This is a genomic window from Rahnella sp. AA (assembly GCF_002834385.1).
In the GTDB taxonomy this organism is placed as follows: Bacteria; Pseudomonadota; Gammaproteobacteria; order Enterobacterales; family Enterobacteriaceae; genus Rahnella.
Genome location: NZ_PITQ01000002.1, coordinates 1 through 115,343, shown reverse-complemented (window position 1 = coordinate 115,343; position 115,343 = coordinate 1). Strand labels below are relative to the sequence as shown.

The window sequence follows — 115,343 nt, the reverse complement described above, 5'->3', positions numbered from 1 at the left end:
GAAGACCTGACGCTTATCAGCCTGAAGATTAATGGTCAGGACTGGCCGCAATATCAGTTAAAAGAAGGCGCGCTGGAAATCACTGGCCTGCCGGAATCGTTTGAACTGGCGATTGTTAACGAAATTCATCCGGCGAAAAATACCGCGCTGGAAGGGCTGTACCTGTCCGGCGAAGCGTTGTGTACGCAGTGCGAAGCGGAAGGTTTCCGCCATATTACCTATTATCTGGATCGCCCTGATGTGCTGGCGCGTTTTACCACCCGCATCGTGGCGGACAAAACCCGTTATCCGTACCTGCTGTCGAACGGCAACCGTATCGATTCCGGCGAGCTGGAAGGCGGCAAGCACTGGATCAAATGGCAGGATCCGTTCCCGAAACCTTGCTATCTGTTTGCGCTGGTTGCCGGTGATTTCGACGTTCTGCGTGATTCTTTCAAAACCCGCTCAGGCCGCGATGTGGCGCTGGAGCTGTTCGTTGACCGTGGTAATCTGGATCGCGCGGGTTGGGCAATGGAATCCCTGAAACAGTCGATGAAATGGGACGAAACCCGTTTCAACCTCGAATACGATCTCGACATCTTCATGATTGTTGCCGTTGATTTCTTCAATATGGGCGCGATGGAAAACAAAGGCCTGAACGTCTTTAACTCCAAATATGTGCTGGCAAAAGCCGAAACCGCGACCGACAAAGATTACCTCGGTATCGAAGCGGTGATTGGCCACGAATACTTCCACAACTGGACCGGTAACCGCGTGACCTGCCGCGACTGGTTCCAGCTGAGCCTGAAAGAAGGCCTGACCGTTTTCCGTGATCAGGAATTCAGCTCTGATCTCGGCTCCCGTTCCGTCAACCGTATCGATAACGTCCGCGTTATGCGTGGTGCACAGTTCTCTGAAGATGCCAGCCCGATGGCGCATCCGATTCGTCCTGAAAAAGTGATCGAGATGAATAACTTCTACACCCTGACGGTATATGAGAAGGGCTCCGAAGTTATTCGCATGCTGCACACCCTGCTGGGTGAAGAGAAATTCCAGGCCGGTATGCAGCTGTATTTCGAACGTCACGACGGCAGCGCTGCGACTTGCGACGATTTTGTGCAGGCGATGGAAGATGCCTCAAATGTTGACCTGTCGCTGTTCCGCCGCTGGTACAGCCAGTCCGGCACGCCGGTACTGACCGTGCGCGACGACTACGACGTGGAAAAACAGCAATACACTCTGACTGTCAGCCAGAAAACCCCGCCGACGCCCGATCAGGCTGAAAAGCTGCCGTTGCATATTCCGCTGGATATCGAACTCTACGATCCGCAGGGCAACGTGATTGCACTGAAACAAAATGGCCAGACCGTAAGCCATGTGCTGAATGTGACCGAAGCCGAGCAGACCTTCATCTTTGATGATGTGGAAACTCCGCCGGTGCCTTCTTTGCTACGTGAATTCTCCGCGCCGGTAAAACTCGATTACAAGTGGGGCGATCATCAGCTGACTTTCCTGATGAAATTCGCGCGTAACGATTTTGCCCGCTGGGACGCCGCGCAAAGCCTGCTGGCGATCTACATCAAACTGAACGTTGCGCGCCATCAGCAGAAACAACCTCTGTCACTGCCGTTGCACGTGGCTGATGCCTTCCGTGCGGTGCTGCTGGATGAGCACATCGATCCGGCACTGGCGGCACAAATCCTGACGTTGCCGTCAGAAAACGAGATCGCTGAACTGTTCGATATCATCGATCCGGAAGCGATCAGCGCCGTGCATGACGCGATTACCCGTTGTCTGGCGACCGAGATGTCGGATGAATTCCTGGCGGTTTATAACGCAAACCGTCTGCCGTCATACCGTGTGGTTCACGAAGATATTGGTAAACGTTCTCTGCGCAATACCTGTCTGCATTATCTGGCTTTCGCGGATGTTGCTGTGGCGGATCAGCTGGTTAAAACCCAGTTTGAGCAGGCCGATAACATGACCGATTCGCTGGCCGCAATGGCCGCCGCTGTGGCTGCACAGTTACCTTGCCGTGAAGCGCTGCTGGCCGCTTACGACGAGCGCTGGCATCACGACGGTCTGGTCATGGATAAATGGTTTATCCAGCAGGCGACCAGCCCGGCGGCCGATGTGTTGCAGAAAGTACGTTCATTGCTCAACCACCGTTCATTCAGCATGGGCAACCCGAACCGCGTCCGTTCACTCATCGGTGCGTTCGCGTCGGCTAACCCTTCTGCGTTCCACGCCGCAGACGGCAGCGGTTATCAGTTCCTGACCGAAATGCTGACCGATCTGAACACGCGTAACCCGCAGGTTGCCGCGCGTATGATTGAGCCGCTGATCCGTCTGAAACGTTATGATGCTGGCCGTCAGGCATTGATGCGTAAGGCACTGGAGCAGCTGAAAGGGTTGGAAAACCTGTCCGGTGATTTGTTCGAGAAAATCACCAAAGCGTTAGATGCGTAATTAACCGCAGAAACGCAGAAAGACAAAAGGGCGATGGAAACATCGCCCTTTTTGCATGTTGAGATGACGGGGCTTTCCGTTAACTTTGCGCGCGCTTCGCTTCCTGAGTTACTGTCTGCGCAGGTTGTGGCGTCAGCACGCGCTCCAGCACTTCGGCTTCCAGCTCAGCCAGACGCGCAGATCCTTTCCGGCGCGGGCGTGGCAAATCAATGGTTAAATCCATGCCAATTTGCCCCTGATCGATAAGGATCACGCGATCCGCAACCGTGACTGCTTCGCTGACATCATGTGTCACCAGCAAAACGGTGAAATCATGCTGCTGCCATAAACGTTCGATCAGGCTTTGCATTTCAATACGCGTTAGCGCATCGAGCGCGCCCAGTGGTTCATCCAGCAACAGCAGGCGGGGGCGGTGGATCAGTGCCCGTGCCAGCGCCACACGCTGTTTTTGTCCGCCGGATAACGCCGAAGGCCATTCGTCGGCGCGGTCAGCCAGCCCGACTTCTTCCAGCGCAGCGCGCGCGGCCTCACGCCACTGGCCTTTCAGGCCCAGCCCGACGTTATCAATCACCTTTTTCCACGGTAACAGGCGGTCATCCTGAAACATCAGCCGCGTATCTTCCCGAACCTGACTCAGCGGGGCACTGGCGCTGAGCAGCTCGCCTTGCGTGGTTTTTTCCAGCCCGGCGAGCAGGCGCAGCAAGGTGCTTTTCCCGCAACCGCTGCGGCCAACAATGGCCACAAACTGGCCGGGTGGAATACGTAGATTAATGTCGTTGAGGACGGCGCGGTTGCCGTATTTTTTCGTGATGCCGGATAAGGTGACCGGCGTGCCTTGCCCGATACGTGCAGGTGCGCTCATGCGGCGTCTCCTTGTTTTTTCTGATAGGCCGGGTGCCAGCGTAACCAGACACTTTCCAGCTGGCGGGCCAGCACATCGGCCAGTTTGCCGAGGATGGCATACAACACGATGGCCACAACCACGACGTCAGTTTGTAAAAACTCGCGGGCGTTCATCGCCAGATACCCGATCCCTGAGTTGGCAGAGATGGTTTCCGCGACGATCAGCGTCAGCCACATAAAGCCCAGCGCAAAACGGACGCCGACCATAATCGAAGGCAGCGCCCCCGGTAACACCACCTGAATAAACAGCGGGAAACCGGATAAACCGTAGCTGCGCGACATCTCCAGCAGGCCACGGTCAATGTTGCGAATACCGTGATAAGTGTTGAGATAAATCGGGAACAGCGTGCCCAGCGCCACCAGGAAAATTTTGGCGGATTCATCGATGCCGAACCACAAGATCACCAGCGGGATTAGCGCCAGATGCGGAATGTTACGCAACATCTGGAGCGAGCTGTCGAGCAGACGTTCGCCCCAGCGTGAAAGCCCGGTGATAAAGCCGAGCAGTAAACCCAGACTGCCGCCGATGGCAAAACCGGTCAGCGCGCGGAAAGTACTGATCTTCAGGTTCTGCCAGAGGTCGCCGCTTTTCGCCAGTGTCCAGAACGCTTCAATCACCGCGCTCGGTGCCGGAAGAATTCGGTTGGACAACCAGCCCGCTTCAACGGCCAGTTGCCAGCCGCCGATCAGAACAACCGGAACGACCCAGGGCGCGGCGCGGTTCAGCCAGCGTTGTGATCTCGTCATCTTTTTCTCCTTAATGCTGGCTGGCGACGCGTTTATTCGCAAAATCGTGCGCCACCAGTTCACCGCGCGGCAAAATGGCTTTTTTCACGGTTTGATCGTCTTCGGGTTTTGCCAGATCCAGATGCGGGAACAGCAGCTCGCTGACGCGGTACGCTTCTTCCAGATGCGGATAACCGGAGAAAATAAAGGTGTCGATGCCCAGATCGGCGTATTCCTGCATGCGGGCCGCCACGGTCGGGCCGTCTCCGACCAGCGCCGTGCCAGCGCCGGTGCGCACCAGACCAATGCCTGCCCACAGGTTCGGATAGATTTCGAGTTTATTGCGGTCGCCGCCGTGCAGGGCGGCCATACGGTGCTGACCGACGGAATCGGTTTTCGCAAAAGCGGCCTGCGCGCGCTGAATAGTTTCGTCATCCACGTTGGCGATCAGTTTGTCGGCGGCGCGCCAGGCTTCTTCGTTTGTTTCGCGGACAATCACGTGCAGGCGAATACCGAAACGAACAGTACGGCCTTTCGCCGCGGCTTTCGCGCGGACCTGCTCGATTTTTTCTTTCACCAGCGCCGGCGGCTCGCCCCAGGTGAGATACAACTCAACCTGCTCAGCGGCCAGATCCTGCGCTTCGTCAGAAGATCCGCCAAAATACAGGGGCGGGCGGGGGTACTGAACCGGCGGATGCATCAGGCTCGCGCCTTTCACCTGAATATGCTTGCCTTCGTAATCCACGGTTTCCCCTTCCAGCACGCGGCGCCAGATGCGGGTAAATTCTGCGGACGCTTCGTAGCGTTCCTTGTGATTGAGGTGCAAACCTTCGGCAGCCAGTTCGGTGGGATCTCCGCCCGTCACCAGATTAAACAGCGCGCGACCGCCGGAAAGCCGGTCCAGCGTGGCGGCCTGACGGGCAGCCAGCGTCGGAGAAATTATCCCCGGGCGCAGCGCCACCAGAAATTTCAGACGCTGAGTCACCGAAATCAGTGAGGCGGCCACCAGCCATGAGTCTTCACATGAACGGCCCGTTGGCAGCAATACACCGCCAAAACCCAGGCGGTCTGCGGCCTGTGCGATCTGCTGAAGATAGCCATGATCGACCACGCGCGCGCCTTCTTCAGTGCCTAAATAACGGCCATCGCCGTGGGTAGGTAAGAACCAGAATACGTTCAGACTCATGTTGTTGCTCCTCTCAATTCGTCACGGGTGCCGCTCAGCGGGCGGCTCAATGAGTGATCAGTTAGCCTGTACAGCGGGCTTCCAGATGCGATCTTTAATCTCAACAGGTTTTGGCAAAATATGGTTTTCATAGAACAAATCGGCGGTTTGCTGCTGGCGTTTTTCCGTTTCCGCGCTGACCGGTGTGATAGGCATGTCCGGCAGATGATCGAGGTACGACGCCACGACTTTGTCCGGCAGCCCCATCGACTGGGAAAGCAGCGTGATGCTTTGCGCACGGTCGGTTTTCGTCAGCGCATTCGCCTGCGTTAACACGTCCAGAACGGCGCTGATAAATTGCGGATTCGCTTCGGTATATTTTTTCGGTGCCAGATAGAAAGAACCGGTCTGGTGCAGCGTGGAACCGTCGGTCAGCACGCGGACATCGCCCTGAACCTGTGCAGCAGAATAGTAGGGATCCCAGATGGCCCAGGCATCGACGTCATGCTGCTGGAAAGCCGCGCGGGCATCGGCGGGTGTCAGATAAACCGGCTGGATATCAGTGAATTTCAGCCCGGCCTGTTGCAGCGCGCGAAGCAGTAAATTGTGTGAACTGGAGCCTTTCTGGAACGCGACTTTATGGCCTTTCAGGTCAGCGACAGTTTTAATCGGGCTGTTGCTGTCGACCAGAATCACTTCAGCTTTCGGCTTTGGCGGTTCGGAACCGATATACAGCAGATCCGCGCCTGCGGCCTGCGCGAACAACGGTGGTAAATCACCGGTTCCGCCCAGATCAATGCTGCCAACGTTCAGCGCTTCAAGGATCTGCGGCCCGGCAGGGAATTCCACCCAGCTGATTTTGGTGTCCGGGAAACGTTTCTCCAGCAACTGGTGCGATTTCGCCAGAACTAAGCCAACGGATCCTTTCTGGTAGGCAATGCGCAGCTGTGCGGGATCTTTTTCCTGCGCGTTAACGGCGCCACTTAACATCAGGCTGGTGATCAATCCGGCAACGACCGGCAGGTGACGCAACAGGGTCATCTTTAATTCCTTTTATGATTAAACGCGTAATGTTTGCGCAGACAGGGATGAAACGGACGGCAAGACCGGACGGCGGCGGCTCAGGGCCAGATAAAAATTTCCCAATGACTCGCTCAGGCGCTCTTCGAGTGCAGGATCCAGTTTCGCCGGAAATGTCTGATAATCCGTAATCAGGCTGTCGTCGGCGAAAACACCCTGTAAAACTTCCTGCGCTTTCAGTGAAGCGAGCACTGGCTTAAGGGCATAATCCACTGCCAGCATGTGGCCGATGGAACCGGCGGTCGCCAGCGGCAGCACGACTTTGTGGTCAAGTGCGCGCTCAGGCAGTAAATCCAGCAATGTTTTTAGCGCACCGGAAAAAGAGGCTTTATAGACTGGCGTTGCTACGATCAAACCGTCAGCGCTCGCCAGTTCAGCATTAAGCTGTTTTAACTGCGGGCTGGCGAAATTAGCGAACAGCAAATCGTCAGCGGAGAAATCCTGAAGGGTGTAGGTAAAAACCTCCACGCCACGGCTTGCCAGCCACTGATGGCTGAGAGCAAGAAGGGCTGACGATCGCGAAGGTTGTCGCGGGCTGCCTGCCAAAGTTATAACGCGCATTACCACTCCTTATAACAATCTGTTATAGAACTATCATTTTTATTAACGAAGTGAAGTAAACCTAGCAGGCTCCGGCTGCTGAGCGGAAATCTCAATTTTGGCTATAAATAGTCTGAAAACAGATAAGTCGGAGATTTAGCGGTCCGGGAAGGGAGGAAAAGTGAAATAAAGGTAAATAAAAAGTAATCGATTGCGTGTGGGAACAATTATTGGGCCAATACGCCGGTTATCGTTTCCAATTGCCTGGCGCTTAGTCGATAATACCGCCCCGTCTAGCCACCGGGAATCCAGGAGTCTCCATGTATTATCCTTTTGTCAGGAAAGCACTGTTTCAGCTCGATCCAGAACGTGCGCACGAGTTAACCTTTCGCCAGTTAAGCCGTATCTCCGGCACCCCTCTTGAGTTTTTAATTCGCCAGTCCGTTCCGGTCAAACCGGTGGCCTGCATGGGATTATCTTTTAAGAACCCGCTGGGGCTGGCCGCTGGCCTGGATAAAGACGGGGAATGCATTGATGCGCTCGGCGCAATGGGATTTGGTTTTATTGAAGTAGGCACCGTAACGCCGCGCGCACAGGCAGGTAATGATAAGCCACGTTTATTCCGCATCGTGGAAGCTGAAGGCCTGATTAACCGCATGGGGTTCAATAACCACGGTGTGGATAATCTGGTGAATAATGTCAAAAAATCCCATTTTGACGGCATCCTGGGGATTAATATCGGCAAGAATAAAGATACGCCGGTTGAGCAGGGCAAAGATGATTATCTGACCTGTATGGAAAAAGTATATCCGTACGCGGGTTATATTGCGGTGAATATTTCATCACCCAATACGCCTGGATTACGTTCACTGCAATACGGTGAAGCGCTGGACGATTTGCTGGCTGCGATTAAAAATAAACAGCTTGAGCTTCAGCAACGGCATCAGAAATATGTGCCGGTCGCCGTGAAGATCGCGCCGGATCTTTCTGAAGAAGAATTGATCCAAATAGCCGATAGTTTGGTCCGCCATAATATGGATGGCGTGATTGCGACAAACACGACGCTCGATCGTAAACTTGTCCAGGGTCTGAATCATTGTGAACAAGCCGGTGGCCTGAGTGGCCGTCCCGTACAGTTGCGCAGCACAGAAATTATCCGCATGTTGTCTAATGAATTACAAGGGCGCCTGCCGGTTATCGGCGTTGGCGGCATTGACTCATTAACAGCTGCGCGTGAAAAAATGGCAGCAGGTGCGTCATTAATTCAAATCTATTCCGGCTTTATCTTCAAAGGACCGGGATTAATCAAAGATATTGTTACCCACATCTAATATTTTTTATCCTGAAGGCGAGTCAGGGGTTTATTTATTAACCGGGCTCGTCTATATTTTGTCCACTGGCCTGAATACAGGCTCAGGATTTGTCTGATATCGTTTCATTATGAAAGATCCTATTCTGATAGAATAATGGATAATGACGTCGGACAAGGGCATGAGGGCAAACAGGATAACGAAATGAAAATCAAACCAGATGATAATTGGCGTTGGTATTTTGATGCAGAGCATGACCGGCTTATGCTGGATCTCGCCAATGGCATGATTTTTCGTTCCCGTTTTCCGGCAAAAATGCTAACCCCGGATGCATTCGGAAATATGTCATTTTGTGTCGATGATGCGGCTTTGTATTTCGACTATGAAGAACAATGTAAACATATTCGTCTGGCCGCTGAGCAGCGTGCTGAATTAGTTTTGAATGCGTTGGTGGCTTATCGTTTTTTAAAACCCCTGATGCCAAAGAGCTGGCATTTCAGTCAGCAGGCTTGCCCGTTTCAGCCTGAAAACGGTCAGCTCGCGCAAGTGCAGGTTATGGACAGTGGTGAGCAGGCGACATTACTGGTGGTTGAGTCCGGCGATAACGCCAGTCTGTGCCTGCTGGCGCAGGAACGTCTGACAGTGGCAGGGCGCGGGATGGTGTTAGGTGATGCAATTAAAGTGATGCATGACCGGCTGATGCCAGCGGTATTCCGGGTAGACAGCGATGTCTACGATCAGGCAGTTTAAGTTCTTTATTCCGGTTAAAACTGCCTGACCCTGAGTTAAATGCGTTTTTTAGCCGATGATAATATCTGAGGCTGGAATACAGCTGCACGACAATATCATTCCGTCTTTGCCCACGGCACTTTCCTTCAGCGGTGAAACTTTTCCCTCTTGTAATGTCATTTTGCAGGCACCACATATTCCCGCACGACACGAATAGGGGATGCGTAATCCCTGCAATTCCAGTTGTTCGAGCAAAATCTGCTGATTATTCCCGGTGAACTGCGTGCCCTGATAATTGATGGTCACGTTCTGCGCAGTGCTTTTCGGCGCGTCGACGTTTTCAACCACTTCACCTGCGCCATAAGGTCTCGGTGGTTTGGTGGCCAGCACTTCTACACTGTCGCCTGCGCGGATCACGCCGGTATTTCGTGCAATCATATTCTGGCCGAAATCCACGTCGCCATCGCTGGCAGTACGATAGCCCTGCAAGGTTTTCAGCGGTTCGCCACGCGGATGTTTACGCCCGCGTTCAATACTGACGGTGGTGAAAATACAGCGGCTGCACGGTTTGACCAGGTCGAAAATGACCTCGCCGATGCGGATAGTCTGCCAGGTATCTTCGGCATATGCTTCTGCGCCGCTGACCACAATATTGGGCCGGAACTGTTCTACCCTGACGCCCCCCGGACAACGGCGTTGCAAATCCTGCATCGACGCTTCATTAATCAGCAGGTACGGGAAGCCGTCGGCAAATGACAACGGGACTGCCGGATGTTTTTTCACCCGGCGTGTCGGTTCCTCGCCGACCCAGCGAAGCTGGACGTCACGCTTTAAATAAGCACTTAACCAGCGATTTACCGGTTCCGGCGCGATGAGTGAGGTAAACTGATTACCCCAGACTTCTGTCGGCGAGTTTTGACCAGCGAAATCGCTGAATTTGACAATGATACTTTCCCCTTCTGGCGCAGAAATCATCAGGCCATCGGGTAACAGTACCGGTGTAAACAAGACAAGATTGGGATACTGGCGGGCGGTAATAAACATGCCTTGTGGATCGGTAATCATGAACTGGCGATCGAAGGCCAGACCCGTGGCTGTGACCAGCGAGTGTGAAACCTGCAGGCCTCGCATGGATTTAACCGGGTGAACGAATAAACGTGAAAGAATGGGCACTGAACACTGCCTCTCAGATTATAAAGTCTTAAGAATAACCAGAGACTTTATGACAAGAGGCAGGGATTAGCTATAATGCGCAACAATTTTATTTTTGGTGATATGTCGATATGAACTCTTTGTTTGCCAGCACGGCGCGTGGACTGGAAGAACTGTTAAAAAGCGAACTGGAAACGCTGGGCGCGCAAGCCTGCAAAGTTGTGCAGGGAGGGGTGCATTTTGAAGGTGACGATCGCCTGATGTATCGGAGCTTACTGTGGAGCCGTCTGGCTTCCCGCATCCTGTTACCGCTGAATGAATTCAAAGTTCACAGCGATCTGGATCTTTATCTTGGGGTGATGGCGATTGATTGGCCGTCCGTGTTTGGCGTGGAAAAAACGTTTGCCGTGCATTTCAGCGGCCTGAACGACGAAATCCGTAACAGCCAGTACGGCGCGCTCAAGGTAAAAGATGCCATCGTTGACAGCTTTACCCGCAAAATGGACGAGCGTCCGAACGTCGCTAAGCAACAACCAGACATCCGCGTTAACGTGTTTCTGCAACGTGATACCGCCAGCGTCGCGCTGGATCTCAGTGGCGAAGGCCTGCATCAGCGCGGCTACCGTGACCTGACCGGCCAGGCTCCGCTGAAAGAAAACCTGGCTGCGGCAATCGTGATGCGTTCTGGCTGGCAGGCAGGAACGCCACTGGTTGACCCGATGTGTGGTTCCGGTACGTTGCTGATTGAAGCGGCCATGATCGCCGCCGATCGCGCACCGGGCCTGCATCGCCAGCACTGGGGCTTTACCGGCTGGAGCAAATTTGACGCTGAACTGTGGCGCGAACTGACTGCAGAAGCGCAGGTTCGTACCCGCCGTGGTGTTCAGGAAACCACGTCACGCTTCTTCGGTTCTGATATTGACCGTCGCGTTATCGAGATGGCACGTGCCAACGCCCGTCGCGCAGGTGTGGCTGAACTCATCAGTTTTGAAGCCGTCGAAGTCGGCAAACTGGTGAATCCGCTGCCGGAAGGCCCGACCGGGACCGTTATCAGCAACCCGCCATACGGCGAGCGTCTGGAAAGCGAACCGGCTCTGATTGCGCTGCACAACATGCTTGGCCGCATCATGAAAACACAGTTTGGCGGCTGGCAGTTATCGCTGTTCAGTGCGTCACCTGAGCTGTTGAGCTGCCTGCAACTGCGCGCAGAGCGCCAGTTCAAAGCGAAGAACGGCCCGCTGGAATGTGTGCAGAAAAACTACCAGCTGGCGGAAAACCCGACCGGTGCGGCAGGCGCGCAAATGGCAGAAGATTACGCCAACCGTCTGCGCAAAAATGTTAAAAAGCTGGAGAAGTGGGCCAAACAGCAGGGCATCGAATGCTATCGCCTGTATGACGCCGATTTACCAGATTACAACGTGGCGGTTGACCGCTACGGCAGTAAAGTTGTGGTTCAGGAATATGCGCCGCCGAAAACGGTTGATGCACAGAAAGCACGTCAGCGCTTGTTTGACGTGATTAACGCCACGATGTCCGTGCTGGATATCTCCTCCAGCCAGTTGATCCTGAAAACCCGCGAACGTCAGAAAGGCACCAGTCAGTATGAGAAACTGGCACAAAAAGGTGAGTTCCTGCTGGTTGAGGAATTCAACGCTAAGCTTTGGGTTAACCTGACGGATTATCTCGACACTGGTTTGTTCCTGGATCACCGTATTGCCCGCAAAATGCTGGGCGAAATGAGTAAAGGAAAAGACTTCCTGAACCTGTTTGCATACACCGGCACGGCCAGCGTTCATGCCGGTTTGGGCGGTGCGCGTAGCACGACCACGGTAGATATGTCCCGTACCTATCTGGAATGGGCTGAGAAAAACCTGCGTGCTAATGGCCTGACGGGCCGTCAGCACCGTTTGATTCAGGCAGATTGCCTGTCTTATCTGGGCATGTGTGATGAGCAATTCGATGTGATCTTTATCGATCCACCGACATTCTCTAACTCGAAACGCATGGCCGACAGTTTTGACGTTCAGCGCGATCATCTGGCTTTAATGAAAGATTTGAAACGCATTTTACGTCGCAACGGAACCATTATGTTCTCCAATAACAAGCGCGGCTTCCAGATGGATCTCGACGGACTGAGCAAGCTGGGGCTGACCGCCAAAGAAATCACCAGCCAAACCCTGTCACAGGATTTCGCCCGTAATCGTCAAATTCATAACTGCTGGCTGCTGTCCCATGCCGGCGAGGAAAAATAAAGTTTATGTCGTTAATTAGTATGTCAGGTGCCTGGCTGTCATTCAGTGACTCGCCGCTGTTGGATAACACCGAATTACACATCGAGCCGAATGAACGTGTCTGTCTGGTTGGCCGTAACGGCGCCGGTAAATCGACGCTGATGAAAATTCTGAACCGTGAAGTGCCGCTCGATGACGGACGCATCGTCTATGAGCAGGACTTGATTGTGGCGCGTCTGCAACAAGATCCTCCGCGCAACGTGGAAGGTACGGTGTTTGATTTCGTCTCTGAAGGCGTTTTCGAGCAGGCGGAACACCTGAAAGCGTATCACGCAATCTCGCATCTGGTCGAAACCGACCCGAGCGAAAAGAACCTGAACAAACTGGCGCAGGTGATGGAGATCCTTGATCATCAGGGCCTGTGGCAGCTCGACAGCCGTATCAATGAAGTATTGCTGAAACTGGGCCTGGACGCCGATACCGAACTTAAATCTCTGTCCGGCGGCTGGTTGCGTAAAGCGGCACTGGGCCGTGCGCTGGTCAGCGCGCCGCACATTTTGCTGCTCGACGAACCGACCAACCACCTGGACATCGAAAGTATTGCCTGGCTGGAAGACTTCCTGAAAGAGTTCCAGGGCAGCATTATCTTTATTTCTCATGACCGTTCTTTCATCCGCAACATGGCGACCCGCATTGTCGATCTCGATCGCGGCAAACTGGTTTCTTATCCGGGTAACTACGAAGAATATCTGCTGGCTAAAGAAGAAGCGCTGCGCGTTGAAGAATTGCAGAACGCTGAATTCGACAAAAAACTGGCGCAGGAAGAAGTGTGGATCCGTCAGGGTATCAAGGCTCGTCGTACCCGTAACGAAGGCCGCGTCCGCGCATTGAAAGCCTTACGTCAGGAGCGTTCTGAACGTCGCGAAGTAATGGGCACCGCCAAGATGCAGGTCGTTGAAGCCTCGACTTCCGGCAAGATTGTCTTTGAAATGGAAGATGTCAGCTACGCGATTGCCGGTAAGCAACTGGTGAGCCACTTCTCTGCACAGGTGATGCGCGGCGATAAAATTGCGCTGGTTGGCCCGAATGGCTGTGGTAAAACCACATTGCTTAAACTGATGTTAAGTCAGATTAAGGCCGACAGCGGCCGCGTTCACTGCGGCACCAAGCTGGAAGTCGCGTACTTCGACCAGCACCGAGCTGAGCTTGATCCGGAACGTACGGTGATGGACAACCTCGCGGAAGGTAAACAGGAAGTGATGGTCAACGGGCGTGCACGTCACGTGCTGGGCTATCTGCAAGACTTCCTGTTCCACCCGAAACGTGCGATGACGCCGGTGAAAGCGTTGTCGGGCGGCGAGCGTAACCGTCTGCTGCTGGCAAAACTGTTCCTGCGTCCAAGCAACCTGCTGATCCTCGATGAACCGACCAACGACCTGGATGTGGAAACGCTGGAGCTGCTGGAAGAGATGATCGACAGCTATCAGGGCACCGTAATGCTGGTGAGCCATGACCGTGAATTTGTTGATAACTCGGCCACCGAATGCTGGATTTATGAAGGCAATGGTGTGATCAACAGCTATGTGGGCGGTTACTTTGACGCGCAGCATCAGCGCCGTAATCAGAGACCAATCCGTCAGGCTGCACCGGCAGAAAATAAACCCGCTGCGCAACCGAAAGCAGAACCGGCCAAACGCACGGCGAATAAGCTCAGCTATAATCAACAGCGCGAGCTGGAGCAATTACCTGTTCAAATCAGTACTCTTGAAGAAAAAATTGAAGCGTTGCAACAGCAAATGAGTGATGCAAATTTCTTCACACTTCCTCATGAAAAAACGCAGCAAGTGATCACCGCCCTTGCCGCAGCAGAGCAGGAGTTAGAGCAGGCGTTTGAACGTTGGGAAGCGCTGGAAGCGCAGAAAAACGGCTAACACTGCCCCGTCATGTGTCGCGGGATGAAGGATTTTCCCCGGCACATGCTATTGCACGTTCCGCAATTGAGGAGTTGGCTTGTGTGTTCACATGTTCACGATCCGCACATTTTGTGCCCGCAGTGCGATTTGCTGGTAGCAATTCCTGATATTGCCATAGGGCAAAAAGCAAAATGTCCACGCTGCCACACGACATTAACGTCGCGCTGGAAAGAACCTCGCCGGCGTCCTGTCGGTTATGCAATCAGTGCGCTATTCATGCTGTTGCTTGCCAACCTTTTCCCTTTCGTCAATATGAACGTTGCCGGGCTGAGCAGTGAAGTGACACTGGTCCAGATCCCGCAGGTTCTGGTTTCTGAAGATTACGCCAGTATGGCGTCGCTGTTTATGATCGTGGTGCAACTGCTCCCGGCGGTTTGCATGCTGTCGATTATCCTTCTTTGCTACGGCAACAAAATTCCTGTTCACTGGAAAGTGAGCATCGCGCGTACGCTGTTCCGGCTGAAAAGCTGGTGCATGGTGGAGATTTTCCTCGCCGGTGTGCTGGTGAGTTTCGTCAAGCTGATGGCATATGGTGATGTCGGGATTGGTACCAGCTTTATCCCTTATGTTCTGTTTTGCCTGTTGCAACTGCGCGCTTTTCAGTGCACCGACCGCTTCTGGGTGTGGGAACACATCGAACCTGCACCTGAACTTGTTCAGCCGTTACGGGTAGGCGAGAGCGGTTTGCGCCAGGGGCTGCGTTCCTGTCATTGCTGCATGGCGATTTTGCCTGCGGAGCAGGAAGTGTGTGGCCGCTGTAAAAGCAAAGGCCACGCGCGACGTAAAAATAGTCTGCAATGGACGATGGCCTTGCTGGTGACGTCCATACTGTTATACCTACCGGCCAATATGCTGCCGATTATGATTACCCAGGTATTGGGCAATCCGATGCCCTCAACGATTATGGCCGGTGTCGTTCTGTTGTGGAGTGATGGCTCATATCCGGTAGCGATGGTGATTTTCATCGCCAGTATTATGGTGCCGACATTAAAAATGATCGCCATTGCCTGGTTGTGCTGGGATGCCAACAGTAACAAGCAAATCGATAGGGAAAGGTTGCATGTCATTTATGAAGTTGTTGAGTTTGTTGGCCGCTGGTCAATGATTGACGTGTTTGTCATTGCGGTGCTGTCTGCTCTGGTTCGGATGGGGCAGCTGATGAGTATTTATCCGGATATCGGCGCGCTGCTGTTTGCGGGTGTTGTTATCCTCACGATGTTCGCCGCCATGACGTTTGACCCAAGGCTCATTTGGGATCGCGCTGGAATGAAGTCTGCAAAGGAGCCACAAGATGGCAGGAAATAACATGGCAGGACAAGACGGGACTGCCAAAGTAGAAAAGATTAAACGCTGGTCACCCGTGTGGATTGTGCCGATCGTGACCGCGCTGATTGGCGCATGGATCCTGTTTTATCACTTCAGCCATCAGGGGCCGGAAGTTACATTGATTACTACCAGCGCAGAAGGTATTGAAGGGGGTAAAACCACCATCAAAAGCCGGAATGTTGACGTGGGTAAAGTGGAAACTGTCACGCTCAGTGATGACCTGCAGCAGGTCATCATCAAGGCACGGCTCAACACCGGCATGGAGAAAATGCTGCGTGATGACTCTGTATTCTGGGTTGTTAAACCCCAAATCGGTCGCGAAGGCGTCTCCGGGCTGGGGACGTTATTGTCCGGCGCTTATATTCAGCTACAGCCGGGAAATAAAGGTGGCGAGAAAGCGGAATATAAACTCGATGATTCCCCACCGCTGGCGTCACCGGATGCGAAAGGTGTACGTGTCATCCTTGAAAGCGAACGCTCAGGGCAACTGAATCCGGGCGATCCGGTGCTGTTCCGGGGTTATCAGGTGGGGACGGTGGAAACCAGCCACTTCGATCCTCAGGCGCGTAACATCAAATATCAGCTCTTCATCCGCGCCCCTTACGACACGCTCGTCACCGACAATGTGCGTTTCTGGAAAGACAGCGGAGTGAACTTTGATATGTCCGCCGCCGGTATGCGTGTGGAAATGGGTTCTCTGACCACGTTATTCAGCGGTGGTGTCAGCTTTGATATTCCGAACGGCTGGGCGCAAGGTTCTGAAGCGAAAAATGGCGATAACTACCAGTTGTTTGACGATCAGAAAAGTATTCAGGACTCGCTGTATACCCGTCATACGGATTACGTGATGTTCTTCTCGGATTCGGTTCGTGGTTTGCAACCGGGCGCACCGGTGGAGTTCCGGGGTATCCGCCTCGGGACGGTGGCTGAAGTGCCTTATCCGTTGAATGTTCTGAAACAGCAGATCACCGACGATTACCGCATCCCTGTGTTGATCCGCATTGAACCGGATCGCTTTGATCAGCTATTAGGCGTTAATTTCAATATTGAAGATCATATCCGGGATGGCATTGCTCATGGTCTGCGTGCTTCTATGAAGTCAGCGAACTTGTTAACGGGGGCAACGTATATCGATCTGGATTTCTATCCGAACGAGAAACCGTGGAAAGGGCCGCTGGAAATTGCCGGGCATAAACTGTTGCCAACCGTGAGCGGCGGGTTCGCGCAAATCCAGCAGAAATTGATGACGACACTGGATAAAATCAACAATCTGCCGATTGAGCCGATGATGCGTGAAGCCACCAGCACGCTGGCTGAAAGCCAGAGAACGATGAAATCTACGCAGAAAACCATCGAATCTCTGAACGCGATTGTCTCAAGCAAAGAGATGAAAAACCTGCCAGCGGATATGCAGCAAACGTTGATCCAGCTTAACCGTAGCCTGAAAGGCTTCCAGCCGGGCTCACCGGCTTACGGCAACCTTGTCGGCGATATGCAGAGCCTGGATAAAACGCTGCGTGAACTTCAGCCGGTATTGAAAACGCTGAACCAGAAAAGTAATGCACTGATTTTCGCCGCCCCAGGGCAAGATGATCCTCAGCCGAAGAAGGCCAAATAATGATGAAATGGATACCTGTCGTCTTAGCATTATTCCTGTCTGCATGCAGCAGCAGTAACGAGAAAACGTACTATCAGCTGCCGGTACTCAGTAACGCGCCAGTGGCAGGAAGCTCGGTGGCGCCAGGTTCAGCCGCGCAGCGCCATTTGTGGGTCGAGCGGGTGAGTGTGGCTGATTATCTGGCGGGCACAGGTTTGGTCTATCAGACCAATGACGTGCAGTATACGCTGACCCAGAACAATCTCTGGGCCAGCCCGCTGGATCAGCAGCTCCAGCAATCACTGGTGACTTACCTGCGCCGTGATCTGCCGGGCTTCCTGGTTTCTTCACTGGCGGGCAGTTCTGACGAACAGGATGTGCTGAATGTGAATGTCACCGGTTTCCACGGACGTTACGACGGTATCGTAGTGGTCAGCGGAAGCTGGACGCTGACGCACGGTGGACAGACGGTTCAGCGTGATTTCGCGCTGAATCTGAAACAGAACGAAGACGGTTATGATGCGCTGGTCAGAACGTTGGCCGCAGGCTGGCAGCAAGAAGCAAGCCAGATTGCGTCACAGATAAGATGACAATTTTTTAAGCTTAATATTTTTTAAGTTATAGACAAAAAATCCCGGTTTCTGACTTTTCAGACACCGGGATTTTTTTAGGGCGATCAGCCAGATGAGTTTTCAACCGGCACGATTAATTTGCGCGCAATCGAATAATATAACTCACGAATGTGACATTGGCGTGAAATTTGCGCATTGACCTCCCTTCATATTACAGCTATTTGTTAGATGTGGACGCGAAAGCGGGCCACTGTTTTCTTTCCACCTGACCTGAATAATGAGGGATATAAGGCATGAAGAGACAAAAACGCGATCGCCTGGAACGGGCACAATCACGTGGATACCAAGCAGGTATTGGCGGGCGCTCAAAAGAGATTTGCCCGTACCAATCATTAGATGCCCGATCACACTGGCTCGGGGGTTGGCGACAAGCCATGGAGGACAGGGCTGTTACCGCTTAAGCGGCTACCCTGTCAGAATAAGGAACGACCTCCGCTGCGCGCGGAGGTTTTTGTTTATAGCGACCCGCATTTTACGTTAAAAGCCCCAAAAAAAAACGGCGAGCTTATCGCTCACCGTTTGTATGGTGCTTAACTGAAGCGGCTTTTAGAACGCGGCAGCGTCTTTGAACAGGCCGACTTTCAGATCCGTTGCGGTATAGATAACTACGCCATCAACCAGAACTTCGCCATCTGCAACGCCCATGATCAGTTTACGGTTGATCACGCGTTTGAAATTAAGGCGGTAAGTGACCAGTTTAGCGGTCGGTAATACCTGACCGGTGAATTTCACTTCACCCACACCCAGCGCGCGGCCTTTGCCTTCGCCACCGAGCCAGCCCAGATAGAAACCTACCAGCTGCCACATTGCGTCCAGACCCAGACAACCCGGCATGACCGGATCACCGATGAAATGGCAACCAAAGAACCACAGGTCCGGATTGATATCTAATTCAGCTTCAACATAGCCTTTGCCATGGGTGCCGCCATCTTCTTGCATCTTAACGATGCGATCCATCATCAGCATATTGCCTGATGGTAATGGAGGACCGCCAGCGCCAAACAGTTCACTGCGGCCAGAAGCTACGAGGTCTTCTTTCGTATAGGAATCGCGTTTATCTACCATGTTCTATGTAAGCCTTATTTTAATGAAGGGCGAAGTTTAGCGAACAGCTGTAAGCTGAACAACTCCGATCAGCTGTGGCTGAACCAGTTCAGCCAGCGAAGAGGCCACGGATAACGCGGGCCACCTTGCGAGGTTGCCAACGCGATACGCTGCTGAATTAATCCCAGCAGGGTCGGACGTTCTTCTTCAGCTTCTTCTTCGTTTGTGTAAATCAGTCCGGTCAGGATAGGCAGCGCTTCGGCTGCGTTATCGACTGCCCATAAGTGAAACTGGCCTTCGCGAACGGCGTCCAGCACTTGCGGATGCAGGCACAAATTACGCACGTTGCTGGTTGGCAGAATGACCCCTTGCTTGCCGGTCAGACCACGACGCTGACAAACTTCGAAGAAACCTTCGATTTTCTCATTTACGCCACCAATAGGTTGCACGTTCCCAAACTGATCGACAGAGCCGGTTACCGCAATTTGTTGATTAATCGGCTGCATCGACAGAGCGCTGATCAGTGCACAGAGTTCAGCAAGAGAAGCGCTGTCGCCGTCCACTTCTCCGTAGGATTGCTCAAACACAATCGAAGCGGAGAAGGGCAGAGGCTGGTCGAGTTCTAATTCGGAAATCAAAAAAGCTTGCATAATCATCATGCCCTTAGCATGAAGATTGCCGCCTAGTTCCGCTTTACGCTCAACGTCGGTAAATTCACCGTCACCGGTGTGTACGACACAACTAATACGGGAAGGTTCACCCAGTGCACGAGGATGTCCGGGATATTCCAGTACAGAGAGCCCGTTAATTTGCCCGACAACTTCACCTTCTGTCTCAATACGAATCTGACCCAGTTCGATCTCATCTTGCATACGCTCCTGAAGATAGCTTTCACGCCAGGCACGCGCGTTGGAAGCGGCTTCAAGGGCTTTGGCGCTGAGCAGGTCATCTTCATTGTAGAGCGCTGCTTCATTCAATTGTGTATTTAACCAGACGGGATCAAGTGTCAGGCTGCCTTGATCCGTGCTGTGCCGGATTGCCATTTTCAAAAATTCAGGCCAGGCATCAGCAGCAAGGCGTGGAATTTCAAGCTCATCGGCCAGCGTGTTTACGTAAGCGCACCATGTTTCCATGTTGCTTTCTTCCGTCAATGGCAGGTCAGCTTCAAATTCACCATAAATAGCTGAATCTATCAGCTCCGGCTCCATATCACTGAGGTCACCCAACGACAGACGGTCGCCGACGAGGATCAGACGAATATCCAGTGGCATTGGCGGGATTGTCACCGGTAATGGTCGGGTTTCATCCGGCGACACCCAATGATACTGACCTTCAGTGATCATCTGCTTCAGACGTAACCACATCAGCGGCTGAGCGATGAGGGTGCGGATAGAAAGAACCAAAACGCCGCCGTTAATCTGATGCACCAGCCCCGGCTCCAGCTGAATCTGATCTTTATACAGACGCACACACCCGAACAATTGCTCCGCTTCAATCCACTCGCGGTACTGGCAAGTATATTTCGCTGCAAAAGCATCTTCCGCGGATTTAGCCGCCAGCAACGTCACTTTGTTGCCTTCAATGTGATAGCGGTTACCCATGATTTCAGCGGGCTCTGGCATCAAGTCACTGACGACCCGGGCAATGAGTGATAGATATTCGCGGTTTTCCTGCGCCTTAAGCGTCATAAAACGCGGACGGGAGCGGGGGTGACAAAACAGCGTTAAACCATTTTCCAGCCGAGGCTGAGTTCCTGCGAAATCGACAGGGGCTAACTCGGCAGCCGTTGCAAAGATTGCCTCGTAAGGCGCGGAGTCGGGCAGTAAAAGCTGCCAGTCAAGTCGGTTATTGGTCAATGTGTTAGCTGTTTTCTATAAAAGGGAAAGTGCGATTATACAAGAATAAGTCCGGCTGCATACAATGAGAGTCATAGCGGAATTGGTCTTAGTGCACATTGCTGAACAGGTGCGTAAAAAACAGCCAGAATAAGCGGGTTTATTTGGGGTGAAAATTGAATTAAAGCTGTTATGCTTAGTAAAGTTACGGGGTCACCGAAGAGTTCACGATGAAATATCAGCAACTGGAAAATCTGGAAAGCGGATGGAAATGGAAGTACCTGGTGAAAAAGCACCGGGAAGGAGAACGCATTACTCGCCATTTGGAAAACAGTGCCGCGCAGGAATCCGTGAATCAGCTTCTCAGCCTGGAAAATGATCCCATTAAGGTAGCGGATTGGATCGTCAATAATATGAATCCGGCGCTGGACAATCGGCTCAAGCAAACTATTCGTGCACGCCGTAAACGGCACTTTAATGCTGAACACCAGCATACCCGTAAAAAATCTATCGATTTAGAGTTTCTGGTCTGGCAACGTTTAGCGGGTCTGGCGCAAAGGCGAGGAGTAACGCTGTCTGATACCATCATTCAGTTGCTTGAAGATGCTGAGCGTAAAGAGAAATATGCTAACCAGATGTCATCCCTGAAAGAAGATCTCCAGCAAATCCTCGGAAAGAAAGAGAGTTGATGGATTCATTTGAATCCAGCCGACATACGTTTTTCATCGTCAGCTGAAGACATAAAAAAACCCCGCCAAGGCGGGGTTTTTGATATCTGTAGCAAAAGCTAAAGAGTGTTATTAAGCCTGTGGCTGAGTAACAGTATCTTTGTAGCCTTTAACTTCGATTTCTACACGGCGATCTGGTGCCAGGCAGTCGATCAGAGCTGCACGACCTTTAACGGAGTTACAGGTAGAACCGGTAACTGGGTTAGATTTACCTTGGCCTTGTGCAGAGATCTTGTTAGCAGGGATACCTTTAGATACCAGGTAATCTACTACGCTCTGAGCACGTTGCTCAGACAGTTTCTGGTTGTATTGTTCTGAACCGATACGGTCGGTGTAACCCAGAACGATAACAGAACCGTCTTTAGGATCGATTGAGCTCAACTGGCTGTACAGCTGATCCAGAGCCTGTTGGCCTTCTGGTTTCAGAGTCGCTTTGTTGAAGTTGAAGAGAACGTCAGATTTCAGAGTGAATTTCTTAGTCTCAACAACTGGAGCTGGTGCTGGAGTTGGTGCCGGAGCAACAATTGGAGCTGCGTCATCTTGACCGAAACGGTAAGAAACACCTACAGACAGCATTGCGTTGTCAGGACGTGCGCCAACAGTTTCAGCATCACCGATGTTGTTAACCCACTGGTAATCCAAACGGGTAGCCCAGTTTTTGGTTACTGCGTATTCAACACCCACTGCAGCCAGTGGAGAAACACCAGTGTCGTGATCGCTAACGCGGCCATTTGCACCGTTGTTGAAGTTGCCATTGGCATCTGCACGCCAAACCATACCACCCAGACGGGTGTACAGGTCCAGATCGTCAGTCAGCGGATAGCTCAATTTAGCAGCCAGCTGAACGCCTTGTGCTTTGAACGCGCCGTTGTTTACGCTGCCTTTGTAAGGCATACGGCCAAGCCAGTCATATCCCATTTCAAAGCCCAGGTATTGGTTTGCTTGGTAACCCAAGAACGCACCTGCACCCAGTTGGCTATCGTGGGTAGGGCCATTGCCGATACCGTTGTAAGCATTTGCGAAACCAGTGTCATGGTATTGGGACCAGCCCAATTTACCACCGGTATACCAGGTGTTATCTTTAGGGGCGGCTTGCGCTACGGTAGCGAAACCTGCCAGTGCCACTGCTAATGCGATAGCTGTCTTTTTCATTTTGCGCCTCGTTATCATCCAAATAGGCAATTGAGCTTTAAGCTTTTTAAGCCCTTGGTTAAAATCCTTACGCCAAGATTATTGCGTCATTTCAGAACTTGCCACTTTACGTTGGCATTATAGAGCAACCTTGGCGTTGTAAAGTCTACAACGTGGCGCGAAACTTACAAGCTTGATGTGTTAACACCTCGGAAAAAAAGGAAAAAACGTACACATTTCTTAACGGCTTTGACTATTTGCTGACAAATTCTGCAAATAATCTGTGTTCCGGATGCCCGTTTTTACTGGCCTGGAGAGCTTTTCTAGCATAAACCACTAAGTTCATCGTTATTTTCATAGGAAGATTCCTATTTTGAACTAATGGTATACAGACGAGTGAATTTTTACTGTGGAGTGGTGTCCACATGCTGAATTCTGCTCATTTGTCGGTTTCATGATGAACCCGTAAGCGCCCCCCTGACGTGCCGCAAGTTGCAGCCTTTCTCGCTGTTCATCGTTCAATTCAGGTAACCACCCCAGCACTACGCTGTAGTTTCCCGTCTGCAAGGCTTTTTCCATTGCATCCACTGTCGACATGGCCGTGATTTGGTTTACCTGCACCATCTTATCAACGGGCAACCCTGACTGTGAAAGCCAGTCGCGACTTAGCTTTTGCTGAGGTGTGAGCCATAAGAGCCAGCGAGATTGCATCCCCAGATGTTGCAGCAGCGGCAATAATAACTGTGCAAAAGCAGGTTGGCTCGCACTATAGACGAACTCAGTGATCAGACCATTATTCAAGGATGCAGACGTATTTACCTGTGAGCGGGAAACGGGCAAAGCAAGCTGGCTAAAATGATGATTTGCATGATGTTGAGTTCGCATAGTGATGTACCCCAGTGAGTTACTGTATGAATGTACAGTACTCTGGCGGAGAACAAAGATCAACCCAATTTTTCCAAGACATCTCGCAAATTTTGAAGGCAACTGGCTGTAACTGCATTTTGTATTTGTTGAGTTTCACGACATTGCGTATTTTGCTTTTAAGCTCTTCGGGTAACTTAAATTGAAAGTAAGGAATTTATGTGAAAAGGATAACGCAATGATAAACCAATCAAAAAAAAGAGTGCTTGAATGTCTGAGCTTGTTTGCTCCTCTAGGTAATATGCGGTCTCGCACCCAGTTTGGCGGTTTCAGCTTATCTGCCGATCGTGTCATGTTCGCTCTTGTCTCTGAAGGCGAGTTGTATCTTCGAGCAAATAACCAAAATGAAACGCATTTTCGTCGAAAAAAAATGGAAAGGCTGACCTACCGTAAGCGGGGGATGTCCGTGCAACTGCGTTACTTCAAAGTCAGCCAGGAGCAATGGAACGACCCTCAAATGTTACTTAAACTGGGCACGCTTTCGCTGAAAGGAATGCAATATGATATTGAAGAGAGAAAAAATAATGAAACGAGGCGGCTGAAAGACTTACCTAATCTCACGCTTGCACTGGAAAAAATGCTCTGGCAAGTCGGCATTGAAAATTCACGAGACCTGCGCATGCAGGGTGCATGTAAGACATACCTCAAGCTGTGTGCGATAAAAAAAAAGAATTTGGGAATTAATCTGTTAATGGCTTTGGAAGGGGCAATTCTGGGCTTTCATGAAGCCGCCTTGCCGACGGCTTCCAGAGAATCACTGACCCTCTGGTTTAACCGTCAGCCACCAATGATACCCGCCAGCGTGCATTAATTTTTGCTGAAAAATGCACGGATGTTGTCAGGCATGGCTCTGAACAGGCAGGATTTTATTATTCAGACTGGTGAGTTCAGGCAAATGGGCCACCAGTAATCCAATTTGTTGTAAAACGAGCTGCTCTTTACTGTCAAAATCCGGGGTCCTCATTTGGATACGCAGGGCAAGCTGTTCCAGCGCCTGTGCAATTCGTGAATCGTCTGAAGGTAAATGGTGCAAAGCATCATCCACGCAGCACACGGCATCATCAAGCAAAGCCAGCGTTTCTGTATCAGTAAGTTTTTCCCTGTGGGCCCCTAACGCGGAAATATAGCTCAGCATGGTGTGGTTAAGACACAACAGGCGAAATGCCGCTTCAAGGGTTGCCGGATCGTTATTTTTCTCCGAGCCCATATTAGAGACGACGGATGCTAACTCCGCGTCACAATTGTGCGCATCACGGCGTGCCAGTCTGTAGTCCAGGCTGTTATCTTTGCCCTGATGGTATTGCACTAAAATTGCGTCCAGATAGCGGCAATTAGCATCGAATGTTTTGCTAATAACTCTGTCGATCTGTCTGAATTTCCAGTCTGGCCAGATAAATGTCACCGCAGCCCAGGCGATGCCACAGCCAATCAAAGTATCAATGATCCTCGGAATGGCAACTTCAAAGCCTTCACCCAGCAAATTGAAGCATAATAATACCAGCAAGGTAATAAACATGGTTGCCTGCGCGTACTGCACTGTACGGAATGCAAAAAACAGCAAACCACTGATGACAATCAAGATCATCTGGCCGTCAACTGAGGGCACGAAATACAAGATGGGGATGCCCAAAGCAATACCGGCAAGCGTGCCAATGATTCTCAGCGCCAGCCGGCGACGGGTTGCACTGTAGTTGGGCTGACATACAAAAAGGCTGGTGAGCAAAATCCAGTAACCGTGATTGAGCCCGCTGACCTGGATAAATACATAGCCGATAAAAAGCACCACAGACATGCGCACCGCATGGCGAAACAGCACAGACTGCGGCGTAAAATGACGGGAAATCCGCAGCCAGATATCATCAAGCCCCGTCAGACGGTCTTCAGCGAACGTGTTTTTACCGGCCTGATTTTCCGGCAAGGACTGTTCAGATTCAATATTTGCCAACTGTGCATCGATAGCATGCAGATTACGCAGCAGATGGCGCAGCGCCTGCAGCATATCGCGGTGTTCTCCTTGCAATTCCAGACGTTTCAGTGCTTCACCCAGCCGGGAAAATGCCCGTTCAAACTGGCTGTTATGAATATATTGCTGACGATACAAAATGCACTGGGAAAGCTGCAAACAGGCGCGAGCCTGCATACTCATCAGACGCTGAAAGCGGAACAGGATGTCACTGTGATGAAATTGCTCACTTAATTTGAGGTATTTGACATGGGATGAACTGGCGCGTTCATGAATGTCCTGCACGACAAAATAGTAGTGCAGGGTGCGGCGCGTCCCTTTTTGCCCCCTGTCACCTTTCAGACGGGTTTGCAGCGTATTTTTTGTCTGATTAAGTGTGGAAACCAACTGACCGTTGGCCATAGCCAGCTCCACCAGTTGCTGATTGTTGTCTTCCTGATCGGGGTCAAAAAGCGTCGCTTTTGCTTCCAGATAGGCCGCCAGCTGGATGAAACAACGGGATATTTGATCCTGCAACGGACGGATAGGGAAAATAATATGCCCGGCCAGTGTCAGCAGGTTATACCAGATAGCCCCGGCGAGCAGAATGAGGGGCTGCTGGTACCAGATGTGGTACATGCTGGTGCCGAGCATGGTATAAATGGCGATCAGCAATGCACCGAACGCAATCGTTGCGTACCGCTGCCCCAGCGCGCCAAGCAATATAAAACCGCAGGTTGAAATCATCAGCCCGGGAGCAAACAACCAGGGGTAGGGGAACAGCAGCTCTATCGACGCCGACGCCACGAAAAAGCAAATCAGCGTAATCAACAGATTGCGTAACCGGCCAGCCAGCCGGTCATCAAGGTCAGTCAGTGCAGCGGCAACCACACCCAGCGTGAGTGGGATCGTTAGCGTAATCTGGCCCAACCACCACGGGACGGCGGCTGCACCTGTCAGGGCAATGAAAATCCTGATGTGATAAAGGACATTGCTGTTATAGGCATAACGCCTTAAACCCGGTGCAATAGAAAGCACGAAAAAACCCCACGTTTATAATCATTCATAATTTAAAATCGTATTCAGCGAATGCGTCCATTTTTTATCTGACGGCTTGCATTGGCTTCACGGACTTGTTTTGCCAGCTCAACGGAAACAACTCTGCGCCCTACCGGCCAGAGTGCAATGGCTGCGATTTTAAAGTTCGCGATGCCCACCGGGATACCAATAATGCTGATACATTGAGCGATACCGGCCAAAATATGTGACAAGCATAACCACCAGCCGAAAAAAATAAACCAGAAGATATTCAACAGCGTTCCGCCGCCTGACAGGAGAGCGTTGCGTTTTTCAGGATACAATTCATCAACGTGCATTGCTTCGTTACCAAATGGCATCAGTGAAAGGCGGGTTATTTCCCAGCAGGAGCGGGTCAGCGGCAGGGTAAAAATCAGCACTATGCTCACCAGTGTGGCCAAAAGCCAGGCAAGCGTGGTGAAGAAACCGCCTAAAACGAAGTTAAGAATATTGAGTACTGTACGCATGTCGGCTCTTCCCAAAGGTATTAATAAGTTGAAAAATTGCAGAGTCACTAAAAATAAACATAACTTCTATTCTACTCTGTTTTGGAACGTGGATCGCCTTCGCGTATCGAAGGTAAACTCTTAAATACGCTTGCATGTAAAATTATAAACATTACCTTTGCATCAGAAATTAGAGAGAAAACACGGTGTGATGATATGGAATTGAAATCGACCTCATTGGGTAAACATCTGGCGCAGCATCCCTACAACCGGGTGCGTCTGCTTAATGCGGGTGTGGAAGTCAGCGGTGACAAACATCATTACCTGATCCCTTTTAATCAGCTTATCCAGATCCGCTGTAAGCGCGGCATTGTCTGGGGTGAGCTCGAATTTGAATTGCCTGAGGCAAAAGTTGTTCGCCTGCACGGAACCGAATGGCAGGAAACTCAGCGTTTTTATCAACATCTTCTCAAAATCTGGCAGGCCTGGAGTGAGGAGATGAGTGAGGTCAGCGCGGGCGTTTTGCACGGCCAAATTGAGAAAATTACGCACATTGAAGAACAGGATAAATGGTTTAAAAGTGCCGACCTGGCTGATGTCCGGAAAGACATCACGCAAGCTTTTACCGCCATTCCTGTCCCTGTTGAACGCCTCAATGATTTCGATAATTGCCGCGAAGATTATCTCACCTGCTTGCGCTGGCTTGAGCAGGGTAAGCGCAGCGTCGATAAGCGCAATCTGGCCTGGACTGACCGGGTGATTGCGGAAAATCAGGATTTCTTTGATACCGTCGAAGTTTCCCCGCTAAACGAAAGCCAGTGCCGTGCAGTGGTGAATGGTGAAGATGCAGTTTTAGTGCTTGCGGGGGCGGGCAGCGGTAAAACCTCGGTGCTGGTGGCTCGCGCAGGCTGGTTACTGCGCCGTCAGGAAGCCGTGCCGGAGCAAATCCTGCTGCTGGCGTTTGGCCGCCAGGCGGCCGATGAAATGAATACGCGTATAAAAGAGCGCCTGCATACCGACGGCATCAAAGCCAAAACGTTCCATGCGCTGGCTTTGCAGATTATTCAGGAAGGCAGCAAGAAAGTGCCAAAAATCAGTAAGCTGGAAACTGACGCCAAAGCACGTCGCAGCCTGCTTGTCAAAACCTGGCAGGAGCAATGTGCCGGTAAAAAGGTGCAGGCCAGCGGCTGGCGGCAGTGGATGACTGACGAGCTCGAATGGGATGTGCCGGAAGGGGATTACTGGAAGAGCAAATCGCTGTCCGAGCGTCTGGGCAGCCGCCTGGAACGCTGGTTGAGCCTGATGCGCATGCACGGCGGCAGCCAGGCTGAAATGATTGAAAGTGCGCCGGAAGACGTGAAAGATCTGTTTACTAAGCGCATCCGTCTGATGGCTCCACTGTTGAAAGCCTGGAAAACGGCGCTCAAAGAAGAGGGCGCGGTGGATTTCTCCGGGCTTATTCATCAGGCCGTGAATATTCTGGAAAAAGGCCGTTTTGTCAGCCCCTGGAAACACATTCTGGTCGATGAGTTTCAGGATATTTCGCCGCAGCGCGCTCTGTTGCTTGCGGCATTAAGCAAACTCAATAAACGCACCAGCCTGTTTGCGGTCGGCGATGACTGGCAGGCCATTTACCGCTTCAGCGGCGCAGAGCTTTCCCTGACTACCGCTTTCGCGACGAACTTTGGCGAAGGTGCGCAATGTGCTCTCGATACCACTTACCGGTTCAACGATCGTATCGGCGAAATCGCCAATAAATTTGTTCAGCAAAACCCTCATCAGCTGAAGAAACCGCTGAACAGCCTGACGAAGGGCAATAAGAAAAATGTGGTGATCCTGCCGGACGAACAGCTGGAAAAGCTGCTGGATAAGCTCAGTGGTTATGTCACCGCCGATGAAAAGATTCTGGTGCTGGCGCGTTATCATCATCTGAGGCCACAGATTTTAGAAAAAGCCGCTACCCGCTGGCCGAAGCTGAATCTTGAATTTATGACGATCCACGCCAGTAAAGGTCAGCAGGCGGAATACGTTATTATCGTCGGGCTGCACGAAGGCAACGACGGTTTCCCCGCACCGGCGCGTGAATCGGTGCTGGAGCAGGTCTTATTGCCGGAACCTGAAGATTTCATGGATGCCGAGGAACGGCGGTTGCTGTATGTGGCGATGACCCGTGCGAAGCATCAGGTCTGGTTAATGCAGGATAAAGCACGTCCTTCCATTTTTGTGGAACAGCTTGAAGATATCGGTGTTCCGGTGCAACGAAAACCCTGATAACAAAACGCCCGGCCAATGCCGGGCGTTTTGCTGATGAAAGCATGACAAATACGCAGCGGCGCGTATCACTCTTTCAAACGTGCCCACAAATAACGCTGATAATCAGGGATCGAAATTTCCACTTCTGACTGGAAGAGCGGAGAGGCAATCAGGAAATCGGCTGTCGCGACATTGGTTGCGACTGGAATATTCCATACGGTAGCCAGACGTAGCAGAGCTTTAACATCCGGGTCGTGAGGCACCGCATTGAGCGGATCCCAAAGGAAAATCAGCAGATCAATTTTCCCTTCAGCAATCAGCGCGCCAACCTGCTGGTCGCCGCCCATCGGGCCGCTCAGCATGCTTTTTACCGTAATGCCGGTGCTGCGCTGAACCAGATTCCCCGTGGTGCCAGTGGCGTAAAGAATGTGCTGCGACAGCTCAGCCACGTTTTTATCAACCCATTTCATCAGGGTATTTTTGCAGTGGTCGTGAGCGACCAGAGCAATATGTTTTTGTTTGGCGATAGTACGGGTCGTGTATTCCATCTAATTCCCTTCAACGCGAAAGTAAGAGTGGATCACAGAATACTGAAACTCCGTTTTACTGCATAGCGCGGGAGCAATAATTCGGGGTTAAGAAAGAGAATGCGTGATGCAGGTTAAATTACGAGGTGCGTTCCTGTTTTTCCGGTAGTTTAAACCAGAGTAACAATTGTTCAATGCCCGCATTGGCGGCCAGCCGGGTCCAAAGCGGGTGAAGATAGGCAATGGAGATTTGCGACGGCGCTTCGCTCGCCAGCGCTGATTTCTTATCGGTATTACCTTTCGCGAAAGAAGGTACCGCAGCACGTGCGCCGGATAAGTTATAGGTCATCATCAGTTTTTCGGCGTCTGCGGCATGTACCGGATTAAACATATTCAAAACATCACGCTGTGTGGGTATCTGATGCCCTCGTTCATCAATCAACTGATAATCCATGTGCTGGTTAAACTGCACCGCGTCTTTTTCATTGTTTAGCTGAGGCAAAATGAAAGAGACTGAACGGTTACTTTTGGCGTTAAAGGTGACGATGAGAGCCGGGGAGTGGTAAGGCAGTGGCATCTGCTGTGCGGCAGAATGAAGATTTTTGCTGACCTGAAACAGGATCTGGTGCTGACCGCCGTCAAGTTCAAGGCTGTCAGCGCCTTTCAGAATGGCACCGGACATCTGCTTGCCGTCAATCACCAGCACATCCACATCGGCAGACAGTTTGAGGGAGGTCGCTGAAGCTGACGCCATCAGGCTGAAGCTCGCTAATGCGACCAGCGCACGACAGACTTTCATTCTTCTCTCCTCAGACACACCATTGCTCATCCTCCATTATTCAGTAATGGTGATTGTGTGTCAAAGTTTTACAAAATGTTTTAATTTCACATGCGTTAATTCTTGGGGGGCGCTCATTTTTAAGCCGGGCACTGTCGAAACCGTCAGGCTGCGTTACACTTAATGCGGAAAGGTCAAAGGAGATAACCCCGTGCAAGATAATGATATTCGCAAAATTCTCGAGGATGTAAAAACGATCGCTCTGGTGGGTGCCAGCGATAATCCGGGACGCCCGAGTTACGGCGTGATGGCCTACCTGCTTTCTCAGGGATTTAAGGTCATTCCGGTCAGCCCTAAACTGGCAGGGCAGGAATTGCTGGGGCAAAAAGCGGTGGGAACGCTTGCCGAAATCGCGGAACCGGTGGATATGGTCGATGTTTTCCGTAATGCGGAAGCTGCTTACGGCATTGCGCAAGAAGCCATCGCGATTAAAGCGAAAGTGCTGTGGCTGCAATTAGGCGTGATCAACGAACAGGCCGCGGTGCTGGCAAAAGATGCCGGGTTGAAAGTGGTGATGGATCGCTGCCCGAAAATTGAAATCCCTCGTCTGGGAATGGAAAAGTAGCTATCGCAGGCAGTGATAATAAGATGAAAAACCGGCTCAAATAGCCGGTTTTTCATTAAGCGGGTGTGCGATGATCAGTTGCGCAGACGCGGCGCCTGTAGCTGGCTGCGAATAGATGCGGCCAGATCATCCAGCGAGGTTTGTTCCGGATGTGAACGCGCGGCTTCATGATCAATCTGAATTTCTGCCAGATAGGTATGCACCGGCTGGCCTTCTTCATCTTCCATCACCACATGATACCAGGGCGCTGTTCGCATCGAATCGTCTGCGGCAACATCGTCGACACCGGGCTTTTCGAGTGAATATTCCGCGTCGACGTCAATTACCACACCTAAATAGCCTAACAGTCTGTGGCGAACTTGCTGGCCGATACCGTATTTGCTGGCAATCATAGTCATCTCCCAAAATTATCCATTAATCTCTATATGGAGATAAAATGTGCTATTTCAAGTTTTGACCACTTAATCTGCTAAAAATTCTGCGACGCGCTGCCGGAACAGCACGTCGTGATCATCGGATTAATTCATCACCAGACAGGCGAAGCCCTTCAGGTATAAACCTTCAGGATACGCACCGGTCACCGGGTGATCGGCAGCCTGACGGAACTGCTCCACGAACTGAATTTCGCGACCGGCATCCAGTGCGGCGTCAGCGAGGATTTTCTGGAACAAATCGGTTGGCAGCAGGCCGGAACAGGAGAAGCTCAGTAAAATACCGCCGGGGCGCAGCAGCTGGATCGCCAACATATTAATATCTTTGTAGCCACGACAGGCGCTTGCCAGCTGGTTTTTGTTCTCAACAAATTTCGGCGGATCCATCACAATCATGTCGAACTGCTGGCCTTCCGCGCGATATTTACGCAGCAGCTGGAAAACGTCTTCGCGGACGAATTCTGCTTTCGACAGATCCAGTTTGTTCAGCTCAACGTTCTGACGCGCAACGTCCAGCGCGGCCTGAGAGGTGTCCACGTTGGTGACTTTGGTGCAGCCGCCCATCAGCGCAGACACGGCGAACGCGCCGGTGTAGGAGAAACAGTTCAGCACATTGCGGCCTGCGGCGTAGCTGCGTGCGGCAAAGCGGCTGTCACGCTGATCAAGATAGAAACCGGTTTTATGGCCTTCTTTGATATCAACCAGCAGGCTCATGCCGTGTTCCTGAATCGGCAGCAGGGCTGGCGGTTCTTCACCGACCACATGGCCCTGAACCAGTTCCAGACCTTCTTTCTTACGCACGGCAACGTCAGAGCGATCCCAGATTGCGCATTCCGGATAGCAGCGCTGCAATGCGGCAATCAGTGGTGCACGCTGGTATTCCGCACCGGCAGACAGCAATTGCAGCACCAGGAAATTCTGGAAACGGTCGATGGTGATGCCTGGCAGGCAGTCGGATTCACCGGCAATCAGACGGTAGCCGTCCAGCCCGTCACGTTTGGCGATATAATCACGCCAGCTTTGCGCCTGCTGTAAACGGCGGACGAAGAAATCGATATCGATATCTTCATCTTGCTGGAAAGTCCAGACACGGGCACGGATCTGGGATGACGGCGAATAAGCACCGCGCGCCAGCCATTTCCCCTGACTGTCTACAATATCAATAGTGTCGCCGGAATTGGCTTTACCCTCGACGCGCTGAACAGCGCCGGAAAACACCCACGGGTGGCGGCGTAAAAGTGATTTTTCGCGGCCTTTGGCCAGAATTAAACGTGCAGTCATAAAATTAGGTTCTGTCGGTTCGGAGACAAAAAAGAGCGACATTGTCCGGTCATGCAGGTGAAATTGCAACGAACCATACCGCTAACGGAGAGAAATATTATGGCAAAAGTCAGTATAGCCGCCTATGTCTACGGCATGGTGCAGGGTGTCGGTTTTCGTTTTGCGACACAACATCAGGCTACCGGGTTAGGGCTGACCGGTTATGCAAAAAATCTTGATGACGGCAGCGTCGAAGTGGTGGCGTGCGGCGAACAGGAGAAAGTGGATCAACTGTTAGCCTGGCTGAAACAGGGCGGCCCGAAACATGCGCGGGTTGATCGCGTGCTGAGTGAGCCCGCCGCGCCTGGTCATTACACCGATTTCAAAATCAAATACTGAACCATTACAGGCATTTTACCGGTTTAGGCAGGCCTGCGATTTTGGTCGCCTGTTTGGCCGGGCCTTTCGGGAAGAGCCTGAACAGATAGCGGCTGTTGCCTTTCTCTTCACCGTATTTCTTTGCCATTGCTTTCACCAGCATACGCACGGCGGGTGATGTATTGAATTCGAGGTAAAACTCGCGCACGAAACGCACCACTTCCCAGTGCGCGTCGGTCAGTTGAATGCCTTCTTCTTCTGCCAGCAGCGGCGCCATGCCTTCCTGCCAGTCATTACTGTTTTTCAGGTAACCCTGAGCGTCGGTTTCAATCACCTGACCGTCAAACTCCAGCATACAACCTCTGACTTGTAAAAATGCAGCCGACAGTTTAGCAAAAAGCCCTGTCAGACAAAATAAAAAGCCCCGCACGGTGGCGGGGCCCGAACGGATTACGTGTGTAATCAGTTACGTGATGACATCCCGAGAATGCTCAGCAGGCTGACAAACACGTTGTAGAGCGACACATACAGGCTGACCGTGGCGCGAATATAGTTGGTTTCGCCGCCGTGAATAATATTACTGGTCTCCCACAGGATCGCGCCTGCCGAGAACAGAATAAACAGACAGCTGATTGCCAGCGACAGCGCCGGAATTTGCAGGAACAGGTTCGCGATAACCGCGACCAGCAGCACGACAAAGCCCGCCATCATCATGCCCGACAGGAACGACATATCTTTTCGCGTGGTCAGCACGTAAGCCGAACAGCAGAAGAAGACCAATGCCGTACCGCCAAGCGCCAGCATAATAATGTCACCGGCGCCCACGGAAAGCAGGGAGCTCAGCAACGGCCCGAGCGTATAGCCCATGAAACCGGTCAGCGCGAAGGCGGACAAAATACCCGCCGGGCTGTTCGCTGTGCGGTAAGTCAGAAACATCAGGCCGTAAAAACCGACGATAGTCAGCAGGAAGCCCGGTGCAGGTAAGCGGAGAACTGTACTCGCCGTCGCAGTGATCGCCGAAACGCCGAGCGTCAGTGCTAACAGGAAATAAGTATTACGCAACACCCGGTGTGTGCTTAACAACGAGCCTGCGCGTGATGACGTAGTGGCAGCGTAACGATCCATAATAAAATTCTCACTTTTAACAAAACGTTGGAGTCGGTGAAAATACAGTCAGACTGAAGTGTAAATAGTGGCGCGGCGTCATTAAAGACGTTTTACCCTTCTTTACCTCCCTAAGTGCCGCCGGGCGGGGTTTCTTGATGCCAAAATCGCCGCAATGATGCTTAAATCGCCGCTTGAGAACCGAATGCCTGTTTTTCAGGCAATTGAATGCAATCAGGCTTTACAACCTGATCGGCTATGTTTATAGTTCGCTTCGTTGCGGAGGGGTGGCCGAGCGGCTGAAGGCACCGGTCTTGAAAACCGGCGATGGGAAACCATTCAAGAGTTCGAATCTCTTCTCCTCCGCCATAAACAACACAGAAAAGCTGCTAAGAAATTAGCGGCTTTTTTTGTCTCTGAAATTTGTGCCAGACAATTGGCTAGAACCCTTTCACTATTCAAATACTGCTCTGGATCAGTTGCCTGCAATTCACTCAATGCTAGTCTTATTTTTGTTGATGATATTTGATTATTGAGGTGCTAAATGGCAAAGGTTTTCTTAAAAAATATTTCGATAACCTTTGAATATCAGGATGTAGAAAAACAGAAGACCAAAAGATCAGTAGAGGTCGAATGGTATGATTCAAGCTCATTGATTTTTTCTGGTTATTGTTTGCTCCGGCGTGCAAAACGACATTTTAGAATTGATAGGGTTATTAAAGATTCTATCGTCGATAGTAACACTGGCGAAGTCATAGGAAATTTTGGTGGTTGGTACTTTAGAGAACATTGTTTCAACGAATCTCCTTCTCTTCGCCACGAGGTTTCTCAGAGTGGAGTAAATACTCCCGCGAATAAGCTCATAATAAACGCTGAAAAGCTTAGAAATGTTGGTATATCGGGCGTAAGAAGCCCAACCAAAGAACAAAATGATAATCTTCCGTCTTCAGCCTCGGATAGGCATCTCCCAAGGGGTATTGTTGAGATAGACTCACGCAACAAACCTCGTTCGGTAGCAGACCAGCCGCCATTACCTAATCGATCCATAAATCCCGAGACTGCGGCCCTCAAACGTTTTTCAATCAATAAAGTTTATGTGTCCACAATTTTACTATTTGTTCTCCTGGGTTATCCAACTGCCTCGGATTATAAAACACAGCAAATAACTCTTTTGAAAAGCCAGAGTATCCGATACACCTCTCAATTAGATCCTTCACATAAGAAATCGCTGCAAAGTAAAAAAATTAAAGGCTCAGCGAAAAGAAGTTCTGGCAGACTTTGAATTACTCGCAATCATTCCCAGATTGCAATGCAAGAGTATTTAAACCGACGCGCTTATGAGGCCGTTAATGGCTTCATCTGACAAATTGACCACAGATTTCACGCTGGCTTTAATACGGCAAATAATCTCTTCTCTTGGGCCATTACGCCAGTCGCCACTCTGATAAAACGATTGTTGCGACTCTGCCAGATGAACGAGGCTGTCATACGCACGTATCAAATGGTATGAATCTGAATCATGTAATGATGGCCCGTAAGCCACAACATCCATCCCGGCAGCGCGGTGAAGCGGAATACTTTCCTCTTGCATAATCCGGTGAAATTCCGCCCCCGAGTCTTTTTTAAGGCTATAAAGCAAAAATTCTACAATTCTCATGGTTGTCCATTCCTGGAAATTATTGGGTAACAGGGGGACAATGATACCTCGTCAGCGCATCTCAAAACTTCTCAATTAAATATTGTGAACAAAAACACGCCAAATAGTTCTATATGCTCATTAAATCAACAAAATAACGTAAAAAAGACTCTTGGCAACGGCTTAAATTCTTGTATACTACGCCCCGTACTGAACGACTGATGTCGCAAAGTACTTGTTGTTTACGGAGGGGTGGCCGAGCGGCTGAAGGCACCGGTCTTGAAAACCGGCGATGGGAAACCATTCGAGAGTTCGAATCTCTCCTCCTCCGCCATAAACAACACATTAAAGCTGCTAAGCAATTAGCGGCTTTTTTTGTGTCTGGAATTCGGGAGTTTGTGCAAATACGTGGTGTTTGGCGGGGACAATCGCCCCGCAGCGGATGAAAAACTACGGCTGAAAAACGTGTGCGTTGCCTTCGACGCGGATATCCACTGAGGTTCCCACAGCAATATCTCTCTGGCTGATCATCCTGATATCGAGCACCTGTTTGCTGTCGGCAAGCTCCAGGCTCAGCGTTGAGATAAACCCGGCAAAATCAACGCTGACCACCGTTGCGGGGCAGTGCATTGCCCCGGTCAGGTTTTCTGCGGGCGTAATGCGGATTTGCTCCGGGCGCAGCATGATGCGTGCGGTGCCGGTGCGAAACGCGTTATCCACTGCAATATTCCCCAACGCACAGCGTGCCTGGCCGCGTTCAAGGCGTGCGTCCAGCAGTAACGTTTCCCCTAAAAATGTGGCAGTCAGCTCGTCTGCCGGACGCAGATATAATTCCTGCGGCGCACCGACATGTGCCAGTTTGCCATTTCGCATGACCGCAACCTGATCGGCAAATGACAGCGCTTCGGTCTGGTCGTGCGTCACCAAAACCGAGGCGATACGTGTTTCCGCCAGCAATTCCGCCACCGCTTTTCGCGTTGATGCGCGCAGGGCGGTATCGAGGGCCGAAAACGGCTCATCGAGCAGCATCAGTACCGGCGTTTGCGCTAACGCCCGTGCCAGCGCCACGCGTTGTTGCTGACCGCCGGAAAGTTCGTGCGGCCAGAGTTCGGCCAGACGCCGGTCCAGAGCCACCATATCCATCAGCTCGTCGATGCGGATTTGTTTCTCACGTTTCCCGCCCGTCAGTCCGTACGCAATGTTCCCGGCAACAGTGAAATGCGGAAACAGCGCGCCATCCTGCGGAACAAATCCGATACCTCTTTTATGCGCGGGGATATGCAATCCGGTGCCGTGCAGCAGATTTCCCTGCAAAAAGACTTTGCCGTGATCGGGGTTTTCGAATCCGGCAATAATGCGCAGTAACGTGGTTTTTCCTGAGCCGGAAGGGCCGACAATCGCCGTCCGGCTGCCCGGACTGACGCGCAGGTCGATATTCTCCAGCACCCTGACGGCCGTGTAAGATTTGCTGATTCCACGCAGTTCGAGCGTACTCATAGTCCGGCCTTACGTTGAGATTGTGAATAAAGTATCCAGGTCAGCGGCAGCGACAGCAAAACGATCAGCAGCGCATAAGGCGAAGCCGCAACATAATCAATTTCACTGGTCAGCGCCCAGAACGCCGTCGCCAGCGTGCGGGTGCCGTTGGGTGCCAGCAATAACGTCGCAGTCAGTTCATTAGTGACCGCGAGGAAAACCAGCGCCGCACCGGCAGCGGCACCCGGTGCCGCAAGGCGCATCGTCGTGCTCCACAATGCCTGAAAAGGGGAACGTCCCAGGCTTCGGGCAGCGTTTTCCAGCTCTACCGGAGCCTGTGCAATTCCTGCCCGCAGATTGATTAATGCGCGCGGCATAAACATCAGCAGATAGGCGAACAAAATGGTGATTTCCGTCTGATAAAGCGGGCGTGCAATGCGGATAGTAATGGTGACCAGCGCCAGCGCGACGACAATGCCGGGCAGGGAGCTGGTGATGTAATTGCAGCCTTCCAGAAAGCGGTATAACCGCCCCGGATAACGCACCGAAATCCAGGCCATCGGCACCGCGCAAACCGTGGTGATTGCCGCACCGGCCAGCGCGTACAGCAGCGTTTGTTTCAGCGCGGGCCACAGTTGCGGATTAAGCCAGACATCGGTGCCGCCGAGATAAAGCCAGCGCGCCAGCGTAACAAACGGGACGCCGAGCGAAAGGGCGGTCAGCAGGACAGGCAGGCATAAACTCAGGGCTGTTATGCCGGTGCTCATCGGGCGCAAAATCTGCCGTCTGGCGCTGCCGGAGCCGACGCGGGCGTAGCGCGCTTTCCCGCGACTGGCGGTTTCCACCAGTAAAACGGCGAGACAGCACAGCGCCAGCACACCGGCCAGCATATTGGCGGCGGGGCCGTTAAACGTGGACTGAAACTGATCGAAGATCGCTGTCGTAAACGTATCGAAGCGGATCATCGCGTAAAGACCGTATTCGGCCAGCAGGTGCAGGGCAATCAGCAGTAGCCCGCCCCAGACGGCCAGTTTTAACTGCGGGAGAATCACCCGAAAAAAAACGGCAACAGGCGCTGAGCCTGCAGACGCTGCGGCATCTTCCAGCCCGGGATCAAGACGTCGTAAAACGGCGGCGGCGGGCAGATAGATAAAAGGGAAATAGGCAATCAGGGAGATAAATACGCCTGCGCCCAGCCCGTGCATTGACGGAACGAGGCTGATCCACGCGTAGCTTTGCACAAAAGCCGGAACCGCCAGCGGGGCTGTTGCGAGCAAAGACCAGATCCTGCGGCCGGGCAGACGGGTTCTTTCGGTCAGCCACGCCAGCGCAATGCCGGTGACGGCGCAAAGCGGCAGCGTGATGACCACCAGCAGCACGGTATTGGTCAGCAATTCGCCCACGCGAGGGCGAAAAACCAGTGCCTTAACCGTTTGCCAGCCGGTATCGAGGGTAATGCCGACCACGAATCCCAGCGGGAGCAACGACAGCAGGGACAATACCACCGCCGCCAGCACAATTCCGGCTCCTGCCCGGCGGGAGGAACCGTTGCGGCGGATACGCCATCTGGCGCGGACACCTTCGAGACTCATATTCGACATGATGATTAAGGCACGCTGCTCGTGAAAATTACTGCTGTTACAGCAGACCGGCTTGAGTCATTAAATCGACCACTTTCTTGCTGTTCAGCTTAGACGCATCCACTTTCGGCGCATCCAGTTCTTTAAGCGGAACCAGTTTCGGGTTAGACGCTGCGTTCACGCCAACGGCATATTCAAATGCGTCGTTAGTGCGCAGAATTTCCTGTCCTTGCTTACCGGTGATCCACTTAACAAATTCCTGCGCTTCTTTCTGATGCTTGCTGGAAGCCAGAACGCCACCGCCGGAGATGCTGACAAACGCGCCCGGATCTTTATGTTTGAAGTAATACAGCTGCGTATTTTTGCTGTTTTCACCGGTTTTGGCCTGATCCACAAAACGGTAGTAGTGATAGATGATCCCGCCGTCGATCTGCCCGGCGTTTACGGCTTTCATTACGGTGCTGTTGCCTTTATAGGCGGTGAAATTGGTTTTCATCGCTTTCAGCCATTCCAGCGTGGCTTTTTCGCCTTTCAGTTCCAGCAATGCGCTCACGATAGCCTGGAAATCCGCGCCGGAAGGTGAAGCCGCCCAGCGGCCTTTCCATTCCGGTTTTGCCAGATCCATCAGTGATTTTGGCAACTGTGCTTCGCTGATTTTTTCCGGGTTATAGACAAAAACGGTGGTGCGGGCGGCGATACCAATCCAGCGGCCATGCGCAGGACGGTAAGCGGAGTCCACCTGTTGCTGAGTGGCGGAATCGAGCGGGGCGAACAATTTGGCGTTATCCACCAGTACCATTGCCGGAGAGTTCTCGGTCAGAAACACGTCGGCCGGAGAGGCGCTACCTTCCTGCACCAGCTGGTTGCCGAGTTCGCTGTCGCCGCCGTTACGCAGCGTGACTTTGATACCGGTGTCTTTGGTGAATCCGTCGACCCAGGATTGCACCAGGTTTTCGTGCTGAGCGTTGTAAATGACGATGCCTTCATCGGCGGCGCGGGCAGTGAAAGCCAGCATCAGTGAGGAAGCGAGTAAAGCGACTGGCCCGAGTGAGGAAAAACGTAACTTCATAAGAAAATCCTTTAGAAAGAAAAAAGAAGAAGATAACGACGTCACTACATGTGCAAAGCGTGAAAATGCAAAAAGTTACACTGCAAACCATTCTGAAATTGATTCGTATTTAATTATGTAAAAACATCTCATCATCTTTCAGCCCCGCTTTATGACACATCCAAGATTAAGAAAACCTTAGGGACGCGATTCCTCTTCAAAAACTCTTTCTTCTTGCTGCCCGTATTGCCGGGGCGAACAACCCAGCGTGCGCTTGAACGCCGTGCTGAATGCACTTTCTGACTCATAACCCAACGACAATGCCACGCTGGAAACCGGTTCGTTGCCGTTTGCCAGCCGGTCTCCGGCCAGCAACATACGCCAGCGCGTCAGATATTCCAGCGGCGCGCTGCCGACGGCCTGCTTGAATTTAAGTGAGAAGACCGAGCGCGACATGCCTGCGTGTTCCGCCAGCGTCTGAACCGTCCACCGGTGCGCGGGGTTTTCATGCATCGCGTTCAGCGCTTTCGATAGCTGCTTATCCGCCAGTGCGGCAAACCATCCGTTAGCCCCGCGCTCCGGCGCGTTATCGACGTGCATCCGCAGCGCCTGCACCAGCATCATGTGCGCCATATGCTGCGCGATAAGCAAACCGCCGGGGCGTTCGTCGCGCAGTTCCTGCATCATCTGTTCTACCGCCCAGCGCAAACTGTCTTTGTCAGATTCTTTCGAGATATGTACAACCGGCGGCAGCATCGCCAGCAGGGTCGGGGCATTGGCTCCGCTGACGGCAAAACGGCTGCCGGTCAGGAAGAAATCTTTGCCGCCATTACACGACACCGTGCCGCCGCCGCGCGCCTGTTCAAAAATCGGCCCGGCATCGACCGGTGAAATACTCAGATCGCTGGCGAGCCGGAAAGGGCGGCCGCTGGGCAACACGAAACAGTCTCCGGCTTTGAGATGAACCGGTTCAGGCACCGATTCGACGGCCAGCCAGCATTCGCCGGTAATAATCGCATTGCATTTAATCGACTGATAATGAGAGGGAAATTGCACAGACCAGTCTCCGCCGGCTTCAAAGCCTTTGGACATATAGCTGCGCGGTTTTAGCAGCGACAGCACATCAGAAAGAGGATCCATCAGCGACTCCGGACGATTGCAAAGATATTACGGACATTAGCGCATAGATCGTCTTTTCTCCAGCCCCTATATTTCATGGCGTAGTTTTTCATTTTTTCAGTGAACACAGAGGTAATTGCCATGCGTGTATTTGTAACAGGAGCAACAGGTTTTGTCGGTTCTGTGGTCGTGGAGGAATTGCTGCGCGCGGGGCATCAGGTGCTCGGGCTGGCCCGTTCCGATGCGTCAGCGCAGGTGCTGAAAGCGGTCGGTGCCGGCGTGCTTCGGGGCAGTATTGAAGATCTGCACAGCCTGAAAGCGGGCGCGGCGCAGGCCGATGGCGTGATCCACACGGCGTTTATTCATGATTTTTCCAAATTTCTGGAGAACTGCGAAAAAGACCGGATGGCGATAGGCGCGCTGGGCGAGGCGCTGGCGGGAACGGAAAAACCGCTGATTGTGACGTCCGGCACGGCGCTGGTGAATAACGGCCAGCGGGTGACGGAAAAGGATTTGCCGGATCCGCAGGGCGGGAACCCGCGTGTGGCCTCCGATCTGGCCGTTGCCGCGCTGGCAGAACAGGGCGTGCGGGTTTCGCTGGTGCGCCTGCCGCCGTCCGTGCATGGCGCGGGTGACCACGGTTTCGTGCCGATGATCATTGCGATGGCGCGGGAGAAGGGTGTGTCGGCATACATTGGCGAAGGCGAGAATCTCTGGCCTGCGGTTCACCGGCTGGATGCGGCGAAAGTGTTCCGGATGGCGCTGGAAAAGGGCGCGCATAACGCGGTTTATCACGCGAATGCCGAGGAAGGCGTGCCGTTCCGCGAGATTGCAGAAATGATCGGCAGACACCTGAATATCCCGGTTGAAAGCAAAACGGCAGAAGCCGCCGCGGCGCATTTTGGCTGGTTTACCCACTTCGCGGGGCTGAATAATCCGACGTCCAGCGAGCTGACCCGCAAGGTTTTGGGCTGGAAACCCGAGCATCAGGGCTTACTGAAGGATATCGATACCGCCGGATACTTTGATTAATTCCTCACGTAAATCAGGCTGCGTTTGTGGCCTGATTTTAACTTCTCGCCGTGGTTTTAATGGTGTTAATTGCCTAAAAAACGCCCCGACTCACAAATCGGGAAGATAAAAACAATCCCTCATTGCCTGTCTGACGTTATGCGTTATGTTGATTTTTAGTTTCTCAAATGTAACTAGAGGTTAACAATAATGTCTAATAAATTACGTCTGTCTCTGATTGCTGCTTCTGTACTGATGTCTTCCTCTGCAATGTCTGCCCTGCCGCAGGGATATCCTGCCGATTACCAAAAAGTCGTCGATGCCGCGACCAAAGAAGGCAAAGTGGTGGTGTATTCCACCACTGACACCAAAGCCGCCGGCCCGCTGATCCAGGGGTTTGAGGCCACTTATCCGGGCATTAAAGTGGAATATAACGACATGAACAGCACTGAGCTGTACAACCGTTATATCAGTGAACAGGCGGCGGGTGGCACCAGCGGCGACGTGGTCTGGAGCTCTTCCATGGACACTGCGCTGAAGCTGGCGACCGATTACGCGCAGGAATACAAATCGCCTGAACAAGGCCAGTTGCCGAAATGGGCGGTGTGGAAAGACAAAGCCTACGGCACGACCTACGAACCGGTGGTGTTTATTTATAACAAACGCCTGATCCCGGCCGGTGATGTACCGGATTCCCACGCCGCGCTGGCAAAACTCATCGCCAGCCAGACTGAGAAATTCAACAAAAAAGTTACAACCTACGATATCGAGAAATCCGGCCTCGGCTTCATGCTTTCCGTGCAGGATTTCAAAGCCGATCCGAACTATTTCAAAACGCTGGCTGACGTCGCCAAAGGCGGTTTAGCCGTGCAGTCTTCCACCGGCACCATGATGGAAAGGGTGTCTTCCGGTGAAAACCTGATTGGTTTTAACATTCTCGGTTCCTACGCCGAAGCCCGCGCCAAAACCGATCCGTCGCTCGGCATTTCCTATCCGAAGGATTACACCCTGGTGCTTTCGCGCGTTTCCTTCATCAGCCAGCAAGCCCAACACGGCAACGCCGCCAAACTGTGGCTGGACTACGTGCTGTCTGAAAAAGGGCAAACCATTCTGGCAAATCAGGCCGACATTCCGTCAATCCGCAACGATATCGAAGGTAAAAACGACATCGACGGTCTGACCAAACTGCTAGGCAATGCGCTCAAGCCAATCCCGGTCGATGAAACCCTGCTCGAATACCTGCAACAGAAAAAGCGTCTGGATTACATCAAAGAGTGGCGCGCCGCAGCACAAAAATAATTTACCCGTCATCCTTCAAGCTGCGGGTGTGTTGGCTGCACTCGCTCACCCGAATCACTTACCTGTGTAAGCTCATCGGGATTCGTTCGATTGCCGCCTGCCCGCAGCTCGAATGATTTTGGGTAATTACGGCGGTGAAAACCGTCAGTTCTCTTGCCTGATTTCATTGTTCAGGGTTCCTAACCGAAGGGAAGTAACATGAATGCATTGCGCAGAAAGTGGCAAAGCTTGCCGCGTGGCATTGTGGTGCTGATAACCGCGCTGGTTATCTACATTCCGTTGTCGTTCATCGTGATACAAAGTTTTCTCTCCGCTCCGTTCTTCTCCCCGTCAAAAGAGTGGAGCCTCGAGTCTTTCGGATTTATTTTCACCGATCCGGATTTTTATAAGGCGCTGAGAAGCGGCTTCATTCTGGCCTTCGGGCTGGTGGTGATCGCCATTCCGCTGGGCGGTATTCTGGCGTTCCTGATGGTGCGCACCGATTTGCCGGGCCGCCGCGTGATTGAACCGCTGATCCTGGTGCCGATTTTCGTCTCGCCGATGGTGTTGGGTTTCGGTTACGTCGTCGCCGCCGGGCCGGTCGGGTTCTTCTCACTGTGGGCGCAGTCGCTGATCGGGTTCGTGCCGTGGAACATCTACGACATGTCGAGCATCGTGGTGATTGCCGGGCTGACGCACGTTCCGCACGCTTATCTGTACATCTCCTCGGCGCTGCGCAGCGTGGGTTCGGATGTGGAAGAAGCCGCGCGAACCGCCGGTGCCTCGCCGCTTCAGGTCATGACTGCCGTCAGTTTGCCGATGGTACGTCCTTCCATTTTATACGCCACCGTATTGCTGTTTTTCCTCGGGCTGGAAGTCTTCGGGCTGATGCTGGTTCTCGGCGACCCGGAAGGCAACATGGTGCTGGCAACTTACCTGTATCAGCTGACCAACAAACTCGGGACGCCGTCTTATCATCTGATGGCCGCCGTCGCGGTGGTGCTGATTTGCATCACCATTCCGCTGGTGATGTTGCAGCGCCGCCTGATGCGTACGGCGAACCGCTTCGTCACCGTCAAAGGCAAAGCCTCGCAGGCGCGGGCGTTGCCGCTCGGCAAATGGCGCTGGGTGGCCGGTGCGGTGGTGGCGTTCTGGCTGACCGTCACCATTGGCGTGCCGTTGCTGGGCGTGATGCTGCGCGCGTTTATTTCTAACTGGGGCGTCGGTGTTTCCCTGTGGGATGAGCTGTCGTTCAACACCTTCCGCACGATCTGGGAACAGCCGAACCTGCTGCGCGCGATCGTCAACTCGATGGCAATTGGTGTCATCGGTGGCGCGCTGGCGGTGGCCTGTTATCTGTTTATCGGTATTGCGATGCACCGCAAACCGGACGGCGTCACGCGTTTCCTCGATTACAGCGTACTGGTGCCGCGTGCGGTGCCGGGCTTGCTGGCCGGTCTGGCATTTTTGTGGGTATTCCTGTTCCTGCCGATGTGGCTGGATAACGCGCTCAAATCCGGCTGGCTTTCCGGGATGCCGTGGTCGCAGTGGCTGCGCGATAACCTGGTGGTCTGGCTGCGTTCCCTGCGCAGTACCATTTTCAGCGTCTGGCTGGCGTACACCGTGGTGTGGATGGCCTACGGTCTGCGGCTGATTTCCTCCACGCTGTTGCAGGTCGGCCCTGAGCTGGAAGAAGCGGCGCGCAGCACCGGCGCAACGCGCGGGCAGATTACCCGCCACGTCACCATTCCGTTATCGCGCTACGGCCTGATTGGCTCGTGGTTGCTGATGTTCCTGATTTTCGAGCGCGAATATTCCACCGGTGTGTACCTGTTATCGCCGGGGACGGAAACCATCGGCTCGATGCTGGTTTCCCTGTGGGCGGCGGGTGCTATCGACATCGTTGCCGCGCTCTCCTTTATTAACATCCTGCTGGTGGTGTTAGGTCTGGGTATTGCCCTTCGTTTTGGAGTCAAATTACATGATTGAATTATCGGTCGAGAATCTGCACTTAACCTACGGCGACAACCCGGTGCTCAAAGGCGTGTCGATGGATCTCAAACGCGGGGAAGTGGTGTCGTTGCTCGGGCCTTCCGGCAGTGGCAAAACCACATTATTGCGCGCCGTCGCCGGGTTGGAAAAGCCGACGCAGGGCACCATTATCATCGGCAAAAACAAAGTCTACGACGGCACGCCGCGCAGCGAAATTCCGGCGGAAGAGCGCAACCTCGGGTTGGTGTTCCAGTCTTACGCGCTGTGGCCGCACAAAACCGTGTTCAAGAACGTGGCGTATCCGCTGAAACTGCGCAAAATCTCGGCGGGTGAAATCACTCAGCGCGTGCAGGATGTGCTGAATCAGCTCGGGCTGGGGCATCTGGGCAAACGCCATCCACATCAGCTTTCCGGCGGACAGCAGCAACGCGTGGCGATTGGCCGGGCGCTGGTCTACAACCCGCCGGTGATTTTGCTCGATGAGCCGCTCTCCAACCTGGATGCCAAACTGCGCGAGGAAGCCCGCGTGTTCCTGCGTGAGCTGATCATCAAACTGGGGCTGTCGGCGCTGATGGTCACGCACGATCAGAACGAAGCGATGGCGATTTCCGACCGCATTCTGCTGCTCAATAATGGCAAAATTGAGCAACAGGGGACGCCGCAGGAAATGTACGGCTCGCCGAAGACCTTATTTACCGCCGAATTTATGGGCAGCAATAACCGCCTGCACGGGAAAATCACCGAAGTCCGCGACGGTAAAGCGCGGATTGAAGGCAGTGGCTGGACGCTGTGGGGGCAGGCGGGCGAAGGCGTGCAAACCGGGCAGGAAGGCACGGCGGTGATCCGCGTCGAGCGCGTGCAGCTGGCGGACGGGCCGGGCGATAATCAGCTGGAATTACCGCTGCTCACCAGCATGTACCTTGGCGACCGCTGGGAATATCTGTTCCGCACATCCGGCGATGATTTTGTGATCCGTGCGTACGGATCTGATGTGCGCGATCCGCAGCATTGTCATCTGGCGCTGCCGGAGCAGCACGTCTGGATTTTTCCCAAACAATAAGTGATTTCAGGGGGCTGCGGCTGAGTGGCTCCCTGAAATATTTCTGTCATTTTCTGCGAGTAAAATTCTGCTTCTTACTTAAATAATGCAGAATAATCATGAATTTAACTTCTCGTTCACTTATTGGTAAAATACCATTCAACAGATTGCTTCGATCTGGTTTCATCAAACGTCCACGGGGAATATTTTTTGGGGTAATTTGCGTTATTGCCCTGTTTTCTGCTTTGCAAATCTTCTCGACCGTCGTGCTGACCAAAATCCTTCAGGACGCGCGTAACAACGTCATCGCCACCGAAAGTCTGCGCCAGCAACAGGCGGTGATGGATAAGGCCCGCATGGAGCTGCTGATCGCCAGCGACAAGCTGAACCGCGCAGGGATTTATTACATGCAGGATAAGGAAACCGGTTCTGTCGGCAGCTGGAACAGCCTGATGCAGGAATCGCTGGATTCCCTGGCTGCCTCCCAAAAGGCGTTCGCGCAATTCAGTGCCATGACTAAAAATGCAGATCAGGCGGCTGCGGATCTGAAAGCCAGCTACCAGATGTTCTTCGACGGTCTGCATGAGCAGGCCGGTGGCCTGCAAAAAAACAACAATATCGATTCCTTCTTTGAAGTCCCCATTCAGGCGTTTCAGGATGATTTCAGTCAGAAATATTATGCTTATCTGGGCGTGAACGAGCACACCGCCACGTCCCTGAGCGACAACCTGTTACATGCGCTGACGCAGGCGAAAACGCTGTCTATGGGCGCTTTGGTGATTCTGGCAGCGATCGCCGTGCTGGTCTGGCGCGGTGTTTCAGCGTGGATTATCCGCCCGTTACAACGAATGATCGGACACATCAGTGTGCTGGCCGCCGGGGATTTATCCCGTGAGGTTGAAGACGATCGCGCCCGGGTGATTGAAGTGCGTGAGCTGGGTGTCAGCCTGCGTGACATGCAGCGCGGCCTGCAAAAACTGGTCAGTGAGGTTCGCGATGCGTCCTCGCATATCATGCTTAACATCAACCAGATGGCGAAAGGAAACGAAGAACTGTCCGCACAGGCCGCCATCCAGAGTGAAGAACTCCGGGCAGCCACTGAGCACATCACTCATCTCAATGAGCGGGTAAAAGAAAACGCTGCCCACGCGCAGCAGGCAACCCGGCAGGCCGAGCAGGCGAAAGGCGTGGCGACACGCGGCGGCGAAGTGATGGAGCAGGTGGATACGGCGATGAAAGAAATTGTCACCCAGTCTTCAGAAATGAGCAGCATCGTGTCAATGATCGACGGCGTTGCGTTCCAGACTAACATTCTGGCGCTGAATGCGGCGATTGAAGCGGCGCACGCCGGGCAGCACGGTCGCGGCTTTGCCGTGGTCGCCAAAGAAATCGGCTTACTGGCGCAAAAGAGCAGTCATTCTACGCGCGGTATTCACCAGCTGATTGATGATTCGGTGCAGCAGATCGGGCGCGGATCGGCGTCGGTCAGCGTACTGAGCCAGAGCCTGGAGGAAATCATCAACATCTTCAACGGCCTCAGCGCGCTGGTGAATGAAATTTCAGAAGCGACGTTGTATCAGGGGCAAAGCGTTCATGACGTGTCCGAACGTATTACCGCGCTCAACCATGTGACGCTGCAAAACGGCAAACTGGCCGATCACGCCGCGGCCTCCTCACAGCAATTGCTCGACCAGTCGCAGCGGCTGGAAAGGGCTGTGGCGCGTTTCGGGCTGGCAACGGCCTGATGCTCATTTATGCCAGACCAGCATGCTGCCTTCAGTGTGTCCGGTCACCGGATCGGTTGCCGGCAGCGGTACGGCGTTAACCGCTTTGATTCGGGCTGCCAGCAGAGGCAGTTCGTCATGGCATAAATCCGCTTTCACGTCCGGCGGGTAGGCACCGACCAGCATGAAATCCTCGTCGGCGGAAATCTGCTTGTGGCCGGTACCGGCAGGTAATAACAGGACATCGCCGACTTTCACATCAATAATCTTGCCGTGTTCACCGCCGAGCTGCAACTTGGCCGTGCCGGAAAAAACGCCCAGCACCTCATGCGTATTCGAGTGGAAATGCGTGAACGTATAAACCGGATAACGCCACTGAGGTGGCCAGCCGTTGGAGCGGAAAAGGTGTTCGAGATAATCGGCGTTATCGACAGCATCGGGCGGGATCACCCGGTGATATATCAGCACCGGTAATTTATTATTGGGTACACCGCCATCAGGCTTATCTATCAGCAAAGTGTCCACCGCAACCTCTCTGGCGTCCGCGAAGCCCAAACGGGGGATCGGCAACAGCGCCATCACCCCCAGCAAAGTCACAAACCGGCGTCGATCCAAATGCATCAGGAATAGCTCCTTGTCGCGCAATCAAAGGCTTACATCATTCATGTATAGAACAAAAATTCCCGAATATCCTCTTTTTGCAAACATAAAAAATGCGGGAGAACGGGGGGTTTCTGGTTATCAGAAAAAACTTAAAAATTGTAGCAATCAACAAATAGAAGTCATATTCGCTGGCTAATTTATTCATCTCTTCTAGTCTTAAAAGACAAAAAGTACTCAGGAGGAGAAGTGTATGAACAAGAAAATGTTAATTATGGTTGCTACAGCAGTTTCTGTACTGGCGGGGTGTCAGACTTATGACCGTGCAGCGAGTTATGTGAAAGAACCGGTGGTGAGTGATGTCAAAGTCGGGATGACGAAATCGCAGGTTCGTGCGATTGCTGGCCCGCCATCGACTGAGGCGACATTGATTCATGCCAAAGGGACTTGTCAGACTTACGCGGTTGCCCCGCGTGACGGTAAAGCGCAGACCTACTTTGTCAGCTTTAACGACACCGGTCATGTCATGAATAAAGGCTACCAGTCTTGTTCGGACTACGACAAAGATCCACAGGCCGCTCAGTAATACGGCCTGGCTTCTCCCCCGGCGAAGGGGGAGAAGCCCCATTCTCAGGCTTTCTCCGTCACAATCCTCACGCCGACTTTACTCACCTGATTCCCGTCCATTTCTGCAATCGTCCACGTCAGCCCGTCCCATTCGATATGGTCACCGATCACCGGTTCGCCACCCAGCAGGCGAATAACGAAGTGGCCCAGCGTTTGTGACTGATCAACGGAATCTTCCAGATTCAGGCCATACAGTTGTGAAATCGCATCCAGCGGTGCATCAGCCTGCAGGATGAAATCACCAAAGAAGCGGTCGTCGAGCACGACTTTATTGCTGTCGCTGAACAGTTTGCCCAGCTCCGGTAAATCTTTTTCCTGGCCGATCACACACAGAATATCGCCTTCTTTCAGGCGCGTGCTGCCGGTCGGATGCAGCATCTCCTTGCCACGAAACAGTGCCGCAATCCGCGTCGCCTGTGGCATTTGCAGGTCACGCAGCGCCGCGCCGACGCACCATTTGTCGGAGCCGAGCTGATACACAAAATGTTCCCAGTCGTTGTAAACGTCGATATCCAGCCCGACGCGGGAAATCGGCGTCGGTTGCGGCGGCACCAGCACTTTGGCTTTCTTGGCCGCAAAGCCCAGAGAGGTGCCCTGAAGCAACAGCGATACCAGCACGATAAAGAATGCGACATTAAAATACAGCGTGGCGTTCGGCAGACCGGCCATCATCGGGAAAACCGCCAGAATGATCGGCACCGCGCCTCGCAGGCCGACCCAGGAGATAAAGAAACGCTCGCGCAGGGTGAAGTTTTTGAACGGGATCAGGCTGACAAACACTGACAGCGGGCGGGCCAGCAGGATCATCCAAAGGGAAAGCGCCAGCGCGGCGAGGGCGATAGGCAGCAAATCGCTCGGCGTCAGCAACAGGCCGAGCACCAGGAACATCCCGATCTGGCTCAGCCACGCCAGCCCGTCGAAGGTCTGCAAAATGCCGTGACGGTTGCGGATCGGCATATTGCCCAGCATCAGGCCGCACAGATAGACCGCCAGAATGCCGCTGCCTTCCAGCGCCATGGTGGCCGCATAAACCAGCAGGCCGCCGCTGAATGCCAGCAACGGATAGAGCCCGGCCGCCAGGGTGATTTTGTTGATGAGTTTATGCAGCAGCCAACCGCCGCCGACGCCAAACACGATGCCGAGGCCAAACTGGCGCACGACGTCCACGACAAACATCAGGCTCAGCCCGTGTTCACCTTTGGAAATCATGTCGATAAGCGTGATGGTCAGGAAGACTGCCATCGGGTCATTGCTGCCGGATTCAATTTCTAACGTGGCGCTGACGCGTTCGTTCAGGCCTTTTCCGCCGATCAGCGAAAACACCGCCGCCGCATCGGTGGAGCCGATAATCGCGCCAATCAGCAAGCCCTGCATCAGATTGATGTGAAACAGCCAGGCGGCTGCCAGCCCGGTCAGCCCGGCGGTAATCAGCACGCCGACCGTCGCCAGCGACAGCGCGGGCCAGAGGGCAACGCGAAAGGAGGAGGCGCGGGTGCGCATTCCGCCATCGAGCAAAATCACCGCCAGCGCCAGGTTACTGACCAGATAGGCGGCCGGATAATTATCAAAGGCAATGCCGCCGATCCCGTCGACGCCCGCCAGCATGCCGATCGCCAGGAAAATGACCAAAATAGGGATGCCGAGCTTAGAAGAGAACGAACTGAGCAAAATGCTCGCTGCGACTAACAGGGCGCCAATAAAGAAAAGGGTATTAATCGTGCTGGCGTCCAAGAGAGATCTCCTTGTAAAGCTGTAAGGGCGCGGGGGAAGTGCGGTTGAGTCATCAATGACAACAGGTCTAATTTATCAGGAAAATGAGCGTCTTGCTGAGGTCATTTAGGATTTTTATTAGTTGCACTTAAGAATTAAAAACTATGCTTAAAGATGAGCAATGTCCATGAGTAGTGAACACAAAAGGAACTAAAAATGAGTGAATATACCGGTGTACGCCGCGAGGTGCTGAAAGACGGCGCGATAAAACATGTGGTTATCCGCGATGCTGGCGGTACTGAACAGGCGATCGCAGCAAAAGATTACATTTCGCAAGGGATCCTGCCCGATCTGAATGAGTTGCCCGAAGTCAGTACGGATAACGAATTTCCGGTCGCCGGAAAAGGGTAAGCCCCCTCAGGGCGCCTGCGGGGAAGGGGCTGTAGCCGGTTAAACGCCTAACCGGTCGCGCAGTGAATAATAAGCGGCGCCGAGCATGGTAAACGGCACCTGGAAGTTGCGGCCACCGAAGAACGGCATGTGCGGCAGGCGGGCAAATGCGTCAAAACGTTCCGCATCGCCGCGCAGCACTTCGGTAATCAGTTTTCCGGCCAGGTGCGTCAGCGTCACGCCGTGGCCGCTGTCGCCCTGCATATAGTAGATATTTTTTTCCAGCCGCCCGAACTGCGGCAGGCGCGAGAGTGTCAGCAGGAAATTGCCGCCCCAGCGGTAATCAATCTTCACGCCCTTGAGCTGCGGGAACGTGCGGTTGAGTTTTGGCAGGATCACCGAATCAATGTTTGGCGGATTCTTCCCGCCGTAGGTGACGCCGCCGCCGTAAAGCATGCGGTTATCGGCAGTCAGGCGGAAATAGTCGAGCAGATAATTACAGTCTTCCACGCAATAATTATTCGGCAGCAGGGAAAGCGCCATGTCATCTGACAACGGCTCGGTGGCGACAATCTGCGAGCCGCATGGCATGCTCAGACGCGTCAGGCGCGGCGCGAGCTGCTGGCTCAGATACGCATTGCCCGCCAGAATCACATATTTCGCTTTAACCGTGCCTTTCGCCGTATGCGCGATGGCCGGTTCGCCGTGTTCGATGCGCGTGACCGCCGAGCCTTCAAAAATGCGTCCGCCGTGACGGCGTATTGCTTCGGCCTCGCCCAGCACCAGATTCAGCGGATGAATATGCCCGCCATTTTTATCCAGCAGGCCACCGACATAACGGTCGGTGGCGATTTCGCGGCGAACGGCGCTTTCATCGAGCAGCGTCAGTTCGGTATGGCCGTAGCGGTTCCAGAGTTTTTGCTGGTCACGCAATTTATTGAGCTGTCTTGCGCTTAGCGCCGCAAAAATGCAGCCGGGGCGGTAATCGCAGTCAATGGCGTACTGATCGATGCGCTGACGGATGATGTTTGCGCCTTCGAACATCATACTGCCGAGCATGTCGGCGGTCTGACGGCCATAACGGTCTTCAATCACATCGATATCGCGACTGTAAGAATTGACCACCTGACCGCCGTTGCGCCCGCTGGCGCCCCAGCCGACGCGCGCGGCTTCCAGCACCACCACGTCGTAACCGGCTTCGCACAGGTATAACGCTGAAGAGATGCCGGTATAACCGGCACCGACAATACAAACGTCGCACTCAATATTGTCATTAAGCTCAGGCCACGGCGCGTGATCGTTAGCGGAGCTGGCGTAATAGCTGTCGGTGTGAGGCGCACCGGCAGCGCGGGGACTTCCTGTTTGAGCACTCATGATGACATCCTTCTTTTGGGTTCCCGTTATCAGCCCCAGAACGCTGACAACTAGAAGGTATTAGGGGTATGTGCGCTGACTATCCTGCAAATCCGCGTCGAAATATTACTGAAACTGTGTGGGTTCGCGGTGTTAATGGCATAGCTTTGGCCCGCACGCAGCGGGTAACTCTGACCGTTGATGGTTAAGATGATTTCTCCTTCGAGCAGGGTGCCGACTTCCTCTCCCTGATGCTTAATTTTGTCACCCGTTGTGCTGCCGGGCTGATAGGTTTCCAGCAGCATGGCGACCGTGTGGTTTGGCGTGCCGTTATGCACCATTCGCATCGAGACACCCTGGCTGCCGATCTCAATCAAATCTGCCGCATTAATGACGATTCTTGGTTCGCCACTTTTGCTTTCTTCGGCGAAAAATTCCGATAATGACAGCCCGTAAACCCGCAATAACTTTTGCAACGTACTGACGGCGGGGCTGACTTTATCCTGTTCGATGGTGCTGATGGCGCTGTGCGTCAGGCCAGACAACTCGGCGGCTTTACGTTGTGACATGCCCAGTTGCTGACGAATTTCAGAAAGCCGGCGACCCGGTGCCAGACTGACTTCGCTCATCCGTTTATTCCTCTTGTGCGCTCCGGGCCTGATGGCCTTTGCAACACGCCGCGATAAAAGCGTTAAACAGCTGACGGGAAACGGGATCCGTCAGGCTGTGCCATTCCGGATGCCACTGCACACCCAACGCAAACGGGTGGCCGCGGACACTCACGGCTTCCACCAGATTGTCCGGCGCACGGGCTTCGACAGCCAGTTCCGCGCCCAGACGTTTCGCTCCCTGACCGTGCAGGGAATTCACCTGAAACTGCTGATAATCGGGTAATAATTCTGAAAGTAAGCCGCCCGGTTCGATAAACACCGGATGCGCCAGATCGTACTGCGCGTCGTGCGGCAACGCCGTGTCTTCGCGGTGATCCATAAAGCCGGGTTCTTCGTGCACCTTGCGGTACAAACTGCCGCCGGTCGCCACCACCAGTTCCTGCAAACCGCGGCACGCGGCAAACAGCGGGATTTTTTTATCCAGCGTGGCGCGGATAAGCTGCAAACTCAGACGGTCACGGCCGGGGTCGGCCAGCGCTTCGACACCTTCTTCACCGTAACGGTGAGGCTCAATATTGCTCGGGCTGCCGGTGAGGAAGATGCCGTCCAGGCTGCGCAGGATCTGGTCTATCGCCCCGTCGCGTGCGGCCAGTTCATGTGGCAGGCAAACGGGCAGGGCACCTGCGTTAAAAATGGCGTCCAGATACTTTTCATGAACGGTGAGCGCAGGGTTTTCATCCACCGTGTTTTCGCACATCACTACCCCAATGACCGGTCTGTAGCTTGTCTGTTTTCCTGCGGATGCCGTGGAAAATATATTGCCCATAATACCGCCTCTTTGAGTTGATGAATGTGTCGCCTCAGCGTGCCTCCCCGCACGCAGCGGGTCATTGCCTGTCAATAATAATGAACCCTCATTGAACAATTTAGCAGCGTGATGGTGGCTTTTCAAACTGATATGTTGCGTGATTGTAGGTGTTGCAAATAGTTAATGTTACAGCTAGGGTTAATCATATGGCCTATATTTCGAGCACACTGGCGAGGCTCACAACCAATGAGAAGACTGCGTTGAACAGACCCATGAAACGGTAAGGCATAACCGGCAGGCACCATGGTGGTGCCGTTGAGACCGGAAACCAGCAAATGGCGGAAAACCTATGCAAACGACTGAACTGATGAACGATATTAAGAAAGAGATTAGCGAGAATGAGCCCCTTGCTAAGCCGGTGGAAGAGCGAAGTAGCGCGTTCCAGGATGAAGTATCTCAATACCTGGAGCGTCACCCGCTTACCCTGCACGTCGACGTCCTGCTCACCGATCTCAATGGTTCCTTCCGCGGCAAACGCATTCCCGTTTCAGCATTACGTAAACTCGAAAAAGGCTGTTATTTCCCGGCATCGGTCTTCGCCATGGACATTCTCGGTAATGTTGTGGAAGAAGCCGGTTTAGGCCAGGAACTGGGCGAGCCTGACCGCACCTGTATTCCCGTTCCCGGCACGTTAACGCCTTCGGCTTCCGACCCCGAACACATCGGCCAGCTGCTTCTCACCATGCTTGACGAAGATGGCACTCCCTTTAACGTTGAACCACGCAATGTGCTGAACCATATCTGGCAAACATTGCGCCAGCGGGGCTTATTCCCGGTGGTAGCGGTAGAGCTGGAGTTCTATCTGCTCGACAGGCAGCGGGATGCGGAAGGGTATATTCAGCCGCCGTGTACCCCCGGAACGCAGGAGCGCAGCCTGCATACGCAGGTTTATTCCGTCGATAATCTGGATCACTTTGCCGATGTCCTCAGTGACATTGACCGTCTGGCGCATATCCAGGGTTTACCGGCGGATGGCGCGGTGGCGGAATCCTCTCCGGGGCAATTCGAAATCAATTTGCACCACAGCGAAAATATTTTGCGCGCCTGTGACCATGCCCTGATGCTCAAACGTCTGGTGCGCCTGGTGGCGGAAAATCATGAAATGGACGCCACGTTTATGGCGAAACCGTATGACGACTATGCGGGCAGCGGGATGCACATTCATCTCAGCGTGCTCGATGACAACGGCAAAAACCTTTTCGCCGATGCGAACGGTAAAGATTCCGCGCTGATGAAACGTTCACTCGCCGGGATGATTACCCTGATGCCCGCGTCCATGGCCGTTTTAGCGCCCAACGTGAATGCCTTCCGCCGCTTCCAGCCGGGCATGTATGTCCCGACCCAGGCGTCGTGGGGGCACAATAACCGCACCGTTGCACTGCGCGTGCCGTGCAGCGGAATTGCCGATCACCGTGTGGAATACCGCGTGGCCGGTGCCGATGCCAATCCATATTTAGTGGTTGCCACCGTGCTGGCCGGGATGCTTTACGGGCTGGACAATGATTTGCCACTGCCCGAACCGGTGACGGGGAATGGCCTTGAGCAGGAGGGGATCCCGCTGCCAATCCGCCAGAGCGATGCGTTATATGATTTTGATGAGCAACCGGCGCTGAAAAAGATCCTCGGCGAACGTTTCTCGCAGGTTTATCACGCCTGTAAATCCGATGAACTGTTGCAGTTCGAACGGCGGGTGACAGAAACAGAGATCGACTGGATGCTCAGAAACGCCTGATTCCCGTCATCTCTGGCGTTGCCGCTATGCTGGCCGCGCAGAATGTTTAAAATCGGAAAAGAATTTGTAACTTGCAGCCTCTGAATGTTGTCATTCATGCGTGATTTGTGCAAAATACGCGGCACTGCAGATAACCGACGCTTAAAGGCGCCGGTTATTTTTTTTGTATGTGCAGTACCCAAACTAATTCAACAGAGGCCGGACCCAGATCCGGATAGATAACAAGGTTCGTGTGCGACCCCAAATTAAAAACGGTCGCCACTATGAGGAAATGTAACATGGGGCAATACTTCAAACCTGTACCGGTGCCCGCCGGTGCTTCTTTCAGCTGCGGCCAAATTCGCACAGCCTTCACCTCCGTCATCAGCGATGTGAAGATCTATCCCCCGTTTACTGGTAATAACTCACGAAGTTTTCCCTGTACGTTGCTTTCAGAGGCGTTTAAACGCCCGGTGTCTGCAATTCAGGGAGGGCTGAGCCATGTCTGCTAACACTTCTGCCGCTCCGGCGACTCAGCGTGTACAACTGCGTAAAACCCTGACGCTGGTTCAGGTTGTGATGATGGGTCTGGCCTATCTGCAACCGATGACCATCTTCGATACGTTCGGCATTGTGTCCGGCCTGACCGATGGTCACGTCGCGACGGCGTACATCTTTGCGCTGATCGCCGTGCTGTTTACCGCCGTCAGCTACGGCAAACTGGTGCAGCGTTTCCCGTCTGCCGGTTCTGCTTACACTTACGCGCAAAAAGCCATCAGCCCGCACGTCGGCTTTATGGTCGGCTGGTCATCATTGCTGGACTACCTGTTCATGCCGATGATCAACATCCTGCTGGCAAAAATTTACCTGGAAGCTATCTTCCCGGGCGTACCGTCGTGGATCTTCGTGACCGCGCTGGTCGCGATGATGACCGCGTTCAACCTGCGTGGCATCAAGATTGTTGCCAACCTCAACAGCATCATCGTTGTGGTTCAGGTCGCGATCATGGTGGTCTTCCTTGGCCTGCTGGTCCGTGGCGTTTACATGGGCGAGGGCATGGGCACGCTGGCGACGACGAAACCGTTCTTCAGCGAAAACGCGCATGTGGTGCCGATGATTACCGGCGCAACCATCCTGTGCTTCTCGTTCCTCGGCTTCGACGGCATCAGCTCGTTGTCTGAAGAAACGCCAAACGCGGGCAAAGTCATTCCGAAAGCGATTTTCCTGACCGCGCTGATTGGCGGCGTGATCTTCGTTGTCGTGTCTTACTTCCTGCAACTGTACTTCCCGGACATCTCGCGCTTCAAAGATCCGGACGCTTCACAGCCTGAAATCATGTTGTACGTGGCCGGTAAGTTCTTCCAGTCCGTCATCCTGTGCTTCAGCTGTGTCACCGTTCTGGCATCCGGCATGGCCGCGCACGCGGGCGTTTCCCGTCTGCTGTACGTGATGGGCCGCGACGGCGTATTCCCGGAGAAAGTATTCGGTTACGTGCATCCGAAATGGCGTACCCCGACGTTCAACGTTCTGCTGGTCGGTGTTGTGGCGATGTCTGCCGTGACCTTTGATCTGGTGACCGCCACGGCGCTGATTAACTTCGGTGCGTTAGTGGCCTTCACCTTCGTGAACCTGTCGGTGATTTCCCAGTTCTACATTCGTGAGAAGCGTAACCGTACGCTGAAAGACCACATCAACTACCTGGTCCTGCCGGTCATCGGTGCGCTGACCGTCGGTGCGCTGTGGCTGAACCTCGAAGCCAGTTCGATGACGCTCGGCCTGGTGTGGGGCGCGATTGGCCTGGGGTATCTGGCGTTTATCACCAACGCGTTTCGTAAGCAGCCGCCGCAGATGAGCGGGGAGATAGCGCCGGAAGCGTGATTTATAGCCCTTTGAAAAGGGCTGAAACTTTTTGTTTTGCAGGAGGCCGCTGTAAATTGGCGGCTTCAAAAACAAAATTCAAAGTCGTGGGCGTCGGCCCACACCGACCAGAGGGAGAATAAACCTTCTCCCTCTGGACTCCCGCGTTTTTCAACTGCGCGCTATCGCTCGCTGGCTATGTTTCAGATACCACGTCTAGTGCCGCAAACGCCGCCGCTGCGCGGTCCTCTCATTTCAGGTTCGAACCTGCTCGAAAAAAGACTCTCGCTGTTTCTCACCGTTCATTCGACGTCGTTTTGAAAGCGGCCAAAAACTTTCTAGTTCGCAACCTCACCGATGATTGTTATTTAATAAATGAGTAACCGTTTCAACCGAAAGTAAAATAAGAAACAGAATGCCGTTGAATTTAGTTAAGCCAGTGGCCGCTGTCAGAAATTTTGCTGAATGAGTGTTTCGAGACCTGTGGCTCGAAACCGAGTGAGGGAACCGCGCAGCGGCAAGATTTCGCGGCAATAGCCGGGTTGCTGAAACATAGCCAGCGAGCGATAGCGCGGAGTTAAAAAGCGTGGGAGATCAAAGAGGGAGGCGCTTTCCTCCCTCTTTGGTGGTTTCGGCGCAGTGCGTTAAGTGATCACTGCAATTGAGAAACCGAAAAGTTCTCGGTCAGCCCGCACTGCCATTGAGAAACCGAAACTTTCTCGGTTAGTGTTGAAAAGCCGCCAAATTGCCGCGGCCTTCGGCAAATCAGGAAACCAATTTCTTCCCGTACTCAAACAGCGCCCCAAGAAGCGCGATCTTCTCCGCATCCCCTTCATACAAGTTGTAGAGCGATTCAAGCTCTAAAATGTACGCCTGAACACGCTCATCCGTGAGCTTCATCTGCCGGTGTAACATCCAGCGTTTTTGCTCGGCATCCGTCAGTGTGACGGGGTAATTTCTGGCTCTGAACCGGAACAGCAGCGGTTCGATACGTGAATCATTAAACGTCAGATCTAATGCGGGAAGATTCTCCGGACGTGTCTCCAGGATAATCCGCATTGCGGCGCGGTCGGCGTCGCTGAAGAAACCGTCGTACAGACGGGCATCGACATCGTCGGAAGCGGTAAACGGCTCGGCTTCGGCAAACATCGTCACCACTTTTTCACGCACCTGCGGGTTCTGGCGCAATATCTGAAGATTCTCCAGACAGCGCTGGCGGTCAATGCCCAGACGCTCGGCGTTTTCCGGCAACAACGTTTTTGCCGGGGCCAGCACCGGACATTTATTGATGTGCAACAGTTTGATCGGCAGCGGAGATTGCCCGGCCTGCAAACTGTCGCGGCGGCTGTACAAGCGCTCGCGCATCTGGTCGGGGTCGAGATCTAACAGCGTGGACATATCGCCTGCCAGATCGCACATGATCACGGCGTTTTTGTTTTCAGGATGCCAGGCCAGCGGCGCGACCCACGCGGTATTGCCGCGTGCTGCGCCGAACATGCCGGAAACGTGCACCAGCGGTGCCATCGACGGAATATCAATCAACGTATTGAGTTTGTGCTTGCTGCGGTGTTCGAGCAGGAAACTGAACAGACGCGGTTGCGCCTGTTTAACCAGCTTTGCCATCGCAATCGTGGCGTAAACATCGGCCATCGCGTCGTGGGCATTTTCATGTTCGATGCCGTTGGCTTTGGTCAGATGTTCAAGACGGAAACTCGGAAAACCGTCGTCGTTTTCCGGCCAGTTGATGCCTTCCGGGCGCAGCGCGTAACAGGCGCGCATCACATCCAGCAAATCCCAGCGGGAATTACCGTTCTGCCAGCTGTAGGCGTACGGGTCGTAAAAGTTGCGATAAAGAATATTACGGCTGACTTCGTCGTCGAAACGGATGTTGTTGTAGCCCACAATGCAGGTGCCCGGCATGCTGAAGGCTTTATGGATTTGCGCCGTGAACTCCGCTTCGATCACGCCGCGTTCCAGCGCAATCTGCGGGGTAATTCCGGTGATCATCACCGCTTCCGGCTCCGGGAGGTAATCATCAGAAGGGCGGCAATAAATCACCAACGGTTCTTCGATGATATTGAAATCTTCGTCGGTTCTCACCCCGGCAAACTGTGCCGGACGATCCAGAGCCGGGTTTTTGCCAAATGTCTCGTAATCGTGGAAGTAGAAGGTCTTTTGCGGCTTGTCTGACATGGTTTAAGCAGGCCTTATTCAGTCGAAGGCACTTTAAGTCAGCATGAGAAAGAGGTGCTTTCGCATGCTGACAAAGTATGGGGAAATCACTGCCGGAAAGAATATCACGGCTGGGGCTGATACTGAATGTTAGCCTGATTACCGGGGGCAATCATTCAACGCGCGAGACCGCCTTTTCTGTTGCTAATGTATTGAAATGATCAGCCTGCAGGGTGACGTGTTGGCTGGCGGGCATTGTCCAGCCCAGCTGCGTCGCGATATCCTTAATGGCACTGCACAGGGTGTCAGACGTTATCTCATCAATCCGTTTACCCGGTGATAAAATCTGTAGCGCATTATCATATCCGGGCCCCCAGACAATATTATTCTCATTGCCGCACCCAAATATTTTATTGTTATAAAGGCAAATTAAGTTCTTATCGTAAACTTTGCATAAATGGACAATAGAAGTGTCGGGGGAGATCACTAAATCTGCGGCCTTAATCAATGCAGCTGCATGCAAAAATGAAGGTGAGGGGAATTTAACCCCCGGCGGGGTGGCTATTTTTTCCAGCTGTGACGGGGTGCCAATAAATACGACCGTCTGCCCCAGTGTTTCCTGAATATATTCTGAAACCTCAGTAATCTGTTGTGCAGACATATCCCGGGCGTGCTCAGTGGCATAGGGGTTGATAACCACTAACTTCCCGGGTTTTAATGCAGAGATGAATTCTGCTGTGGCAGATTTTATTTTTTCAGGGATGGTCAGTGCATAGGCATAGTTATTATTAATGATGCCCAGGTTTTCCAGTATTTTCTGATGCTTACAACTGATGTGTTTTTGGGGTTCTTCGTAATTTACTGAGATATCGTAAATTTTGTAACCGTTCTGGTTAATACCCATTGAAACTTTTGGATTCAGCGTTTTGATTATTCTGAATCTGAGCGGGCTCAGATGGTTTTTTTCATTAATGTCGATCAGCAAATCATAATGCACTTTATATTCATTGCGAAGGGCCGATAAACCTTCAAAGATGATCACTTTACTGACAGAAGGAGAATTTTCGAAAATGAAAGAGGTTCTCTTTTCGCATAATAACGTCACAGAATGCCCCTGTTTATGGAGGGAGCAAATTAAACCTGTTGTGACAATAGCATCACCAATGCCAAACCCATTGCACAGAACAATAATATTCATTTTATCAGTCAAAACAGGAGATGCTGAGCGCTTTCTCTTGTCCAGGAAAAATAACTTGGCATTAAGCTTAATCTTTTTCAGGAAAATATTCTTTTCCCGGTTTAATCTTCTGAGTCTCTGCAATGGCATTCTTTATTTTCCCTGCAATGCATCCGCTATCATATTAACTGTTATTGTTTTTTATAAGAATATTCCTATATGGTATCCAGCGCAGGTAAGTGAAGTCAACTGTCTGACGTTTTCTGGCGAATTTCTTTCACTCTATTGACATGCTGTTTGATGTTTCCTGCCGAAACCTCATACATGTCCCCGCGGCGGAAATTTTCAGCATCAATCCGCCAAAAGCCTGACATAAGCAGGGTGATCCCCTCCGGCAACTCGGCTAAACTACTGCACTCTTTGAATTTGCGCCTTACGGCAGGCTTAACGTGCGTCTCGACAAGAAAATATCATCGCTGGATAACGTCATTTACCGTAACTATCGCATCACTCACGCTTTGCGCATTGCTGTCGCATTTCTGCTGACTTTCCTGATTGTAAGACTGACCGAAATCCCTGAGGGCACCTGGCCGCTGATCACGCTGGTGGTGGTGATGGGGCCAATTTCTTTCTGGGGCAATGTGGTTCAGCGTGTTCTGGAGCGGATCAGCGGGACGGTGCTGGGCTCCGCTTCCGGGCTGATTGCCCTGTGGCTCGAGCTTTACTCGTTGCCGCTGATGCTGGTGTGGTGCGGCATTGTGATGTTTATCAGCGGGTATCTGACGCTTGGCAGGCGGCCGTATATGGCGCTGCTGATCGGTATTACGTTGGCAGTGGTGTGCGGGGCGGGGCCGGGTGACATGAATACTGCGCTCTGGCGCTCCGGTGATGTCATTTTCGGTTCCCTGCTGGCGCTGTTTTTTGCCAGTATCTATCCGCAGCGCGCCTTTATCCATTGGCGTATGCAGATGGCGGATTACCTGATGTCGCTGAACAAACTCTACAGCGCGTGGTTGTCGCCTAACATGCTCGAGCGCCCGCATCTGCACGGTAAGCTGAAAACGACCATGAGTCAGATGGTGAAAATGCGCTCACTGTTTGCGCCAGCCAGCAAAGAATCGCATATACCGCGTGAAGTGTTCGATGCGATCCAGACGCTTAGCCGCAACCTGCTGTGTACGCTGGAGCTGTTGGCCGATGCCTACTGGAGTTCCCGTGAAAGCCATTTCCTGATGCTCAATGCCCGCACGTTGCGGAGCGCGCAACTGCTGATGCTCGGGACACTGGAAAAACTCAGCCTGATGCTGCTTAACGGGACGAAAGGTGATGAGCTTAAAATTAATACCCAGCTCAATGAGTCAGCGGAAGAGCTGAAAGCCCTGATGGCGGAAATGAATGCAGCGGATAACCATCTTGAGGCGCAGGTCTATGGCTATGTCTGGCTCAGCATGCAGGTGGCCGAACAACTGAAATCGATGGGGGATCTGATCACCATGACGATGCAAAAAGAAGACGCTCAAATTACCCGCGGTAAAACGACGAAAGCATGAAGGGATTTTTGTCTGCGGCGTAAAACGGGTAAGATGAGGCAATTGGACGATTATCTGAGCGCGCAGGCCGTTTTTTGCTACGCTAGTGGGTGGCGAAACGGGGTGCGACAAGTCAGTCACTGAATCTGTGTAACTTAATCGAAGGTGTTAAAATGGACAATATCAATAAGCCGAGTTTCCAGGACGTTCTGGAGTTTGTGCGCATTTTCCGTCGTAAAAACAAATTACAACGCGAAATCGCTGATAACGAAAAGAAAATTCGCGATAACCAGAAACGTGTTCTGCTGCTCGACAACCTGAGTGATTACATCAAACCAGGAATGAGCATCGACGAAATTCAGGCAATTATTGCCAGCATGCGCGGCGACTATGAAGATCGTGTTGATGACTACATCATCCGTAATGCCGATCTGTCGAAAGAACGTCGTGAAATGTCTAAAAAGCTGAAAGCTATGGGCGAAATCAAAGCCAACGAAACCAAATAATTTCGTTGCTGCTTTAAACAAAAAACCGGGTTTTACCCGGTTTTTTTACGCCTGTGATCCGGTAAATATTACGCCCGAAGATAACGCTGTGGCGTTTCTCCGAGCGTTTTTTTGAACATTGAAATGAACGCGCTCGGGCTGTGGTAGCCCAACTGACTGGCGATGCTGACCACAGTTTTCCCTTGCGCTAACTGCGCGACGGCTTCCGCCAGGCGCAGTTGCTGACGCCATCCGGCGAACGTCATGCCGGTCTGTTCGCGAAAAAGCCGGGCGACGGTGCGTGAACTGGCACCAACTTTGGCACCCCAAAAATCGAGTGTATCGTTGTTGTCCGGCGCGGCCAGCATCAGTTCGCAGATATTGAGCAGACGCCGGTCAGTGGGCAAGGGCACACTGCACACCGCGCTGGTTTTGGCGTGACGCAGTTCGTCGAGCAGCAGCGGGGCAATGAGCTCCGCACGCAGCGGATCGGGCGCGACCGGATCCTGCGCCTTCAGCATTGCCTGAACCAGTTCATTCATCAGCACGCTGACCTGCAGGCCCCGGCACTGCGGCCATAATTCCATTGCAGTTTGTGGGTCAATATATAAGCTGTACGTGCGGATATCGCCGAGCGCATGGAATTCATGCGGTAAATCGGACGGCAGCCAGATGGCGCGCAACGGCCCGAGTGTCCATGAAGCCTGCGGCGTCAGGACCCGTACGACGCCTTGCGTGCAAAACATCAGCTGCGCCGCCGTATGAGAATGCCAGTTTTCACGGGTCTGATTGCGGTACGCCGCAGACCGTGCAACCAGAAGGGGAGCGGTAGCCTGACTGCCGAGGCCATACCCTTTACGCCAGATTTTGTCCATTTCCAACAATCGCTCATCTATTACGTCAAAATTGCCGAATTGTGTCTGTTACGCGCTATTCCCTGGCAAAACATCTCAGACAGTCTATCCTGTCGTCTTTTAAATTAAAACTTAATGATTATCATTTGTATCCTCATTTTTGCCATTTTGAACACTTTTCGGGGATACACATGCAGGGTAAACACCGCTTCACGCTTAAACCGGTCAGCGCCGCGCTGATGATGTGCTGGATGGCAGGGCAGGCGCACGCCGCAGATAAAACGGCGACTGCTGTTTTGCCGACGGTCACGGTGACCTCGGACGCTGCACAGGATGATGCCGACACGTTTGTGGCGAAAAAAGCCAGCGGTGCGACCAAAAGTGACCGTCCGCTGATCGAAACCTCACAGAGCGTTTCCGTGATTACGCAGGCGCAGATTGCGTCGCAGGGCGCGAAGAATGTGCCGCAGGCGCTGCGTTATCTCGGTGGTGTGCAATCCGAAGCCGGTGGCGCAGATTACCGTTTCGACACGATTGTGATCCGGGGTTTTAACGCCGACGAATATCTCGATGGCTTACGTTTACCGACGGTGACCTACTGGTCGCGCCCGAATTATGATGCCTATTTACTTGACCGTATTGAGGTGGTGAAAGGGCCGAACTCCGTGCTGTACGGGCAGACAAGCCCTGGCGGCGTGGTGAACCTGGTCAGCAAACGCCCGACGGCTGACCCCTATCACGAAGTGTATATTACCGCCGGAAACCACAACCTGATGGAAGGCGGCCTGGATTTGTCCGGTGCGCTCGATGACGACCAGCACTGGCTTGGCCGCCTGACGGGCACGATGTCCAAATCCGATACGCAGGTTGATGATACAAAATACAAACATTATGACATCGCACCTGCGCTGACCTGGCAGCCGGACAGCAACACCAGCCTGACGTTCCTCAGCCAGTTCCGCAAAGATCCGGACACCGGTTTTTACAACCAACTGCCGGTGGAAGGCACGCTGGTGAACAACCCGAACGGGCATATTTCTTCCAGCTTCTACGGCGGTCAGCCGGGCTTTGATAAATACTCCCGCCAGCAGGCCAGCGTTGGCTACGAGTTTATGCATCATTTCGATGACGTCTGGACGGTGCATCAGAACCTGCGTTACCTGCAAACCAAAAGCGATTACAAGATGGTGTACCCGTTTGGCGTTGTCGCCAGTGCGCCGGAAGTTAACCGCTACAGCATGCACATTATGGAAGAATTCAAAGCCTTCGACGTCGATACCCGCTTGCAGGCCAAATTCGATACCGGCCCGGTTAATCACGATCTGATGTTTGGTGTGGATTATGTGCACGACGACCTGCGCCAGAATGCCGGTTACGGCAGTGCATCGCCCCTGAATTATCTGGATCCGGATTACAGCACGCCGGTGGCCGATCCGGCGATCACCAGCCATAACCGTCTGTTTATGACGCAGACCGGCTTCTACGCACAGGATCAGATGAAGTGGCAGAACTGGCTGCTGAATCTGGGGGGACGTTACGACGAAGCGCAAACGCGCAGCACGGATCTGGTGGCAGAAGACCGCACGGAGCTTAACGACTACGCCACGACCGGCCGGGCAGGGCTGATGTATTTGTTTGATAACGGTATTTCGCCGTATGTCAGCTATGCCACTTCATTCCAGCCGCAAACCGGCACGTCTTACACCGGCACGGCGTTCACGCCGACCAAAGGCAAACAGTCCGAAGCGGGTGTGAAATATCAGCCGAAGGGGCTGGATGCGCTGTTCACGGCCGCGGTTTATGACCTTAAACAACAGAACGTTCTGACCGCCGATCCGGATCATCCGAACTACTCGGTGCAGACCGGTGAAATCCGTTCGCGCGGCATTGAGCTGGAGGCCAAAGCCAACATCACGCCGGACTGGCTGGTCAGCACGTCTTACGCCTACACCGACCCGGAAGTGACGTCATCCAATGACGGCAATCAGGGCAATTCCCCGGTCGGGATTGCGCGGCACACGGCGGCATTGTGGAGCGAATATGCCCTGCGCGGCGTGCTCGATGGCCTGAGCGTCGGCGGCGGTGCGCGTTATGTCGGCACCAGTTATGCCAACAACGCCAACAGCCTGAAAGTCCCGGCGGTCACTGTGTTTGACGCCATGGCGCGCTACCGCTGGCAGCAATGGCAACTGGCCATGAATGTGCAAAACCTGACGGACAAAGAGTACCTGAACTACTGTCAGGATAACGGCTGCCACTACGGCCTGCGCCGTCAGTACATGGCCACCCTGAGTTATCAGTGGTAACGATGAACCGCCGTCAATTTTTGCGGCACACCCTGGCCCTGAGCATCGCATTGCCGGTGTTCTCAGGGCTGGCGGCTCCGTCCGTTTTGCCGCGCTGGGTTATTCTCAACTGGGGGCTGACCGAAATGGCGCTGGCGCTGGGCATCGTGCCGGCCGGCGTTGCAGTACCGGTCTGGTACCGGCGTTTGTACCGCGAGCCGCAGCTTCCGGCGGGCGTGGCTGACGTCGGGCTTTTGTATCAGCCAAATTATGAAACCCTGCGCGAACTCAGGCCTTCCCTGATTCTGATCACGCCAGCGCACCAGATGGCCGATGCACAGCTGGGCACGATTGCGCCATTGCTGGTCCTCGAGACCGACAGCCCGCAGCCGCTCGCGCAGTCAAAAATCAATATGCGCCAGATGGCCGCCGCCGCCGGTCAGCCTGCGCGGGCCGAACGGGTGATTGCCGGTGCGCAGGCGCGTCTTGAGAAAGCGCGTCTCGCCGCGCAGCCCTTCGCCGGAACGCCGCTTTATCTCGCCAGCGTGGTGGATATTCTCCATCTGCGCCTGTTCAGTCAGGGCAGTTTGTTTGATGACGTGCTGCGCGTGCTCGGGCTGACCAATGCCAGCCAGATGTCCGCCAGCCCGCAGGGGGCGACGCTGATTTCGCTCGATCAGCTGGTGTCGCAGGGCGCGGGGCGCGTGGTGCTGATCCCGTCTTATCCGCAGACCGACCCGACGACGCAAATCGGTTCCCGCCTGTGGCAGAGCCTGCCGTTACTGCAAAAGCAAAATCTGCTGATCCTGCAAGACGGCTTGCCGGAAAACGGCGCACTGCTGACGGCGGTAGGTTTTGCCGAAAACCTGGTGCAGGCGTTACTGCAAAATCACGGAGGGCAGGCCGGATGACGCGGCTATTTTCTCTGCATTCTCCCGCCCGGCTGTGTGCGCTGCTGTATCTGGCCGCACTGCTGCTCAGCGCGCAACAGCTGACGCAACTTTTACCGCTGAACCAGTGGACGGGCACGCTCACGCACGCTTTCGCGCAACCGTCGCCGCGCCAGATTGTGATTCAGGACATGTGGTTGCCGCGTCAGCTGATGGCGTTGCTGTGCGGAATGGCGCTGGCGCTGGTCGGCGTGGTGATGCAGCAGGCGCTGCGCAATCCGCTGGCGGAACCGATGACGCTCGGCGTGGCGTCGGGGGCGACGCTGGCGCTGACGCTGACCGCGCTGATGGCTCCGGCATGGCTGATGATCGGACGCGAATGGCTGGCGCTCGGCGGCTCGGTCATTGCGCTGCTGACGGTGTTTGTGCTGGCGTCGCGGCAGGCGTTTTCGCCGCTGGCGCTGATCCTCGCCGGTATGCTGGTCAACCTGTATTGCGGTTCCGTCACGTTACTGATGTCGATTATTTACGACCAGTCTCTGGCAGCGATTTTCATCTGGGGCGGCGGTTCGCTGGTGCAGCAGGATTCGCACGCATTCTGGTGGCTGCTGCCGCGCGTTTTGTTTTGCCTGATCCCCATTTTGCTGATGCTGCGCCCGCTGAGCCTGATGTCGCTCAATGAACAGGTGACGCGCTCGCTCGGCATATCGCCGGGGTTCGTGCGCAGCGTCGTGTTGCTGGCGGCGCTGGCGATCAGCAGCCTGGTGATCAGCCAGGCCGGTGTGATTGGGTTTATCGGGCTGGCCGCGCCGCACCTTGCCGCGCTGGCGGGCGCACACCGGTTACGCCAGCGGATACTCTGGTCGCCGCTGGTCGGCGGCGGATTGCTGTGGCTGACCGATCAGGGCGTCAGCCGCCTGACCGGATACCACGGCCTTCTGCTGCCGACCGGCATGATGACCGCGCTGGCGGGCGGGCCGCTGCTGTTGTGGTATCTGCCGCGCGTCCGCAGCGTGCCGGTGCAGGCTATTAAAGACAGCCTGCACGCCGCAACCGCCACTGTCGCGAAACCGCGCACGCTGTGGGTATTCATCCTGCTGCTGGCGGGGATCTTTTTCTCGCTTGACGTCGGGCGCAGCCTGAACGGCTGGCATTTCAGCGGCTGGCCGGAGTTCCTGCAACTGATGCCGTACCGCCTGCCGCGCATGGTCGCCGGGCTGACGGCGGGCGTGCTGCTGGCTGGTGCGGGTGTGCTGATTCAGCGCGTCACCGCCAACCCGATGGCCAGCCCGGAGCTGCTGGGCATCGGCGCGGGGGCGTCGCTGGGGATCACCGTTTTACTGCTGATTCAGCCCGCAGCGGGCATGGGTGGCATCATGCTCAGCAGTGCCGCCGGGGCGTTTATTACCCTGATGATCACGGCCCTCAGTTTTCGCCAGGGTCGGTTTCATCCCCAGCGCGCTCTGCTGTGCGGGCTGGCGATCACGGCGATTTTCCAGTCGGTGGCGGGCGTCGTGATGAGCAACAACGGCATTGCCGCCAACATGTTGCGCCAGCTGATGACCGGTTCGACGTATTACGTCACCACGCCGATGGCCGCCGCCGGTTTGCTGCTGGCCGTCTTTTTGCTGGCGCTGACGCCGCTGCTGCGCCGCCATCTGCAGTTACTGCCGCTGGAGTCTGTGCCTTTTTCACTGGGGATGCGGGTGCCGCGCGCGCGGTCAGGCGTGATGGTGCTGGCCGCCGCGATGACCGGTGTGGCAACGCTCATCGTCGGGCCGCTGTCGTTTATCGGCTTGCTCGGGCCGCATATCGCCCGTCAGCTGGGTGCGCGCAGGCCGATGTTACAGCTGCTGCTGGCGGTAATGATTTCGGCGTTGCTGATGGTGGTGGCCGACTGGCTGGGGCGAAACATGTTATATCCGCGCCAGATCCCGGCCGGGCTGATGGCGACATTAACCGGCGGCCCGTGGCTGGCCGTTCTGCTTTACAGGCAACAACACCGTGGATAAAACGCTTTTCCAGAGAGATAAAATGCAGTTAATGACTTTCCTGTTTCGCAGCGCGGGCGGCTGGCTTATCGTCGCGCTGGCCGCCAGCCTGATAAGCGGGCTGGCAAACGCCTCACTGCTGGCGCTGATCAATCAGGCGCTGACCGCCAGTGACGCGCAGCGTCTGACGCTGGCCTGGCAATTTGCACTGGCCGGCGCGGCGATGCTGGCGACGCGTACCCTGTCGCAAAGCCTGTTTATGTCGATGGGGCAGTGTGCCAAAGCCCGCCTGCGGCTTAAAACAATCCACCAGATTGCCAGTGCGCGCTACCCGGATCTGGAACAGCAGGGCGTGGCAAAAGCCATGGCGGTGCTGACGCAGGATCTGGACCAGATCGTGGTCTTTTTTGTCACGTTGCCCGGCTTATTATCCTATATCGCGGTCATTGCCGGATGTTTGTTATACCTCGGCTGGCTTTCACTGCCGGTGATGCTGATTGCGCTGGTGGCGATTGTGCTCGGCTCGCTCGGTTATCTGGCGGTCAACAGCAAAGCCATCGGCTTGCTGAAAGGTTCGCGGATGCGCGAGGAAGGGCTGCTGCGGCATTTCGGTGCGCTGTTCAGCGGCGCCAAAGAACTGCGCCTGCACCGCGAAAGGCGGCAGGATTTCCTGCACGATGAGCTGGAAACCACCATCGAACAGGTGCGCGCCGAGCGTACGCATGGCTATGTGCTGTACGCGATGGCCAATATCTGGGGCAGCTTTTTCTTCTTTACCTTCATTGGCGGCGTGCTGTTTTTACTTTCCCGCGTAATGCCGCTTCCGCTGCCGGTGATGACCGGTTTTTCGATGGTTTTTCTCTACATGATGGTGCCGGTGGAAGCCGCGCTTTCCAGTCTGCCCGCCATCGGCATGGCGCGGGTGGCGCTGGACAGAATTGATGCGGTGACGCAGGCGTTACCGCCGGAATCGGTCGCGCCGCAAACTGCCGTCCCGGTGATGGTTTCCATCGAACTGCGCAACGTCGTGCATCACTATTTTAACGACAGCCGGCAACAGCATTTCCGGCTGGGGCCGGTGAGCCTGCACTTCGGGCGCGGCGAACTGGTGTATCTGATTGGCGGCAACGGCAGCGGGAAAACCACGCTGGCGAAGCTGCTGGCCGGGCTGTATCCGCCGGAAAGCGGTGAGGTCTTGCTGAACGGCGTGCCGGTGAATGCCGATAACCGCGACGCGTACCGGCAGCATTTTTCCACCGTATTCAGCGATTTTTATCTCTTTGATGCGCTGCACGGATTGCCCGCGCAGGGGCTGGACGAACGTGCAAAAACGCTGCTGGAGGCGCTGCATCTGCAACACAAAGTCACGCTCAGCGGCGGAAAGTTTTCAACGCTTTCGCTCTCTTCCGGCCAGCGCAAACGGCTGGCATTACTGGTGGCGTACCTTGAGGATCGCGAGTTCTATCTGTTCGATGAGTGGGCGGCGGATCAGGATCCGGAATTCAAAAACGTCTTCTATCAGCAACTGCTTCCGGCGCTGAAACAGCAGGGCAAAACCGTTCTGGCGATCACCCATGATGACCGCTATTTCCACCTGGCCGACCGCTGCATCCGCATGGATTACGGGCAGATAACCTCTGACATTGCGCCGGAGGCGTTATGACCGTGCGCCGTCTGAAAACGGTCAAAGGGCTGAGAATGTTGGTGATCCTTGCGGGCGTTGCCGCTGTTCACGGTGTGATCCTGTTGTCGTTAAAACTGGCACCCTTCACGCCGCCGCAAAATTCCACGCCGGTACTGGCGGTGCAAATGATGATGCTGGCACCGGTTGCACCCCCGGTAAAAGCGCCGGAGCCGGTGGCCGAACCCGAGCCGCAGTCCGTTGCGCAAACCGTGCCGCCACCGGCCGCTGAAAAGCCGGTTCTCGCGTTACCGGCGGTGAAAAAAACGGCAGAGCGCAAGCCGCTGAAAAAAGTGGAAAAGCCGCCGGTCAGGCCGGTGAAAGATGCTGAACCGAAAGCCAGCGAACCCGAAAATACAGCGCCCGCGGTGGCCGCAAAGCCTGCCGTCAGCCATGTTGTTTCCCAGCCAGTATTCAGTGCGGCGTACCTGAATAATCCGCCGCCAGACTACCCGCGTCTTTCGCGGCGGTTGCGTGAAGAGGGTAAGGTGATGCTGAAAGTGCAGGTGGGCGCCAGCGGTCAGGCGCAAAGCGTGGCGGTCAGCACGTCCAGCGGTTATCCGCGTCTGGATCAGGCAGCGGTGGACGCGGTAAAACGCTGGCGCTTTATTCCGGCGAAAAGCGGCAATGATCCGGTAGCCGCGTCCGTTCTGGTGCCGCTGGTTTTCTCGCTGAATTCTTAGTTCAGCGTCCGCACCGGGCTCCCGGCGAGAAACGCCTGAATATCTTCGACGGCCTCCCGGAAGTAAACCTGATAGTTGCCGTCAGAAACGTAGCCCAGATGCGGCGTCGCCAGCACGTTGGGCAGCGTTCTGAAAGGATCCGCGGGCGGCAGCGGTTCTGTTTCGAAAACGTCCAGCCCGGCACCGGCAATCCGCCCGGTTTGCAGGGCGTCCAGCAGGGCGCTCTGATCGACAATCGCGGCGCGAGAGGTATTGATCAGCAGCGCGTCGGGCTTCATCAGCGCCAGCTCCGGTGCGCCGAGCAGCCCGCGCGTGCGCTCGCTCAGCACCAGATGCACTGACACCACGTCGCTGGTTTTCAGCAGCTCTTCTTTCGATGCTGCCAGATGCACGCCATGCTCAGCGGCGCGTTCTGCGGTCAGGTTCTGGCTCCAGGCACTGACGTCCATCCCGAATGCCTGCGCAACCAGCGCCACTTTCTGCCCGATTTTACCCAACCCCAGCAGGCCGAGACGTTTACCGCTCAGGCCGGTGCCGACGGTGCTTTGCCACGGCCCGTTCTGGCGCAGCGCGTTATTTTCTGTCACCAGATGCCGAGCCAGCCCGAGGATCAGCGCCCAGGTCAGCTCGACCGGTGCGGCCTGGCCGCTGCCAGTGCCGCAAACCGTCACGCCATTTTGATGAGCGGCGGGCAGATCGACCGACGCATTGCGCATCCCGGAGGTGATCAGCAGTTTGAGTTTTGGCAGGCGGGCAAACAATGATGCCGTGAAGGGCGTGCGCTCGCGCATGATCACCACAATGTCGGCATCCCGTAATTGTGCGGCAAGCGAGTCTTCATCACCGATATGCTCCGTCAGCGCATGGCACTCCACCTGCGGCGCAAGCGCCTGCCAGTCAGCCAGCGACAGTGCGACGTTTTGGTAATCATCCAGGATCAGGCATTGCAAGGGCATGGAACTTCCTTATCTGTGAATAAGAGATAAAGAGGTATAGCACTGAATTTACGCAGAGGTGAAGCGGGGCTGCCGGTTCTTTTGCAACAGAGTCTTAGCAGAAATATCCGCCCGGCGAGGGGCGGTTATTGATAACGGCTTTAATGCAGGTGAGAAAGGCTTGGCGCACTGATGCGCAGGCCATCTTCACTAAAGACCATGCAGCGTTTTGCGTCAAACCAGGTCGTCAGGCTCTGGTACGGATTAAAGGCCATATCGCCCGGCAGCAGCATTTTGAACCCGTCGGTGCCGTAACACTGACCGAACAGATAGGTGCTGTTGCCCAGACGTTCAACCACCTCGCAGTTAAATTCCAGCTGATTTTCGGTTTCATGGGAAAGCAGATGCTCCGGGCGAATGCCCAGCGTCACCTTGTCGCCCGTCGCCAGCTCAGAGGTACTCAGCGCCAGCGTTAAGGTTTTCTCCGGCGTCAGGCGGACTTCAATCTGATCCGGCTGCCAGCGCAGCACTTCGGCAGGCAGGAAATTCATTTTCGGCGAACCGATAAAACCGGCCACAAACTGATTTACCGGGTTGTAGTACAAATCCATCGGCGCGCCCATTTGCTCGACTTTGCCGTAGTTCATCACCACGATTTTATCGGCCAGCGTCATGGCTTCGGTCTGGTCGTGCGTCACGTAAACCATGGTGGTTTTCAGTTCCTGATGCAGCTTGGAAATATGCAGGCGCATATCGACGCGCAGCTCGGCATCCAGATTGGAAAGGGGTTCATCGAACATAAAGACCTGCGGATTACGCACAATCGCGCGGCCAATGGCGGTGCGCTGGCGCTGGCCGCCGGAGAGCTGTTTAGGCTTTCTGTCCAGCAGGTGGGAAAGCTGCAAAGTTTTGGCGACCATTTCCACCTGATGGCGAATTTCGTCTTTCGGCACGCCGTTCACTTTCAGGCCGTAACCCATGTTCTCGGCAATCGTCATATGCGGGTACAGCGCATAAGACTGGAACACCATCGCTACGCCGCGGCGGGAAGGATCAACGTCATTGACCCGCTGCTCGCCGATATACACATCACCTTCCGTAATATCTTCCAGCCCGGCAATCATGCGCAGCAAGGTTGATTTACCGCAGCCAGATGGCCCGACGAAAACCGTGAATTCACCATCTTCAATATCAATATTGATGCCATGCAACGTCACTGTTTTATCAAAACGCTTCACCACATTTTTAAGCCTGATGCTGGACATGTTTGACCTCATTAACGATTCATACAGCTGATATTTCGGACTATAACCACCTTGTGTAAGCGTTTGCACGGGCGGGTTCGAATTTTGGAGAGAAGATCACACAATGCGCATCTTTTTGTAGTGATTTATGGCTTGTAAGTTTAACGTATAACATAGTTTTTATGGCGACATTAATCATCACTAAATCAGCTTTTAAAGGGTTTTTAATATGGATTGATGGTTGGTTGTCGTTAAGTATCCTACAAAAATGTTATACCTTCACATCCAGGAGCAACAATGAAAATTACACACCTTACTGCCTTGGTACTGATGTCATTAAGTCTGAGCAGCCAGGCTGTACGGGCCGCTGAGGGGCAGCTACTTATCTGGGAAGATATTAAGAAATCTTCAGGTATTTCCGATGCGGTGAAAGACTTTGAAAAAGAGAACAACGTTAAAGTCGTTGTGCAGGAAACGCCTTATGCACAACAAACGGAGAAATTGCGTCTGGATGGCCCGGCGGGGATTGGTCCTGACGTTGTCGTTATCCCCAATGACCAGCTAGGGACTGCGGTGGTTCAGGGGTTGCTGGCACCGATACATCTCGACAAGGCCTTTGCCGACAGTTTTACGCCATCGGCAATCAACGCCTTTCAGCTGAAAGGCCAGGTGTATGCCGTGCCGAAAGCCGTGGAAACGCTGGTACTGATTTACAACAAGGATCTGTTGCCGCAGGCACCGGCCACGCTTGACGAGTATTACACCTTCTCGAAAGCGGAAAGGGCGAAAGGCAAATACGGCCTGCTCGCCAAGTTTGACGAGGTGTATTACGCCTACGGCGTGATGTCTTCCATGGGCGGCTACATTTTCGGTAAAAACGCCAAAGGCGAGATCAACGTTGAGGACATCGGCCTGAACAAACCGGGCAGCATCGAAGCCATCACCTACCTGAAAAAATTCTATGCCGAAGGGTTATTCCCGGCAGGGATCGTCGGGGATAACGGCCTGAATGCCATCGACTCATTGTTTACTGAAAAGAAAGCGGCCGCAGTGATCACGGGGCCGTGGGCATTCCAGCCCTATGAAGCCGCCGGTATCCACTATGGCGTGAAAGCGCTTCCGCTGCTGCCGAACGGTAAACCGATGAGCTCATTCCTGGGCGTGAAAGGTTACGCGGTATCCACGTACAGCAAGCAAAAACCGCTGGCGGAGAAATTCATCACCTTCATCAACCAGCCGAAATACGCCAAGGTGCGATACGAAGTGACCAAGGAAATTCCGGCGCTGACTGTCCTGGTCAATGATCCGATGATTAAAAATGATGAGAAAGCCAATGCGGTCGCTGAGCAGTCCACACACGCCACTGCAATGCCGGGCGTGCCGGAAATGCAGGAAGTCTGGGGGCCGGCAAACAACGGGATCCAACTGGGTGTCACCGGCAAACAACCGGTTGATGCGGCGCTGAACGATGCGGTGAAAAACATCCAGATGCAGATCGAAGCCGCAAAGGCCAGCAACCAGTAACCCGGTTAAACGCCTTGTATGTCTGACAGGAGGGAGTGATTTCACTCCCTCAACAGTGAAAGGAACATCTTTGTGTCTATGCGTCTTCATGAGGAAAACCAGGTGCCCGCCTCAGCCAGCCACCATGCGCAGGCCGCGCTGGTTCTGGCGCTGATCCCCGGTTTTGGTCAGTTCTATAACCGGCAATGGGCCAAGGGAATACTGTTTTTTATCATTCTTATTTGTTTTGCCGGTGTTTTCTATGATTTCCTGCGACAGGGATTATGGGGTCTATATACGCTCGGTGAAGAAGTCCCGCGTGATAACTCGATATTCTTACTTGCCAAAGGGATTATCAGCGTCCTGATTGGTGCGTTTGGCGTCGGTTTTTATTACTGGAGCCTGCGTGATGCCTGGGGGAATGGTAAACGTCGCGATCAGGGGTTGGAATTACCTGGCGTAAGAAAGCAATATCATCTGTTGTTACGCGAAGGTTTTCCTTATCTGATGATCACGCCAGGCGTTATTTTGCTGGTGTTTGTTGTTGTCTTCCCGATTATATTCGGTTTCTCCATTGCTTTTACTAATTACAATTTGTATCACACGCCGCCGGCTAAATTAGTTGACTGGGTGGGGTTCAAAAACTTTATTAATATTTTCACGCTCAATATCTGGCGCTCAACGCTGCTCGACGTATTGCAATGGACCGTCGTCTGGACGGTGCTGGCGACCACGCTGCAATGTACGGTGGGGGTGATGCTGGCGATTCTGGTGAACCAGAAAGATCTGCGTTTTAAAGCGCTGATCCGCACCATTCTGATCCTGCCGTGGGCGGTCCCGGGGTTTGTGACTATTCTGGTTTTCGCCGGAATGTTCAACGACTCTTTTGGTGTGATTAATAACGGTATTCTGGCCGCACTGGGCATCGAACCTAAAGCCTGGCTGACCGACCCGTTCTGGACCAAAACTGCGTTAATCATGATGCAAACCTGGCTCGGTTTCCCGTTTGTTTTCGCGATGACCACCGGCGTATTGCAGGCGATCCCGAATGATTTATATGAAGCCGCGACAATGGACGGTGCCAGCACCTGGAAGAAATTAAAAACCATCACGCTGCCGCTGGTGTTGTATTCCATTGCGCCGATTATTATCACGCAATACACCTTCAACTTTAATAACTTCAATATTATCTATCTGTTTAATAATGGTGGCCCGGCGGTGGCGGGTTCTAATGCGGGCGGAACGGATATTCTGGTGTCGTGGATTTATAAACTCACCATGTCTTCCTCGCAATATGCGATTGCCGCAACCATTACGATATTGCTGTCGATATTTGTTGTCGGTATTGCGTTATGGCAATTCCGCTCAACCAATTCATTTAAACAAGATGATATGGCGTAACCGGGAGAAAGGTGATGAGTAAGAACAGCAGTATTAAAAGAAACCGGTTTATCCGCCTGGCGCTGAGTTATTTCCTGTTGCTGATTGTCGCAGTCATTATTATTTATCCGCTGATCTGGACCGTCGGTGCCTCTCTGAATGCCGGTAACAGCCTGCTCAGTACGTCGATTATTCCGGAAAACGTTTCGTTCCAGCATTACAAGGATCTGTTTAACGGCGAAGTAAATTACGTGGGCTGGTACTGGAACTCGATGAAAATCAGTTTCCTGACCATGGTGCTGACGCTGATTTGCGTCAGTTTCACCGCTTATTCCTTCTCGCGCTTTCGTTTTAAAGGCCGTAAAGACGGGCTGATGCTGTTCCTGCTGTTGCAGATGATCCCGCAGTTTTCCGCGCTGATCGCCATTTTTGTGCTGGCACAGTTACTCGGCCTGATTAACAGCCATCTGGCGCTGGTGCTGATTTACGTCGGCGGCATGATCCCGATGAACACCTATCTGATGAAAGGTTATCTGGATGCGATCCCGAAAGATCTGGATGAATCGGCGCGCATGGACGGCGCGGGGAATTTCCGCATTTTCATCGAAATCATCATGCCCCTGTCAAAGCCGATTCTGGCGGTGATTGCGCTGTTCTCCTTCACCGGGCCGCTGGGGGATTTCATTCTCTCCAGCACCATTTTGCGTACGCCGGATAAATACACATTGCCGATTGGCCTCTACAACCTGGTCGCGCAAAAAATGGGGGCGAATTACACGATGTATGCCGCAGGCGCGGTGCTGATCGCCGTGCCGGTCGCCATTTTCTATCTCGCCTTACAAAAATACTTCGTCTCCGGCCTCACCGCCGGCAGTACTAAAGGATAATTCTATGACTCTCTTTTCACAGAAGATTTTCAATAAAAGCGCAATGGCCTGCGTACTGCTGGCGATGTCCTTCTCCTGCGTTGCGGCGGATGTGGTGATAAAAAAAGTCGCCAGCGTACCGGCAGATTTCATCAAGGGCGCGGATATCTCCACGCTGGCTGAAGTGGAAAAACACGGCGGCAAATTTTACGACCAGAACCACAAGCAAACCGATGCGATGGTGATCCTCAGGCAAAACGGTTTCAACTATATCCGTCTGCGCTTATGGGTCGATCCGAAAGATGCGCAGGGGCACCCTTACGGCGGCGGCAATAACGACCTCGCGACCACACTGGAACTGGCGAAGCGTGCCAAAGCGCAGGGTTTCAAAATCCTGCTCGATTTCCATTACAGCGATTTCTGGACCGACCCGGGCAAACAGTTCAAGCCGAAAGCCTGGGAAAAAATGGATTATCCGCAGCTGAAAACCGCCATTCATGATTACAGCCGCGAAGTGATTGCGCAGTTCCGCAAACAGGGCACCGTGCCGGATATGGTGCAGGTCGGTAATGAAATGAACAGCGGTATCTTGTGGCCGGAAGGCAAAAGCTGGGGCGCAGGTGGAGGGGAGTTTGACCGTCTGGCCGGGTTACTGAATGCGGCAATATCCGGTGTCCGCGCAGATGAAAAAAATCCGTCAGACATCAAAATCATGTTGCACCTTGCCGAAGGCACCAAGAACGACACCTTCCGCTGGTGGTTCGATGAGATCAATCATCGCAAGGTGCCTTATGACGTCATCGGCCTGTCATTCTACACCTACTGGAATGGCCCGATCTCCGCATTGCAGGCCAACATGGACGACATCAGTAAACGCTACAACAAGGATGTCATTGTGGTGGAAGTGGCCTACGGCTACACCCTGGAAAACTGCGACGCCGCTGAAAACAGCTTCACCGCCAAAGAAGCCAAAGACGGTGGCTATCCGGGCACCGTGCAGGGGCAGGCCGATTTCCTCAGCGACATGATCAAAAGCCTGGTGGCCGTGCCCGACCATCGTGGCAAGGGCCTTTTCTATTGGGAACCTACCTGGATACCGGTTCAGGGGGCCGGCTGGGCGACACCGGCCGGCATGACCTATATCAACGACCACTGGAAAGAGGGCAATGCCCGCGAAAATCAGGCGCTGTTTAGCTGCGACGGCCAGGTGCTGCCTTCCATCAAAGTCTTCAACTGATCCCTTTTCCCCGGCTGACTGGCCGGGGCGTTTATTTCTTAAAGTTCGTAAGGACCCAGCATGACGAAATTTCCTCTTCTGAGCACTAAGATTTCCGGCCTGCTTCATGGTGCGGATTACAACCCGGAACAGTGGCTGGAAAGCCCCGATGTACTGATTCGCGATGTCGAAATGATGAAAGAGGCTCGCTGTAATGTCATGTCTGTCGGAATTTTCAGCTGGTCGGCGCTGGAACCCGAAGAAGGACGCTACACCTTTGGCTGGCTGGATCAGGTGCTCGATCGTTTGCATGAAAACGGTATTTCGGCATTTCTCGCGACGCCAAGCGGTGCGCGTCCGGCGTGGATGTCGCAAAAATACCCTGAAGTATTGCGCGTTGGCCGTGACCGCGTGAAAGCGTTACATGGCGGACGGCACAACCACTGCATGAGTTCACCGGTGTATCGCGAAAAAGTTCAGCTGATGAACTCGGCGCTGGCGAAGCGTTATGCGCATCATCCCGCAGTGATCGGCTGGCACATTTCCAATGAATATGGCGGCGAATGCCATTGCGATATTTGTCAGGGACACTTTCGCGATTGGCTCAAAGCGCGTTATGTCACGCTTGATGCACTGAATGCGGCCTGGTGGAGTACCTTCTGGAGCCATACTTACACCGACTGGTCGCAAATCGAATCGCCGTCACCGCAGGGCGAAAGCGGTGTTCATGGTTTGAATCTCGACTGGCGTCGTTTTAACACCGATCAGGTGACGCGTTTTTGCCACGACGAAATCCGGCCACTGAAGGCGGAAAATCCGGCGTTACCGGCCACCACGAATTTCATGGAATATTTCTACGATTACGATTACTGGAAGCTTGCCAGCGTTCTGGATTTCATTTCCTGGGACAGCTACCCGATGTGGCATAACCGTGAGGACGATATCGGGCTGGCGGCGTATACCGCGATGTACCATGACCTGATGCGCACGCTTAAACATGGCCAGCCGTTTGTGCTGATGGAGTCGACGCCGAGCTTTACCAACTGGCAGCCGACCAGCAAGCTGAAAAAACCGGGCATGCATATTTTGTCCTCTATACAGGCCGTCGCGCACGGCGCGGACTCCGTACAGTATTTCCAGTGGCGCAAGAGCCGCGGTTCTTCTGAGAAATTCCACGGTGCCGTGGTCGACCACGTCGGCCACATCGATACCCGCGTCGGGCGTGAAGTGACGGAACTTGGGGCTATTTTATCTTCACTCGCACCGGTGGCGGGCAGCCGCGTCGAGGCCAAAGTGGCCATCATTTTCGACTGGGAAAGCCGCTGGGCAATGGATGATTCCCTCGGCCCACGCAACGCAGGGTTGCACTATGAAAATACGGTCGCCAGCCATTACCGTGCACTCTGGGCGCAGGGTATTGCGGTAGATGTCATTAACGCCGACTGCGATTTAGACGGTTATGACCTGGTGATTGCACCCATGTTGTATATGGTTCGCGCGGGTGTTGGCGAGCGGATAACCGCTTTTGTTCAGGCGGGCGGGCGTTTTGTAGCGACCTACTGGAGCGGTATCGTCAACGAAACCGATCTGTGCTTCCTCAACGGATTCCCCGGGCCACTGCGGCCCGTGCTCGGCATCTGGGCTGAGGAAATCGACAGCCTGACCGATGAACAGCACAACAGCGTCTGCGGCATTGAGGGCAATGCGCTGGGGCTAAATGGCCCGTATCAGGTCTCTGATTTATGTGAGGTGATCCATCTGGAAGGTGCGGCGGCACTGGCAACCTACGGCGATGATTTTTACGCTGGAACCCCGGCCGCAACCGTCAATCTGTTCGGTAAAGGGATGGCTTATTATCTGGCGTCACGCAACGATCAGCAATTCCATGCAGATTTCTATACCGCACTGGCGAAAGAGATGCATCTGCCACGGGCCATTGAAACGTCACTGCCGCAGGGGATTACGGCTGCGCGCCGTACTGACGGGGAAAGTGAGTTTATCTTCCTGCAAAACTATGCCGCCGACAGCCAGACGGTGATTTTGCCGGGTGATTATCAGGATATGGTTCACGGTGGAATATTACCGCATAAATTAACGTTACCGGCATTCGGCTGTCAGATACTGACGCGTAAAGTCTCCCGATAATTTTTTATCACGAACGTGCAGCGGGGAATATTCCCTTCTGCACGTTTTTTCATTTCTGAAAGAGGGTGTTCATTATGGTTAATATTAAAGATTTCATGCATGTCTTTTCCGCGAAGAATAAAAACCCTAAAGATGACGTTCCGCCGTCAACGGACGTGGCCTTATTAATTGATGCGTTAGGCGGACGCGAGAATATAATTAACGTCGATGCGTGTATCACGCGACTGCGTGTTACCGTGAAAGAACTCCGGCGGGTTAACTCCGGTGCTATCCAGCAGACCGGGGCGATTGGCGTGGTGATCATCGGGCAGGAAGTTCATGCGATATTCGGTAAACAGTCCGACAGCCTGAAGAAATTAATGACCGAGAAATTTGGCTTAAAAAGCCAGTAATCGAACCTGGTTTTAATTTGGCGTATTAAATAAAAGAAGAACATTGAAATAAATAAAGGCAGCCCGACACAAGGCTGCCTTTATTGTTTACTGTTTTATTTTAAATAATGATGCTGCTGTGCGGGTACAAAAACGTCACGATCCCCTACAAGAGAAAATGCGTTAAACCCTGAGCGTTTATTACAATGAGGATTACTGTTTTAATTAACGACTATAACTATTTCCAAAGTTATTGGAGTTGCAGCAAGGCGGCAAGTGAGCGAATCCCGATGAGCTGACTGATGTCAGTGATTCGGGTGAGCAAACGCAGCTAACGCAGTTGCAGCTTCAAGAACGAAGGAAATTTACCACCAGGCTTCTACCTGCACACCAAAGTTCCACGTATCGGATTTGGTATGGTCTTCAAACGTATCGCCGTGTTCAGAATCATTCAGATAAGAAGCGAATACGCGCAGTTCAGGGCGCGACATAAATTCAGGACCGGCCGCCAGACCCATCGCCAGCGTATATTTTTGACCGCCTTGCTTATAGTTGGTGCCGTTCTTGTAATCGTCTTTCTGGTAGAACGTACCGACTTCGCCGATGGTTCGTACATAATCCGTCCACTGGTATTGCGCACGGCCAACCAGAGAAACCAGTTCCGTCGTATCGGTATAGTCGGTGATGTTTTCCGCATGGCCGTATGTCAGAACGTGATTGAGGCTGAATTTGCTGGTAATCGGGATAAGCCCGGTGATAATGCCGCGATAACCGGTGGCGTCATTGGTGTAATTCCACATGTCATACCAGCCACCGCCCTGTGAAATCATATTCTGCGCCAGGCCTTTGTTGGCATATTGCAGCACCAGTTTGTTATAGCCACCCCACATGTCCTGGCTGATTTCACCGGTCAGCATTACGCCGTTATCCGCATCATACAGGCCGCCGTAGTCTTTCTGGTCGTGCGTCAGGTTTGGCATAGCGTAGTCGGCACCGACTTCCATCCACGCGCCGCTCCACGGTTTAATGCCAGCATAACGTACGTCAATGTAGTTGATGTTAACGTCATTATCGCCATCGACGCGGTAATCTACGTCATTGGCATCGCCGCGGATCCACGCCACAGACAGCGCGCCTTCACCCAACTTCAGGTTTTCCACACCGGCACCGGCACCGGAGATGTTCCAGTATTTGGTATCGATGATGTGCAGGTCATGGCGCTGGTAATAACGCTTACCGCCCCAGATCACCGCATCTTTATCCCACGGCACCAGCCCTTTGATTTGCAGGTTCAGCTGACGCAGGCCGAATTGCGCATCATCGTTGAGGGTGTTTTCGTCATCGTTCGAACCGTCCGAAACCATGCTGACCATAGAGTCGACATAAAAACTCACATCGTCTTTCTTGTAGACTTCGCTGCCCAGCTCGATCTCGCCATAGGTGTCGTTTTCGTTGCCCAAACGACCGACTTTGTTTTTCTGGAATTGCTCCAGACTGCCGCTGCCGGAGACCCCTAGCCCGGAACGCAAATATCCGTGAAAATCAATATCGTTTGCCACTGCAGGGCCTGCCGTAATGGCAAGGGAAACCGCCACAGCCAGAGTACGTAAGTTGTGTTTCATTTTTTTTCCTTATGATTGTATGACGTTCACATTTACGGAATCTATAAGATACCCAGAAACAATAATGATCAATTTTACACATTCTGAATTGTGATATATGTCTAGAAGTTACGGGTATTTAGTTAATTGCTGGTGATGTTAATCACGAATATATTCAATGTTAACGTATAACTTATGCGGTAAGTGACACTCCAGATTGAACTTTTAAATGAGATCCCGTACTTTGGCTCGATTATCATGGTATCGGGCTAAATCACGGGTGCAGGCTGGGGATAGAATGAAATCAAAAAGTTCGACATTAGAAGATGTTGCCCGTTATGCCGGAGTGTCTTATCAGACGGTTTCGCGGGTATTAAATAAATCAGCCAACGTTTCCGACGCCACGCGTCTGAAAGTCGAGCAGGCCATTGAAGTACTGCGGTATGTGCCGAACCGGCTGGCGCAGCAACTGGTGGGTAAGCAGAGTTTTACGATAGGGCTGGTGACGACGTCTCTGGCGTTACATGCGCCCTCGCAGATCGCGGCATCGGTTAAAAAATACGCCCATCAGGCCGGGTATCAGGTGCTGATTTCGATGATCGATGAAGATGTTAATCAGAGCATTCAGGATTCGATTAATGAGCTGAAATCGCAGCGTGTCGAGCGCGTCATTATCAACATTCCGCTGGAAAACGCCGAGGCGGAACGTATTTTTGAGAACAACCGCGACATTCTTTGCTTGTTCCTCGATGTCGATCCGACCAGCCCGGTGTTTAATATCTGCTTTAATCCGGCAGACGGTTCACGCGCCAGCGTGGAATATTTGCATGATTTGGGGCATCGGGAGTTTGCTCTGCTGGCGGGGCCGGAAGAGTCGGTTTCCTCACGCCTGCGCCTGCAAAGCTGGCAGGAAACGTTGGCAGAAAAAGGGCTGGACCCTGTTAAGGTTATTCACGGTGACTGGAGCGCGAAAAGCGGTTATTACAGCGCATTGCAGATGCTGCGTGAAACGCCGCAATTCACCGCAATATTGGTCGGGAACGACCAGATGGCGCTGGGTGTGATCAGTGCACTGCATCAGCACAATGTCGCCATCCCGCAGCAGGTATCGATCATTGGTTACGACGATACTTACGACAGCGCATTTTTCCATCCGGCGCTGACCACGGTTTCTTTGGATCTTGATTTGCAAAGCAAAGAGGCGGTGGAAAACTTGCTGGCTGCGGGTAATGAAGAGACGCCATCAAAAGTGCTGCCGGCAAAGCTGGTTGTCCGCAACTCTACCCGCGCGCCGGGCGGACAGGATAAAGATCTGAACCAGATTGCCGATCAGCTGGATAAACTGGCACAGCAGTTACGCGGCCAATGACCCCGTCAGATGTAAATAAAGATTTCAGAATACTTTTGATAGCGTTTAAGATATGAAAAATATCGAACGATAAACAAAAGGATATGATTGAATGACCGTATGGCAGTGTTTTGTTCGGGGCTGGAAAGGGTATGTGAAATTTGAAGGGCGTGCGACCCGCAAAGAATTTTGGGTGTTCACGTTAGTCAATATCCTGCTGATGATTTTGCTGACGGGGATAGTCGCTTTCGTGATGGAGCTGGCGGGGAACCCTTACGGCGTGTTCTATGCCGGTATGGCTTACACTATTTACGCGCTGGCGCTGGCATTACCGATTCTGGCGGTCGGTATCCGGCGCATGCACGACATCAACCGCTCCGGCTGGTGGTTTGGCGGTGTCTATCTGGCTGGCGTGGTTTCCCGCCTGCTGAATATGATCCTGATGGAATACGCGTCACCGGAAACCTATGTCTGGATGAAAATCACGTTGGGTATCGTGCTCGGCTGGATCCCGCTGCTGGTAATGATTTACCTGTGCTGCGTGAAATCCAAACCGGCACCGGAAGCAGATAACCGCATCGTTCGTTAAGCACATTTTCAACGGGAGTTTGCCGCCAGCCGCGCGGCAAACTCTTCCAGTTTTGCCAGCCCCCACGGCCATTCTCCGAAACCCGATTCCACATTGATATGCCCGGCCTCGCCGATATCCACCAGCTCGCAGCCCCACGCCTGCGCCCAGAACTGCGCGCGGGTAAAAGGCAATAACGGATCCGTATGGCTGGCGACCAGCAGGCCAGGGACTGCCAGAGGCTCAGGCACAATGTCCTCGTCCAGACCAAAACGCATCGGTTCGGCGGGCGCGACCAGCATCACGCCCGCGCAAAGCGGAGGGTGGCGGTTTGCCCATACCAGGCTGGCGAGCGCGCCAAAGCTATGACCAATCAGCAACAACGGGCTTTTTGCCAGCTTCTGCTCACGGTCAATGGCGGCGATCCAGCCTTCGAGATCGACCTGCGCCCAGTTGCGCTGTTTGGCCCGCAGCCATTGCGGGTTCTGCTCGTGCCAGCGGCTTTGCCAGTGTCCGGCCTCACTGTCACGTAATCCGGGAACCAGCATCCGCGTGATGTTCGGGGTTTCGCTCATTGCGGGAAGGCCATCAGCACGGTAGCGATTGCCAGTAAATCGGCACTGCCGCCGGGGCTGAGATGCCGGGAAATCAACGCCTGATCCATCTCCTGTAAATCCTCTTTTTGCCAGCCGGTTTTCAGCAAACGGCGGGCATAGTCCTGGACAAAATGCAGGCCGTTCAGCCCGCCGCGCGACACCAGATTGGTATCCGGATTAAATGCCATCAGGCGCAGCAGGGCATTCAGGCTACGGCGCTCAGGCCGGGGTTCGGCCAGCCAGTAAGGCAGCACATGGCGACGTAGCGTCACGAATCCGCTCTGCACTTCGCCGCGTGCACCGGTCATGCCGTGCGCCTGAAATAACCGTTCTCCGGCAGTTACCGGCTGGCGGCAATGTTGTAATTCCCGTTCCACCAGCCCGTGCGTGAGGGCGGCCACTTCGGCACATAACGCCGTGCGGGTCAGCGGTTGCTGGTGGGCGCTGATCCTGCCTGCCGCTGTACACAGAATTCCCAAAGAAAAAATGCCGCCTTTGTGCGTGTTAATGCCATTTGTTGCGCCGAACATCGCCTGCTCGCAGGCCAGACCGGCAGGGCGGATCCGCATCAGCATGGCCGTTGCCGGTTGTGCGGCGTCCTGCTGGCCGAGCCGGTAGAACTGATACAGCCACGGCGTAATCGCACCGATGCTGCGCAAAAACATCGGCAAATCCATGTCACTGTGTGAACCGTTATTGGCGCTGTCCACCAGACCGGGTTTGGGCGTCAGCCAGACTTCCTGACGGAGCGCTTCGGCTGCCAGCCCGGCGATATCGGTGCAAACCCGCGGCTCAGTGAGCGCGATGCCAGCCATCAATCAGCGCCTCCACTTTGGCTATTACGTCGGGCAGCGGATGCTCGCGCGAACGGGCACAGGCATGTGCAGGACCGTCGCAAATCAGGCAGCGGCGGCTGGCATTATCCAGCGAACGACGGCCTACAACACCGGCCTGCGGACAAATCACATCGAAATCCCACAAACGGCCCAGCGCATGCGATTGCTCCAGCGCCACGGTGGCCGCTTTCACTTCCGGTGCCGGGTGCCCAACGCTCCAGAAGGCTTCCGCACCGGTTGGCAACCAAAATACCTGATGTTTCAGCACAGGCCAGCCGTGTTGCAGCAGCGTCATTTCGGCGCGTTGCAGCGCTTCGCGCATGACTTCGCGATAACGTATGGAATCTTTCACCGGCCCCGGCGTCACCAGCGTGAGTGAAATCAGCGGTTGCGAAAATTGTGTCAGCCAGTCGGTTTGCCGCTGCGCACGCTGTTCCTTTGCAGCCAGCAAATCCTCCAGGCTGACGCCTGCTTCGGCAGGCGTCATGATACTCATTATGCGTCCTCTTTGACCTGATGAACGACGTCAATCACGCTGCCGTCGCGGTAACGGATCACGCCAACAACGCGCGATGTAAACTCAATCGACTTCGGCTCGCCGGTCAGGGAAATCGCACGCTGATACAGCGCCTCGATATCCATGATTTTCATGCCCGCTTCTTCGAGGCGCTGGCGGATTTCCGGGCGTGCAGGATTCACGGCAATCCCGTGGTCAGTCACCAGCACATCGATGCTTTCGCCCGGCGTGACGCGGGTAGTGACGCGGCGAACGACCGTCGGAATACGGCTACGCAGTAGCGGTGCCACAACGATAGTCAGGTTTGCGGCGCTGGCGACGTCGCAATGCCCGCCCGATGCGCCACGCATCACGCCGTCTGAACCGGTGATGACGTTGACATTAAAATCGGTATCGATTTCCAGTGCGCTCAGAATGACGATATCGAGCTGATCGCAGCTTGCGGCCTTTGCACCCGGATTAGCATAAACGTTGGTCGAGATTTCAATGTGTTGCGGATTGCGGCCCAGCGATGACGCGGCTTGTCCGTCAAAACATTGCGTGTCCAGCAGCGTTTCGATTAACCCTTTTTCATGCAGATCCACCAGACTGCCGGTGATGCCGCCGAGGGCAAAACGCGCGGTGATCTGATTACGTTCCATTTTCTCTTCCATGAACCGTGTACAGGCCGTTGCCGCCGCGCCTGAACCGGTTTGCATTGAAAAGCCGGGTTTGAAATAGCCTGAATGTTCAATTACTTCGGCTGCCGTGCGGGCAATCATCAGTTCGCGCGGATTACTGGTCACGCGTGCAGCGCCAACGCTGATTTTTGCCGGGTCGCCGACCTGATCGACTTTCACGATGTAATCCACCTGATCCTGCACCAGGCTGGCGGGCATGTTAGGGAAGGGCACCAGTTCTTCCGTCAGCAACACGACGGTTCTGGCAAACTGTGCGTCCACCATCGCGTAGCCCAGCGAACCGCAGCAGGACTTGCCGTGCGTGCCGTTGGCATTGCCGAATTCGTCGCTGCACGGTACGCCCAAAAACGCGACATCAATGCTCAGCTCGCCGTCTTGTAATAATTTCACCCGACCGCCATGTGAATGGATCTGGACCGGTTCTTCCATCAGGCCGTGGGAAATGGCATCGGCCAGTTTGCCACGCATGCCGGAGGTATAAATACGGGTGATGACGCCGCTACGGATGTGCTCGATCAGCGCGTCATTACAGGTCATCAGTGAGCTGGAAGCCAGCGTCAGATTTTTGAAACCCAGGCGTGCCAGTGTGGCAACGACGTTGTTAATGACCTGATCGCCCTCACGGAAAGCGTGATGGAAGGAGATGGTCATACCGTCCTTCAGGCCGCTGCGTGCAATGGCCTGTTCCAGTGAATCACATAGTTTACGGTGCAGGCGCGCATCGGGGTCAGAAAGATACGGCGTGGTGCGGTGCGCACCGTCGAAAGCGACCAGATGTTTCATTCCGGGATATTGGCTGTGCAACATTTCTGTTAAATGGCTCATTCTCTTCATATTCCTGTGCAAAATTGAGGGCTAGCGACGCACGCCGGAGGCGCTGGCGCGTTCAAGCACCACTTGTGCGTGGTTGATGATCGGGCCATCGATCATCTTGCCGTTGAGCGAAATTACGCCGAGGCCTTTGCGCTCGCCTTCTTCTGCGGCAGCGATAACGCGACGCGCGTAATCCACGTCTTCCTGCGTTGGCGCATAAGCGTTGTGCAGTAACTCAATCTGGCGCGGGTTAATCAGGGATTTGCCGTTGAAGCCCATTTTGCGGATAAGCTCGACTTCACGCAGGAAACCGGCTTCATCGTTGATATCGGAATACACCACGTCAAAGGCATCAATACCGGCGGCGCGCGCGGCATGCAGCACAGCGCAGCGGGCGTAGAACAACTCGGTACCGTCGCCGCGTTCAGTTTGCATATCCATCACATAGTCGAAAGCAGCCAGCGCGATGCCTATCAGACGCGGTGAACAGCGGGCAATGGCGACAGCGTTGATGACGCCAATGGCTGATTCGATGGCGGCCATCACTTTGGTGGAACCGACTTCACGACCGCAGTCTTTTTCGATGCGCTCGATATGCGCTTCCAGTTCGAAAATATCTTCCGGCGTATCGGTTTTGGGCAACCGAACCACGTCCACGCCCGCGCGCACCACGGCTTCCAGGTCTTTAAGTCCAAACGGGGTGCTGAGCTGATTAATGCGGACGACGGTTTCGATATCTTTGTACATCGGGTGTTGCAGGGCGTGGAAGACCAGAATGCGTGCGGTGTCTTTCTCACGCAAGGAAACGGCGTCTTCCAGGTCAAACATGATGGAATCAGGACGATAGATAAATGCCGTGGATAACATGGCGGCGCTGGCCCCCGGCAGGAACAGCATACTGCGGCGGAGTTTTTTCATCTTAACGTCTCCCAGTGAATATTTTCTTCCTGTGCTGCACGCAGTACCGCACTTTGCACGCGGGCGCGGATAACGCAATCGAGCGCGCCTTTATCTTCAATAATCAGCAGACCCTCTTTGACGCCGAGGGCTTCCAGCGTTTCGTTCACTACGCGGCGGATCTGGTCGCCAAACTGCTTGATAACTTCGCTGTTGATCACCACGTTCAGCTCGCTGGCTGGTGCGATTTTTACCAACAAATCGCTGGATTCAACCGTGCCTGCCAGCGCCTCCTTCACAATTTTCATTCGTTTTTTCCTGCTTTAACAAAGTGATGTTGAAATAATGAACTCGCCGCTACGCGCTGTTTCTGCGGGCGCATCGGCGGAATAATGATGTTCAAGATGTGCATACGTGCTGGGCGGAACAATGTCGCGGATGCGGGGCAACTGATGGGTTTTCAGCAATGCGCGAACCTCAGAAGCTGAAATCGCGATGCCACCGGCATGACGTTTACGCGGCAGTTCAATGACTGTCAGAGGTTTTGAGGCCGAACGGGACGGTGTTTCCAGCCAGTCGTGCATGTCGCAGTTGTACTGGTGCGTGACCGGGCAGAAGGGTTCGCTGCCGACAAAACGGTGAGTAATGCCCAGCGCTGGCGCGATATATTGGCGGAAAATCAGCAAATCCATCACGCTCCATGCCTGATTCACCAGCCCGGCCTCCTTGAGGAAATAGCCAGGAAATGTTGCACGGGAAATCAGATATTCCGAGCCGGCATGTACGGTGACATTAGGCATGTCCGCCACACCCTGACGCACCATTTCCAGACGTTCCTGAAACGGGAAATACGACACATCTTCGCTGACCACAAATACGTGTAACCAGTCGCAGGTCGCCGCTGCCTGCTCTGCCAGGTAACGGTGCCCGAGTGTAAAAGGATTCGCATTCATCACGACGGCACCGATGCGCTGGCCGCTGTGATAATGGCGCTGCAGGGAGCGGCAGTAATGGCTGATACCGACCGGCGTATTCTCCATGAGTACGGCAACGTCGTCCCATTGCACCAGCGGGTAAAATCCGCATCCACGAAAGCGTTCAAGGTTTGCCGGGCGGGTGTACAGAAACAGATGGAAATTGCCGCTCAGCACTGCCAGATTTTCGACTTCACCCAGTAATCTGGCACTGAGATTTTCCCCGCGCCAGTCTGCGGCAACCGCGACACATTTGATGGTATTGCTGACCAGACCGGCGCATCCAATCAGCCGGCGTCCGGAACAGGCCACGACGAACTGTTCTATGTCGTCATCCATGCCGAGCTGGCTTTGTTGCAACAAGGCGCGGATATCCTCCAGCATGCCTGCTGGCGGGTGGGTGGCAGAAATGACGTGAAAGTCCGGTTCGTCACGGCTGAACATAATGCGTTCCTGATATCGGGTGCTGATTAAAGCAATGTCGAAAGCGCCGGGCAGAGTGCCCGGCGGTGTTGTCGTGTTTCAATTTCTCAATGCGCTGCCGGGGCATGACTCACCTGACGATCTGCCGCCACAATCACATTGCTGAGATGACCAATCTTTTCGATTTCCACTTCAATACGGTCACCGGGTTTCATGAACAGCGGCGGCACACGTTTTTTGCCCACGCCTCCCGGAGAGCCGGTGATGATGACGTCGCCTGCGCTCAGTGAGGTAAAGGTGCTGATGTACTCAATCAGCTCGGCGACTTTGTGGATCATGCTGCGGGTGTTGTCGTCCTGAACCATATTGCCGTTGAGCCAGGTGCGGATCGCCAGCGCATGCGGGTCAGGAATTTCATCCGCCGTGGTCATCCACGGGCCAAAAGCACCGGTCTGACGCCAGTTTTTACCGGCGGTAAACCAGGTGTGCTGCCAGTCACGGGCGGATCCGTCCATGTAGCAGCTGTAGCCTGCAACGTGGGACAGGGCGTTTTCCCGCGCAATATTTTCGCCCGCAGAGCCGATGATGACGGCCAGCTCACCTTCATAATCAAACTCGACGGATCGGCTCGGTTTGATAATCGGAGAGGCGTGCCCGGTTTGAGAATCAGCAAAGCGGACGAACAGCGTTGGTGCAGGGTTATGCTGATCAAACTCTTTGCGTTTTTCTGCGTAGTTCATCCCGACGCAGAGAATTTTTTCCGGATTCTGGATGACCGGCAAAAACGTCAGGTCGTTAAAATCCAGATTGGCAGGCAGGGTTGTCAGTTCCTGAGCCTGAGGCAGTGCATTGCCTGCCAGCAGGGCTTTAAGATCCGGGTAACGCTGACCGAGATGACGACCGAGGTCGATCATGCCGTTCTCCGTTGCAATGCCGTAGGACTTGCGCCCCTGATAGAGATAACTTGCCAGTTTCATAATCTTGTCCTGAATAAAATCAATCTAAAAACATCCATGCATGTCGGATACGGTCAGACAAGGAAGTTACCGAGTACCAGCAACGCAACCGAGACGTTGATCGCCCCACCAATACGGGTCGCGATTTGTGCAAACGGCATCAGTTGCATGCGGTTCCCTGCTGTCAGGATCGCGACGTCGCCGGTACCGCCCTGGCCACTCTGGCAGCAGGACACGATGGCGACGTCGATCGGGTGCATACCAATTTTCTTGCCCACGAAGAAACCGGTGGCAACCAGTGCGCCGACGGTGCTGATGATGACCAGAAGATTGGAAAGGGTGAACGCGGCGACCAGTTCATTCCACGGGGTAATTGCAACGCCGACGGCGAACAGAATCGGATAGGTTACAGACGTCTGGAAGAACTTGTACACCACCTGCGAACCTTCCAGCAGGCGAGGCGAGACACCGTGTGCCAGTTTTAGCGCAACAGCCGCAAACAGCATGCCGACCGGTGCAGGCAGGCCAATCAGTTTGTGTAACAGCATGCCGACCATATAAAGCAGAACTGCCAGCAGGGCGCCTGCAGCAATGGTCGTGACATCGGTTTTACCACTGGTAGCCGACGGTGCGTTTTTGTCTGCGGTGGCATTTTTGGCGGAAGGCATAAGCTGGCCTTCACCGGTCAGGTGCGGGTAGCGTTTACCGAGCTGATTGAGTGAACCTGAGATAACAATGGCGGTCAGGCCACCGAGCATCACGATAGGCAGAATACGGCCCAGCGCTACGCCCTGATCCATATGCAGCAAGGTTGCGTATCCGATAGATAACGGAATTGCCCCTTCACCCACGCCACCGGCCATAATTGGCAGGATCAGGAAGAAGAAGATCTGGAAAGGCTCCATGCCCAGTGTCAGGCCAACGCCCATACCGACCAGCATGCCGACGACTTCGCCGCATAACATCGGGAAGAAGATGCGCATGAAGCCCTGAATAAGCACTTTGCGATCCATACTCATGATGCTGCCGACAATGATGCAGCAGATGTAGAGATACAGAATGTTGGTGCTTTTGTAGAATTTGGTGGTCGATTCAACCACCACATCCGGCAGCAGCCCGTAATAAACCAGTGCGGAAGGAATGAAAGTGGCGCAGATAGCTGCGGCTCCCATTTTCCCGATAAGCGGGAGGCGTTTGCCAAACTCACCGCAGGCAAAGCCAAAAAACGCTAACGTGGCGACCATCACCACAATATCGCTCGGCAGTTTGCCGTCCAGGCAGTCGATGGCGATAAGCACACCGGCCATCACAAACAGTGGCAAAGGAATAATGCCAATTTTCCAGGTGTCGAGAATGTGCCACCACTTTTCTTTTAATGAGAGCTGTTTTGCAGAAGCAGATTCTGCGGGAACAGAATAGGTGTCGTCGGTTGTACTCATGATGAATCCCCTGTGTCAATTTGTGCAGGGAGTGTATGAGAGTTAATCCCCGGTATTATGTGAGATGCCGCAAATTAAACGCGGTATTTTAAAGGAGTGAAAGGTTTTTATGGTTTTAATTAAATTAAAAGGCATTTATTAATATATCGGCCTGTGGTTTTTATGGTGTTATTTGTAATTATATTATTCCTGTTAATATATGGTGAAATACATGTTGTTAATAATGGGCATTGCTCTGCATGGCTTGTGGTGACTGATTTTGTTCTGCGGCACGTCTCGCAACTTTTGTTTTCAACGCTGGCGGGAATATTTCGAAATGGTAAAGTTTTGCCACTGTTATTATTATTTTTTAAATCATGGGTTCTCCTATGCGGTTCCGGTTCTCCTTTCAGATTAAGTTGTTTACTTACCTGGTTGTCTTATTCGTAACACTTTTTTCGATCGTGGGTATTTATTATTACCATGATATAGAGCGCCAGTTATATGAAGATATGGGGGTGCGGGCAAAAGTTCAGGCGGAGGAAATTGCACTTATTCCTTCTTTAATTTCGGCAGTTGAAAATAGGGATTTTTCAAAAATTAATAGTTTAATGAAGAATATTTCTGCGCACAGTGACGCCAGTTATATGGTGATTGGGGATGGCAACGCGGTACATCTGTTTCACTCAATCTATGCTGATCGTGTGGGCGAAATGCTGGTTGGTGGCGACAATACTGAGGTGCTGGCAGGGAAAAGTATCACCACTATCCGGCTGGGCGGCATCGGGTTGTCGCTGCGCAGCAAGGCACCGATTTTCAATGCGGAGGGTAAAGTTATCGGCATCGTTTCTGTCGGTTATCTCACCAGCCATATCAATAACCTGACGACAGAGAAAGTCATCAGTATTTTACTGACGGCGACGACGTTGCTGCTGGCGCTGTTCACCTTCTCCTGGTTTTTTTCCCGTTCTATCAAAAAACAGATGTTTTCGCTTGAGCCGCGGGACATTGGTCTGCTGGTTCGTCAGCAAAAAGCGCTGATGGAGTCTATTTACGAAGGGGTGATCGCGATTGATGAGCAATCCCGTATTGCTGTGATCAATCAGGCGGCTAAAAAGCTGCTGGGCCTGAATACGCCTTCGCGCGAATTGCGTGGACAGCCGCTTAAACACGTTGTTGCGCCGGTCAGTTTTTTTAATCCTCAGGTGATGCTGGAAAAAGATATTCACGATGAAATCTGCCTGTTTAATAACCTGACGGTAATTGCCAGCCGTGTGCGGATCATGCTCGAAAACCAGTTGCAGGGCTGGGTGATCACCTTCCGCGATTGCAGCGATATTGACCGGCTTAGTATTCAGCTCAGCCAGGTTCAGCGATATGCCGACAATCTGCGGGTGATGCGCCATGAGCAACTGAACTGGACTGCAACGCTTGCTGGTTTGTTGCATATGGGCCGTTACGACGAAGCGATCCGCTACATCGAAGCGCAGTCCGAAAGTGCGCAGGAATTGCTGGATTTCGTTTCTGCCCGATTCTGCTCGCCCCAGCTATGCGGGCTGTTACTGGGTAAATATGCCCGTGCGCGGGAAAAGGGCGTCGAGCTGGTTTTCGACCCGGCCTGCAGGTTAGCTCGCTTACCCGCAACGCTCAGTGAAACTGAGCTGATGTCGGTTATCGGAAATCTGCTGGATAACGCCATCGAAGCAACCCTGTTGCGCGGCTGTGAGGCTGAGCCGGTCGAGGTATATATCGTCTGTGCTGCGAATGAACTGGTGATTGAAGTCGCTGACCACGGTATTGGCATTGCACCAGAATGGCGGGAGCGAATTTTTTCACTTGGAGTGACTTCGAAGCCTGAAGGGGACCACGGGCTGGGGCTGCATCTGGTTGCCAGCTATGTCAGCCATGCGGGGGGAAGTATTGAGGTTTCAGATAACTCACCGACGGGAGCGGTTTTTTCTGTCTTTATCCCAAAAAACGCTAACGATATGACGACGGGCTGTGGGCCGGTATCCATCTGGCCGAAAGAACTGGAAGAGAGTAAATGATGCAAGCGGAAATGATTGACGTAATGATTGTGGAAGATGAAAACCAGCTGGCACAGTTATATGCCGAACTTATCGATAACCATCGCTGGTTACGGCTGGTTGGGGTTGCCTCTACGTTGCGAGAGGCAAGAGTGCTCATTGAAGAAAAGCGTCCGCAGTTGTTGCTGCTGGATAATTATTTACCTGACGGACAGGGCATCTCCCTGATTGAAAACGATCTGCTCAAGAAAACCAATTGCTCGGTGATTTTTATTACGGCAGCCAGCGATATGAATACCTGCAGTCAGGCGATCCGTTGCGGGGCTTTTGATTACATTCTTAAACCGGTTTCGTGGAATCGTTTGCAACAGTCGCTGGAGCGTTTTATCCAGTTTAGCCAGACCCAGCGCGCCTGGAAGGTTGTGGATCAGCAAAACGTTGACAGTTTATATCAGCTGCAGGCGAAGGATTTCACACCTAAAGCGGGGAATAAGGGTATTGAGGAAAATACCCTGAATCTGGTGGAAAGAATTTTTATGCAGGAGGCAGAGCGCTGCTTTTCGGTGGATGAGGTGGTAGGTGAAACAGGTCTGAGTAAAACCACTGCCCGGCGTTATCTGGAACACTGTGTGCAAAAAGGCGATTTGCGGGTGGAAATGCTCTACGGAAAAATCGGACATCCCCGCCGGATGTACCGGCGGGCGTAATGCGTTGTTTATCCGGTTTTTTTCACTTTAGGGTATTTCCACAGCCAGCGGCCGCTGGCCATACGCCAGTAGAAAAATATCCCACGTACAATCCAGTCGAGGAACATCCCGAGCCAGATGCCCACGACGCCAAAACCGAGGACGATGCCGAGGAAGTAGCCGAACACTATGCGACAGCCCCACATGCCGAGCATGGAGATATACATCGTGAAGCGGGCGTCGCGTGCGCCTTTCAGGCCAGCCGGTAAGACCCATGATGCAGCCCAGAACGGCATAAAGGCGGCATTCAGCCAGATGAGGATTTTAACGACGTCGATGACATCCTGCTCATTGGTATAAAACCGTGCGAGAACGCCGGCAAAGGGGACCGAAAGGAAGGCCAGTACGCAGAGGCCGAAGGTAGATAACCAGAATATATGACGCAACTGACGTTCTGACTGGGCGATTTGCCCCTTGCCCAGACGGGTGCCGACAATAATGGTCGAAGCTGACCCTAAGGCGTTCCCCGGCAGGTTAATCAGGGCGGCAATCGAGAAGGCGATAAAGTTACCCGCAATCACGTTGGTCCCCATGCCTGCGACAAATACCTGCGTCAGCAACTTACCGCCATTGAACAATACGGACTCAATACTGGCAGGGATGCCAATACCCAGCACTTCACGCAGAATATTGGTATTAAGCGGCAGGAAATAGCTTTTCAGCGAGATCTTCAGTGAGGGGTTAAAGCCAATCACCAGCACAAAAATAACGGCAATAGCGCCGACGTAGCGGGCGATGGTCAGCCCCAGACCCGCACCGATAAAGCCCAGACCGTGCCAGCCGAAGCAACCGTATATGAGCACGCTGCTGATGACCAGGTTGAGGATGTTCATCCCGCCGTTGAGCAGCATCGGGATCTTGGTATTACCGGCACCGCGCAGGGCACCGGAACCTATCAGCGCAATGGCTGCTGCCGGATAGCTCCAGCTACTCATTTGCAGGTACGAAAGCGCCATTTCTTTCACTTCGGGTTCAGCATTACCGGCAATCATATCGATAATGACATGCCCGGAAAACTGGAGAAGCACCGCCAGAAGGACGGCAAAAATAGTCATGATCGCCAGTGACTGACGCGCTGCCGCGCGGGCGCGCTCATGGTCGAGCTTGCCGAGACTGAAAGCAACCACCACTGTAGTACCCAGGTCGACGGCCGCGAAGAACGAGATCACGACCATATTAAAGCTGTCAGCCAGACCCACGCCGGCCATCGCCTCTTTGCCCAGCCAGCTGACCAGAAAAGTACTCAGTACGCCCATCAGCAGGACGCAGGCATTCTCAAAGAAAATCGGGACGGCGAGGGGCGTGATTTCGCGCCAGAACAAAGTACGGTAAGAACGCCGTTTGGGGTACCAGGGCGTGCGCTCGATGGCTTTGCGCAAAGAGACGATGACGTTTTGCAAGAGAATTCCAGAGTGGCAGAAAGTAGAACAGCGTTTTAAATTATGATGGTAAAAGACTTCGCATTATGCAAAGTCTTTTTCATCCAAAGCTCTAATTAAATTGTTAAAAAAGAATTAACGGAAAGGCGGTTCGTTAAAGGTACGCAATTTGCGTGAATGCAGATGATCCCCCTCGGCACGCAGCAGGTCGATGGCGCAGATGCCGATTTGCAGATGTTCGGAGATAGCGCCCTCGTAGAATTTATTCGCCTGCCCCGGCAGTTTGATTTCGCCGTGCAACGGCTTATCTGAGACGCATAACAATGTGCCGTAGGGAACACGGAACCGATACCCCTGTGCAGCAATTGTCGCACTTTCCATATCTACCGCAACCGCGCGGCTGAGATTAAAACGCAGTGCTGAAGCGGCATAACGCAGCTCCCAGTTGCGGTCGTCGGTCGTCACGACGGTACCGGTGCGCAGGCGTTGTTTGACTTCCTCGCCCGGCATGCCGCTCATCATTTTTGTGGCGTCATACAGTGCGCGCTGCACTTCGGCGATGCTTGGGATCGGGATGTCCGGCGGTAAAACCGCGTCCAGAACGTGATCGTCACGCAGATAAGCGTGCGCCAGCACGTAATCGCCAATCGACTGCGTTTCGCGCAGACCGCCACAGTGACCAATCATCAGCCAGACGTGCGGACGCAGAACGGCCAGATGATCACAGATGGTTTTTGCATTAGCCGGGCCGACGCCAATATTAACCAGCGTAATCCCTGCGCCGTCACGGGCAATCAGGTGATAGGCGGGCATCTGGTGTTTTTTCCACGCCAGATCAGAGACTGCCTGTTCCGGGTTTTGCGTCTCAGCGGTGATAAAGACGCTGCCCGCGCAGGCCAGCGCTTCATACGGGCTGTCCGGATCGGCGATTTGCGCACAGGCCCAGCTGACAAACTCATCAACGTAACGGGTGTAATTGGTGAAAAGCACATACGGCTGGAAATGTTCGATAAGTGTGCCGGTGTAATGACGCAGGCGCGCCAGTGAGAAATCGGCACGCAGTGCGTTGAAATGTGACAGCGGGAAAGTATCGCCCGGATATTGCAGGCCGTCAGCCGTTTCATCACCAATCTGCGACAATTCGGTCGTCGGGAAATGTTTGGCCAGCCCGGCGCTCATCGAGCGATCCAGCATTAAATCCGAACCGTCAATGACGTACGAATAAGGGATTTCCTGCTGCGATGGCACCACTTCAATCAGCGCGTCATATTCGTCTTCGAGCAGGGAAAGCTGTTCCAGCAGGTAATCGCGAAACAGCTCAGGATGGGTGATCGTGTTGGCGTAGCGGCCCGGATGCGAAAAACGGCCATAGGCCCGCGTCGGATTTTTGGCAGGTGTGACGCCGTCCCAGCTGACGCGTAATTCAGGATACACAAATAATCCGGCAGCGCGTGCACCGGCGTCAGGCAACGTTCCCTGAACGATGAAATCCTTAATGGCATCCCGCAGTGCGGCCACTGAGCTGTTGTACATTTCTTCGAGCTTCTCAATCGCCTGTGAAGCGGTGAGGGACTGGTTATCCATACGCTTTTCCTTTGTGCTTCGTTCATCATCATTCGTTCTAAATATGGCGTGTCTGGCCGGTGCCGCCAATGTTTTATTGATGGGTAGTTGCCGGATGATGGTTTTATGAGCGAAGAGTGAGAGGCAGTCAGCAACAGCATGGGGATTCTGATGTCACTATTCGGGTTTAATTAATCGCTATAAAAAATTGAGTTAGTAGAAATTTTTAGCAATAGATTAGGTTCATCAATACCTTACTGGATCTCCCTGACGGCCATATTATGATACGCATAGCATTATCTTACTTCCCGGCAGAGGAAAACTGATGATGAAAAAGAAAAGACAAAATTTAAGTTTAAACAGGAGTGTTTCGATTGAAACGTTTTATGGGAATTATCGGGGTTTTGTTATTAGCAGGCTGCTCAACACTTTCTACAATACATGACTACAATAAGAACTTAACGGATTATACTGGGGATAAAAAAGCGGGAATTGCATTTAATATTGATTTTAGTCAGGTCAGGGTATATCCGGAAACTAAAGACTGCGTTGATTTATATTCGAAGAATAATGGTTTTGTACCGCGAAGTATTTTTGAGAATAGTGGATTATCTGAGAGTAAAAAAAATAGGCATTCCTGAAGCTGAAGGCATGAGAAAAGGCAGTCAGGAATTTTGGGTCAGCACCAATCACAACCTCGCGATAAGAGTGCTCTATACCGGTAAAACCGGCGCTAAGAATTTCTTTGCGCCTAAAATTGCTGTTTCGGAGAGCATCATTGCTTTCAAACCTCAGCCTGGTGCTTTCTATTATGCAACGGTGGATTTTCATAATCAGGATCCCGAAACAGGGAAATATCTGAGGGTCTATCAGATTGTTAATGATAGTGCAGGCAGGAAACAGCTTAAGCATGTGGACATATTGAATATTCAAAACTGCGCCGGACAACAACCCTGGTTTACAAAAGGCACAGCCGTCATTTAATCTTTTTGCTTGTATGAATGAGTTTGATTGTTAGTTATCCGCGCATAATACCCGCCAGTTTCCCGACGGGTATTGTACAAAGGTTTCCAACGATATTTACCCGGCATGCGGGCGGATAACGCGTTTTTGCGCCATGTCGAGCGTCAGCCCGTCGCCGGGAATAATATTTTTTAGCGCATCATATTGCTGGCAGAGAAACGCGATACCGGCCTCGCGGGCAATAATTGCGCTGTGGGAAACGTCACTTCCCGCACGCAGGCAAATGCCTTTAATCTGCTGTGTATCGAGCTGCAAAACCGTTGAGGGAAAAATGTCGTCGGCGATAATAATTGCGGGCCAGATGATGGCCGGTTGTGCGACGGATTTTCCCGACAGATGCGCCAGTGTGCGGTTTCGCAAATCTTCGATATCGATATAACGCGCCTGCAAATAGCTGTCGTTGAGCTGACGATACTGTTTACTGAGATCTGTCATAACGGAATCCCACGACCACGAGGCGCTGCAATATTTTTCGCTGATGATCCGGCATGCCTCTTCATATAAATCGGCATCATCAAGCAGCATATGGTGGCCGGAAAAGATGGCGGCTATATCAGCGGAGTATTTTTCTTCGGCCAACACGGTAAGCGCGTTCAGGTCGTCAAGCGTCAGTTCGATGGCGCGCATTAAATTGCGCTGTTCCTGCAAAACGTCCGCACAGGGTTGCAGGCCGGGTAACTGATGCGGTAAATCCCACAGCACGGCGCTGCCTTCCACGCGGGTAAGGGGAGGGGCAGGCGCAGGGTTTTCTGCTTTCGCGATCTCCGCGCTTTCGCCAAAATCTTCGGCCGCCAGCGCGGTAAATGCGGCCAGCGCGGCGTCTGCCTGCGGTCCGCGGGCCAGCAATTTCAGTGTGTCATTGCAACGCACCTGCAACAGCGCGATCTGGTTGATGTTATCTGGCGTCGCCCGTTTTCCGCCCTTTTCTAAAACCAGTTCGGCATCAAAACCGGCAAGTGCGGACACCAGACGCGAAGCGGGGCGAACGTGCAAACCGTTCGTATTTCGGATAACCACTGTCACAGACAGCGCGTCGCGGTCATCGGCAAAAGAAGCCGCCTCCGGCGATGGCGGCGTCTGCGGTGCTAAACCCAGCTGAACACGTTTTGCCTCGAGGGCATTCATCGCATCGCTAATCACTTTGTCGATACCGGCACCGGCAGCCGCACTGACCGTAGCGGCCAGCGTGCCTTCGACCAGCGGTGCCGCACACAGCCTGACTTTGGCGGCAATCGCCGGATCCAGCAAGTCCAGTGCGGTCTCGGCGCTCAGCAGCGCGCTGCCTATGTCCATCATCACCAGTACATGATCGGTGTCGGCGACGGACTCAATGGCTTCCATCACTTTAATCGGGTCCGTACCAATCGGATTATCCGTATCGTCAATACCGGCGGCGATAGCCAGCTTGCAGCCATCGCCTGTCAACATTTGCCGGGCCAGCTCCCCGACGCCCTGGCCCAACCGGGCACTATGAGAAACGATCACCAGGTTTACCATCGCGTTATCCTTGCTCTTTAGCTGCGGCTGCCAGCATCTGAATCATAAACATTACGGATGTTGCCCCCGGATCCTGATGTCCGATGCTGCGCTCACCCAGATAGCTGGCGCGACCTTTGCGCGCCTGCATGGTGATGGTGGCGTGTGCGGCGGCTTCGGCCCGTTCGCAGGCGGCGTCCAGTGCGGCAATTACGGACAAATGCTGTTCGCACGACTGACGCAGCGAATCAACCACCGGCAGCCAGACGTCGCACATCGTTTTATCGCCGGGTTCCGCTTTACCCCGGCTGACAACACCTTCCGCGCCTTCACGGATCATCCCGGTCAGCTCTTCCAGCGTCAGGCTCTGATGCGCCTGGGTCACCGCCGCGGCGCGAATAAAGAACGTCCCGAGCAGCGGGCCGCTGGCACCGCCGACGTTAGAAAGCAGCGTCATACCGGTGTTTTTGAGGATAAAGCCAATGTCTTTATCCGCAACAGAGGGCAGCTTTTCCACCACTTTGCTGAAACCACGGTGCATGTTCAGGCCGTGATCGGCATCGCCGATTTCTTTATCCAGCCCGGTCAGGAAATCGCTTTCCCGGGTGAAGATATCGCCGCAGCGGTAGAGCCAGCTGACGATTTGTGTTCTGTTTAGTGACATGCGTTGCTCCTTATTTTCCCCAGTTCAGGCCAGGGGTATGTACCGGCGCATCCCACAGCGCCAGCGTGTCGTTATCGGCTTTCAGCAGCGTGATGGAAAACCCTGACATATCCAGAGACGTACAGTACGCACCGACCAGCGTGCGTTCGATGTGGATACCGGCCTGCAGGCAGCGGTATTCCAGGCGGTTGTAAACGCCATAAAGTTCGGACAGGGGGGTAGCACCCAGATTGTTGACCAGCGCAATAACGCGATCCCCGTTGCTCAGCGCCTGCTTACCTTGCCGTACATCCTGCCAGTTGCCTTGTGCGGGATCCCACTGACGCAGCGTGCGGCTGTAAGTACCGTTTTCCAGCAACGTATCGAACATTTCATCAACAGTCTGGTCGAGAGAAGCGAAGCGACGGCGGTCGATGCCCGGTTCGCCGTGGATCCCGACGCCGAACTCCATTTCGTCATCTTTGAGCGTGAAAGAGGGTTGCCCGGCAGCGGGCACGGTACATGCGCCGAGAGCGATACCGATGGAATGGCCGAGATTATTGAGCTTTCGCCCCAGTGCGGCACAGGCTTCCAGCGAATCCCCGCGTTCAGCGGCGGCACCCACCAGTTTTTCGATGAGAACGGTGTTGGCAACGCCGCGCCGCCCGGCGGTATACAGGCTGTCTTTTACCGCAACGTCATCATCCACCACCACCGTGGAAACTTTTACGCCGCTTTCGTGCAGCAGTTCTGCGGCCGTTTCGAAATTAAGGATATCGCCGGTGTAGTTTTTGATGATCAGCAGAACGCCTTCGCCGCCGTCAATGTGCTGCGCGCATTCGAACACTTTGTCCGGCGTCGGGGAGGTGAAGATTTCACCAGGACATGCACCGGATAACATCCCCTGACCAATGAAACCGCAGTGCATCGGTTCGTGACCGCTGCCGCCGCCGGAAAGCAGCGCCACTTTGCCAGCCACGGGGGCATCGGCGCGGGTGACATAAACGGGATCCTGATGCAGCTTCAGTTCGGGGTGGGCCTTGACCAGCCCGCTCAGCTGTTCACTCAGCACATCTTCTACACGGTTAATGAGCTTTTTCATTATGCGTACTCCGTCGGAGGTTATCTGATGCTGCCCCTTATGCGCGGTGGCAGTCATCATGCGTAGGGTTACCGGGCATTGTTGCCGACCCGGTAGAATGATTCTGGATGAATAAACAGCAAAAGGAATTACGGAGAAACAGGTTCCAATATGGAACATGAAACAGGCATTTTTGTTTCTGAACGGAACATTTTCGGAAAGGGAAAGGCAAAACTGGGATGCAGCGCTATTTTCCCGCAGGTTTTCGCGGCAATGATACGGGCGCGGGAAAACGATTTTTGTGGTTTTGCGTTTCATCAGGGAACGCATTGTTTTTTCGAAAATTTCAAATCAGGGCAACTGCGGGAAAGGTTATGACAAGCCTGGAACAAGATGCGGGAAAAGAAGAAACGCCTTCGCTTATCGCGCGGTCATGGCAGCGCTGCGACCGGTTTATGCCGCGCGAAGGCTGGCAGCCGCCGCATCAGGCGCAGGGGCTGACGTTTGAATCGATTTGCCGGCGTAAAACGACGCTGCTGACCATCGGCCAGGCGGCGCTGGAAGATGCCTGGGAATACATGGATAACCGGCCTTGTGCACTGCTTATTCTGGATGAATCGGCCTGTATTCTGTGCCGTTGCGGTCATCCGCAGACGCTGGCGCAACTGGCGGATTTAGGTTTTCTGGCCGGCAGTTATTGCGCTGAAAGCATTATCGGGAGCTGCGCATTGTCGCTGGCGTCCTTGCTGGGTCAGCCGGTAAAAACCAGCGGCGCACAGCATTTCAAACAGGCGCTTCATCCGTGGTCATTCAGCACCACGCCGGTATTTGATAACCACGGACGGCTGTCGGGTTCGATCTCCCTGTGCTGCCTGAATGAACAGCAGGCGTCGTCCGATTTGTCCCTGACGCTGGCCGTCGCCCGCGAGGTGGGTAATTCGCTTATTACCGACAGCCTGCTGGCGGAGTCGAACCGGCATCTCAGTCAGATGTACGGCCTGCTGGAAAGCATGGACGACGGCGTAATGGCGTGGAACGAGCAGGGCATTTTGCAGTTTCTGAATGTTCAGGCTGCCACGCTTTTACATCTGGATGCGCAGGTCAGCCAGGGGAAGAACCTCAGCGAGCTGGTGACGCTGCCTGCGCTTTTGCGCCGCGCCATCAAACAGGCGCGCGCGCTTAATCACACCGAGGTCACGTTTGAAAGCCAGCGTCAGTTTATCGACGCCGTCATTACTCTCAAGCCGATCGTGGAAGAGCAGGGGATAAGCTTTATTATGCTGCTGCATCCGGTGGAGCAAATGCGCCAGCTGATGACCAGCCAGCTTGGCAAAGTCAGCCATACTTTCGGGCAGATGCCCGCCGGTGATCAGGAATCGCGCCGGTTAATCCATTTCGGACGCCAGGCAGCGCGGGGGAGTTTTCCGGTACTGTTATGCGGGGAAGAGGGCGTGGGCAAAGAGTTGCTCAGTCAGGCTATTCACAATGAAAGCGAATGCGCCGACGGCCCGTATATTGCGGTGAACTGCCAGCTTTATGCCGACAATGCGCTGGCACAGGATTTCATGGGTAACGCGCCCACCGATGATACCAAAGGCCGGCTCAGCCGTCTGGAGCTGGCCAACGGCGGCACGTTGTTCCTGGAAAAAATAGAGTATCTGGCGCCGGAGTTGCAGTCGGGGCTATTGCAGGTGATCAAACAGGGCGTGCTGACGCGGCTTGATGCGCGGCGGCTGATCCCGGTCAGTGTCAAAGTGATTGCGACCACGACGGTGGACCTTTCTGCGCTGGTTGAACAAAACCGCTTCAGCCGCCAGCTTTACTATGCCCTGCATTCATTCGAGATTGTTATCCCGCCGCTGCGGGCGCGGCGCGGCAGCATTCCATCGCTGGTGCATAACCGGCTGCGCAGCCTGGAAAAACGCTTCGCGTCAAAACTGAAGCTTGACGACGACGCGCTGGCGCAACTGGTGGCCTATTCCTGGCCTGGTAATGATTTTGAGCTCAGCAGTGTCATTGAAAATATCGCCATCAGCAGCGAAAATGGCCGTATACGCCTGAGCCATCTGCCTGAATATTTATTTTCCGAACGTCTGGCGGGTGATAACCCGTCAACGCTGATGCCCGCCAGCCTCACGTTTTCCTCAATCGAGAAAGAAGCCATTATCCACGCAGCCCGTGTCACCCGCGGGCGGATCAGGGAAATGTCTCAACTGCTCAACATCGGGCGAACCACGCTGTGGCGAAAAATGAAACAATACGATATTGATGCCAGCCAGTTTAAACGCAGTCATTCGAACTGATTGCGGCTAAATTTGCAGGTATAATCCAGGAAATTATTCAGCGGATTTAGAAACGAAGATGACAAAACTCACCTTACAAGAGCAGTTGCTAAAAGCAGGGCTCGTGACCAGCAAAAAAATGGACAAAGTCCAGAGAACGGCTAAAAAATCTCGCGTTCAGACGCGTGAGGCGAGAGCCGCTGTCGAAGAAAACAAAAAAGCCCAACTTGAGCGTGACAAGCAGCTTAACGAACAGCAAAAACAAGCCGCCTTGTCGAAAGAGTATAAAGCGCAGGTGAAACAGCTGATTGAAATGAACAGGATCGACATTTCAAAAGGCGATATTGGTTTTAACTTTACCGATAATAATCTGATTAAAAAGATGTTCGTCGATAAGACAACGCAGGCTCAGCTCATTAACGGGCGTCTTGCGATTGCCCGCCTGGTCGCAGATAAGAGCGGCGAAAGTGAATATGCGATTATCCCCGCCAGCGTCGCTGATAAAATTGCGCAGCGTGATGCAAACAGCATCGTGTTAAACAGCGCACTGAGCCAGGAAGAACAGGACGAGGAAGATCCGTATGCTGATTTCAAAGTGCCTGATGATTTGATGTGGTAATCCCTTTCGCTCCCGGAACGGGCGGGCACACAAGGCGTCCATGATCAAAAAGCCCGCTTAAGTTTCCTTGAGCGGGCTTTTTTGCAGGCGTTCTGCCGGTCAGTGTGGCTGTGGCGCCTTCATAAATATCGCTGTAAGGGCCGAGAGCAAACAGCCCGCCATCAGATAAAGAGCCACGTAATGCCATTCACCCCCGGATAACGTCAGTAACGAGGCGGCAATAAAAGGCGTAAAGCCACCCCCCACCACGCTCGCCACCTGATAACCCACGCCCGCACCGCTGTAACGGTAACCGGCACCAAACATTTCCGTAAACATAGGTTGCTGGACACACACCACCATATCGTGGGCGATATTTGCCAGCATCAGCGAGAAAACCACCACGCCGGCAATGGAACGGGCATCCAGCGCCATAAAGAAGGGAAACGCGCTCAGCGCACCGACAAATGCGCCGGTGATGTAGATTCGGCGACGCCCGAAGCGATCGGCCATCCAGGCGAATAGCGGGATCGTCAGGCAACTGATACCGCCGATCAGCAGCCCGATATTCAGAAACAGCTCACGGGACAGCCCCAGATTATGCGTTGAATAGTTAAGTGCAAACGCGGTGACGATGTACATCGTCAGCAATTCACACAGACGCAGGAGGATGATTTTCAAAAATGCGCCAGGGTGGCGTATCAGCGCTTCAAACACGGGTAGACGTTTTTTGGTCTGTTTAGGCTGCTCAACCAGAGCACGTTCGAACTCGACGGATTCTTCCATACCGTTACGGACCCAAAGCGCGCCCAGCACCAGCACGATGCTGAACAGGAACGGCAAACGCCAGCCCCAGCTCAGGAACTGCTCGTTGGTGGTCATGCTGCTTATCAGTGATACCAGCCCGGTCGACAACAACAGGCCTACGCCGTACCCCATCTGGATCCCGCTGCTGTAAAACGCTTTCTTGCCGGAGGGCGCACTTTCAACGGCCAGCAGTGCCGCGCCGCCCCATTCGCCGCCCACGGCAAACCCCTGGATCGCGCGCAAAGTCACCAGCAGGGCAGGAGCCCACCAGCCAATGGCGGAAAACGAAGGGAGAATACCGATACATGCGGTGGCTATGCCCATAATCCAGACGGTCATCATCAGCATTCGTTTGCGGCCCAGACGGTCGCCGAAATGGCCGAAGACAATACCGCCGAGAGGGCGGAACAAAAAACCGACGCCAAAAGTGGCAAAAGCGGCCAGCGTACCCATCGCCGGGTCGACCTGCGGAAAGAATTCACTGTTAAATACCAGCGCTGCGGTGATGCCGTAGAGCAAAAAATCGAACCAATCGACCACCGCACCGGCGAAACTGCCCCAGGCAGCACGGCGTGCGCGGTTAACTGAAGGTGTCTCCTTATCGGGGCGGGGGGTAATGAGCGTGGAGTCCATAATTGTTCTGTCCGTTCCTCAAATTTCTAAAATTTCTAGTTATTAAAATAGGTAAAAAATGCCGACATCTTAAGCAGCAAAATAAAAGCCGCTACAGAGACTACAGCGACAGCCGCCAGGTTAAAACGCTTTTGCAAAGCAGCCTGCACGAAAGGGGGAATTTAACTCAGGGAACGGGGATGCGCAGTTAATTATCCGGTGACGGAGGAGAAACGAAGAGAAGGCGTGCGTTGCACAGCGGCATAGGATGTTAGCGTGGCTTAACTTGCTCCCCTGAGAAGGGAGCAGAATATTATCTCGTCGAAGAATTCCACGAGTCACGCTTTGCTAAACGACCACTCAGGCGGTGGTGTTGATATTGCGTCCGATCGCCGGGTTAGCAGGCAACTGAGGGATCGACTCAATCAGGCTGCTTGCCGCAGACTGCTGGTTATCCAACGTTTTCTTTAGCATGAGGTTATTCACCTTAGTGCTGAGATCCAGATTATTAAGACCGGTGGCCAGTGACGCAATTTGCGATACATCCATTTTGCTCTCCTGTTCAATACAACGAAAAAGGAACTGCTCGTGGCCTGAAGCTGGCCTTGCAGTGTTATCGGCATTTTCCCGAGCAACTTTAGCGGGAAGTTGCACCGCTTTCAGAACGGGCTGGCATTGCGGGCTTTAAACCGTTCCCCGCTGATGGGATGGATAAAATCCAGCTCACTGGCGTGCAGCATCAGTCGCGGTATCTGTCCGGTACCCGGCAACAGACGGCCGCCATACAGGTCGCAGCCCAAAATAGGGTGACCCAGCTGCTGGCAATGGATACGAAGCTGATGCGTGCGCCCGGTTTCCGGGATGAGCTGTACCCGCGTCAGTGGCAGCGGCACGCCATCTTCCCGTTCCCGATAAAAGCGCTCAATGACCCGATAGCCGGAGCGGGCGGGTTTGCCGTGGATTTCACAAATCGACATCAGCGGGAACAGCGCGGGGTCTTTTGCAATCGCTGCGTCTATTATCCCTTCGTCGTGATCCAGATGCCCGCATAACAGCGCGCTGTAGACTTTGGTCACCGTGCGCTGGCTGAACTGCTGACAAAGCGCGGCATTTATCGCCTTATTGCGGGCAATCACCATCAGCCCGGAAGTCCCGAAGTCAAGGCGGTGGACCAGCGTACAGCCGGGGAATATCTTCACCAGGCGGTGATGCACTGAATCCAGATTTTGCGGGTTTTTACCCGAAAGGCTGAGCAACCCTGCGGGTTTATTGATAATCAGCAGATGGTCATCCTGACTGAGGATCTCTATCTCGTCATGGCATGGCGGGGCAATAAAGGTATCGGTGATCGTAGACATCAGGCTGCCGGATAGGGAGTGGGAGCGGATAATACCGAATTTCCCGCTGGCAGACTATTATTTCAACTCTGCCAGAGGCTCCATTATGTCAGTATAAATTTGATTACCATCCACAGGAGACAGACCCCTATTATGATCTGCACAATCCGGAAACCCCATCTGCAATAGCGCCAGGCATGACGTTCACTGGCGTCAGCCGAGGCTATCGACGGATCGGCGTTATATCTTTTTTCTTTTGGCCTGAAATCCAGCCAAACCGAAACAATTGCGGCTAATGCGGAAAAAATCTTGAGAAGTATCTGGCCGTCCATGATTAAGTCCCGTCTGTAAATATCATAACTAACATATCTGAATCGACATGATTTCGTACAGCGGATTCTTTTTATAAGAAAGGCCACAGCGGGACGTCATGGGTAAACAGGGGCGGTAGTTAGATTGCCTCAAACACCCGTGTAATTAGATAATAGTGTATGGTTATGAGTTGGAGATATGATGAGCATCGATTCCATTTTTACACCATATTTCATAAATTTTATCATCACGGACTTTGTATATTGTTATTGAAAATGGCGTATTCAGGCCAGAGACATTTTCCAGGTCAATGAGTAAATCATCTAACACAATTCTGGATATTATCTTAACGTCTAAATCCTGATGGGAGAATATTTTTTCCTGATGATTCTTTATCACTTCCGCCTTACCGTTAAGAACCACTGTCCAATCATCGATTTTTATGAATTTTATATCCTCATGGTAGAAAGAAACCAGTCCTTCAATATCTTTTTTGGTGTAAGCATCCAACTGTTTGTCTATCAAATCTATTATCGACATATTACCTCTGGTTGTTTAATAGTCTCTTATTTGCAGGTTCACGGTTTATTCGTCGTGAAATTTTTTGTTGTGCATAAATACTAATAATAATAAAAATTAATGCGGTGATAACATTAAAAGAGAAAGCATCACCCGATATGAACACCCCGATAAATACACCTACGACCGGAGATATGAGCACTGAATAACTCGCGGATTCAGCTCCGTAATGAGTAATAAGGTTATTCCAGAAAAGAAAAGCCAGACAACTTGCTATCCCGCAGACAAATAGCAATGCAGAAATTCTAAGCATGCCAGCACTTTCCAATTTCATCATGAGTCGCTGATGGTCAATGAAGTAATCAAAAAAAACCATAGTAATCATAGAACCAAAGAACATTTGTGTCATGAATGGAAAAATACCTGCTGAATGTTGTTTAAATTTCCCTATTAAGATATTCCCAATACTCCAGATAATTGCGCTAATAATAATAATTATCTCTCCGGTACCGAACTTAATGTTAAAGTCATTAAGCGAGAAAACAGCTAAGGCTGCAAAAAAAGCAGGTAAGAGCAGGGCAGGGTGATGCCAGTCCCGGTTAATAATAAATAAAATTACAGAGGTTATTGCTGGCATTATATAAATAATCACTAATGCTGTAGAACTATTTATATGGTTAAGGGAAAGTACATTCAGCGCCGGAACCATCGCCATAACTGGAAAACTGATCACACACCCTAATAAAAGTGACCTGATACGATTAAACTCTGATCTGAACTTAAAAAGAAAAAGCAAAGTAAGTACCATTCCCAAAAGACCAGAGATAAACCTGACTTCGTAAGGCGTAAAGTCCATCAATACATACTTGCTGATGGGGAAATTTACTCCCCATATTATCGCCAGTAGAGATATTAATAAATTTTTCTTATTCATACACAAAAACGTCTTCCTCCTTTAATATGAATTAATAATACTGGGTTACTATATATGTGCGTGGTTATCACTGATATATATCCACAATAGCCGCAAAAATTTAACTTGCGCTCTAACCGGGCCAATCATGATGATCGAGATCAATTTTTTTTATTGTGGGGTTTTGATTCTGCAACCGTTGTAAAAAACGGTTTAATGTTTTATTAAAACCCTGCTCGGCATTGTATAATTTTAACGCGCAGTCCTTCAACTGTCAGTTTTCCCAACGACTTAGAGATAAATTCTCTGCCATTTTCTATCTGTAACCGGGCCGGTATACTGTGCTACATTTGCTTCAGGCGTTAGAAGATGAGTTAATATACCGGTTCGCCACGACCAGGTAGTCACCCACTGTTCTGCACCTGCTCAACATGAAAGATTTCACTAAAGTTAATATTGATACATAAGGGAATATGATAGTGAGTAATGACATTTATTTCGAAAATAAATGCAGGAAATGGTTCGTTATCGCTGTGATATGCATTTTAATGGGCTGCTGGTTCTGGTATATGTTGTGGGCATCAGGTATTTCTAAAAACACGATTTTACAAAAATCGGTACCTGAATGGATAACGTATATTTCATTTGGCGCGTTTATTGGCTGCATTAGTTTTGTGCGTGCTTGTTATCTGCGCACTTTCAACAAGACATTAAAATATCTTTTTAACGCTTTCTCCGGCGGTTTTTGTCTGGGATTTGTGCTGATCCTAAACTGTTATGATGTCTATGTTTATCTTTTTCCTGACAAAGTGATTGGCTATGAGTCTGAATATGAAGTTGTCTTCCCTGGGCCGTCAAGAGGCAAGTATGGCCATTGTGAGGCAGGTATCTGGCTAAAAGATCAAAACACCTCCAGATGGATTCAGCTCTGTACAAATAAAGATTATCTTTACGCCCACCACAAACAAGGGATGACAGGAGTATGGGTAACGGCTCGTGTTAATAAAATCGGAACGTATATTGTGAAATATGAATTTATCTACAGGTGAATAAAATCGCCTGAAATGATTCATAATGACTCTGGTAGTGATATCATTTTTTCTGTGCAAATAAGTGATAGTGGTTAAATACCCGCTCCTCGCGCGGATATTCAGGACTATGAGCTTGTCCGCTTAGTGTCATGGGCGGATGGTGCATGTGTTGAGGTGGGCTATGTAGCCATAGGCAGAACAGTACGTTGGTATTGATGACTCGTGAAAATTAATTTTCTTTGTGAATTTGATCTCTAAGGATTTCTGTGAATTCTTTACGCTTCCTTGTAGCCCATTCAGCTTTGATTGAGAGCATTAAACTATATTGTTTTCGGAAATAAATATCCCTGAATTCCTTTTCAGGTGTGCTTTTTAATGCCGCATACTTGGAAGCCAAACCAACCACACCACACTCGACAAACCAATAAAGGATCTCATCATCACTGAAGGTGATTTTACGTTCTATTTCGGTACCTCTTTCATTGATAATGAAATGATATTCTTTGCCATGAATTTCCAGATATGGAGTCGCCACACCATCAGGTCTGTCAGGGATGATGAAGTAATGATTAGGTCTTATTCCTCCTCCAATTCGCTCACCGATTGCGAGAAGTTCTGCTCGCAGCACTTCAATGTTTTTCATCGATTTTTTCTGTTAACCATTTATCCCAAACATTCTTTGCTTCGATACTCTGACTATTAGCTATGAGCCGCTTTATCGTACAAATAGCTGCGTGAGTCTGATTTATAGGCAAGTTACAGAGCAGTTCAAAGAGAGTGTTGAGGATTCATATCATGCCTTTCTGCCGGTTACAAGAGCGAGCCTGACTATGGGTATTGGCTCGGGTAGGGGAGTATTTAGAACTGTTCAAGCATTAGCGCTATAAACGCACGTACAGCAGGGTTTGAACGACGACTCTCATGCCAGACGGCTGAAATATTATGCCGTTCTACAGAAAAATCCGTTAATACGGGAATTAACTTATGGCTCTCTACCAAAGAAGACGCCATAAAACTCGTTGCCATTCCTATTCCGGCACCGGCTACAACGGCCGCGATAACGGCTTCGCTCGCATCGACGATGACAGCAGATGAAGGCACAATTTCGATTTCCCGTTCACCAACCCTGAACGGCCAGCGAAAAATCTGCCCTGTATTTTGGTAACGCAGATTGACCGTTTTATGCCCTGTAAGGTCATTCGGATGTTTTGGCGCAGGGGACTTGGCCAAATATTCAGGCGAAGCATAACAGCCCATCTGATAGGGCGAAAGGCGACGCGACAGGAGATTTGAATCCGCAAGATCGCCGAGACGGATGGCGATATCAATACTCTCATCAACGAGATTTATCACATGATCGCTCAACCGTAAATCAATCGTCACTTTTGGGTAAAGTGCGCAAAACTGTGGGAGAACAGGGGCGATCATATGCAGGGCGATCGGAAACGATGCGGCAATGCGTAATGTCCCCGCGAGCTCTGCACGCGAACGCATTGCTACCTGCTCAAGCTCATCCGCATCGCGCAGTAACCGCAGAGCTCGTTCGTGCAGTTCACGGCCTTCAGCAGTCAAAACCAGTGAGCGTGTGGTTCGGGTGAATAAAGTGACGCCAAGACGCTGCTCCAGGCGCTGGATACTTTTACTGATCGCTGAAGGCGAAACTGACAGCGAGCGGGCAGCGGCGGTATAGCTACCGAGAGCTCCCGCGCGCGCGAATGCAATAAGACCCGTGAGTCTTTCAAAACCTATTTGTTCCTTCATGGCAACATTAAAGCGAAATGGAGCCCCATTATCAATCATGAATATTAGCCATATTATCTGTCCACGAAATCCCTTTGGAGTGAGATTGTAATGGCTGAAATGATGAAAGCAGTACAACTGCATGAGTTTGGTGGCCCGGAAATGCTGCAGTATGAAGATGTTCTCAGGCCAGTTGCGGGAGATGACGAAGTACTTGTGCGTGTGTATGCGGCCAGTCTTAATCCGCCGGACTGGTATTTGCGTGAAGGTTTTCGGGCGCTTCCGCCTGAATGGTGGCCCAATCCGGTCTTTCCACTCATCCTGGGGACTGATGTATCAGGTGTCGTTGCAGCAGTCGGCAAAAATGTCTCCGAATTCAGCATTGGAGATGAAGTTTATTCAATGGTGCGTTTTCCAGAAGAGGTAATGAGAGGCAGCGGTGCCTATGCCGATTATGTGAGTGTTCCGGCGTCTGAGCTGGCATTAAAACCTCAGGGAATCGAACATGCCCTGGCTGCGGGTGCTCCGATGTCACTGCTCACGGCCTGGCAGTTCCTGGTCGAACTGGGGCATAACGCACCCAATCCATTCCAGCCATTCCCGCATAAGCCAGTGCCACTGGAAGGCCGGACAGTGCTGGTCAATGGTGCCGGGGGAGGTGTGGGGCACTTTGCGGTTCAGATTGCCAGGTGGAAAGGTGCACGAGTGATTGCCGTAGCTTCTTCCCGCCATGAGGTGTTTTTACGCGGCCTGGGCGCAGATGAGTTCATCGACTACTCCAAAATAGCCGTCGAGACCGTAGTTAAAAATGTCGATCTCGTCATTGACGCTGGTGGAGGTGCGAACATGGAGCGCTTTCTGAGCACGATCAAACAAGGCGGAGCACTGTTTCTTGTGAATCCTTTGGGGTTTTCCGGGCAGGATGAGGCCGGCGAAAAAGGAATTACTGTTTCAACAACACAGGTACGATCCAGTGGTATGCAACTATCAGAAGCGGGTCGCCTTTTGGAGAAGGGAATTATCCGGGTCGTCATTGATAGTACCTACCCGCTGGCAATGGCCGCAGCTGCGCATAAGCGCGTTTCATCAGGAAGTATTCAGGGCAAAATTGTGCTCACAAACTTCTGAATATGGATGGGTCAAACAAACCTGGTTCCGTTTGAGAGCGTTTCGTTATTACGAGCGCAGTCTGCTCTTCGCTCAGAGCAGACCTTCAGTTCAGTCCGATGGTCTGCTGTGTGCCAGAAACGGACGTTGCCACATCACCAAATACTCAATGGAATGCTCAAACTGGTACTGGAGGCACTTATACTAGCAAAGGTAATCCTGCTAACTGGGTTTCTTATGAAGTAAGAGACGGAGTGAGAGTAAGGAGAGTAAGGGTTGTTTATCAACCAGCCACAGGAAAGGTTGTTACAGCTTCTCCTGATAATGCGCCAGTGCCAAGTAGCTTTAAAAAAATACAAGGTAATTAAATGACTGAATTAGATGAAAAAATAAAATATTTTGGCAGTCTTTTTAAGAATCGCCTAGATAATGAATTACTTCAGGATGCAATTAATTATGTAGATCATGGTGAGAGGGGATTAGCCTTCGAAACAGTTTGTGATCATCTAAGTGAATATGAGGTACCGATAAACAAGGCAGAATATGATTTAGCTATATTTATTTGTAATGGGCTTAAAATAGATGCTGATGATATTAGTTTAAGACATTTAAAAGCATTAATTACATGATAGGGGATTCGGCCTGCGGCCACAGCAGAAAGGCTTTATGCCCATCCGGCTGCATCAGGCTGCGCCGGGTCACAGTCGCAGGCTCCTTCTCGTCTCGCCCGTTTACGCCACCCGCCCCAGTTATGTGTGTTCATGCAAAGTCAAACCCCGGTCTGGCAGGTGTGCCACAGAGCGCCGTGCCGTCGCTTGCGGGCCTCGCTGACCTGCTCCTCGTTGATTATCATTTTGTATGTAAGCATTGCGGCACTCAGTTTGTATTAGGAGCTGAAACATATCATGGCAGTGGTGGCTATTGGTCACCCGAGAATGAAAAACCATACGCAACATATGACGAAATATCGTCCTTGGTAGCCAAGACTAGTTGTTGTGGACTGCTTTGGGCCAAGGGCGGACGTGGCCAACTTTATCCTTTGTTAAATAAAGAGGAGCAGGTGTAGTGGTCAACAAAAACTGGCCACAGCTTTAGAGTTTTTCCAGAACAATCGTTCTGATTCATTCGGCGTCAAACCACCATTATATTGATGAGGTCTGAGCTGGCTGTAATATCCTGTGATGTAAT

Annotated in this window: 103 protein-coding genes and 2 tRNA genes (1 of these 105 running past the window's edge); 50 read left to right on the top strand and 55 right to left on the bottom strand. The window is 52.9% G+C overall.

Annotated elements, in window-relative coordinates; all coding sequences use genetic code 11:
- A protein-coding gene (pepN, locus tag CWS43_RS05410) for an aminopeptidase N (protein ID WP_101075907.1) crosses the window boundary here: on the top strand, window positions 1-2,448 show its 3' portion. 168 nt of this gene lie to the left of the window's left edge; the window shows 2,448 of its 2,616 coding nt (coding positions 169-2,616); the start codon falls outside the window, past its left edge; the stop codon is at window positions 2,446-2,448.
- Between the two features lie 79 nt (window positions 2,449-2,527).
- On the opposite strand, the gene ssuB is transcribed toward pepN, so the two are convergent.
- From ssuB to ssuE, 5 genes are read right to left on the bottom strand one after another with little or no spacing between them, the layout of a single operon-like run.
- Window positions 2,528-3,310 carry an aliphatic sulfonates ABC transporter ATP-binding protein gene (gene ssuB, locus CWS43_RS05405; RefSeq protein WP_101075906.1) on the bottom strand — a complete coding sequence of 261 codons (783 nt, stop codon included), beginning with the start codon at window positions 3,308-3,310 and terminating at the stop codon, window positions 2,528-2,530.
- Complete coding sequence (ssuC, locus tag CWS43_RS05400; RefSeq protein ID WP_101075905.1) at window positions 3,307-4,098, bottom strand: aliphatic sulfonate ABC transporter permease SsuC; 792 nt, start codon at window positions 4,096-4,098, stop codon at window positions 3,307-3,309. The genes ssuB and ssuC overlap by 4 nt, the downstream gene beginning before the upstream one ends.
- A gap of 10 nt (window positions 4,099-4,108) precedes the next feature.
- Entirely contained in the window at window positions 4,109-5,263 is a 1,155-nt protein-coding gene (ssuD, locus tag CWS43_RS05395) for an FMNH2-dependent alkanesulfonate monooxygenase (protein ID WP_101075904.1), read from the bottom strand.
- A 57-nt stretch (window positions 5,264-5,320) separates the two neighbouring features.
- Complete coding sequence (locus CWS43_RS05390; RefSeq protein WP_101075903.1) at window positions 5,321-6,283, bottom strand: sulfonate ABC transporter substrate-binding protein; 963 nt, start codon at window positions 6,281-6,283, stop codon at window positions 5,321-5,323.
- 18 nt (window positions 6,284-6,301) lie between these two features.
- Complete coding sequence (ssuE, locus tag CWS43_RS05385) at window positions 6,302-6,883, bottom strand: NADPH-dependent FMN reductase (protein WP_101075902.1); 582 nt, start codon at window positions 6,881-6,883, stop codon at window positions 6,302-6,304.
- A gap of 299 nt (window positions 6,884-7,182) precedes the next feature.
- On the opposite strand from ssuE, the gene pyrD reads away from it, so the two are divergent.
- Both pyrD and CWS43_RS05375 read left to right on the top strand, forming a co-directional pair.
- Window positions 7,183-8,193 carry a quinone-dependent dihydroorotate dehydrogenase gene (gene pyrD / locus CWS43_RS05380; protein ID WP_101075901.1) on the top strand — a complete coding sequence of 337 codons (1,011 nt, stop codon included), beginning with the start codon at window positions 7,183-7,185 and terminating at the stop codon, window positions 8,191-8,193.
- Window positions 8,194-8,376: 183 nt separating this feature from the next.
- On the top strand, window positions 8,377-8,922 hold the full coding sequence (locus CWS43_RS05375) for a cell division protein ZapC (protein WP_101076452.1): 546 nt from the start codon (window positions 8,377-8,379) through the stop codon (window positions 8,920-8,922).
- 48 nt (window positions 8,923-8,970) lie between these two features.
- Here CWS43_RS05375 and CWS43_RS05370 read toward each other — a convergent pair whose 3' ends face one another.
- Window positions 8,971-10,074, bottom strand: coding sequence for a YcbX family protein (locus CWS43_RS05370; RefSeq protein WP_101075900.1), 1,104 nt, complete (start codon window positions 10,072-10,074; stop codon window positions 8,971-8,973).
- Between the two features lie 110 nt (window positions 10,075-10,184).
- Between CWS43_RS05370 and rlmKL the strand changes: the two genes are divergently transcribed.
- From rlmKL to rmf, 6 genes are all read left to right on the top strand, one after another.
- Window positions 10,185-12,305, top strand: coding sequence for a bifunctional 23S rRNA (guanine(2069)-N(7))-methyltransferase RlmK/23S rRNA (guanine(2445)-N(2))-methyltransferase RlmL (gene rlmKL, locus CWS43_RS05365; protein WP_101075899.1), 2,121 nt, complete (start codon window positions 10,185-10,187; stop codon window positions 12,303-12,305).
- A 5-nt stretch (window positions 12,306-12,310) separates the two neighbouring features.
- Entirely contained in the window at window positions 12,311-14,215 is a 1,905-nt protein-coding gene (locus CWS43_RS05360) for an ABC transporter ATP-binding protein (protein WP_101075898.1), read from the top strand.
- A 45-nt stretch (window positions 14,216-14,260) separates the two neighbouring features.
- Window positions 14,261-15,562, top strand: coding sequence for a membrane integrity-associated transporter subunit PqiA (gene pqiA / locus CWS43_RS05355; protein WP_198555783.1), 1,302 nt, complete (start codon window positions 14,261-14,263; stop codon window positions 15,560-15,562).
- A 1-nt stretch (window position 15,563) separates the two neighbouring features.
- The gene (pqiB, locus tag CWS43_RS05350) at window positions 15,564-17,201 is read left to right on the top strand and encodes an intermembrane transport protein PqiB (protein ID WP_198555782.1); all 1,638 of its coding nucleotides are present in this window, start codon (window positions 15,564-15,566) and stop codon (window positions 17,199-17,201) included.
- The gene (pqiC, locus tag CWS43_RS05345) at window positions 17,201-17,770 is read left to right on the top strand and encodes a membrane integrity-associated transporter subunit PqiC (protein ID WP_101075895.1); all 570 of its coding nucleotides are present in this window, start codon (window positions 17,201-17,203) and stop codon (window positions 17,768-17,770) included. The genes pqiB and pqiC overlap by 1 nt, the downstream gene beginning before the upstream one ends.
- 275 nt (window positions 17,771-18,045) lie before the next feature.
- Window positions 18,046-18,213 (top strand): ribosome modulation factor, encoded by a 168-nt coding sequence (gene rmf, locus CWS43_RS05340; RefSeq protein WP_013574871.1) that lies wholly within the window; start codon window positions 18,046-18,048, stop codon window positions 18,211-18,213.
- 145 nt (window positions 18,214-18,358) lie between these two features.
- Here rmf and fabA read toward each other — a convergent pair whose 3' ends face one another.
- On the bottom strand, window positions 18,359-18,877 hold the full coding sequence (fabA, locus tag CWS43_RS05335; RefSeq protein ID WP_013574872.1) for a bifunctional 3-hydroxydecanoyl-ACP dehydratase/trans-2-decenoyl-ACP isomerase: 519 nt from the start codon (window positions 18,875-18,877) through the stop codon (window positions 18,359-18,361).
- Between the two features lie 68 nt (window positions 18,878-18,945).
- A complete protein-coding gene (locus CWS43_RS05330; RefSeq protein ID WP_101075894.1) occupies window positions 18,946-20,712 on the bottom strand; it encodes a Lon protease family protein in 1,767 nt (588 codons plus the stop codon).
- 209 nt (window positions 20,713-20,921) lie between these two features.
- Between CWS43_RS05330 and matP the strand changes: the two genes are divergently transcribed.
- Entirely contained in the window at window positions 20,922-21,380 is a 459-nt protein-coding gene (gene matP, locus CWS43_RS05325) for a macrodomain Ter protein MatP (protein ID WP_101075893.1), read from the top strand.
- 111 nt (window positions 21,381-21,491) lie between these two features.
- On the opposite strand, the gene ompA is transcribed toward matP, so the two are convergent.
- Together ompA and sulA are read right to left on the bottom strand one after the other, a co-directional pair.
- Window positions 21,492-22,571, bottom strand: a complete 1,080-nt coding sequence (gene ompA / locus CWS43_RS05320) for a porin OmpA (protein WP_101075892.1) — start codon at window positions 22,569-22,571, stop codon at window positions 21,492-21,494.
- Between the two features lie 357 nt (window positions 22,572-22,928).
- Window positions 22,929-23,435: an SOS-induced cell division inhibitor SulA gene (gene sulA, locus CWS43_RS05315; protein WP_101075891.1), complete on the bottom strand. Its 507-nt coding sequence runs from the start codon at window positions 23,433-23,435 to the stop codon at window positions 22,929-22,931.
- Between the two features lie 217 nt (window positions 23,436-23,652).
- Between sulA and CWS43_RS05310 the strand changes: the two genes are divergently transcribed.
- Window positions 23,653-24,285 (top strand): TfoX/Sxy family DNA transformation protein, encoded by a 633-nt coding sequence (locus tag CWS43_RS05310; RefSeq protein ID WP_101075890.1) that lies wholly within the window; start codon window positions 23,653-23,655, stop codon window positions 24,283-24,285.
- Window positions 24,286-24,312: 27 nt separating this feature from the next.
- Here CWS43_RS05310 and yccS read toward each other — a convergent pair whose 3' ends face one another.
- A complete protein-coding gene (yccS, locus tag CWS43_RS05305) occupies window positions 24,313-26,454 on the bottom strand; it encodes a YccS family putative transporter (protein ID WP_101075889.1) in 2,142 nt (713 codons plus the stop codon).
- Between the two features lie 44 nt (window positions 26,455-26,498).
- Complete coding sequence (locus CWS43_RS05300; RefSeq protein WP_101075888.1) at window positions 26,499-26,960, bottom strand: YccF domain-containing protein; 462 nt, start codon at window positions 26,958-26,960, stop codon at window positions 26,499-26,501.
- Between the two features lie 195 nt (window positions 26,961-27,155).
- Between CWS43_RS05300 and helD the strand changes: the two genes are divergently transcribed.
- On the top strand, window positions 27,156-29,210 hold the full coding sequence (helD, locus tag CWS43_RS05295; RefSeq protein ID WP_101075887.1) for a DNA helicase IV: 2,055 nt from the start codon (window positions 27,156-27,158) through the stop codon (window positions 29,208-29,210).
- Between the two features lie 68 nt (window positions 29,211-29,278).
- On the opposite strand, the gene mgsA is transcribed toward helD, so the two are convergent.
- Window positions 29,279-29,740: a methylglyoxal synthase gene (mgsA, locus tag CWS43_RS05290; RefSeq protein WP_101075886.1), complete on the bottom strand. Its 462-nt coding sequence runs from the start codon at window positions 29,738-29,740 to the stop codon at window positions 29,279-29,281.
- A gap of 118 nt (window positions 29,741-29,858) precedes the next feature.
- Complete coding sequence (locus tag CWS43_RS05285) at window positions 29,859-30,518, bottom strand: DUF2057 family protein (protein ID WP_101075885.1); 660 nt, start codon at window positions 30,516-30,518, stop codon at window positions 29,859-29,861.
- Between the two features lie 190 nt (window positions 30,519-30,708).
- Between CWS43_RS05285 and CWS43_RS05280 the strand changes: the two genes are divergently transcribed.
- Window positions 30,709-31,122 carry a CoA-binding protein gene (locus tag CWS43_RS05280; protein ID WP_101075884.1) on the top strand — a complete coding sequence of 138 codons (414 nt, stop codon included), beginning with the start codon at window positions 30,709-30,711 and terminating at the stop codon, window positions 31,120-31,122.
- 74 nt (window positions 31,123-31,196) lie between these two features.
- Here CWS43_RS05280 and hspQ read toward each other — a convergent pair whose 3' ends face one another.
- Window positions 31,197-31,514, bottom strand: coding sequence for a heat shock protein HspQ (hspQ, locus tag CWS43_RS05275; RefSeq protein WP_101076451.1), 318 nt, complete (start codon window positions 31,512-31,514; stop codon window positions 31,197-31,199).
- A gap of 126 nt (window positions 31,515-31,640) precedes the next feature.
- Window positions 31,641-32,834 (bottom strand): 23S rRNA (cytosine(1962)-C(5))-methyltransferase RlmI, encoded by a 1,194-nt coding sequence (gene rlmI / locus CWS43_RS05270; protein ID WP_101075883.1) that lies wholly within the window; start codon window positions 32,832-32,834, stop codon window positions 31,641-31,643.
- 99 nt (window positions 32,835-32,933) lie between these two features.
- On the opposite strand from rlmI, the gene yccX reads away from it, so the two are divergent.
- On the top strand, window positions 32,934-33,212 hold the full coding sequence (gene yccX / locus CWS43_RS05265; protein ID WP_101075882.1) for an acylphosphatase: 279 nt from the start codon (window positions 32,934-32,936) through the stop codon (window positions 33,210-33,212).
- Window positions 33,213-33,216: 4 nt separating this feature from the next.
- Here the strand turns inward: yccX and tusE are convergent, their stop codons facing one another.
- A complete protein-coding gene (gene tusE, locus CWS43_RS05260; protein WP_101075881.1) occupies window positions 33,217-33,546 on the bottom strand; it encodes a sulfurtransferase TusE in 330 nt (109 codons plus the stop codon).
- 107 nt (window positions 33,547-33,653) lie between these two features.
- The gene (yccA, locus tag CWS43_RS05255; protein WP_101075880.1) at window positions 33,654-34,316 is read right to left on the bottom strand and encodes an FtsH protease modulator YccA; all 663 of its coding nucleotides are present in this window, start codon (window positions 34,314-34,316) and stop codon (window positions 33,654-33,656) included.
- Window positions 34,317-34,576: 260 nt separating this feature from the next.
- Here yccA and CWS43_RS05250 point away from each other — a divergent pair.
- Window positions 34,577-34,664 (top strand) — tRNA-Ser (locus CWS43_RS05250).
- Window positions 34,665-34,839: 175 nt separating this feature from the next.
- On the top strand, window positions 34,840-35,577 hold the full coding sequence (locus CWS43_RS27165; protein WP_157825352.1) for a hypothetical protein: 738 nt from the start codon (window positions 34,840-34,842) through the stop codon (window positions 35,575-35,577).
- 39 nt (window positions 35,578-35,616) lie between these two features.
- Here CWS43_RS27165 and CWS43_RS05245 read toward each other — a convergent pair whose 3' ends face one another.
- Window positions 35,617-35,952: an NIPSNAP family protein gene (locus tag CWS43_RS05245; protein WP_101075879.1), complete on the bottom strand. Its 336-nt coding sequence runs from the start codon at window positions 35,950-35,952 to the stop codon at window positions 35,617-35,619.
- A 225-nt stretch (window positions 35,953-36,177) separates the two neighbouring features.
- Between CWS43_RS05245 and CWS43_RS05240 the strand changes: the two genes are divergently transcribed.
- Window positions 36,178-36,265, top strand: a tRNA-Ser gene (locus CWS43_RS05240).
- A 116-nt stretch (window positions 36,266-36,381) separates the two neighbouring features.
- Here the strand turns inward: CWS43_RS05240 and CWS43_RS05235 are convergent.
- The 4 genes from CWS43_RS05235 to CWS43_RS05220 all read right to left on the bottom strand — a co-directional run bounded on the left by CWS43_RS05235 (window position 36,382) and on the right by CWS43_RS05220 (window position 41,175).
- A complete protein-coding gene (locus CWS43_RS05235; RefSeq protein WP_101075878.1) occupies window positions 36,382-37,428 on the bottom strand; it encodes an ABC transporter ATP-binding protein in 1,047 nt (348 codons plus the stop codon).
- Window positions 37,425-39,008 carry an iron ABC transporter permease gene (locus CWS43_RS05230; RefSeq protein ID WP_101075877.1) on the bottom strand — a complete coding sequence of 528 codons (1,584 nt, stop codon included), beginning with the start codon at window positions 39,006-39,008 and terminating at the stop codon, window positions 37,425-37,427. The genes CWS43_RS05235 and CWS43_RS05230 overlap by 4 nt, the downstream gene beginning before the upstream one ends.
- 37 nt (window positions 39,009-39,045) lie before the next feature.
- Window positions 39,046-40,056, bottom strand: a complete 1,011-nt coding sequence (locus CWS43_RS05225) for an iron ABC transporter substrate-binding protein (RefSeq protein ID WP_101075876.1) — start codon at window positions 40,054-40,056, stop codon at window positions 39,046-39,048.
- 177 nt (window positions 40,057-40,233) lie between these two features.
- On the bottom strand, window positions 40,234-41,175 hold the full coding sequence (locus tag CWS43_RS05220) for an AraC family transcriptional regulator (RefSeq protein WP_101075875.1): 942 nt from the start codon (window positions 41,173-41,175) through the stop codon (window positions 40,234-40,236).
- Between the two features lie 120 nt (window positions 41,176-41,295).
- Here CWS43_RS05220 and CWS43_RS05215 point away from each other — a divergent pair, with 120 nt between their 5' ends.
- From CWS43_RS05215 to CWS43_RS05195, 5 genes are all read left to right on the top strand, one after another.
- The gene (locus tag CWS43_RS05215; RefSeq protein WP_101075874.1) at window positions 41,296-42,186 is read left to right on the top strand and encodes an SDR family oxidoreductase; all 891 of its coding nucleotides are present in this window, start codon (window positions 41,296-41,298) and stop codon (window positions 42,184-42,186) included.
- Between the two features lie 189 nt (window positions 42,187-42,375).
- Window positions 42,376-43,464 (top strand): ABC transporter substrate-binding protein, encoded by a 1,089-nt coding sequence (locus CWS43_RS05210; RefSeq protein WP_101075873.1) that lies wholly within the window; start codon window positions 42,376-42,378, stop codon window positions 43,462-43,464.
- A 198-nt stretch (window positions 43,465-43,662) separates the two neighbouring features.
- Window positions 43,663-45,432, top strand: a complete 1,770-nt coding sequence (locus CWS43_RS05205) for an iron ABC transporter permease (protein ID WP_101075872.1) — start codon at window positions 43,663-43,665, stop codon at window positions 45,430-45,432.
- Window positions 45,425-46,495: an ABC transporter ATP-binding protein gene (locus tag CWS43_RS05200; protein WP_101075871.1), complete on the top strand. Its 1,071-nt coding sequence runs from the start codon at window positions 45,425-45,427 to the stop codon at window positions 46,493-46,495. The genes CWS43_RS05205 and CWS43_RS05200 overlap by 8 nt, the downstream gene beginning before the upstream one ends.
- Before the next feature lie 98 nt (window positions 46,496-46,593).
- Window positions 46,594-48,219 (top strand): methyl-accepting chemotaxis protein, encoded by a 1,626-nt coding sequence (locus CWS43_RS05195; protein WP_101075870.1) that lies wholly within the window; start codon window positions 46,594-46,596, stop codon window positions 48,217-48,219.
- Between the two features lie 3 nt (window positions 48,220-48,222).
- On the opposite strand, the gene CWS43_RS05190 is transcribed toward CWS43_RS05195, so the two are convergent.
- Window positions 48,223-48,819 (bottom strand): cupin, encoded by a 597-nt coding sequence (locus CWS43_RS05190; protein ID WP_101075869.1) that lies wholly within the window; start codon window positions 48,817-48,819, stop codon window positions 48,223-48,225.
- Window positions 48,820-49,051: 232 nt separating this feature from the next.
- Here CWS43_RS05190 and osmE point away from each other — a divergent pair, with 232 nt between their 5' ends.
- The gene (osmE, locus tag CWS43_RS05185; RefSeq protein WP_101075868.1) at window positions 49,052-49,384 is read left to right on the top strand and encodes an osmotically-inducible lipoprotein OsmE; all 333 of its coding nucleotides are present in this window, start codon (window positions 49,052-49,054) and stop codon (window positions 49,382-49,384) included.
- Window positions 49,385-49,428: 44 nt separating this feature from the next.
- On the opposite strand, the gene CWS43_RS05180 is transcribed toward osmE, so the two are convergent.
- Window positions 49,429-51,156: a potassium/proton antiporter gene (locus tag CWS43_RS05180; RefSeq protein WP_101075867.1), complete on the bottom strand. Its 1,728-nt coding sequence runs from the start codon at window positions 51,154-51,156 to the stop codon at window positions 49,429-49,431.
- A gap of 195 nt (window positions 51,157-51,351) precedes the next feature.
- Here CWS43_RS05180 and CWS43_RS05175 point away from each other — a divergent pair, with 195 nt between their 5' ends.
- Window positions 51,352-51,546, top strand: coding sequence for a hypothetical protein (locus CWS43_RS05175; RefSeq protein WP_101075866.1), 195 nt, complete (start codon window positions 51,352-51,354; stop codon window positions 51,544-51,546).
- 39 nt (window positions 51,547-51,585) lie between these two features.
- On the opposite strand, the gene CWS43_RS05170 is transcribed toward CWS43_RS05175, so the two are convergent.
- From CWS43_RS05170 to puuD, 3 genes are read right to left on the bottom strand one after another with little or no spacing between them, the layout of a single operon-like run.
- Window positions 51,586-52,899 carry an FAD-binding oxidoreductase gene (locus CWS43_RS05170; RefSeq protein WP_101075865.1) on the bottom strand — a complete coding sequence of 438 codons (1,314 nt, stop codon included), beginning with the start codon at window positions 52,897-52,899 and terminating at the stop codon, window positions 51,586-51,588.
- A 50-nt stretch (window positions 52,900-52,949) separates the two neighbouring features.
- Window positions 52,950-53,507 carry an HTH-type transcriptional regulator PuuR gene (gene puuR / locus CWS43_RS05165; RefSeq protein WP_101075864.1) on the bottom strand — a complete coding sequence of 186 codons (558 nt, stop codon included), beginning with the start codon at window positions 53,505-53,507 and terminating at the stop codon, window positions 52,950-52,952.
- Between the two features lie 4 nt (window positions 53,508-53,511).
- The gene (gene puuD, locus CWS43_RS05160; protein ID WP_101075863.1) at window positions 53,512-54,315 is read right to left on the bottom strand and encodes a gamma-glutamyl-gamma-aminobutyrate hydrolase; all 804 of its coding nucleotides are present in this window, start codon (window positions 54,313-54,315) and stop codon (window positions 53,512-53,514) included.
- 349 nt (window positions 54,316-54,664) lie between these two features.
- Between puuD and CWS43_RS05155 the strand changes: the two genes are divergently transcribed.
- Together CWS43_RS05155 and CWS43_RS05145 are read left to right on the top strand one after the other, a co-directional pair.
- The gene (locus tag CWS43_RS05155; RefSeq protein WP_101076450.1) at window positions 54,665-56,089 is read left to right on the top strand and encodes a glutamine synthetase family protein; all 1,425 of its coding nucleotides are present in this window, start codon (window positions 54,665-54,667) and stop codon (window positions 56,087-56,089) included.
- 480 nt (window positions 56,090-56,569) lie between these two features.
- Window positions 56,570-57,946 (top strand): APC family permease, encoded by a 1,377-nt coding sequence (locus tag CWS43_RS05145; RefSeq protein ID WP_101075861.1) that lies wholly within the window; start codon window positions 56,570-56,572, stop codon window positions 57,944-57,946.
- 744 nt (window positions 57,947-58,690) lie between these two features.
- On the opposite strand, the gene sbcB is transcribed toward CWS43_RS05145, so the two are convergent.
- Window positions 58,691-60,118: an exodeoxyribonuclease I gene (gene sbcB / locus CWS43_RS05140; protein WP_101075860.1), complete on the bottom strand. Its 1,428-nt coding sequence runs from the start codon at window positions 60,116-60,118 to the stop codon at window positions 58,691-58,693.
- 151 nt (window positions 60,119-60,269) lie between these two features.
- Window positions 60,270-61,424, bottom strand: a complete 1,155-nt coding sequence (locus tag CWS43_RS05135) for a glycosyltransferase family 9 protein (protein ID WP_101075859.1) — start codon at window positions 61,422-61,424, stop codon at window positions 60,270-60,272.
- Window positions 61,425-61,723: 299 nt separating this feature from the next.
- On the opposite strand from CWS43_RS05135, the gene CWS43_RS05130 reads away from it, so the two are divergent.
- The gene (locus tag CWS43_RS05130) at window positions 61,724-62,824 is read left to right on the top strand and encodes an FUSC family protein (protein ID WP_101075858.1); all 1,101 of its coding nucleotides are present in this window, start codon (window positions 61,724-61,726) and stop codon (window positions 62,822-62,824) included.
- Window positions 62,825-62,976: 152 nt separating this feature from the next.
- Window positions 62,977-63,309 (top strand): DUF496 family protein, encoded by a 333-nt coding sequence (locus CWS43_RS05125; RefSeq protein ID WP_013574907.1) that lies wholly within the window; start codon window positions 62,977-62,979, stop codon window positions 63,307-63,309.
- A 68-nt stretch (window positions 63,310-63,377) separates the two neighbouring features.
- Here the strand turns inward: CWS43_RS05125 and CWS43_RS05120 are convergent, their stop codons facing one another.
- Complete coding sequence (locus CWS43_RS05120; RefSeq protein WP_101075857.1) at window positions 63,378-64,163, bottom strand: helix-turn-helix domain-containing protein; 786 nt, start codon at window positions 64,161-64,163, stop codon at window positions 63,378-63,380.
- Between the two features lie 170 nt (window positions 64,164-64,333).
- Between CWS43_RS05120 and CWS43_RS05115 the strand changes: the two genes are divergently transcribed.
- The 5 genes from CWS43_RS05115 to CWS43_RS05095 are packed head-to-tail and all read left to right on the top strand — an operon-like array spanning window position 64,334 to window position 71,672.
- Window positions 64,334-66,448: a TonB-dependent siderophore receptor gene (locus CWS43_RS05115; RefSeq protein WP_101075856.1), complete on the top strand. Its 2,115-nt coding sequence runs from the start codon at window positions 64,334-64,336 to the stop codon at window positions 66,446-66,448.
- 2 nt (window positions 66,449-66,450) lie between these two features.
- Window positions 66,451-67,338: an ABC transporter substrate-binding protein gene (locus tag CWS43_RS05110; RefSeq protein ID WP_101075855.1), complete on the top strand. Its 888-nt coding sequence runs from the start codon at window positions 66,451-66,453 to the stop codon at window positions 67,336-67,338.
- The gene (gene fhuB, locus CWS43_RS05105; RefSeq protein ID WP_101075854.1) at window positions 67,335-69,329 is read left to right on the top strand and encodes a Fe(3+)-hydroxamate ABC transporter permease FhuB; all 1,995 of its coding nucleotides are present in this window, start codon (window positions 67,335-67,337) and stop codon (window positions 69,327-69,329) included. The genes CWS43_RS05110 and fhuB overlap by 4 nt, the downstream gene beginning before the upstream one ends.
- A gap of 22 nt (window positions 69,330-69,351) precedes the next feature.
- Complete coding sequence (locus CWS43_RS05100; protein ID WP_198555781.1) at window positions 69,352-70,971, top strand: cyclic peptide export ABC transporter; 1,620 nt, start codon at window positions 69,352-69,354, stop codon at window positions 70,969-70,971.
- A complete protein-coding gene (locus tag CWS43_RS05095; protein WP_101075853.1) occupies window positions 70,968-71,672 on the top strand; it encodes an energy transducer TonB in 705 nt (234 codons plus the stop codon). The genes CWS43_RS05100 and CWS43_RS05095 overlap by 4 nt, the downstream gene beginning before the upstream one ends.
- Here the strand turns inward: CWS43_RS05095 and CWS43_RS05090 are convergent.
- Both CWS43_RS05090 and CWS43_RS05085 read right to left on the bottom strand, forming a co-directional pair.
- Complete coding sequence (locus CWS43_RS05090; RefSeq protein WP_101075852.1) at window positions 71,669-72,628, bottom strand: D-2-hydroxyacid dehydrogenase family protein; 960 nt, start codon at window positions 72,626-72,628, stop codon at window positions 71,669-71,671. The genes CWS43_RS05095 and CWS43_RS05090 overlap by 4 nt on opposite strands.
- A gap of 140 nt (window positions 72,629-72,768) precedes the next feature.
- The gene (locus CWS43_RS05085) at window positions 72,769-73,872 is read right to left on the bottom strand and encodes an ABC transporter ATP-binding protein (RefSeq protein WP_101075851.1); all 1,104 of its coding nucleotides are present in this window, start codon (window positions 73,870-73,872) and stop codon (window positions 72,769-72,771) included.
- Window positions 73,873-74,148: 276 nt separating this feature from the next.
- Between CWS43_RS05085 and CWS43_RS05080 the strand changes: the two genes are divergently transcribed.
- From CWS43_RS05080 to CWS43_RS05055, 6 genes are all read left to right on the top strand, one after another.
- Complete coding sequence (locus CWS43_RS05080; RefSeq protein WP_101075850.1) at window positions 74,149-75,375, top strand: extracellular solute-binding protein; 1,227 nt, start codon at window positions 74,149-74,151, stop codon at window positions 75,373-75,375.
- A gap of 78 nt (window positions 75,376-75,453) precedes the next feature.
- Window positions 75,454-76,755 carry a carbohydrate ABC transporter permease gene (locus CWS43_RS05075; protein ID WP_101075849.1) on the top strand — a complete coding sequence of 434 codons (1,302 nt, stop codon included), beginning with the start codon at window positions 75,454-75,456 and terminating at the stop codon, window positions 76,753-76,755.
- A gap of 14 nt (window positions 76,756-76,769) precedes the next feature.
- Window positions 76,770-77,621, top strand: coding sequence for a sugar ABC transporter permease (locus CWS43_RS05070; protein ID WP_101075848.1), 852 nt, complete (start codon window positions 76,770-76,772; stop codon window positions 77,619-77,621).
- Window positions 77,622-77,685: 64 nt separating this feature from the next.
- Window positions 77,686-78,837, top strand: a complete 1,152-nt coding sequence (locus CWS43_RS05065; protein ID WP_232776781.1) for an arabinogalactan endo-beta-1,4-galactanase — start codon at window positions 77,686-77,688, stop codon at window positions 78,835-78,837.
- Between the two features lie 60 nt (window positions 78,838-78,897).
- Window positions 78,898-80,961, top strand: coding sequence for a beta-galactosidase (locus CWS43_RS05060; RefSeq protein ID WP_101075846.1), 2,064 nt, complete (start codon window positions 78,898-78,900; stop codon window positions 80,959-80,961).
- A gap of 74 nt (window positions 80,962-81,035) precedes the next feature.
- Window positions 81,036-81,353: a glucose PTS transporter subunit EIIB gene (locus CWS43_RS05055; RefSeq protein ID WP_101075845.1), complete on the top strand. Its 318-nt coding sequence runs from the start codon at window positions 81,036-81,038 to the stop codon at window positions 81,351-81,353.
- A gap of 344 nt (window positions 81,354-81,697) precedes the next feature.
- Here the strand turns inward: CWS43_RS05055 and CWS43_RS05050 are convergent, their stop codons facing one another.
- Complete coding sequence (locus CWS43_RS05050) at window positions 81,698-82,954, bottom strand: maltoporin (protein ID WP_101075844.1); 1,257 nt, start codon at window positions 82,952-82,954, stop codon at window positions 81,698-81,700.
- Between the two features lie 277 nt (window positions 82,955-83,231).
- Here CWS43_RS05050 and CWS43_RS05045 point away from each other — a divergent pair, with 277 nt between their 5' ends.
- A complete protein-coding gene (locus CWS43_RS05045; protein ID WP_101075843.1) occupies window positions 83,232-84,302 on the top strand; it encodes a LacI family DNA-binding transcriptional regulator in 1,071 nt (356 codons plus the stop codon).
- A gap of 91 nt (window positions 84,303-84,393) precedes the next feature.
- Entirely contained in the window at window positions 84,394-84,870 is a 477-nt protein-coding gene (locus CWS43_RS05040) for a DUF805 domain-containing protein (protein WP_101075842.1), read from the top strand.
- An 8-nt stretch (window positions 84,871-84,878) separates the two neighbouring features.
- Here the strand turns inward: CWS43_RS05040 and CWS43_RS05035 are convergent, their stop codons facing one another.
- The 9 genes from CWS43_RS05035 to CWS43_RS04995 all read right to left on the bottom strand — a co-directional run bounded on the left by CWS43_RS05035 (window position 84,879) and on the right by CWS43_RS04995 (window position 92,980).
- The gene (locus tag CWS43_RS05035) at window positions 84,879-85,424 is read right to left on the bottom strand and encodes an alpha/beta hydrolase (RefSeq protein ID WP_101075841.1); all 546 of its coding nucleotides are present in this window, start codon (window positions 85,422-85,424) and stop codon (window positions 84,879-84,881) included.
- Complete coding sequence (gene citG, locus CWS43_RS05030) at window positions 85,421-86,260, bottom strand: triphosphoribosyl-dephospho-CoA synthase CitG (RefSeq protein WP_101075840.1); 840 nt, start codon at window positions 86,258-86,260, stop codon at window positions 85,421-85,423. The genes CWS43_RS05035 and citG overlap by 4 nt, the downstream gene beginning before the upstream one ends.
- The gene (gene citX, locus CWS43_RS05025) at window positions 86,238-86,777 is read right to left on the bottom strand and encodes a citrate lyase holo-[acyl-carrier protein] synthase (protein ID WP_101075839.1); all 540 of its coding nucleotides are present in this window, start codon (window positions 86,775-86,777) and stop codon (window positions 86,238-86,240) included. The genes citG and citX overlap by 23 nt, the downstream gene beginning before the upstream one ends.
- The gene (gene citF, locus CWS43_RS05020; RefSeq protein ID WP_101075838.1) at window positions 86,777-88,303 is read right to left on the bottom strand and encodes a citrate lyase subunit alpha; all 1,527 of its coding nucleotides are present in this window, start codon (window positions 88,301-88,303) and stop codon (window positions 86,777-86,779) included. The genes citX and citF overlap by 1 nt, the downstream gene beginning before the upstream one ends.
- Before the next feature lie 30 nt (window positions 88,304-88,333).
- Window positions 88,334-89,209, bottom strand: a complete 876-nt coding sequence (gene citE, locus CWS43_RS05015; RefSeq protein WP_101075837.1) for a citrate (pro-3S)-lyase subunit beta — start codon at window positions 89,207-89,209, stop codon at window positions 88,334-88,336.
- Window positions 89,206-89,496: a citrate lyase acyl carrier protein gene (citD, locus tag CWS43_RS05010; RefSeq protein WP_101075836.1), complete on the bottom strand. Its 291-nt coding sequence runs from the start codon at window positions 89,494-89,496 to the stop codon at window positions 89,206-89,208. The genes citE and citD overlap by 4 nt, the downstream gene beginning before the upstream one ends.
- 15 nt (window positions 89,497-89,511) lie before the next feature.
- Window positions 89,512-90,606, bottom strand: a complete 1,095-nt coding sequence (gene citC, locus CWS43_RS05005) for a [citrate (pro-3S)-lyase] ligase (protein WP_101075835.1) — start codon at window positions 90,604-90,606, stop codon at window positions 89,512-89,514.
- An 86-nt stretch (window positions 90,607-90,692) separates the two neighbouring features.
- Window positions 90,693-91,562, bottom strand: a complete 870-nt coding sequence (locus tag CWS43_RS05000; RefSeq protein WP_101075834.1) for a fumarylacetoacetate hydrolase family protein — start codon at window positions 91,560-91,562, stop codon at window positions 90,693-90,695.
- Between the two features lie 53 nt (window positions 91,563-91,615).
- Window positions 91,616-92,980: a 2-hydroxycarboxylate transporter family protein gene (locus tag CWS43_RS04995; protein ID WP_101075833.1), complete on the bottom strand. Its 1,365-nt coding sequence runs from the start codon at window positions 92,978-92,980 to the stop codon at window positions 91,616-91,618.
- Window positions 92,981-93,348: 368 nt separating this feature from the next.
- Between CWS43_RS04995 and CWS43_RS04990 the strand changes: the two genes are divergently transcribed.
- Window positions 93,349-95,007, top strand: a complete 1,659-nt coding sequence (locus tag CWS43_RS04990) for a sensor histidine kinase (RefSeq protein WP_101075832.1) — start codon at window positions 93,349-93,351, stop codon at window positions 95,005-95,007.
- Window positions 95,007-95,693 (top strand): response regulator, encoded by a 687-nt coding sequence (locus CWS43_RS04985; protein ID WP_198555796.1) that lies wholly within the window; start codon window positions 95,007-95,009, stop codon window positions 95,691-95,693. Before CWS43_RS04990 ends, CWS43_RS04985 begins: the two co-directional genes overlap by 1 nt.
- 8 nt (window positions 95,694-95,701) lie before the next feature.
- Here the strand turns inward: CWS43_RS04985 and CWS43_RS04980 are convergent, their stop codons facing one another.
- Window positions 95,702-97,132: an EmmdR/YeeO family multidrug/toxin efflux MATE transporter gene (locus tag CWS43_RS04980; RefSeq protein ID WP_101075830.1), complete on the bottom strand. Its 1,431-nt coding sequence runs from the start codon at window positions 97,130-97,132 to the stop codon at window positions 95,702-95,704.
- Window positions 97,133-97,246: 114 nt separating this feature from the next.
- Complete coding sequence (locus CWS43_RS04975) at window positions 97,247-98,740, bottom strand: AMP nucleosidase (RefSeq protein ID WP_255414154.1); 1,494 nt, start codon at window positions 98,738-98,740, stop codon at window positions 97,247-97,249.
- A 308-nt stretch (window positions 98,741-99,048) separates the two neighbouring features.
- Between CWS43_RS04975 and CWS43_RS27495 the strand changes: the two genes are divergently transcribed.
- Complete coding sequence (locus CWS43_RS27495; protein ID WP_232776701.1) at window positions 99,049-99,315, top strand: hypothetical protein; 267 nt, start codon at window positions 99,049-99,051, stop codon at window positions 99,313-99,315.
- A gap of 10 nt (window positions 99,316-99,325) precedes the next feature.
- Window positions 99,326-99,658, top strand: coding sequence for a hypothetical protein (locus CWS43_RS27490; protein ID WP_232776699.1), 333 nt, complete (start codon window positions 99,326-99,328; stop codon window positions 99,656-99,658).
- A 96-nt stretch (window positions 99,659-99,754) separates the two neighbouring features.
- Here the strand turns inward: CWS43_RS27490 and dhaM are convergent, their stop codons facing one another.
- From dhaM to dhaK, 3 genes are read right to left on the bottom strand one after another with little or no spacing between them, the layout of a single operon-like run.
- Window positions 99,755-101,194, bottom strand: a complete 1,440-nt coding sequence (gene dhaM, locus CWS43_RS04965; protein ID WP_101075828.1) for a dihydroxyacetone kinase phosphoryl donor subunit DhaM — start codon at window positions 101,192-101,194, stop codon at window positions 99,755-99,757.
- A 4-nt stretch (window positions 101,195-101,198) separates the two neighbouring features.
- Window positions 101,199-101,837, bottom strand: coding sequence for a dihydroxyacetone kinase subunit DhaL (gene dhaL, locus CWS43_RS04960; protein ID WP_101075827.1), 639 nt, complete (start codon window positions 101,835-101,837; stop codon window positions 101,199-101,201).
- Window positions 101,838-101,847: 10 nt separating this feature from the next.
- Window positions 101,848-102,918 (bottom strand): dihydroxyacetone kinase subunit DhaK, encoded by a 1,071-nt coding sequence (gene dhaK / locus CWS43_RS04955; RefSeq protein ID WP_101075826.1) that lies wholly within the window; start codon window positions 102,916-102,918, stop codon window positions 101,848-101,850.
- A gap of 353 nt (window positions 102,919-103,271) precedes the next feature.
- Here dhaK and dhaR point away from each other — a divergent pair, with 353 nt between their 5' ends.
- Both dhaR and CWS43_RS04940 read left to right on the top strand, forming a co-directional pair.
- Window positions 103,272-105,200 carry a dihydroxyacetone kinase operon transcriptional regulator DhaR gene (gene dhaR / locus CWS43_RS04945; protein WP_101075824.1) on the top strand — a complete coding sequence of 643 codons (1,929 nt, stop codon included), beginning with the start codon at window positions 103,272-103,274 and terminating at the stop codon, window positions 105,198-105,200.
- 58 nt (window positions 105,201-105,258) lie between these two features.
- A complete protein-coding gene (locus tag CWS43_RS04940) occupies window positions 105,259-105,798 on the top strand; it encodes a DUF2058 domain-containing protein (RefSeq protein ID WP_101075823.1) in 540 nt (179 codons plus the stop codon).
- A gap of 99 nt (window positions 105,799-105,897) precedes the next feature.
- Here the strand turns inward: CWS43_RS04940 and shiA are convergent, their stop codons facing one another.
- From shiA to CWS43_RS04910, 5 genes are all read right to left on the bottom strand, one after another.
- Window positions 105,898-107,217: a shikimate transporter gene (gene shiA, locus CWS43_RS04935; protein WP_101075822.1), complete on the bottom strand. Its 1,320-nt coding sequence runs from the start codon at window positions 107,215-107,217 to the stop codon at window positions 105,898-105,900.
- 339 nt (window positions 107,218-107,556) lie between these two features.
- Entirely contained in the window at window positions 107,557-107,745 is a 189-nt protein-coding gene (locus CWS43_RS04930; protein WP_101075821.1) for a YjfB family protein, read from the bottom strand.
- A gap of 110 nt (window positions 107,746-107,855) precedes the next feature.
- Window positions 107,856-108,554, bottom strand: coding sequence for an RluA family pseudouridine synthase (locus tag CWS43_RS04925; RefSeq protein ID WP_101075820.1), 699 nt, complete (start codon window positions 108,552-108,554; stop codon window positions 107,856-107,858).
- A 474-nt stretch (window positions 108,555-109,028) separates the two neighbouring features.
- Window positions 109,029-109,385, bottom strand: a complete 357-nt coding sequence (locus tag CWS43_RS04915; protein ID WP_101075818.1) for a hypothetical protein — start codon at window positions 109,383-109,385, stop codon at window positions 109,029-109,031.
- A 1-nt stretch (window position 109,386) separates the two neighbouring features.
- Window positions 109,387-110,298 carry a DMT family transporter gene (locus CWS43_RS04910; RefSeq protein ID WP_101075817.1) on the bottom strand — a complete coding sequence of 304 codons (912 nt, stop codon included), beginning with the start codon at window positions 110,296-110,298 and terminating at the stop codon, window positions 109,387-109,389.
- Window positions 110,299-110,825: 527 nt separating this feature from the next.
- Here CWS43_RS04910 and CWS43_RS04905 point away from each other — a divergent pair.
- The gene (locus tag CWS43_RS04905; protein ID WP_369825852.1) at window positions 110,826-111,326 is read left to right on the top strand and encodes a hypothetical protein; all 501 of its coding nucleotides are present in this window, start codon (window positions 110,826-110,828) and stop codon (window positions 111,324-111,326) included.
- A 211-nt stretch (window positions 111,327-111,537) separates the two neighbouring features.
- Here the strand turns inward: CWS43_RS04905 and CWS43_RS04900 are convergent, their stop codons facing one another.
- On the bottom strand, window positions 111,538-111,951 hold the full coding sequence (locus tag CWS43_RS04900) for an Imm63 family immunity protein (RefSeq protein ID WP_101075816.1): 414 nt from the start codon (window positions 111,949-111,951) through the stop codon (window positions 111,538-111,540).
- A gap of 215 nt (window positions 111,952-112,166) precedes the next feature.
- Window positions 112,167-113,069, bottom strand: a complete 903-nt coding sequence (locus tag CWS43_RS04895; RefSeq protein WP_101076447.1) for a LysR family transcriptional regulator — start codon at window positions 113,067-113,069, stop codon at window positions 112,167-112,169.
- Between the two features lie 90 nt (window positions 113,070-113,159).
- Between CWS43_RS04895 and CWS43_RS04890 the strand changes: the two genes are divergently transcribed.
- Window positions 113,160-114,176: an NADP-dependent oxidoreductase gene (locus tag CWS43_RS04890; protein WP_101075815.1), complete on the top strand. Its 1,017-nt coding sequence runs from the start codon at window positions 113,160-113,162 to the stop codon at window positions 114,174-114,176.
- A gap of 347 nt (window positions 114,177-114,523) precedes the next feature.
- Window positions 114,524-114,784 (top strand): MafI family immunity protein, encoded by a 261-nt coding sequence (locus CWS43_RS04880; RefSeq protein ID WP_101075814.1) that lies wholly within the window; start codon window positions 114,524-114,526, stop codon window positions 114,782-114,784.
- Window positions 114,785-115,343 lie beyond the last annotated feature (559 nt).

Excerpts from the sequence above, each read along its gene's own strand:
- CWS43_RS05210 (WP_101075873.1), top strand. The coding sequence starts at position 42,376 with ATGTCTAATAAATTACGTCTGTCTCTGATTGCTGCTTCTGTACTGATG.
- CWS43_RS05215 (WP_101075874.1), top strand. The coding sequence starts at position 41,296 with ATGCGTGTATTTGTAACAGGAGCAACAGGTTTTGTCGGTTCTGTGGTC.
- CWS43_RS04910 (WP_101075817.1), bottom strand. The coding sequence starts at position 110,298 with ATGAATAAGAAAAATTTATTAATATCTCTACTGGCGATAATATGGGGA.
- CWS43_RS05125 (WP_013574907.1), top strand. The coding sequence starts at position 62,977 with ATGGACAATATCAATAAGCCGAGTTTCCAGGACGTTCTGGAGTTTGTG.
- sbcB (WP_101075860.1), bottom strand. The coding sequence starts at position 60,118 with ATGTCAGACAAGCCGCAAAAGACCTTCTACTTCCACGATTACGAGACA.
- CWS43_RS05205 (WP_101075872.1), top strand. The coding sequence starts at position 43,663 with ATGAATGCATTGCGCAGAAAGTGGCAAAGCTTGCCGCGTGGCATTGTG.
- mgsA (WP_101075886.1), bottom strand. The coding sequence starts at position 29,740 with ATGGAATACACGACCCGTACTATCGCCAAACAAAAACATATTGCTCTG.
- CWS43_RS05115 (WP_101075856.1), top strand. The coding sequence starts at position 64,334 with ATGCAGGGTAAACACCGCTTCACGCTTAAACCGGTCAGCGCCGCGCTG.
- dhaL (WP_101075827.1), bottom strand. The coding sequence starts at position 101,837 with ATGTCACTAAACAGAACACAAATCGTCAGCTGGCTCTACCGCTGCGGC.
- CWS43_RS05285 (WP_101075885.1), bottom strand. The coding sequence starts at position 30,518 with ATGAAAGTCTGTCGTGCGCTGGTCGCATTAGCGAGCTTCAGCCTGATG.
- CWS43_RS05145 (WP_101075861.1), top strand. The coding sequence starts at position 56,570 with ATGTCTGCTAACACTTCTGCCGCTCCGGCGACTCAGCGTGTACAACTG.
- CWS43_RS05200 (WP_101075871.1), top strand. The coding sequence starts at position 45,425 with ATGATTGAATTATCGGTCGAGAATCTGCACTTAACCTACGGCGACAAC.
- CWS43_RS04940 (WP_101075823.1), top strand. The coding sequence starts at position 105,259 with ATGACAAAACTCACCTTACAAGAGCAGTTGCTAAAAGCAGGGCTCGTG.
- CWS43_RS05230 (WP_101075877.1), bottom strand. The coding sequence starts at position 39,008 with ATGTCGAATATGAGTCTCGAAGGTGTCCGCGCCAGATGGCGTATCCGC.
- citD (WP_101075836.1), bottom strand. The coding sequence starts at position 89,496 with ATGAAAATTGTGAAGGAGGCGCTGGCAGGCACGGTTGAATCCAGCGAT.
- citG (WP_101075840.1), bottom strand. The coding sequence starts at position 86,260 with ATGGCTGGCATCGCGCTCACTGAGCCGCGGGTTTGCACCGATATCGCC.
- ompA (WP_101075892.1), bottom strand. The coding sequence starts at position 22,571 with ATGAAAAAGACAGCTATCGCATTAGCAGTGGCACTGGCAGGTTTCGCT.
- pqiA (WP_198555783.1), top strand. The coding sequence starts at position 14,261 with ATGCTATTGCACGTTCCGCAATTGAGGAGTTGGCTTGTGTGTTCACAT.
- CWS43_RS04880 (WP_101075814.1), top strand. The coding sequence starts at position 114,524 with ATGACTGAATTAGATGAAAAAATAAAATATTTTGGCAGTCTTTTTAAG.
- CWS43_RS05235 (WP_101075878.1), bottom strand. The coding sequence starts at position 37,428 with ATGAGTACGCTCGAACTGCGTGGAATCAGCAAATCTTACACGGCCGTC.
- CWS43_RS05080 (WP_101075850.1), top strand. The coding sequence starts at position 74,149 with ATGAAAATTACACACCTTACTGCCTTGGTACTGATGTCATTAAGTCTG.
- citE (WP_101075837.1), bottom strand. The coding sequence starts at position 89,209 with ATGAAAAAACTCCGCCGCAGTATGCTGTTCCTGCCGGGGGCCAGCGCC.
- osmE (WP_101075868.1), top strand. The coding sequence starts at position 49,052 with ATGAACAAGAAAATGTTAATTATGGTTGCTACAGCAGTTTCTGTACTG.
- CWS43_RS05000 (WP_101075834.1), bottom strand. The coding sequence starts at position 91,562 with ATGAAACTGGCAAGTTATCTCTATCAGGGGCGCAAGTCCTACGGCATT.
- CWS43_RS05390 (WP_101075903.1), bottom strand. The coding sequence starts at position 6,283 with ATGACCCTGTTGCGTCACCTGCCGGTCGTTGCCGGATTGATCACCAGC.
- tusE (WP_101075881.1), bottom strand. The coding sequence starts at position 33,546 with ATGCTGGAGTTTGACGGTCAGGTGATTGAAACCGACGCTCAGGGTTAC.
- CWS43_RS05310 (WP_101075890.1), top strand. The coding sequence starts at position 23,653 with ATGATAAACCAATCAAAAAAAAGAGTGCTTGAATGTCTGAGCTTGTTT.
- CWS43_RS05190 (WP_101075869.1), bottom strand. The coding sequence starts at position 48,819 with ATGCATTTGGATCGACGCCGGTTTGTGACTTTGCTGGGGGTGATGGCG.
- hspQ (WP_101076451.1), bottom strand. The coding sequence starts at position 31,514 with ATGATTGCCAGCAAATACGGTATCGGCCAGCAAGTTCGCCACAGACTG.
- CWS43_RS04915 (WP_101075818.1), bottom strand. The coding sequence starts at position 109,385 with ATGTCGATAATAGATTTGATAGACAAACAGTTGGATGCTTACACCAAA.
- helD (WP_101075887.1), top strand. The coding sequence starts at position 27,156 with ATGGAATTGAAATCGACCTCATTGGGTAAACATCTGGCGCAGCATCCC.
- rlmKL (WP_101075899.1), top strand. The coding sequence starts at position 10,185 with ATGAACTCTTTGTTTGCCAGCACGGCGCGTGGACTGGAAGAACTGTTA.
- citX (WP_101075839.1), bottom strand. The coding sequence starts at position 86,777 with ATGAGTATCATGACGCCTGCCGAAGCAGGCGTCAGCCTGGAGGATTTG.
- CWS43_RS05040 (WP_101075842.1), top strand. The coding sequence starts at position 84,394 with ATGACCGTATGGCAGTGTTTTGTTCGGGGCTGGAAAGGGTATGTGAAA.
- CWS43_RS05120 (WP_101075857.1), bottom strand. The coding sequence starts at position 64,163 with ATGGACAAAATCTGGCGTAAAGGGTATGGCCTCGGCAGTCAGGCTACC.
- CWS43_RS05135 (WP_101075859.1), bottom strand. The coding sequence starts at position 61,424 with ATGCCATTGCAGAGACTCAGAAGATTAAACCGGGAAAAGAATATTTTC.
- CWS43_RS04905 (WP_369825852.1), top strand. The coding sequence starts at position 110,826 with ATGGGCTGCTGGTTCTGGTATATGTTGTGGGCATCAGGTATTTCTAAA.
- pyrD (WP_101075901.1), top strand. The coding sequence starts at position 7,183 with ATGTATTATCCTTTTGTCAGGAAAGCACTGTTTCAGCTCGATCCAGAA.
- CWS43_RS05245 (WP_101075879.1), bottom strand. The coding sequence starts at position 35,952 with ATGAGAATTGTAGAATTTTTGCTTTATAGCCTTAAAAAAGACTCGGGG.
- CWS43_RS05055 (WP_101075845.1), top strand. The coding sequence starts at position 81,036 with ATGGTTAATATTAAAGATTTCATGCATGTCTTTTCCGCGAAGAATAAA.
- dhaM (WP_101075828.1), bottom strand. The coding sequence starts at position 101,194 with ATGGTAAACCTGGTGATCGTTTCTCATAGTGCCCGGTTGGGCCAGGGC.
- ssuE (WP_101075902.1), bottom strand. The coding sequence starts at position 6,883 with ATGCGCGTTATAACTTTGGCAGGCAGCCCGCGACAACCTTCGCGATCG.
- ssuB (WP_101075906.1), bottom strand. The coding sequence starts at position 3,310 with ATGAGCGCACCTGCACGTATCGGGCAAGGCACGCCGGTCACCTTATCC.
- CWS43_RS05110 (WP_101075855.1), top strand. The coding sequence starts at position 66,451 with ATGAACCGCCGTCAATTTTTGCGGCACACCCTGGCCCTGAGCATCGCA.
- CWS43_RS05095 (WP_101075853.1), top strand. The coding sequence starts at position 70,968 with ATGACCGTGCGCCGTCTGAAAACGGTCAAAGGGCTGAGAATGTTGGTG.
- CWS43_RS05035 (WP_101075841.1), bottom strand. The coding sequence starts at position 85,424 with ATGAGCGAAACCCCGAACATCACGCGGATGCTGGTTCCCGGATTACGT.
- CWS43_RS05070 (WP_101075848.1), top strand. The coding sequence starts at position 76,770 with ATGAGTAAGAACAGCAGTATTAAAAGAAACCGGTTTATCCGCCTGGCG.
- CWS43_RS05155 (WP_101076450.1), top strand. The coding sequence starts at position 54,665 with ATGAACGATATTAAGAAAGAGATTAGCGAGAATGAGCCCCTTGCTAAG.
- fhuB (WP_101075854.1), top strand. The coding sequence starts at position 67,335 with ATGACGCGGCTATTTTCTCTGCATTCTCCCGCCCGGCTGTGTGCGCTG.
- dhaK (WP_101075826.1), bottom strand. The coding sequence starts at position 102,918 with ATGAAAAAGCTCATTAACCGTGTAGAAGATGTGCTGAGTGAACAGCTG.
- CWS43_RS27490 (WP_232776699.1), top strand. The coding sequence starts at position 99,326 with ATGAGAAAAGGCAGTCAGGAATTTTGGGTCAGCACCAATCACAACCTC.
- CWS43_RS05090 (WP_101075852.1), bottom strand. The coding sequence starts at position 72,628 with ATGCCCTTGCAATGCCTGATCCTGGATGATTACCAAAACGTCGCACTG.
- CWS43_RS05300 (WP_101075888.1), bottom strand. The coding sequence starts at position 26,960 with ATGCGTACAGTACTCAATATTCTTAACTTCGTTTTAGGCGGTTTCTTC.
- CWS43_RS04995 (WP_101075833.1), bottom strand. The coding sequence starts at position 92,980 with ATGAGTACAACCGACGACACCTATTCTGTTCCCGCAGAATCTGCTTCT.
- CWS43_RS05175 (WP_101075866.1), top strand. The coding sequence starts at position 51,352 with ATGAGTGAATATACCGGTGTACGCCGCGAGGTGCTGAAAGACGGCGCG.
- CWS43_RS05225 (WP_101075876.1), bottom strand. The coding sequence starts at position 40,056 with ATGAAGTTACGTTTTTCCTCACTCGGGCCAGTCGCTTTACTCGCTTCC.
- CWS43_RS04890 (WP_101075815.1), top strand. The coding sequence starts at position 113,160 with ATGGCTGAAATGATGAAAGCAGTACAACTGCATGAGTTTGGTGGCCCG.
- yccA (WP_101075880.1), bottom strand. The coding sequence starts at position 34,316 with ATGGATCGTTACGCTGCCACTACGTCATCACGCGCAGGCTCGTTGTTA.
- CWS43_RS05375 (WP_101076452.1), top strand. The coding sequence starts at position 8,377 with ATGAAAATCAAACCAGATGATAATTGGCGTTGGTATTTTGATGCAGAG.
- CWS43_RS05050 (WP_101075844.1), bottom strand. The coding sequence starts at position 82,954 with ATGAAACACAACTTACGTACTCTGGCTGTGGCGGTTTCCCTTGCCATT.
- shiA (WP_101075822.1), bottom strand. The coding sequence starts at position 107,217 with ATGGACTCCACGCTCATTACCCCCCGCCCCGATAAGGAGACACCTTCA.
- CWS43_RS04895 (WP_101076447.1), bottom strand. The coding sequence starts at position 113,069 with ATGAAGGAACAAATAGGTTTTGAAAGACTCACGGGTCTTATTGCATTC.
- CWS43_RS05085 (WP_101075851.1), bottom strand. The coding sequence starts at position 73,872 with ATGTCCAGCATCAGGCTTAAAAATGTGGTGAAGCGTTTTGATAAAACA.
- CWS43_RS05045 (WP_101075843.1), top strand. The coding sequence starts at position 83,232 with ATGAAATCAAAAAGTTCGACATTAGAAGATGTTGCCCGTTATGCCGGA.
- CWS43_RS05360 (WP_101075898.1), top strand. The coding sequence starts at position 12,311 with ATGTCGTTAATTAGTATGTCAGGTGCCTGGCTGTCATTCAGTGACTCG.
- puuR (WP_101075864.1), bottom strand. The coding sequence starts at position 53,507 with ATGAGCGAAGTCAGTCTGGCACCGGGTCGCCGGCTTTCTGAAATTCGT.
- pqiB (WP_198555782.1), top strand. The coding sequence starts at position 15,564 with ATGGCAGGACAAGACGGGACTGCCAAAGTAGAAAAGATTAAACGCTGG.
- CWS43_RS05075 (WP_101075849.1), top strand. The coding sequence starts at position 75,454 with ATGCGTCTTCATGAGGAAAACCAGGTGCCCGCCTCAGCCAGCCACCAT.
- ssuD (WP_101075904.1), bottom strand. The coding sequence starts at position 5,263 with ATGAGTCTGAACGTATTCTGGTTCTTACCTACCCACGGCGATGGCCGT.
- CWS43_RS04985 (WP_198555796.1), top strand. The coding sequence starts at position 95,007 with ATGCAAGCGGAAATGATTGACGTAATGATTGTGGAAGATGAAAACCAG.
- dhaR (WP_101075824.1), top strand. The coding sequence starts at position 103,272 with ATGACAAGCCTGGAACAAGATGCGGGAAAAGAAGAAACGCCTTCGCTT.
- rlmI (WP_101075883.1), bottom strand. The coding sequence starts at position 32,834 with ATGACTGCACGTTTAATTCTGGCCAAAGGCCGCGAAAAATCACTTTTA.
- citF (WP_101075838.1), bottom strand. The coding sequence starts at position 88,303 with ATGAGCCATTTAACAGAAATGTTGCACAGCCAATATCCCGGAATGAAA.
- puuD (WP_101075863.1), bottom strand. The coding sequence starts at position 54,315 with ATGGGCAATATATTTTCCACGGCATCCGCAGGAAAACAGACAAGCTAC.
- CWS43_RS04990 (WP_101075832.1), top strand. The coding sequence starts at position 93,349 with ATGCGGTTCCGGTTCTCCTTTCAGATTAAGTTGTTTACTTACCTGGTT.
- CWS43_RS05100 (WP_198555781.1), top strand. The coding sequence starts at position 69,352 with ATGCAGTTAATGACTTTCCTGTTTCGCAGCGCGGGCGGCTGGCTTATC.
- matP (WP_101075893.1), top strand. The coding sequence starts at position 20,922 with ATGAAATATCAGCAACTGGAAAATCTGGAAAGCGGATGGAAATGGAAG.
- fabA (WP_013574872.1), bottom strand. The coding sequence starts at position 18,877 with ATGGTAGATAAACGCGATTCCTATACGAAAGAAGACCTCGTAGCTTCT.
- pqiC (WP_101075895.1), top strand. The coding sequence starts at position 17,201 with ATGATGAAATGGATACCTGTCGTCTTAGCATTATTCCTGTCTGCATGC.
- CWS43_RS05065 (WP_232776781.1), top strand. The coding sequence starts at position 77,686 with ATGTCCTTCTCCTGCGTTGCGGCGGATGTGGTGATAAAAAAAGTCGCC.
- rmf (WP_013574871.1), top strand. The coding sequence starts at position 18,046 with ATGAAGAGACAAAAACGCGATCGCCTGGAACGGGCACAATCACGTGGA.
- yccX (WP_101075882.1), top strand. The coding sequence starts at position 32,934 with ATGGCAAAAGTCAGTATAGCCGCCTATGTCTACGGCATGGTGCAGGGT.
- citC (WP_101075835.1), bottom strand. The coding sequence starts at position 90,606 with ATGTTCAGCCGTGACGAACCGGACTTTCACGTCATTTCTGCCACCCAC.
- CWS43_RS05060 (WP_101075846.1), top strand. The coding sequence starts at position 78,898 with ATGACGAAATTTCCTCTTCTGAGCACTAAGATTTCCGGCCTGCTTCAT.
- CWS43_RS05220 (WP_101075875.1), bottom strand. The coding sequence starts at position 41,175 with ATGGATCCTCTTTCTGATGTGCTGTCGCTGCTAAAACCGCGCAGCTAT.
- CWS43_RS04900 (WP_101075816.1), bottom strand. The coding sequence starts at position 111,951 with ATGAAAAACATTGAAGTGCTGCGAGCAGAACTTCTCGCAATCGGTGAG.
- CWS43_RS04925 (WP_101075820.1), bottom strand. The coding sequence starts at position 108,554 with ATGTCTACGATCACCGATACCTTTATTGCCCCGCCATGCCATGACGAG.
- CWS43_RS05195 (WP_101075870.1), top strand. The coding sequence starts at position 46,594 with ATGAATTTAACTTCTCGTTCACTTATTGGTAAAATACCATTCAACAGA.
- sulA (WP_101075891.1), bottom strand. The coding sequence starts at position 23,435 with ATGCGAACTCAACATCATGCAAATCATCATTTTAGCCAGCTTGCTTTG.
- ssuC (WP_101075905.1), bottom strand. The coding sequence starts at position 4,098 with ATGACGAGATCACAACGCTGGCTGAACCGCGCCGCGCCCTGGGTCGTT.
- CWS43_RS05170 (WP_101075865.1), bottom strand. The coding sequence starts at position 52,899 with ATGAGTGCTCAAACAGGAAGTCCCCGCGCTGCCGGTGCGCCTCACACC.
- CWS43_RS04930 (WP_101075821.1), bottom strand. The coding sequence starts at position 107,745 with ATGGATGTATCGCAAATTGCGTCACTGGCCACCGGTCTTAATAATCTG.
- CWS43_RS27165 (WP_157825352.1), top strand. The coding sequence starts at position 34,840 with ATGGCAAAGGTTTTCTTAAAAAATATTTCGATAACCTTTGAATATCAG.